The organism is Bacillus sp. NP247 (assembly GCF_018966865.1).
Classification (GTDB): Bacteria; Bacillota; Bacilli; order Bacillales; family Bacillaceae_G; genus Bacillus_A.
In genome coordinates this window covers 2,420,523-2,535,865 of the sequence record NZ_CP076653.1, presented here as the reverse complement: position 1 = coordinate 2,535,865, position 115,343 = coordinate 2,420,523, and the positions used below count along the sequence as shown (strand labels likewise).

110 protein-coding genes (2 of these 110 cut by a window edge) are annotated in these 115,343 nt (G+C 36.3%); 100 read left to right on the top strand and 10 right to left on the bottom strand.

Features of this window, described 5'->3' with window-relative positions; all coding sequences use genetic code 11:
• Together KPL75_RS13375 and map are read right to left on the bottom strand one after the other, a co-directional pair.
• On the bottom strand, nt 1-4,956 hold the 5' portion of the coding sequence (locus KPL75_RS13375) for a SpaA isopeptide-forming pilin-related protein (protein ID WP_219920973.1). Its footprint begins 3,813 nt before the window's first position; the window shows 4,956 of its 8,769 coding nt (coding positions 1-4,956); the start codon lies at nt 4,954-4,956; the stop codon falls past the left edge of the window.
• Nucleotides 4,957-5,731: 775 nt separating this feature from the next.
• The gene (gene map / locus KPL75_RS13370) at nt 5,732-6,526 is read right to left on the bottom strand and encodes a type I methionyl aminopeptidase (protein WP_219920972.1); all 795 of its coding nucleotides are present in this window, start codon (nt 6,524-6,526) and stop codon (nt 5,732-5,734) included.
• A 157-nt stretch (nt 6,527-6,683) separates the two neighbouring features.
• On the opposite strand from map, the gene KPL75_RS13365 reads away from it, so the two are divergent.
• From KPL75_RS13365 to KPL75_RS13350, 4 genes are read left to right on the top strand one after another with little or no spacing between them, the layout of a single operon-like run.
• Nucleotides 6,684-7,586 (top strand): ABC transporter ATP-binding protein, encoded by a 903-nt coding sequence (locus KPL75_RS13365; RefSeq protein ID WP_219920971.1) that lies wholly within the window; start codon nt 6,684-6,686, stop codon nt 7,584-7,586.
• Nucleotides 7,583-8,317: an ABC transporter permease gene (locus KPL75_RS13360; RefSeq protein WP_002144692.1), complete on the top strand. Its 735-nt coding sequence runs from the start codon at nt 7,583-7,585 to the stop codon at nt 8,315-8,317. The genes KPL75_RS13365 and KPL75_RS13360 overlap by 4 nt, the downstream gene beginning before the upstream one ends.
• On the top strand, nt 8,318-9,448 hold the full coding sequence (locus tag KPL75_RS13355; protein ID WP_219920970.1) for a sensor histidine kinase: 1,131 nt from the start codon (nt 8,318-8,320) through the stop codon (nt 9,446-9,448).
• Nucleotides 9,445-10,047 carry a response regulator transcription factor gene (locus tag KPL75_RS13350; protein WP_219920969.1) on the top strand — a complete coding sequence of 201 codons (603 nt, stop codon included), beginning with the start codon at nt 9,445-9,447 and terminating at the stop codon, nt 10,045-10,047. Before KPL75_RS13355 ends, KPL75_RS13350 begins: the two co-directional genes overlap by 4 nt.
• A gap of 37 nt (nt 10,048-10,084) precedes the next feature.
• Here the strand turns inward: KPL75_RS13350 and KPL75_RS13345 are convergent, their stop codons facing one another.
• On the bottom strand, nt 10,085-11,836 hold the full coding sequence (locus KPL75_RS13345) for a M4 family metallopeptidase (RefSeq protein ID WP_219920968.1): 1,752 nt from the start codon (nt 11,834-11,836) through the stop codon (nt 10,085-10,087).
• A 171-nt stretch (nt 11,837-12,007) separates the two neighbouring features.
• On the opposite strand from KPL75_RS13345, the gene plcR reads away from it, so the two are divergent.
• On the top strand, nt 12,008-12,865 hold the full coding sequence (gene plcR, locus KPL75_RS13340; RefSeq protein ID WP_105586085.1) for a transcriptional regulator PlcR: 858 nt from the start codon (nt 12,008-12,010) through the stop codon (nt 12,863-12,865).
• Between the two features lie 87 nt (nt 12,866-12,952).
• Complete coding sequence (locus tag KPL75_RS13335) at nt 12,953-13,099, top strand: quorum-sensing peptide PapR (protein ID WP_002034882.1); 147 nt, start codon at nt 12,953-12,955, stop codon at nt 13,097-13,099.
• Between the two features lie 18 nt (nt 13,100-13,117).
• On the opposite strand, the gene KPL75_RS13330 is transcribed toward KPL75_RS13335, so the two are convergent.
• The 3 genes from KPL75_RS13330 to cls form a co-directional block, all read right to left on the bottom strand.
• Nucleotides 13,118-15,796 carry a DUF4084 domain-containing protein gene (locus KPL75_RS13330; RefSeq protein ID WP_219920967.1) on the bottom strand — a complete coding sequence of 893 codons (2,679 nt, stop codon included), beginning with the start codon at nt 15,794-15,796 and terminating at the stop codon, nt 13,118-13,120.
• 128 nt (nt 15,797-15,924) lie between these two features.
• Nucleotides 15,925-16,878: a UV DNA damage repair endonuclease UvsE gene (gene uvsE, locus KPL75_RS13325; protein ID WP_219920966.1), complete on the bottom strand. Its 954-nt coding sequence runs from the start codon at nt 16,876-16,878 to the stop codon at nt 15,925-15,927.
• A gap of 33 nt (nt 16,879-16,911) precedes the next feature.
• Nucleotides 16,912-18,105, bottom strand: coding sequence for a cardiolipin synthase (cls, locus tag KPL75_RS13320; protein ID WP_219920965.1), 1,194 nt, complete (start codon nt 18,103-18,105; stop codon nt 16,912-16,914).
• A gap of 392 nt (nt 18,106-18,497) precedes the next feature.
• Between cls and KPL75_RS13315 the strand changes: the two genes are divergently transcribed.
• The 8 genes from KPL75_RS13315 (at nt 18,498) to pyrG (ending at nt 28,573) form a co-directional block, all read left to right on the top strand.
• Entirely contained in the window at nt 18,498-20,609 is a 2,112-nt protein-coding gene (locus tag KPL75_RS13315) for a (Fe-S)-binding protein (protein ID WP_219920964.1), read from the top strand.
• A 9-nt stretch (nt 20,610-20,618) separates the two neighbouring features.
• The gene (locus KPL75_RS13310) at nt 20,619-21,902 is read left to right on the top strand and encodes an acetyl-CoA C-acetyltransferase (RefSeq protein ID WP_219920963.1); all 1,284 of its coding nucleotides are present in this window, start codon (nt 20,619-20,621) and stop codon (nt 21,900-21,902) included.
• 56 nt (nt 21,903-21,958) lie between these two features.
• On the top strand, nt 21,959-22,810 hold the full coding sequence (locus KPL75_RS13305; RefSeq protein ID WP_219920962.1) for a 3-hydroxybutyryl-CoA dehydrogenase: 852 nt from the start codon (nt 21,959-21,961) through the stop codon (nt 22,808-22,810).
• Between the two features lie 72 nt (nt 22,811-22,882).
• Complete coding sequence (locus tag KPL75_RS13300; RefSeq protein WP_193646738.1) at nt 22,883-24,013, top strand: acyl-CoA dehydrogenase; 1,131 nt, start codon at nt 22,883-22,885, stop codon at nt 24,011-24,013.
• Nucleotides 24,014-24,035: 22 nt separating this feature from the next.
• On the top strand, nt 24,036-25,175 hold the full coding sequence (acdA, locus tag KPL75_RS13295; RefSeq protein WP_193655839.1) for an acyl-CoA dehydrogenase AcdA: 1,140 nt from the start codon (nt 24,036-24,038) through the stop codon (nt 25,173-25,175).
• Between the two features lie 64 nt (nt 25,176-25,239).
• The gene (locus KPL75_RS13290) at nt 25,240-25,869 is read left to right on the top strand and encodes a TetR/AcrR family transcriptional regulator (protein WP_002198759.1); all 630 of its coding nucleotides are present in this window, start codon (nt 25,240-25,242) and stop codon (nt 25,867-25,869) included.
• 308 nt (nt 25,870-26,177) lie between these two features.
• Nucleotides 26,178-26,708 carry a DNA-directed RNA polymerase subunit delta gene (gene rpoE, locus KPL75_RS13285; RefSeq protein WP_219920961.1) on the top strand — a complete coding sequence of 177 codons (531 nt, stop codon included), beginning with the start codon at nt 26,178-26,180 and terminating at the stop codon, nt 26,706-26,708.
• Nucleotides 26,709-26,965: 257 nt separating this feature from the next.
• Nucleotides 26,966-28,573, top strand: a complete 1,608-nt coding sequence (pyrG, locus tag KPL75_RS13280; RefSeq protein WP_219920960.1) for a CTP synthase — start codon at nt 26,966-26,968, stop codon at nt 28,571-28,573.
• A gap of 31 nt (nt 28,574-28,604) precedes the next feature.
• On the opposite strand, the gene KPL75_RS13275 is transcribed toward pyrG, so the two are convergent.
• Nucleotides 28,605-29,129: a DUF2529 domain-containing protein gene (locus KPL75_RS13275; protein WP_219920959.1), complete on the bottom strand. Its 525-nt coding sequence runs from the start codon at nt 29,127-29,129 to the stop codon at nt 28,605-28,607.
• A 202-nt stretch (nt 29,130-29,331) separates the two neighbouring features.
• Between KPL75_RS13275 and spo0F the strand changes: the two genes are divergently transcribed.
• The 15 genes from spo0F to KPL75_RS13205 all read left to right on the top strand — a co-directional run bounded on the left by spo0F (nt 29,332) and on the right by KPL75_RS13205 (nt 42,923).
• Entirely contained in the window at nt 29,332-29,700 is a 369-nt protein-coding gene (gene spo0F, locus KPL75_RS13270; protein ID WP_000398593.1) for a sporulation initiation phosphotransferase Spo0F, read from the top strand.
• A gap of 211 nt (nt 29,701-29,911) precedes the next feature.
• A complete protein-coding gene (locus KPL75_RS13265; RefSeq protein ID WP_002144720.1) occupies nt 29,912-30,769 on the top strand; it encodes a class II fructose-bisphosphate aldolase in 858 nt (285 codons plus the stop codon).
• A 347-nt stretch (nt 30,770-31,116) separates the two neighbouring features.
• On the top strand, nt 31,117-32,406 hold the full coding sequence (murA, locus tag KPL75_RS13260) for a UDP-N-acetylglucosamine 1-carboxyvinyltransferase (protein ID WP_002198761.1): 1,290 nt from the start codon (nt 31,117-31,119) through the stop codon (nt 32,404-32,406).
• A gap of 184 nt (nt 32,407-32,590) precedes the next feature.
• On the top strand, nt 32,591-33,556 hold the full coding sequence (gene glpX / locus KPL75_RS13255) for a class II fructose-bisphosphatase (protein ID WP_219920958.1): 966 nt from the start codon (nt 32,591-32,593) through the stop codon (nt 33,554-33,556).
• 380 nt (nt 33,557-33,936) lie between these two features.
• The gene (gene rho / locus KPL75_RS13250; RefSeq protein WP_002123767.1) at nt 33,937-35,208 is read left to right on the top strand and encodes a transcription termination factor Rho; all 1,272 of its coding nucleotides are present in this window, start codon (nt 33,937-33,939) and stop codon (nt 35,206-35,208) included.
• 443 nt (nt 35,209-35,651) lie between these two features.
• Nucleotides 35,652-35,897: a type B 50S ribosomal protein L31 gene (locus KPL75_RS13245; protein ID WP_000643447.1), complete on the top strand. Its 246-nt coding sequence runs from the start codon at nt 35,652-35,654 to the stop codon at nt 35,895-35,897.
• Nucleotides 35,898-36,007: 110 nt separating this feature from the next.
• Nucleotides 36,008-36,592: a thymidine kinase gene (locus KPL75_RS13240; protein WP_219920957.1), complete on the top strand. Its 585-nt coding sequence runs from the start codon at nt 36,008-36,010 to the stop codon at nt 36,590-36,592.
• A 354-nt stretch (nt 36,593-36,946) separates the two neighbouring features.
• Entirely contained in the window at nt 36,947-38,014 is a 1,068-nt protein-coding gene (gene prfA / locus KPL75_RS13235) for a peptide chain release factor 1 (protein ID WP_002113060.1), read from the top strand.
• Complete coding sequence (gene prmC, locus KPL75_RS13230; RefSeq protein WP_219920956.1) at nt 38,014-38,865, top strand: peptide chain release factor N(5)-glutamine methyltransferase; 852 nt, start codon at nt 38,014-38,016, stop codon at nt 38,863-38,865. Before prfA ends, prmC begins: the two co-directional genes overlap by 1 nt.
• Before the next feature lie 400 nt (nt 38,866-39,265).
• Nucleotides 39,266-40,129, top strand: a complete 864-nt coding sequence (gene spoIIR, locus KPL75_RS13225) for a stage II sporulation protein R (RefSeq protein WP_219920955.1) — start codon at nt 39,266-39,268, stop codon at nt 40,127-40,129.
• Between the two features lie 49 nt (nt 40,130-40,178).
• Complete coding sequence (locus KPL75_RS13220) at nt 40,179-40,637, top strand: GNAT family N-acetyltransferase (RefSeq protein ID WP_219920954.1); 459 nt, start codon at nt 40,179-40,181, stop codon at nt 40,635-40,637.
• A 108-nt stretch (nt 40,638-40,745) separates the two neighbouring features.
• Entirely contained in the window at nt 40,746-41,786 is a 1,041-nt protein-coding gene (locus tag KPL75_RS13215; protein ID WP_219920953.1) for an L-threonylcarbamoyladenylate synthase, read from the top strand.
• A gap of 77 nt (nt 41,787-41,863) precedes the next feature.
• Nucleotides 41,864-42,412 carry a manganese efflux pump MntP gene (locus KPL75_RS13210; protein ID WP_219920952.1) on the top strand — a complete coding sequence of 183 codons (549 nt, stop codon included), beginning with the start codon at nt 41,864-41,866 and terminating at the stop codon, nt 42,410-42,412.
• A 19-nt stretch (nt 42,413-42,431) separates the two neighbouring features.
• A complete protein-coding gene (locus KPL75_RS27425; protein ID WP_002144729.1) occupies nt 42,432-42,563 on the top strand; it encodes a hypothetical protein in 132 nt (43 codons plus the stop codon).
• An 81-nt stretch (nt 42,564-42,644) separates the two neighbouring features.
• Nucleotides 42,645-42,923: a DUF3935 domain-containing protein gene (locus KPL75_RS13205; protein WP_098763950.1), complete on the top strand. Its 279-nt coding sequence runs from the start codon at nt 42,645-42,647 to the stop codon at nt 42,921-42,923.
• Between the two features lie 336 nt (nt 42,924-43,259).
• Here KPL75_RS13205 and KPL75_RS13200 read toward each other — a convergent pair whose 3' ends face one another.
• Nucleotides 43,260-43,871, bottom strand: a complete 612-nt coding sequence (locus KPL75_RS13200; RefSeq protein ID WP_016106716.1) for a flavin reductase family protein — start codon at nt 43,869-43,871, stop codon at nt 43,260-43,262.
• Nucleotides 43,872-44,031: 160 nt separating this feature from the next.
• Complete coding sequence (locus tag KPL75_RS13195; RefSeq protein WP_219920951.1) at nt 44,032-44,418, bottom strand: DoxX family protein; 387 nt, start codon at nt 44,416-44,418, stop codon at nt 44,032-44,034.
• 388 nt (nt 44,419-44,806) lie between these two features.
• On the opposite strand from KPL75_RS13195, the gene KPL75_RS13190 reads away from it, so the two are divergent.
• From KPL75_RS13190 to KPL75_RS13100, 19 genes are all read left to right on the top strand, one after another.
• Nucleotides 44,807-45,304 carry a PTS sugar transporter subunit IIA gene (locus tag KPL75_RS13190; RefSeq protein ID WP_002016294.1) on the top strand — a complete coding sequence of 166 codons (498 nt, stop codon included), beginning with the start codon at nt 44,807-44,809 and terminating at the stop codon, nt 45,302-45,304.
• A 224-nt stretch (nt 45,305-45,528) separates the two neighbouring features.
• Nucleotides 45,529-45,969: a low molecular weight protein arginine phosphatase gene (locus KPL75_RS13185; RefSeq protein WP_219920950.1), complete on the top strand. Its 441-nt coding sequence runs from the start codon at nt 45,529-45,531 to the stop codon at nt 45,967-45,969.
• Between the two features lie 95 nt (nt 45,970-46,064).
• Nucleotides 46,065-46,508 (top strand): ribose 5-phosphate isomerase B, encoded by a 444-nt coding sequence (rpiB, locus tag KPL75_RS13180; RefSeq protein WP_000869917.1) that lies wholly within the window; start codon nt 46,065-46,067, stop codon nt 46,506-46,508.
• 66 nt (nt 46,509-46,574) lie between these two features.
• A complete protein-coding gene (locus KPL75_RS13175; protein ID WP_219920949.1) occupies nt 46,575-47,147 on the top strand; it encodes a TIGR01440 family protein in 573 nt (190 codons plus the stop codon).
• Between the two features lie 253 nt (nt 47,148-47,400).
• On the top strand, nt 47,401-48,642 hold the full coding sequence (gene glyA, locus KPL75_RS13170; RefSeq protein WP_219920948.1) for a serine hydroxymethyltransferase: 1,242 nt from the start codon (nt 47,401-47,403) through the stop codon (nt 48,640-48,642).
• A gap of 273 nt (nt 48,643-48,915) precedes the next feature.
• Nucleotides 48,916-49,545 carry a uracil phosphoribosyltransferase gene (upp, locus tag KPL75_RS13165; RefSeq protein ID WP_098775787.1) on the top strand — a complete coding sequence of 210 codons (630 nt, stop codon included), beginning with the start codon at nt 48,916-48,918 and terminating at the stop codon, nt 49,543-49,545.
• Between the two features lie 377 nt (nt 49,546-49,922).
• The gene (locus KPL75_RS13160; protein WP_033712414.1) at nt 49,923-50,036 is read left to right on the top strand and encodes a DUF4024 domain-containing protein; all 114 of its coding nucleotides are present in this window, start codon (nt 49,923-49,925) and stop codon (nt 50,034-50,036) included.
• 26 nt (nt 50,037-50,062) lie between these two features.
• Complete coding sequence (locus KPL75_RS13155; RefSeq protein ID WP_001171219.1) at nt 50,063-50,287, top strand: AtpZ/AtpI family protein; 225 nt, start codon at nt 50,063-50,065, stop codon at nt 50,285-50,287.
• Complete coding sequence (locus KPL75_RS13150; protein ID WP_219920946.1) at nt 50,287-50,679, top strand: ATP synthase subunit I; 393 nt, start codon at nt 50,287-50,289, stop codon at nt 50,677-50,679. Before KPL75_RS13155 ends, KPL75_RS13150 begins: the two co-directional genes overlap by 1 nt.
• A gap of 7 nt (nt 50,680-50,686) precedes the next feature.
• Complete coding sequence (gene atpB, locus KPL75_RS13145) at nt 50,687-51,406, top strand: F0F1 ATP synthase subunit A (protein WP_002089740.1); 720 nt, start codon at nt 50,687-50,689, stop codon at nt 51,404-51,406.
• Between the two features lie 56 nt (nt 51,407-51,462).
• On the top strand, nt 51,463-51,681 hold the full coding sequence (gene atpE, locus KPL75_RS13140; RefSeq protein ID WP_000052064.1) for a F0F1 ATP synthase subunit C: 219 nt from the start codon (nt 51,463-51,465) through the stop codon (nt 51,679-51,681).
• A gap of 129 nt (nt 51,682-51,810) precedes the next feature.
• On the top strand, nt 51,811-52,317 hold the full coding sequence (gene atpF, locus KPL75_RS13135) for a F0F1 ATP synthase subunit B (protein WP_219920945.1): 507 nt from the start codon (nt 51,811-51,813) through the stop codon (nt 52,315-52,317).
• Nucleotides 52,314-52,856, top strand: a complete 543-nt coding sequence (gene atpH, locus KPL75_RS13130) for a F0F1 ATP synthase subunit delta (protein ID WP_002130060.1) — start codon at nt 52,314-52,316, stop codon at nt 52,854-52,856. The genes atpF and atpH overlap by 4 nt, the downstream gene beginning before the upstream one ends.
• Before the next feature lie 11 nt (nt 52,857-52,867).
• Nucleotides 52,868-54,376, top strand: a complete 1,509-nt coding sequence (gene atpA / locus KPL75_RS13125; RefSeq protein ID WP_000027515.1) for a F0F1 ATP synthase subunit alpha — start codon at nt 52,868-52,870, stop codon at nt 54,374-54,376.
• Between the two features lie 291 nt (nt 54,377-54,667).
• Nucleotides 54,668-55,528, top strand: coding sequence for a F0F1 ATP synthase subunit gamma (gene atpG / locus KPL75_RS13120; protein WP_002016283.1), 861 nt, complete (start codon nt 54,668-54,670; stop codon nt 55,526-55,528).
• 354 nt (nt 55,529-55,882) lie between these two features.
• Nucleotides 55,883-57,292 (top strand): F0F1 ATP synthase subunit beta, encoded by a 1,410-nt coding sequence (gene atpD / locus KPL75_RS13115; RefSeq protein ID WP_219920944.1) that lies wholly within the window; start codon nt 55,883-55,885, stop codon nt 57,290-57,292.
• A gap of 20 nt (nt 57,293-57,312) precedes the next feature.
• On the top strand, nt 57,313-57,714 hold the full coding sequence (gene atpC / locus KPL75_RS13110; RefSeq protein WP_002016279.1) for a F0F1 ATP synthase subunit epsilon: 402 nt from the start codon (nt 57,313-57,315) through the stop codon (nt 57,712-57,714).
• A 244-nt stretch (nt 57,715-57,958) separates the two neighbouring features.
• Nucleotides 57,959-58,744: a DUF975 family protein gene (locus tag KPL75_RS13105; RefSeq protein WP_219920943.1), complete on the top strand. Its 786-nt coding sequence runs from the start codon at nt 57,959-57,961 to the stop codon at nt 58,742-58,744.
• A gap of 44 nt (nt 58,745-58,788) precedes the next feature.
• Entirely contained in the window at nt 58,789-59,442 is a 654-nt protein-coding gene (locus tag KPL75_RS13100; protein ID WP_219920941.1) for a DUF975 family protein, read from the top strand.
• 17 nt (nt 59,443-59,459) lie between these two features.
• Here the strand turns inward: KPL75_RS13100 and KPL75_RS13095 are convergent, their stop codons facing one another.
• Nucleotides 59,460-62,189: a putative bifunctional diguanylate cyclase/phosphodiesterase gene (locus KPL75_RS13095; protein ID WP_219920940.1), complete on the bottom strand. Its 2,730-nt coding sequence runs from the start codon at nt 62,187-62,189 to the stop codon at nt 59,460-59,462.
• A gap of 306 nt (nt 62,190-62,495) precedes the next feature.
• Between KPL75_RS13095 and nuoA the strand changes: the two genes are divergently transcribed.
• The 52 genes from nuoA to KPL75_RS12835 form a co-directional block, all read left to right on the top strand.
• Nucleotides 62,496-62,864: an NADH-quinone oxidoreductase subunit NuoA gene (gene nuoA / locus KPL75_RS13090; RefSeq protein WP_000179270.1), complete on the top strand. Its 369-nt coding sequence runs from the start codon at nt 62,496-62,498 to the stop codon at nt 62,862-62,864.
• A complete protein-coding gene (gene nuoB, locus KPL75_RS13085; protein WP_002089729.1) occupies nt 62,855-63,373 on the top strand; it encodes an NADH-quinone oxidoreductase subunit NuoB in 519 nt (172 codons plus the stop codon). The genes nuoA and nuoB overlap by 10 nt, the downstream gene beginning before the upstream one ends.
• A complete protein-coding gene (locus KPL75_RS13080) occupies nt 63,370-64,743 on the top strand; it encodes an NADH-quinone oxidoreductase subunit C (protein WP_219920939.1) in 1,374 nt (457 codons plus the stop codon). Before nuoB ends, KPL75_RS13080 begins: the two co-directional genes overlap by 4 nt.
• A 3-nt stretch (nt 64,744-64,746) precedes the next feature.
• Nucleotides 64,747-65,847 (top strand): NADH-quinone oxidoreductase subunit NuoD, encoded by a 1,101-nt coding sequence (gene nuoD, locus KPL75_RS13075; RefSeq protein WP_219920938.1) that lies wholly within the window; start codon nt 64,747-64,749, stop codon nt 65,845-65,847.
• Nucleotides 65,847-66,848, top strand: coding sequence for an NADH-quinone oxidoreductase subunit NuoH (gene nuoH, locus KPL75_RS13070; RefSeq protein ID WP_002144750.1), 1,002 nt, complete (start codon nt 65,847-65,849; stop codon nt 66,846-66,848). Before nuoD ends, nuoH begins: the two co-directional genes overlap by 1 nt.
• Nucleotides 66,849-66,873: 25 nt before the next feature.
• A complete protein-coding gene (gene nuoI / locus KPL75_RS13065) occupies nt 66,874-67,293 on the top strand; it encodes an NADH-quinone oxidoreductase subunit NuoI (protein WP_000677191.1) in 420 nt (139 codons plus the stop codon).
• Complete coding sequence (locus tag KPL75_RS13060; RefSeq protein ID WP_219920937.1) at nt 67,290-67,814, top strand: NADH-quinone oxidoreductase subunit J; 525 nt, start codon at nt 67,290-67,292, stop codon at nt 67,812-67,814. The genes nuoI and KPL75_RS13060 overlap by 4 nt, the downstream gene beginning before the upstream one ends.
• Nucleotides 67,807-68,121, top strand: coding sequence for an NADH-quinone oxidoreductase subunit NuoK (gene nuoK, locus KPL75_RS13055; RefSeq protein WP_000100081.1), 315 nt, complete (start codon nt 67,807-67,809; stop codon nt 68,119-68,121). Before KPL75_RS13060 ends, nuoK begins: the two co-directional genes overlap by 8 nt.
• Before the next feature lie 29 nt (nt 68,122-68,150).
• A complete protein-coding gene (gene nuoL, locus KPL75_RS13050) occupies nt 68,151-70,013 on the top strand; it encodes an NADH-quinone oxidoreductase subunit L (protein WP_219920936.1) in 1,863 nt (620 codons plus the stop codon).
• Nucleotides 70,010-71,512: an NADH-quinone oxidoreductase subunit M gene (locus KPL75_RS13045; protein ID WP_219920935.1), complete on the top strand. Its 1,503-nt coding sequence runs from the start codon at nt 70,010-70,012 to the stop codon at nt 71,510-71,512. Before nuoL ends, KPL75_RS13045 begins: the two co-directional genes overlap by 4 nt.
• A 7-nt stretch (nt 71,513-71,519) precedes the next feature.
• A complete protein-coding gene (nuoN, locus tag KPL75_RS13040) occupies nt 71,520-73,034 on the top strand; it encodes an NADH-quinone oxidoreductase subunit NuoN (RefSeq protein ID WP_375141029.1) in 1,515 nt (504 codons plus the stop codon).
• A gap of 215 nt (nt 73,035-73,249) precedes the next feature.
• Nucleotides 73,250-73,486 carry a DUF1146 family protein gene (locus KPL75_RS13035; RefSeq protein ID WP_002113021.1) on the top strand — a complete coding sequence of 79 codons (237 nt, stop codon included), beginning with the start codon at nt 73,250-73,252 and terminating at the stop codon, nt 73,484-73,486.
• 50 nt (nt 73,487-73,536) lie between these two features.
• Complete coding sequence (locus KPL75_RS13030) at nt 73,537-74,241, top strand: YwmB family TATA-box binding protein (protein WP_181149507.1); 705 nt, start codon at nt 73,537-73,539, stop codon at nt 74,239-74,241.
• Between the two features lie 39 nt (nt 74,242-74,280).
• The gene (murA, locus tag KPL75_RS13025) at nt 74,281-75,585 is read left to right on the top strand and encodes a UDP-N-acetylglucosamine 1-carboxyvinyltransferase (protein WP_219920933.1); all 1,305 of its coding nucleotides are present in this window, start codon (nt 74,281-74,283) and stop codon (nt 75,583-75,585) included.
• A 268-nt stretch (nt 75,586-75,853) separates the two neighbouring features.
• On the top strand, nt 75,854-76,873 hold the full coding sequence (gene spoIID / locus KPL75_RS13020; RefSeq protein ID WP_219920932.1) for a stage II sporulation protein D: 1,020 nt from the start codon (nt 75,854-75,856) through the stop codon (nt 76,871-76,873).
• 173 nt (nt 76,874-77,046) lie between these two features.
• The gene (locus KPL75_RS13015) at nt 77,047-78,054 is read left to right on the top strand and encodes a LytTR family transcriptional regulator DNA-binding domain-containing protein (protein WP_219920931.1); all 1,008 of its coding nucleotides are present in this window, start codon (nt 77,047-77,049) and stop codon (nt 78,052-78,054) included.
• Between the two features lie 179 nt (nt 78,055-78,233).
• Nucleotides 78,234-79,076 (top strand): ABC transporter ATP-binding protein, encoded by an 843-nt coding sequence (locus KPL75_RS13010; protein ID WP_219920930.1) that lies wholly within the window; start codon nt 78,234-78,236, stop codon nt 79,074-79,076.
• Nucleotides 79,076-79,780: an ABC transporter permease gene (locus KPL75_RS13005; protein WP_219920929.1), complete on the top strand. Its 705-nt coding sequence runs from the start codon at nt 79,076-79,078 to the stop codon at nt 79,778-79,780. The genes KPL75_RS13010 and KPL75_RS13005 overlap by 1 nt, the downstream gene beginning before the upstream one ends.
• 160 nt (nt 79,781-79,940) lie before the next feature.
• Nucleotides 79,941-80,864, top strand: coding sequence for a stage II sporulation protein SpoIIQ (locus KPL75_RS13000; protein ID WP_219920928.1), 924 nt, complete (start codon nt 79,941-79,943; stop codon nt 80,862-80,864).
• Between the two features lie 141 nt (nt 80,865-81,005).
• Nucleotides 81,006-81,140: a hypothetical protein gene (locus KPL75_RS12995; protein ID WP_002016211.1), complete on the top strand. Its 135-nt coding sequence runs from the start codon at nt 81,006-81,008 to the stop codon at nt 81,138-81,140.
• Nucleotides 81,141-81,449: 309 nt separating this feature from the next.
• On the top strand, nt 81,450-81,722 hold the full coding sequence (gene spoIIID / locus KPL75_RS12990) for a sporulation transcriptional regulator SpoIIID (RefSeq protein WP_000544010.1): 273 nt from the start codon (nt 81,450-81,452) through the stop codon (nt 81,720-81,722).
• Between the two features lie 161 nt (nt 81,723-81,883).
• The gene (locus tag KPL75_RS12985; RefSeq protein ID WP_219921109.1) at nt 81,884-82,885 is read left to right on the top strand and encodes a rod shape-determining protein; all 1,002 of its coding nucleotides are present in this window, start codon (nt 81,884-81,886) and stop codon (nt 82,883-82,885) included.
• A 498-nt stretch (nt 82,886-83,383) separates the two neighbouring features.
• Nucleotides 83,384-83,818 carry a 3-hydroxyacyl-ACP dehydratase FabZ gene (gene fabZ, locus KPL75_RS12980; RefSeq protein ID WP_000931959.1) on the top strand — a complete coding sequence of 145 codons (435 nt, stop codon included), beginning with the start codon at nt 83,384-83,386 and terminating at the stop codon, nt 83,816-83,818.
• Between the two features lie 368 nt (nt 83,819-84,186).
• Nucleotides 84,187-84,864 (top strand): CpsD/CapB family tyrosine-protein kinase, encoded by a 678-nt coding sequence (locus KPL75_RS12975; protein ID WP_219920927.1) that lies wholly within the window; start codon nt 84,187-84,189, stop codon nt 84,862-84,864.
• A 275-nt stretch (nt 84,865-85,139) separates the two neighbouring features.
• Nucleotides 85,140-85,883 carry a YveK family protein gene (locus KPL75_RS12970; protein WP_219920926.1) on the top strand — a complete coding sequence of 248 codons (744 nt, stop codon included), beginning with the start codon at nt 85,140-85,142 and terminating at the stop codon, nt 85,881-85,883.
• A complete protein-coding gene (locus KPL75_RS12965) occupies nt 85,873-86,577 on the top strand; it encodes a CpsD/CapB family tyrosine-protein kinase (RefSeq protein WP_002130032.1) in 705 nt (234 codons plus the stop codon). The genes KPL75_RS12970 and KPL75_RS12965 overlap by 11 nt, the downstream gene beginning before the upstream one ends.
• Before the next feature lie 110 nt (nt 86,578-86,687).
• A complete protein-coding gene (locus KPL75_RS12960; RefSeq protein ID WP_219920925.1) occupies nt 86,688-87,455 on the top strand; it encodes a tyrosine-protein phosphatase in 768 nt (255 codons plus the stop codon).
• Nucleotides 87,456-87,701: 246 nt separating this feature from the next.
• A complete protein-coding gene (gene bpsC / locus KPL75_RS12955) occupies nt 87,702-88,583 on the top strand; it encodes a UTP--glucose-1-phosphate uridylyltransferase BpsC (RefSeq protein ID WP_219920924.1) in 882 nt (293 codons plus the stop codon).
• Between the two features lie 19 nt (nt 88,584-88,602).
• A complete protein-coding gene (locus KPL75_RS12950; protein WP_219920923.1) occupies nt 88,603-89,283 on the top strand; it encodes a sugar transferase in 681 nt (226 codons plus the stop codon).
• Between the two features lie 30 nt (nt 89,284-89,313).
• Complete coding sequence (wecC, locus tag KPL75_RS12945) at nt 89,314-90,555, top strand: UDP-N-acetyl-D-mannosamine dehydrogenase (RefSeq protein ID WP_219920922.1); 1,242 nt, start codon at nt 89,314-89,316, stop codon at nt 90,553-90,555.
• A 26-nt stretch (nt 90,556-90,581) separates the two neighbouring features.
• A complete protein-coding gene (locus KPL75_RS12940; RefSeq protein ID WP_219920921.1) occupies nt 90,582-92,552 on the top strand; it encodes an alginate lyase family protein in 1,971 nt (656 codons plus the stop codon).
• Nucleotides 92,553-92,565: 13 nt separating this feature from the next.
• Nucleotides 92,566-93,954 (top strand): phenylacetate--CoA ligase family protein, encoded by a 1,389-nt coding sequence (locus tag KPL75_RS12935; protein WP_219920920.1) that lies wholly within the window; start codon nt 92,566-92,568, stop codon nt 93,952-93,954.
• A gap of 57 nt (nt 93,955-94,011) precedes the next feature.
• Entirely contained in the window at nt 94,012-95,091 is a 1,080-nt protein-coding gene (locus tag KPL75_RS12930; protein WP_258237030.1) for a glycosyltransferase family 4 protein, read from the top strand.
• Between the two features lie 235 nt (nt 95,092-95,326).
• Entirely contained in the window at nt 95,327-96,394 is a 1,068-nt protein-coding gene (locus KPL75_RS12925) for a GNAT family N-acetyltransferase (protein ID WP_219920919.1), read from the top strand.
• Between the two features lie 58 nt (nt 96,395-96,452).
• Nucleotides 96,453-97,082, top strand: coding sequence for a GNAT family N-acetyltransferase (locus KPL75_RS12920; protein WP_258237043.1), 630 nt, complete (start codon nt 96,453-96,455; stop codon nt 97,080-97,082).
• A 144-nt stretch (nt 97,083-97,226) separates the two neighbouring features.
• The gene (locus KPL75_RS12915; protein ID WP_219920917.1) at nt 97,227-98,684 is read left to right on the top strand and encodes a lipopolysaccharide biosynthesis protein; all 1,458 of its coding nucleotides are present in this window, start codon (nt 97,227-97,229) and stop codon (nt 98,682-98,684) included.
• A gap of 129 nt (nt 98,685-98,813) precedes the next feature.
• A complete protein-coding gene (locus KPL75_RS12910) occupies nt 98,814-100,019 on the top strand; it encodes a hypothetical protein (protein WP_219920916.1) in 1,206 nt (401 codons plus the stop codon).
• 11 nt (nt 100,020-100,030) lie between these two features.
• Nucleotides 100,031-101,224, top strand: coding sequence for an O-antigen ligase family protein (locus tag KPL75_RS12905; protein ID WP_219920915.1), 1,194 nt, complete (start codon nt 100,031-100,033; stop codon nt 101,222-101,224).
• A 74-nt stretch (nt 101,225-101,298) separates the two neighbouring features.
• Nucleotides 101,299-102,588 (top strand): glycosyltransferase family protein, encoded by a 1,290-nt coding sequence (locus tag KPL75_RS12900; protein WP_219920914.1) that lies wholly within the window; start codon nt 101,299-101,301, stop codon nt 102,586-102,588.
• Nucleotides 102,589-102,624: 36 nt separating this feature from the next.
• Nucleotides 102,625-103,341 carry an acyltransferase gene (locus KPL75_RS12895; protein WP_219920913.1) on the top strand — a complete coding sequence of 239 codons (717 nt, stop codon included), beginning with the start codon at nt 102,625-102,627 and terminating at the stop codon, nt 103,339-103,341.
• Entirely contained in the window at nt 103,338-104,729 is a 1,392-nt protein-coding gene (locus KPL75_RS12890) for a glycosyltransferase (RefSeq protein WP_219920912.1), read from the top strand. Before KPL75_RS12895 ends, KPL75_RS12890 begins: the two co-directional genes overlap by 4 nt.
• Nucleotides 104,730-105,887, top strand: coding sequence for a beta 1-4 rhamnosyltransferase Cps2T (gene cps2T / locus KPL75_RS12885; RefSeq protein WP_219920911.1), 1,158 nt, complete (start codon nt 104,730-104,732; stop codon nt 105,885-105,887). It abuts the gene before it with no gap.
• Between the two features lie 76 nt (nt 105,888-105,963).
• The gene (gene rfbA / locus KPL75_RS12880) at nt 105,964-106,857 is read left to right on the top strand and encodes a glucose-1-phosphate thymidylyltransferase RfbA (protein WP_219920910.1); all 894 of its coding nucleotides are present in this window, start codon (nt 105,964-105,966) and stop codon (nt 106,855-106,857) included.
• Nucleotides 106,858-106,870: 13 nt separating this feature from the next.
• Entirely contained in the window at nt 106,871-107,428 is a 558-nt protein-coding gene (rfbC, locus tag KPL75_RS12875) for a dTDP-4-dehydrorhamnose 3,5-epimerase (protein ID WP_219920909.1), read from the top strand.
• Nucleotides 107,429-107,439: 11 nt separating this feature from the next.
• Nucleotides 107,440-108,459 (top strand): dTDP-glucose 4,6-dehydratase, encoded by a 1,020-nt coding sequence (gene rfbB / locus KPL75_RS12870; protein ID WP_219920908.1) that lies wholly within the window; start codon nt 107,440-107,442, stop codon nt 108,457-108,459.
• 3 nt (nt 108,460-108,462) lie between these two features.
• Nucleotides 108,463-109,302, top strand: a complete 840-nt coding sequence (rfbD, locus tag KPL75_RS12865; RefSeq protein ID WP_219920907.1) for a dTDP-4-dehydrorhamnose reductase — start codon at nt 108,463-108,465, stop codon at nt 109,300-109,302.
• 111 nt (nt 109,303-109,413) lie between these two features.
• A complete protein-coding gene (locus KPL75_RS12860) occupies nt 109,414-110,328 on the top strand; it encodes a polyisoprenyl-teichoic acid--peptidoglycan teichoic acid transferase TagU (protein ID WP_219920906.1) in 915 nt (304 codons plus the stop codon).
• Between the two features lie 98 nt (nt 110,329-110,426).
• The gene (locus tag KPL75_RS12855) at nt 110,427-111,257 is read left to right on the top strand and encodes an SGNH/GDSL hydrolase family protein (RefSeq protein ID WP_219920905.1); all 831 of its coding nucleotides are present in this window, start codon (nt 110,427-110,429) and stop codon (nt 111,255-111,257) included.
• A gap of 90 nt (nt 111,258-111,347) precedes the next feature.
• The gene (galE, locus tag KPL75_RS12850; RefSeq protein ID WP_219920904.1) at nt 111,348-112,340 is read left to right on the top strand and encodes a UDP-glucose 4-epimerase GalE; all 993 of its coding nucleotides are present in this window, start codon (nt 111,348-111,350) and stop codon (nt 112,338-112,340) included.
• A 120-nt stretch (nt 112,341-112,460) separates the two neighbouring features.
• Entirely contained in the window at nt 112,461-113,132 is a 672-nt protein-coding gene (locus tag KPL75_RS12845) for a response regulator transcription factor (protein WP_002198808.1), read from the top strand.
• An 11-nt stretch (nt 113,133-113,143) separates the two neighbouring features.
• Nucleotides 113,144-114,574: a HAMP domain-containing sensor histidine kinase gene (locus KPL75_RS12840; protein WP_219920903.1), complete on the top strand. Its 1,431-nt coding sequence runs from the start codon at nt 113,144-113,146 to the stop codon at nt 114,572-114,574.
• A gap of 66 nt (nt 114,575-114,640) precedes the next feature.
• Nucleotides 114,641-115,343, top strand: the 5' portion of a protein-coding gene (locus KPL75_RS12835) for a DUF3919 family protein (RefSeq protein WP_219920902.1). The gene runs 80 nt beyond the window's last position; 703 of the gene's 783 nt are visible here — the first part of the coding sequence; its start codon is at nt 114,641-114,643; the stop codon falls past the right edge of the window.

Sequence of the window (115,343 nt, the reverse complement as noted above, 5' to 3'; positions counted from 1 at the left end):
TAATTCTGTACGGACATCTTCATTTTTGTCATTAACAATTTTGAAAACAGCACCTGTGAGTGCAGTTCCGTCAATATCATCCACTTTTATTAGTTCAACATCGCCTGGCAGTAGACCATTTTCAGCTGTAATAACAATTGATATTTTTTGATCTTTCTCAATTGTAAATTCAATTGGTGTTGATCGTAGTTCATAATGTTCAGGAGCTTTCGTTTCAATAAATTTATATTTGCCTGGACGTAAATCAGAAACTTTAATAGTTCCATCCGTATCGGTAGTTAAGTCTGTACGAACGTCTTCGTTCTTTTCATTAACGATTTTGAACATGGCTCCAGCAAGAGGGGTCTTTTTATCAAATTCATCGACTTTTAATAACTCAACGGCACCTGTTGTTAAACTGTTTTTTGCCGTAATTGGAATGATACTTGTTTGACTTTTCTCGATTGTAAACGGAATTAGTTCTTTATTTAAGTCGTAGTATTTAGGTGGTGTTGTTTCAATAAATTGATACTCACCAGGCTCTAAATCTTTAACGGTTAAAGTTCCATCTTTTTCTGTTTTTAAGTTTGTACGGACGTCTTCGTTTTTGGCGTTAACAATTTTGAATACCGCACCTTCAAGAGTAGTGCCATCAACATCATCTACTTTTGTTAAAGTAACGCCACCTTTAGTTAAAGTGTTTTTTGCTTTAACGGAAGCTGCTGTAGTTTGGCTTTTTTCTATTTCGAATAGGATAGGTGTTTTGTCTAATTCATAATGCTCAGGAGCTTTTGTTTCGACAAATTGGTATTTACCAGGACGTAAATCTTTTGCTTCGATTTGTCCATGTTCATTTGTTGTTAATTTCTCATATCCAGGAATATTTTTTCCGTTGCGATCTTGAACAGTAAACTCTGCTCCTGCTAAAGCTTTATTATGATTATCAACTTTTGTTAAAAGAGCAGATCCTTTAGTTAAACTATTTGTCGCAGTTCGGTTCACTACTGTCGTTTGATCTTCAGAGATAGTAAAGCGAATAAGTTTACTATCTAGTTGATAATGCTCAGGAGCCTTCGTTTCTTGTAAGTAGTAAGTTCCTGGCTTTAATTCATCTATAATAATTTGTCCGTTATTATTTGTTGTTAATTCTTTGTGTTCTGGAATTACTTTTTTGTCTTTATCAAGTAGTGTGAAAACGGCACCTTGCAGTGTTACGTTTTTATTCAGGTCATCAGACTTTGTTAAAACTACTTTCCCGACAAATTTCTTATTTGCAAGTGTATATGTTGTAGTCTCTTGTGTACCAAGTTCAACAATTTTCCCTTGTTTTAAATCCCAGCTAATTACATAGCCTTCAGGAGCTGTTGTTTCTTTTAATAAATATTTATCGCGTTTTAAGTTATTAAATTTAGCAATCCCGTCTTTGTCTGTTGTTATTTTACGGATAACGGTTTTCCCTGTACGATCGTATAAAGTAAATTCTGCTCCGGCCAATGGTGCTTTCTTATTGTCGTTATCAACCTTTATAATTTCAAGGTTTCCGCGGCCTTTGGTAGCAGATCCTCCGCCCGAACCGGAAGACATTCGTACTTCAATCGTTTCGGTAGTTTCTGTATTTGTTACTGTTAACTTATTGCCTGCGATTTTCGCTTTATTACTTACTTTTTCTTTATCGTCTGCATTAATAAGTGAACGATATTCTAAAATATAAGCTCGATCAATTTTTTTCAAGAAGGCAATTTCGAAATGTTGCTTTCCGGTATTATTGTCTGTTGTGATCTTTAACTTATAGTCTGTTCCTTGTTTTAATTCATTTACTGTATCTTTTGTTAAATTTCCATATGGATCGACAGTTGTAGGATATAAGTGGAATGAATCTTCCACAAGTACCTGATTGTCTGTTGGATCGTCTGTTACAACTGCGTCTGCAATGGTTGATTGGCTTTCGTTAATTGCAATACTCCAATTAATATAGTTGTCATCTTGTATAGCTTTTTTTGTAACAAAGCTACCACCTTTATTTACTTGAGCATCACCTTTAAGAGTGTTAACAATTTTAGAGCCATCTTTTAAATCGGCCTCGTTGTTGTAGGTAGCTTGGATAAGCTCACCATCAAGGCTTGTTTTAAAGATAATATAATAAGGTGAATTAATTGATTGTTTGAAATGAACCTTTAGGGTGCTGTTATTTTTATCTGTAGGTTCTTCAAGTTCATATTGCTCAGTTGGTACAGCATTACCAGGTCTTGCATTATCCGGGCTTCCATTTAAAATCATGTCACGTACTTCAATGGATCCTGGTACTAACTTTTGTTTATCTTTTATTACGTCTATGACATAAGGATCTTTAATCTCAACATTATTATAATTGAAGCCTATTATCCAAGTAATTTCCTTTATTTGGGCGTTATAAGAACCGTATTTATACCCATTCGCCTTTGTGAAAGTATCAGGATCAAAATTCGCTGCATCTTTATTTGATTGTGGCTTAGAATCGGTATCTATCCAAGATAAGTTACCTGTATTTTTAAATGAAGTTTGGCCACTTTCTAATTTTGTATAATCAAAGTCTGTAGTATATTTTACGACTAATGTCTTTGTCATATTAGACTGATATGTACCTATAAGAGTAATGTTGAAACCTTTATCCGTCACATCTAAAACATAGTCAGTCCCAGCTTGAAGAGTATAATCTCCGTCTTTAATTTCTAGTTTCTTATCTTTTAATTGCAATCCACCATGATCAAAGGTATCCGTAATGGTCGCGTTGTTTAATGGATAGTTGTTATTATTTACTATAATTGTCCAAGTTGTTGTTTTGTCTTTGTAGTTTGTTTCAGCTTTATTATTAGATTTAATAATGTTTTGCTGCTTGAAGCCGGCTTCATTTTCTTTACTTGAACCATTATCAGCTGTAACTGTATTTTTTACTTTTCCATCTGTTATGACGTTATCAGTTGGCTTTGTTTTATAGGTAATTACATAAGCACTATTAATATCCTCATTAAACTGTAGGTCGAATCCATTTTTCTTTTTACTTACAGTGTAATTAGTAACAGCGTCTCCTGTTACAAGCTTTCCTTTATCATCATATGAAGCATTTTTCACGACAATAGAATTTTCATCTAGTACATGTGCAGCGTCAAAAACATCTTTTAAAATTGCATCTGTTTTTTTGATATCTCTTTGATCACCATTGTAAGTAATTGTCCATTCAATCATTTGCGTCTTTGGATCATATTTACTCGTTTTGTTTAAATGTGTACCACGAGAAACCGTTACAGTAGAGCTTGCGTTTTGTTGCTTTTGATTATCACTCGTTATCGTAACGTTATTTTGGAAATTTTCAACATTTTCATCAGTAATTTTTGTGGTATATTCGATTTGGTATGCTTTATCGATGTTATCTTTAAAAGCAATCTCCAATTTTGAACCATCCGATGAAGTGATTTTGTAATCTGCTGGATCAGCTTCTGCACCACGTGTTGCGTTCCCATTAACATCAACTTCTAAATAATAAACTTTAATAGAATCTTTATTTAAGTTTGTACCTTGTGGGATAGTATCTTTAAAAACAGCGTTTATAAGCTTATCTTTCGTTTTATTCATTTCTACTGTCCAATTAATTTCATTTGTATTAATTGGCCTATCAGGTAACCCTTTTTTATTCGTAGCTGTTTGGACATTAGGCTTAAAGTCAACTGTAATAGAAACATCTTTATCTTTAATTGGGAAAGGAATTTCTTGTGTTGTTGTACCTTTAATTTCAGCTTTATTAAATTCTGTCTTTAATTGTAGGTTACCAACAAGATCTGGATGTTCTTCAACATAATCGTTGAATGTCATTGTGACCTTTCCTTCTTTTGTAACAGTAAAGTTTCCAATTGTGTTGTTTTCGCTATCGTATAAAGGACTGTTAATTGTATTGTAAATCTTAAAATGTTTAGGAAGATCAAAAATATAGTAATCTCCACTTTTGACATTCATCGATTTTAAAAGTTCCCATGTAAACTCAATATTGGCAGGGGAATCTGTACTTGGACGGTTATCCTCTGTAAATGGTTTTCCGTCTTTGTCCGTTAACTTTACACCCGTTAAAATGTTTGTTGTTATTTGCTTTGGACCTGAATTTGTATTCTCAGCAGGATTGCTTGCTAATTTTTGTTCTGAGTTGTCAGTGGCTTGCTTAGCTGCTGGATTTTGTTCCGGATTGTCGGTAACAGGTTTAGCTGCTGGATTTTGTTCCGGATTGTCAGTAACAGGTTTAGCTGCTGGATCTTGTTCCGGATTGTCAGTAACAGGTTTAGTTGCTGGATTTTTCTCCGGATTATCAGTAACAGGTTTAGCTGCTGGATCTTGTTCCGGATTACCAGTAACAGGTTTAGCTACTGGATCTTGCGCTTGTTTATTAGTATCCTGTTTGGTTACATCTTCTTTAGAATCTTCTACTTGAACAGGAACTGAAATAGGATGAAGCATTGTTCCTAGAGGAAAAGCGATTTGAACTGATTTTTCTCCAGTTTTTAAAGTTGGATTAAATACAGTATCAAGTTTAATTTTTCCTTTAGCACCTTTTGAAATTTCTACTTGATCATTAAATATTAGCTTTAATTTATTATCTTTAGCTGTTATAAAATATTGACCAATATTTTTTTGATCTGCTACTAAATTCCCTTGCGAATCTTTAGATACTTTTAATGCAAGTGGTATTTGAAGTACTGCGGTATCGTTTGCATGTACAACTTGTTGATCTTTTATTGACCAAGCGTATTCAACTTGAATAGTTGATCCTATCTTTATTAAGTTGTTAGGATTTTTTGCTTCGTCAATAATATGATTAGTTGCATCTTTCATTTCAACAGTGTCAAATAATGAATCTCCTGTTAAGGTTTCCGCTCGTACTTGATTGTATGGAAAACTAGCAAGCTGCGAAAATAGTACGAATACAGTTAAACATATATTGAAAAGTTTTTTCATTGTTCCTCCTCTGAGCATCCCTTTGTCCATTGGGGGCTTATTCCACATGAACAAAGGGAATATTAAAAGTATTTGTTATAAGCGATTTGTTTTTACTATCCCTCCATTTCTATACGCGCTCTCCGACAAAAAAATGATATTCAATGTAGTGTTATTTAACGTAAAACAAAATGTATATTTACACATTTATATGGAAATATACACAATTCGACAAAAAATGCCGAAAAAAATACTGATATAAAAATGATATCAGCCCTTTATAGGTGAGAGTTTTCATGTAAATCAAATAAAAAGAATGGTTATAAAGGTAAGTTTTACGATACATGCTAACCAAAGTAATGTATCCCTTTGTGAAGGCTTGTTTTTGCCTTAAGGTTATGTGGAAATAAAAATCTAGATAGGGTTGATTTTGGTCAGAATGAAGAGAATATGTACTTTGAAAATAGTCATCTGTTTTGTCTAAAGAGAGTTTTACGATTAGTGGACCGAAGTGGAAATACGATTGTTTCTTACACTGTTAGAGGAATATAAGAATTACAGAATATTCGACTAATCCGTTACTACGGTCATTTTTGAAACTGTTTTAAATAATAAAAAAGAAGGTACGTTACTTCTTAGCGACAATATCTTTTTAGTAAAGATAAGCCTAAATAACCTTCGCTAAAGATTATATACTTAAATGATAAAGAGTTCAACAGTATTTCATATATTTTCCAAAAGTGAAAAAACGACTGTTTTATGTAGAATCAATCTACAAAACAGTCGTTTTTTTGTATTATATTTCTGTTAAAATTATTGGCTCACCACGTGTTACGACAACTGTATGTTCACATTGTGCAACAAGGCTTTTGTCTGGTGTCACGAATGTCCAGCCGTCATCACCGCGTTCGATAATATGATCCGCTTTCATAGAGATAAATGGCTCTACAGCGATAACAAGGCCGTCTTTTAGAAGAGCATTATCCATTGGATCATAGTAGCTTAAAATGTGGTTCGGAGCTTCGTGTAAGCTAAGACCGATACCATGACCAGTTAAGTTTTGAATAACGCTATATCCACTTTTATGTGCAAAGTTAGAAACAGCACGACCAATTTGATTTTGTTTTGATCCAGCTTTTACTTTTTTCATTGCTTCCCAAAAAGCATCAACAGCTGCTTGGCAAAGCTTTTCTTTTTCTTCGTCTTCACCAAGAACAAATGAAATACCCGTATCAGCATAATAACCGTCAAGTGCTGCTGATACGTCTACGTTTACTAAATCGCCTTCTTTTAATACGCGATCTCCTGGAATACCGTGAGCAACTTCTTCATTTACACTAATGCAAGTTACGCCTGGGAATTTATATTCTTTTTCAGGTGCTGACATAGCACCGTGCTCATCTAATACCTTTTTACCAATTAAATCTAGCTCTTTCGTTGTCATACCTGGCTTCGCTTGCTTTTTCATTTCTTCGCGTGCAAGTGCAACGATGCGGCCGATTTTTCGTAAACCCTCTAAATCTTGTTCATTACGAATAATCATGAAAACCACTGTCCTTCCTCGAATAGATATCTTATCCGATTGTATCATGTTTATTTTGCTCCTGCTACTTACGTGCGGTATGCGGGGTGATTCTGCTCATAGAGAATACATGACAATTGTCATATTGATGTCATGACGCATCATACTGTTTCCTAACTTTTCCAAGGAATACAATGTAAATATAAGAAACGGCGGGGGTGGAGAGATGGAAAAGATTATTGAAGTAAATGGTGTTTCTAAAACATTTAAACATAAAAAAGCAGTAAATAACGTTTCATTTCATGTAAATAAAGGGCAAATAGTAGCATTACTCGGTCCAAATGGTGCGGGGAAAACAACGACAATTTCAATGATGCTCGGATTAAAAGATCCGACAGAGGGGAATGTCTCTATATTTGGAAAGAGTCCGAAGCACAGAGATGTTCGTAATAGCCTCGGTGCGATGCTACAAGAAGTAAGTGTGATTGATAGTATCACGGTAGAAGAAGCAATCGAGTTATTCCGTAGTTATTATACGAATCCAGTAGCGAAAGAAACATTACTTCAGTTATCAAATTTAGAATCAGAGCGAAAGCAAAGATGTGAGAAATTATCGGGTGGCCAAAAGAGAAGGTTAAATTTTGCACTGGCACTTGCAGGAAATCCAGAGTTGTTATTTTTAGATGAGCCGACAGTTGGAATGGATATTACGTCTCGAAAAACATTTTGGGAAACGATTAGAAAGTTAGCAAGTGAAGGGAAAACGATTATTTTAACGACGCACTATTTAGAAGAGGCAGATGCTTTAGCGGATCGGATTTTATTATTTGCGAACGGAAAGATCATCGCAGATGGTACGCCAGATGAAATGAAAGCGACAATCTCACAAAAAACAGTTTCGTTTGTTGCAGCAGAGAAAATACCAACAGCGTTATTAAAAGGATTGCCACATGTGACGGGAGTGCAGTTTCATGAAGCGCGTATTATTTTAAAGACGGATGATACAGATGCTACATTGCGAGCAATATTTAAGAAAGATTTACCTATTATGGATATTGCAGTTGAGCGCGGAAGTCTGGACGAAGCATTTGAACAGTTTGTCGCAAATCAGAAGGAGGAAATCGCATGAGAGCATTATGGATGCAATGTAAAATAGAGGTTTTACGTACGTTCCGCAATAAATTATTCATCTTTTTCTCATTATTAATGCCAGTTATGTTTTATTACATCTTTACAAATGTTGTTCAAGTCCCGCAAAACGGAGATGCATGGAAAGCACATTATTTAATTTCAATGGCGACTTTCAGTATTGTAGGGACTGCCCTTTTTAGTTTTGGTGTGAGACTTTCTCAGGAAAAAGGGCAAGGATGGACACATTTGTTAAAAATTACACCGCTTCCAGAGGGGGCATATTTAGCAGCTAAAATTATTGCTCAAACAGTAGTGAATGCTTTTTCAATCTTAGTTATTTTTATGGCAGGAATATTAATTAATAATGTTGAGTTAACGATAGGCCAATGGATTGGTGCAGGATTATGGCTATTACTAGGCGTGACACCATTTTTAGCCCTTGGAACAGTAATAGGTTCAATTAAGAAGGCGGATGCAGCAGCTGGTTTAGCCAATATTTTAAATATGTGTTTAGCAATTCTTGGCGGCTTATGGATGCCAATTGAAATATTTCCAAAAATATTAAGATCTATCGGTGAATGGACACCAACATATCACTTCGGAAGCGGGGCATGGGATATTGTAGCTGGAAAATCAATTGGATGGGAAAATATCGCGGTACTAGGAGGTTATTTCCTTATATTTGTTGTAGTATCAATATATATAAGAAAAAGACAGGAAGCGGTATAAATGATAGAGAAGAAGAGGATTGAGATTTTTCCGAAACATATGGGTTTCTTCCCGTATATGTGGTTAGTGTATCTGTTATTTCCAATTTATAATTTAACACAAGTATCAGGGGGGAAGCTTGTAATGGGGCTCGGTATGTTGATAGTATTCATTATCACATACCGTCAACTTTATTTTGTTCAGAAGACGTTCGTTTTGTGGGCGTGTATTCAAATGATATTAACCTTTTTATTTGCCATATTTTATAATCCTTTCATGATATTCTTTGGCTTTTTTACGGCAAGTGCGATGGGCTTTGCGCCAAGTAAAAAAGTATTTCGAGTGCTACTATGTCTGTTAGTTGTAATGCTCGGAGCATTTGTATTTGTAAATATGAATCAACTAACACCGGAAAATTTAGTGAATATAGTTCCAATGTTTATTTTAATGCTACTTACACCATTTGGAATGCGTAATTTTAATCAGAAAAAGATGTTAAAGAACCAATTAAACGAAGCAAACGAGCAAATTAAAGATTTAGTAAAACGGGAAGAACGGCAGCGAATTGCAAGAGATCTTCATGACACGTTAGGCCACACATTATCCCTTATTACGTTAAAAAGCCAGCTTGTTGAGAAGTTAATCGTAAAAAATCCAGAGCGTGCAAGTGTGGAAGCCAAGGAAATTACACAAACATCTCGTACCGCTTTAAAGCAGCTGAGGGAATTAATTTCTGATATGCGCATGATTACAGTAGAAGAAGAGCTTGAGCAAATAAAAGCAATCTTACAAGCAGCTAATATTGAATTGGAAATAAAGCAGGAAGCAAGTTCAAGTTCGTTATCACCAATTGAACAAAATATTGTCGGGATGTGTTTACGTGAGGCTGTTACGAACGTTGTAAAGCATAGTAAGGCATCGCGGTGTACAGTTTCTGTATTGGAATCACAGGGTGAATTAATCTTAACAGTAGAAGACAATGGTATCGGTTTAGAGGATCAAAATCATGATGGAAACGGTATCCGCGGTATGAAAGAGCGAATTGCTCTTATTGATGGATTTGTTGAACTAAATACGATAAATCCAGGGACGCTATTAACAGTGAAAGTCCCAGTTGTCATTAGAACAGGAAAAGATGAGGTGAGGGCATGATTCGAATTATTATTGCGGAAGATCAACGGATGCTTCGTGGTGCATTAGGAGCCCTGCTTGATCTAGAAGATGATATCGAAGTAATTGGGCAAGCAGCGAACGGGGAAGAGGCGCTAAAATTAATCGAATCGCTAAAACCCGATATAAGTATTATGGATATTGAAATGCCAATTCAAAGTGGTTTAGATGTTGCTGAAACGTTAAAGAAAGAAAAATCATATTGTAAAGTAATGATTTTAACAACATTTGCAAGGCCGGGGTATTTTGAAAGGGCGATGAAAGCTGGTGTGCACGGATACTTGTTAAAAGATAGCCCGAGTGAAGATTTAGCCGCAGCAATTCGTAATGTAATGAAGGGAAAACGAGAGGTTTCACAAGATTTAATGTTTGGTTTATGGCAGGAGCAAAATCCGTTATCAGATCGTGAAAAAGAAGTGCTGTTACTTGCGAAAGAAGGAAAGACAGCAAATGAAATTGCGAAAACACTTTATCTTTCACCTGGTACAGTACGTAATTATATTTCCGAAGTGTTAACGAAGCTCGACGCGAAAAATAGAATTGAGGCAATTACAATTGCGGAAGAAAAGGGATGGATATGAAAAGAAGTTTACCTACAAACGGTAAACTTCTTTTTTATTATTGTACTTCTATTACTCTATTTACTTTTTGTAATGGTTTATAACCATGTGCTTCAAATGCTTTTGCAAATTCATTTGATACAGCATTTCCGTATAAATCTTTTGCAGCCTGTACGATGTGGGACTGAAGTGATTCAAAATCTTCAGCTGAAGTTGCGTAGTTTTGCAATGCCCGCATAACAACTTTACTTACCTTTTCATTGCCTTGTTTTTGAACAGCAACATTGTTATATGTCTTACCCTCAGCTAATTGATATAATACGTGACTAATGATACCAGAATTTACGTGCGACTCTTGATCATTTCCGTCATTATAGAAATCTTGTAAGTTTGTATATAGTTTGTTGCCGCCGTCACCAATTTCCCCTGGGATGTCACGAATTGTTAGACCACCTAACGTATCACCCATAATCCAATTCCCTTTATCTTTCTTTACGTAATATTCTATTTGTGTACCCCAAAAATCTGCTAAACCTTCATTTAGCGCAGATGTTTCAGCACTTGGATATCGCACAATTTTATTTTTCGTCGTACCACTAAATACAGCATGTCCAAATTCATGGGCTGTTACGTCAAGAGCGGATGTTAATTTCCCGTTTAGACCGTCACCAAAGACCATTTGATTCCAACCTGGATGCCAAAACGCATTTACATAGTTTTCTTTTACACCATCACTAACTTCAGTAGAATCAAATCCGTGGACGCTAGCAACAACTTTTGAATCTTTATTATCGTAACTTTTTAGATTATGTTCTTTCTTAAAATAGTCGTAAATATTACTCATATTTTTCATAACGCCAGCTGCTTCTTTATCTGCAAAGTTCGAAGTGGTACTTGAAATAAGTGTCCCTGGATAACCGGCTTGGCTATCGCCACCAAGAGAGTCAGCATAGTCTGCGTTATAAATATAAATACCATTTCCACGGGATAAATCAGCTAAATAAAATTTTCCGTCAGTACCTTTTGCGATATTAAATAATACATTTTCTTGTAGTGCATTTTTCCCAGTTCCTTGTTCTTTCACTGGTGATAGTTTAGGTGCTGTTATTTGATTAATAGTTTTATTCTCTTTATTTTTAATGAACTTTTCTTGGAAAAGTACTTCACCAGTTTGTAAGTCCATGATTGCATTTCCGTTTATAACTTGTTCATTGTTTTCATAAGTAAATGTAAGGACCGTTGCGTATGTATAGTGCCCATCTTTTTTCTTATAAACTACCGTTTCGCTAGAAAATTCTGTTTCTGTCGCATCACTTGGAATTTGAAGTATATTGCATAATTTAGATTTTACTTCATTTTTCGACAAAAAATTTGTTATAGTAAGATTAAGTTGTTGGTCTAAATTTTGGGCAACTTTACCACTAACAGTTGTAATTATTCCGTTTTTATCTACTTTTACAATGAGATCTTGACCATATACTTTATAGTTTTTGTATGTTTGTGCAAGGCGTAATTCGGTTTGATTTTCTTTTGTTTCTTTATTTGTAGGTTGAAAATCGACATTCTTTTCAGTAGTAACTTGCTCTTGTTGAGCTTTAGCCCCATTTACCTCACCTTTTAAATACTTTTTAGCAATATTCTCTTTTGTATCGTTTTGAGGTTGTGTTAATTTTCCGATTGTTAAACCAGGCTGAGCAATTTCAACTTTCACTTCATTTTTATCTAATTCTTGAGCGTGAATAACTTCTGTTGATAAAGGACAAAGAAGACCGAATGTAACGAAAGCACTAGCAAGTTTTCTATAATTCATCTATAACACTCCTAATCTTGTATTGTGTATGTGAGATGAATTGTATGAGAAATTTGCCGAATTTTATATATATTATGCATTATTTCATATCAAAAATTGTCGAATTCACATTATTGTAGTGGTATGACAACTTAAAAAAATTAGATTGTTATAATGGGATGGTGAGTAAGTATGCATGCAGAAAAATTAGGAAGCGAAATAAAGAAAATTAGGGTAATGAGAGGATTGACACAGAAACAACTCTCCGATAATGTATGTCATCAATCGGAAGTGAGCAGAATTGAATCGGGCGCGGTATACCCAAGTATGGATATATTGCAAGGTATTGCGGCGAAATTACAAGTTCCCATTATTCATTTTTATGAGGTACTCATTTATTCCGATATTGAGAAGAAAAAGCAGTTTAAAGATCAAATTATTGTACTTTGTAAGCAAAAGAAATATAAAGAAATTTATAATAAAGTATGGAATGAACTGAAAAAGGAAGAATATCACCCTGAGTTTCAGCAGTTTCTTCAATGGCAATATCATGTATCTGCGTATGTGTTGAAGAAGATTGATTATGAATATTGTATTCTAGAGTTAAAAAAGCTACTAAATCAACAATTAACTGGGATAGATATGTATCAAAATCTTTATATAGAAAATGCAATTGCAAATATTTATGCTGAAAATAGCTATTTTAAGAAGAGCATTGAGTTATTTGAAGATATATTAAAACAATTAGAGGCATTGCATGATAATGAAGAATTTGACGTGAAGGTAAGGTATAATCATGCAAAAGCATTATACTTAGATGATCAATATGAAGAGTCACTTTATCAAGTAAATAAAGCGATTGAAATATCGTGCCGAATTAATAGTATGGCATTAATTGGACAGCTATATTATCAAAGAGGTGAATGCCTAGGGAAGTTGGAGTACGATGGGGCAGAGATTGAAGATGCATATAAAAAGGCAAGTTTCTTTTTTGATATATTAGAAATGCATGCATATAAAGAAGCGCTCGCAAATAAAATCAGTAGATAAACAGCCTAAAAAATGGATATGCATAATTGCATATGATATGGATAAATTTTCATGATATATTAAAAGAAAAAACGTGGGTGATGGAATATGAAGAAACTACTTATTGGTAGTCTATTAACGTTAGCGATGGCATGGGGTATTTCACTAGGGGATACAGCTTTAGAGAAAAGCCAAGTAATTTCTCATAACGATCAAGAGGTACAATTAGCTGCAGATCTACCTTTTGAATATTAAAAAAAACAACCGTCTTACTTAGACGGTTGTTTTTTTGTGGAGTAACATCCAAACATCTTTACTAGAAACAGGTTTGCTAAAGAGGAATCCTTGAATGTGGTCACAGTTTTGCTCGTGTAAAAACTTCCATTGTTCTTCTGTTTCTACACCTTCCGCAATAACCTTTAAATTTAATTCTTTTGATAGCGTAATAATGGAAGCGATAATCGCTTCTTCTAAAGGGCTATTTGTAATTCCACAAATAAATTCTCGAGCAATTTTTAATGTATTGATTGGATATTTCGTTAAATAAGCTAAAGAACTATAACCAGTTCCAAAGTCATCAATTGAAATTTGAATACCGAGATTTTGAAGTTCTTCTAGTTTAGCAATTACAGAATGATTTTGATTAATCGCGATACTTTCCGTAATCTCAATATCTAGCGCTTCCGGCTTTAGTTCTGTTTCTTCCAAGACTTTTGAAATAGTTGATATTAAATCTGCGTGATTAAATTGAACAACAGATAAATTCACACCAACCTTTAAGTTTGAAAATCCTTGGTTATGCCACTTTTTTGCTTCTAAGCAGGCTGTACGTAAAATCCAATTACCAAGTTCAATAATAAATCCTGTCTCCTCTGCTAGAGGGATGAATTGGGCAGGTGATACAATCCCGAGTTTTGGGTGTTTCCAACGAATTAACGCCTCAAAACCGATAATTTGTTTTGTTTTTGTGTTTACTTGTGGCTGGTATTCAAGGAAAAATTCATTTTGTTGTAGTGCTTTTGAAAGCTCACCTTCTAGGAAGTGTATTTCATTTTGAGCAATACTCATTTCTTTTGAGAAGAAAACGAATCTGTTTTTTCCATTTGCCTTTGCTCGATACATAGCCATATCTGCATTTTTCATTAATTCGGTTACATCGGTTCCGTAGTCAGGGTACATTGCAATTCCGATACTCGGTGTAACAGAAAGTTCTTCATCCTTAATAAAGTAAGGCTTATTTAAGATAGTTAAAATTTGTTCAGCTATAAAAGAAGCACTTTTTTCAGAGTACATATCTGGTAATAGAATCGTAAATTCATCTCCGCCTTGGCGGGCAACGATATCTTTAGAACGCAAACATCCACGTAATCTTTTTGCTACTTCAATTAATAATAGATCCCCAACATCATGGCCGAGTCGATCGTTAATTTTTTTAAATCGATCTAAGTCGAGGAACATGACCGCAACGTCATTAGTGTTGTTTTGAGCTGTATTTAAAATCGTTTTTAAATCTTTTTCGAATTTCCGGCGATTCGGTAGTCCTGTAAGTGCATCATGGAAAGCCAAATGTTCTACTTGTTTTTGTTTTTCATATAAAGTTGTAATATCACGTGCTATACCAAACATCCCAACAACTTCTTTATTTATAAAAGTCGGGATGAGTGTAATGTGAAGGTAATAATAATAGCCCTCTTTTTCTTTTGTACGAACTTCTAGAGTTTGTGGTCCACCTTCTTTTGTAATTTGCAAGGATTTCTTCAATAATTTATGATCTTTTGGATCAATGAAGTGTAGAAGAGAATAGCTCGTTACTTCACAATAGTAGGCTGTAAATAAACTTTCGCAAGCCTTATTAGATTGTTGAAAAATCCCGTTCATATTTAAAGAAAAAACAGCATCAGGATGATCCTCGAATAAAGATGTATAACGTTGTTCACTTTTTGATAGTGCAGATGCGCCTTCTTCAACTTTACCTTCTAGTTGTGTAGTCAACTGTTCGTACGTATCGATTAATACTTGATTATCTTTCCACATGTAAAGTTGTCGTAGGAATAATAAGATAAGTGATAATACGAGACCGATTAACATGAATTTATCATCCCAAGGCTGAATGACAATAAAGGAAAAAGTAATGATTATACTAAAATAAGGTAATATAAAGCGTACATAATCGAATCGATAATATTTAGTCTTAGTTTCATGTTGCATTGGTTTATCTAAAATGTATAGTATGGACGATAAACCGATTAATAAAATTGAAGCAGTATGTATTAAATAAGAGACTTCAGAAGAAGTTTCCATTCCTGATCTTAACTGGAACAGGTGTATATATCCGTAAACAAGTATGATAGTGAAGCCGACAATTAATGAGATTCTACTAGAAGAATACTGTTCTCTTCTATATAAGCTAATAACGGCGTAAATTACTAATGATTGTGCAATAAAATATCCAATTAAAACCCACGTATCTGTTGTTAACATACGAAAGCTTGAAATGTCTAAAATAAAGGTTAAGGTAAAGTAAATATTCATAATAACAATAAAGATGCTATCGAATGAAAATTGAGCAAGACCTCTAATGGAGTAATGTTTTATGAACTTTATAGCAAAGCCAGAAAAGAGCAAAATATATTGTACGATGAAAAAAGGTAGTGCTCTATATGAAAATATGACTTGATCATAAATAGAAAGAGAATGAAGAAATAAAGTTATTTCCATAGTTAGTCCACATAGGCAAGTACATAGTAGTAAAACCCAAAATAGTTTATCACCGCGCTTCATTTTTTTAATTGCTTTATATAAACAATAACAAGAAAAGAGTGCAGCAAAACAAAATAAGAAGAGAATTCCAATTTCTTTTATATTCAAGTCCTTAGGGATAAGGAATATCCAAAGAGAAAATATAATAATATACATCATGACAAATTGTACATATTTTTTTTGATTAATCATATAATGGCTCCGTTTCAATAAAGTTGAATCACAGGGGGAAAATGCTAATTTAAATAATAGCATACAAATGGAGATGTTTTTTACTGTAAAAATTACTTTTTTTTGAAAAAATAGCGCAATGTTACAAATTACCATTGTAACATTGCGCCATTTTTTCTTTTTATTCCTCTTATTGAAGAGATTTCACTTATTAATTGGAGAAGTGCTAAATCCTTTTGTTTACTTTCAATCATAATATCGAAATCACGGTCAACCTTTTTTGCAATGTGCAAAAAGGGTTTAATAAATTCTAAATCAATATAATCTGAGTGGGCCCTAAATTCTTTTTCTGATTTAGGAGAAGAAATATGAACTTTAGGTGGGATATTTGTATGTGACCAAGTTTCAAATATCATAGGAAGTAACTCTTCTAGCGGCTCACCACAAAGGTTCGCTATGTGATGATGATAATCGAACACGAAAGGGATTTTTTCTTTTTGACAAATAGCCAAAGTTTCAGAAGTTGTATATGTTTTATCGTCATTTTCAAGAGTCATTTGTCTTTTTATATGGTAAGGAAGTTTTTGTATGTTTTCATGAAAACGTTCGATTGCCTTCTCCTTATTTCCATACGCACCACCTACATGGATATTAATGTAGGAAGAATTTGCAATTCCCATAGCATTTAACACGTTATAATGATAGGTCATATCTGTAATCGCATTAGTTGTAATATGTGATTTGTCGCTTGTAAATAGTGTGAATTGATTGGGATGAAAACTTACGCGTAAATTGTGTTCTTGAATTAATGCTCCTATTTTACGCCATAGTGGAGCAAATATTTGAATGTAATCAAATTCAACTTCAGGATGTGTTGCAAGCGGGACGATAGAAGATGATAAACGATATAATGGAATTTCGTGTGCAATATTGTAATGAAGGATGCGTATTGTGTGTTCTAGATTTTGCAGTGTAACATTATATAATTTATCTTCACGTTCTTGTTTTTTTAGTTTTTTCCAGCTTGTAAATGTTATTGTTTTGGCAGGCGAACAGTCCCATAATGCCGTAGCATGTGAGACATATCCAAATCGAATTATCATATGTGATGCACCTCTTTGGCTCTTGAAATTTCTCTATAAAAAGAATGCGAGTACCGTTCCTATCCATTCCTTTCCTCTGTCGATCATGGAGAGAGGGCTGACATCTTCAAAGGAAAGTAATGAGGAGCGTCCTAAATCTTCCTCGAATTTACCTTTTACTTCCTGTATGAAATATTTATCGTATAAAAGGCAATTGATTTCATGGTTAATATATAAACTTCTCATATCGAAATTAGCAGTTCCGATATCACAAATATGATCGTCTACTATAATGATTTTTGCGTGGAAAAATCCTTGCTGAAAAGCGTAAATATTACAACCAGCTTGTATTAACTTTCGGCAATATGGGAATTTTGCTTCTCGAACGAGGGCATGATCAGCCTTTTGTGGAACGAGAATAGTTATTTGAACCCCACGTTTTCGTGCTTTTAATAATGCATTCATAATTTTTTTTCCAGGAATAAAATAGGGTGTACCGATAAAGAGTTCTTTTTTCGCGCTTTCGATTAAATGTAAAAATGTATTTTGTAAATAGGCACCATCAGTAGGGATGAAACGATGTAGAACGGTCCCTGGTTGTTGCATAGGAAAATAAAGAGATGAATCTAATAAATTTTGGTCTGTATCGTCGAGCCAATCATGTAAAAATTGTTTTTGTAAATCTTGTATCCCTTCTCCTGTAAGACGTAAATGATAATCTCGCCATAATCCTAACTTTTGATTATGCCCTAAATATTCCTCGCCAATGTTAAATCCACCGATATAACCAATTTTCCCGTCAATAACTGTAATTTTTCTATGGTTTCTTTGATTTGCAGAAAAGAAAGGAAAAGGAAATTTTACTTTATGACAAAATGAAAAAGAGACACCATGCTTTTGTAGGGAGTAAATCACTTCTTTTGATAAATAATGACTTCCAAACCGGTCGAGTAAAAGTCTTACTTCAATTCCTTCCTGTGCTTTATCGATAAGTAACTTTAAAAACGTACGACTTATGTCATCGTTTTTTACAATAAAAAATAAAACGTGCACATGGTGTTTAGCTTGTTTTATATCAGTAAAGAGAGCATCGTACAGATCATTTCCGTATGTATAAAGGCGAAAATCACTTTGACGTAAAGGGAAAGAACGAGAACGTACACGCTTTAAATGAACAATTTTCCCATATGAAAGGTCAATTGTAATCCAGAGAGCGCTGCCTAATAACAAGAGAGATAAGAAGAACATAAGTAAATTCCCTCCTTCACGGTCTTTTCACCATCAGTTTTTTTACAAATCAAAAATTTACTTTATCCCGCTATTTGCAGGCAGTAAGACTCCCACCTTAAAATTAGGGTGAAACCAGAAAGTTGGGTGGGATTCGGGCTGCCCGTAAAGGTCCGATTAGTGTGGGCTAATAATCATTGGGTATGAACAGCCCCGCCTAGATTAAAGTTTCACTTTATAGTTTCACCTAAATAAACAGCTTTATTAAAAAATGTGTTGTTGTATAACAAAAAACTGTTGACTGAATGCTCACTCATTATATAATGGGAATAGGGGATATAATTCAGAAAATTATATATTTTCGAAGATTCTAAAAAAAGAAAGAGGGCTTACAAAGAGAGGGGTAGCATAAAATGAATAGCTTACTAATCATTAATTGGCTGGCTGCCATTGCTGTTATTACTTATGCGGGATATTTGTTTGTATATCTTATACGAACGAGGATGGCCTACATACAATTAGGAAAAAAGATTGAATTTGATCGTCGTTTTAAAGAGCGTTGGGATCTCCTTAAGGTCAATGTTTTCGGTCAAAAAAAGTTGCTGAAAGATAAAAAGAGCGGCATCATTCACGTTATGTTCTTTTACGGATTTATTCTTGTCCAATTTGGAGCAATTGACTTCGTTTGGAAAGGGCTTGCACCAGGATCACATCTTCCACTTGGACCACTATACCCTGCATTTACATTCTTCCAGGAAATTGTCACACTTGTTATTTTAATTGCAGTCTTTTGGGCTTTTCATAGACGCTATGTTGAAAAGCTTGTTCGTTTAAAACGTAATTTCAAATCAGGTCTTGTCCTTATCTTTATCGGTGGCTTAATGATTTCTGTGCTACTTGGTAATGGGATGGGAATTATATGGCATGGCGAAGAGCTTTCGTGGAGTGAACCAATCGCTTCTGCAATCGCTTACGTTTTCTCAGGAGTAAATGAAATCGTAGCCATTTCAGTGTTCTATTTCTCTTGGTGGGTGCATCTATTAATCTTGTTAACGTTTTTAGTTTATGTACCACAATCAAAACATGCGCATTTAATTGCTGGACCAGTTAACGTATTTTTTGGTCGTCTTTCAAATCCAGGAAAACTTGAAAAAATCGATTTTGAAGATGAAACGCAAGAAACATTCGGTGTTGGTAAAATTGAAGACTTTAGACAAAATCAACTTATCGACTTATATTCTTGCGTCGAATGTGGTCGTTGTACAAATATGTGTCCGGCAACAGGAACAGGAAAAATGTTATCACCGATGGATTTAATTTTAAAACTTCGTGATCATTTAACTGATAAAGGAGCAGCGGTAACATCAAAAGCACCGTGGGTTCCAGTTGTTGCTTTTAATAATACACAAGGAAATCAGTTAGCGATGATGGCAGCTGGAAAAGGACAACAAGAATCAGCGGCTACAGCGCTAGCGTACGACCCAAGTTTAATCGGAGATGTTATTACAGAAGAAGAGATTTGGGCATGTACAACGTGCCGTAACTGTGAAGATCAGTGCCCAGTTATGAATGAGCATGTTGACAAAATTATTGATTTACGCCGTTATCTTGTTTTAACAGAAGGAAAAATGGACGCAGAAGCGCAACGTGCGATGACAAACATCGAGCGTCAAGGGAATCCGTGGGGTCTGAACCGTAAAGAGCGTGAAACATGGCGCCAAGGTGATGATGAAGTAACGGTTCCAACTGTAAAAGAAAAATCAAAAGCTGGCGAGGAGTTCGAATATTTATTCTGGGTTGGATCAATGGGTTCGTATGACAATCGGAGTCAGAAGATTGCGATATCATTCGCGAAGCTAATGAACGAAGCAGACATTTCATTTGCGATTCTCGGCAATAAAGAAAAGAATTCTGGAGATACACCGCGCCGCCTTGGAAATGAATTCGTATTCCAAGAGATGGCAACAAAAAATATCGAAGAATTTGAAAAAGCAGGAGTGAAGAAAATCGTTACGATTGATCCTCACGCTTATAACACATTTAAAAATGAGTATCCAGACTTTGGCCTACAAGCAGAAGTCTATCATCATACAGAATTGTTAGCTCAGTGGGTGAAAGAAGGACGCTTAAAACCTGTTCACGCTATTGAGGAGACAGTTACGTACCATGATTCCTGTTATTTAGGAAGATACAACGAAGTGTACGAGGCACCACGCGACATTTTGAAAGCAATTCCTGGTGTGAACCTTGTAGAAATGGCACGTAACCGCGAAACAGGAATGTGCTGTGGCGCAGGTGGTGGCTTAATGTGGATGGAGGAGACAGCGGGTTCTCGTATTAACGTTGCCCGTACAGAACAAGCACTAGATGTGCAACCATCCATTATCGGTACAGGTTGTCCATATTGCTTAACAATGATTAGTGATGGGACGAAAGCGAAGGAAGTAGAAGAGAAAGTTCAAACACTTGATGTAACAGAGATTTTAGAACGATCTGTTATCGGGCAGAAGAAAGAAGCAATGTAGTTTGTAAGCATGTATACAACTTTAGAAAGAGGTGCAATTATTGCACCTCTTCTAAGCGTAAGGATACCGAGCGAGCGCTCGGTGCTAAAAAAAGAAATGGGGGAAAGAAATATGAATAAAACAGTTATTTTAAGTGCTGCAAGAACACCGGTTGGAAAATTTGGAGGAACTTTAAAAGACGTGAAAGCAACAGAACTTGGAGGAATCGCAATTAAGGCAGCGCTTGAAAGAGCGAACGTTTCCGCTAGTGATGTTGAAGAAGTTATATTCGGAACGGTTATCCAAGGAGGACAAGGACAAATTCCATCACGCCAAGCAGCAAGAGCGGCCGGCATTCCTTGGGAAGTGCAGACAGAAACAGTAAATAAAGTTTGTGCATCAGGACTTCGTGCAGTTACGTTAGCGGATCAAATTATTCGTACTGGTGATCAATCACTGATTGTAGCTGGTGGAATGGAATCGATGAGTAACAGCCCTTACATTTTACGAGGGGCAAGATGGGGATACAGAATGGGTAACAACGAAGTTATCGATTTAAACGTTGCAGACGGTTTAACATGCGCATTTTCAGGTATACACATGGGTGTTTATGGCGGAGAAGTTGCAAAAGAGGATGGGATCTCTCGCGAAGCACAAGATGAATGGGCATATCGTAGCCATCAACGTGCGGTTTCGGCACATAAAGAAGGTCGTTTTGAAGAGGAGATTGTACCAGTAACAATTCAGCAAAGAAAAGGCGATCCTATCGTCGTGGCTAAGGATGAGGCGCCGCGCGCGGATACAACGATTGAAAAATTAGCGAAATTAAAGCCTGTTTTTGATAAGACGTCGGCAGTAACAGCGGGTAATGCTCCTGGACTAAATGATGGCGGTGCTGCGCTTGTATTAATGAGCGAGGACAGAGCGAAGCAAGAAGGAAGAAAGCCATTGGCGACAATTTTGGCGCATACGGCGATTGCAGTAGAATCAAAGGATTTCCCAAGAACACCAGGTTATGCAATTAATGAATTGCTGAAAAAGACAGGTAAGACAATTGAAGAAATTGATTTATTTGAAATCAATGAGGCATTTGCGGCAGTAGCAATTGCTAGTACAGAAATCGCAGGGATTGATCCGGAAAAATTGAATGTAAATGGTGGTGCTGTAGCAATGGGGCATCCAATTGGAGCGAGCGGAGCACGTATTATCGTTACACTTATCCATGCACTGAAGCAGCGCGGCGGCGGACTTGGAATTGCTTCTATTTGTAGCGGTGGCGGTCAAGGTGATGCAGTGATGATTGAGGTTCATTAATTTACGTTCAGGAAATTTTTGGTTTATTAACAACTTATATTAAGGGGGAAGAAAGAATGGGTGTACAAAAAATAGTTGTAATTGGTGCAGGACAAATGGGTTCAGGTATCGCACAAGTGTGTGCAATGGCAGGCTATGATGTGAAAGTGCAAGATTTAAAGCAAGAGCAGTTAGAGCGAGGGTTAGCTGTTATTTCGAAAAATTTAGCCCGTCAAGTAGAAAAAGGCCGTATGAAGGAAGAAGAGAAAGAAGCGACTTTAAATCGTCTTACATGGACGCTCGATCTAAATAGTGTCAAAGAAGCGGATCTTGTTATTGAAGCAGCTGTTGAGAAAATGGATATTAAAAAGAAAATTTTTGCGAATCTAGATGAAATCGCTCCAGAACACGCGATTTTAGCGACGAATACGTCATCGTTACCAATTACGGAAATTGCAGCGGTAACGAAACGTCCTGAGAAAGTAATCGGCATGCACTTTATGAATCCAGTTCCAGTTATGAAACTCGTTGAAATTATTCGTGGTTTAGCTACAGATGATGCAGTGTACGAAACGATTGAGGATATTACGAAAAAAATCGGGAAAGTGCCAGTCGAAGTAAATGATTTCCCAGGGTTTGTATCGAACCGTATTTTATTACCGATGATTAACGAAGCGATCTATACGTTATATGAAGGTGTAGCGACGAAAGAAGCGATTGATGAAGTAATGAAACTTGGCATGAATCATCCTATGGGACCACTTACATTAGCTGATTTTATTGGTTTAGATACGTGTTTATACATTATGGAAGTGTTGCATGAAGGATTAGGAGATAGTAAATATCGCCCATGTCCATTATTACGTAAGTATGTGAATGCAGGATGGTTAGGACGTAAAACGGGTCGTGGTTTCTACGTTTACGAATAAATTCCTCCCTTTATTAAAGTAGTGGTCTGACCAAATTATTAAAAAGATATATAGCAAACGGAGGCGAAGTACATGAATTTTCATTTTACTGAAGAGCAACAAATGATGAGGAAAATGGTTCGAGATTTTGCGCAGAAGGAAATAGCTCCCTTTGTTCCTAGTATGGAACAAGGGGTGTTCCCAAAAGAGATTTTGCAAAAGATGGGTGAGCTTGGATTAATGGGTATTCCAGCGCCTGCAAAATATGGCGGGGCAGAAATGGATTTTATTTCTTACATTCTAGCGATTGAAGAAATTTCAAAAGTAAGCGCAACGGTTGGTGTAATTTTAGCTGTACATACGTCAGTTGGAATGAATCCGATTTTGTATTTCGGAACAGAAGAACAGAAGCAGAAATATGTTTCTAAACTGGCGACTGGTGAATATTTAGGCGCATTTGCTCTAACAGAACCGAATGCAGGATCAGATGCAGGTAGTTTGAAATCAAGAGCTGTAAAAAAGGGCGATCACTACATCATTAATGGATCGAAAGTCTTTATTACAAATGGTGGTGAAGCAAGTACATATATCGTCTTCGCGTCTACAAATCCAGATGCAGGGAAAAGCGGGATTTCAGCATTTATAGTAGAGAAAGATACACCAGGCTTAATCATCGGAAAAGATGAGCATAAGATGGGTCTTCTTGGTTCTCGTACAGTGCAACTTACGTTTGAAGATATGAAAGTGCCGGCCGAGAATTTACTTGGTGAAGAAGGACAAGGATTTAAGGTGGCAATGGCGAATTTAGATGTTGGGCGAATTGGAATCGGAGCGCAGGCATTAGGAATCGCGGAAGCGGCGCTTGCATGTGCGATTGATTATGCGAAAGAGCGTGAGCAATTCGGAAAGCCAATTGCGGCGCAGCAAGGACTCGGATTCAAACTTGCAGATATGGCGACTAGCGTAGAAGCAGCGCGATTACTTGTATACAGAGCAGCATCGCTAAGAGCACAAGGATTACCATGCGGTAAAGAAGCTTCTATTGCGAAATTATTTGCTTCTAAGACGGCTGTTGAAGTTGCGATTGAAGCAGTGCAAGTATTTGGTGGTTATGGTTATACGAAAGATTATCCAGTAGAAAGATTTTTCCGTGATGCGAAGATCACACAAATATATGAAGGAACGAGCGAAATACAAAAGCTTGTAATTAGTCGAGCTTTATAAAAAGGCAGAGGGGGAGACGGGAATGCATTTTAAATTATCAGAAGAACATGAAATGATAAGAAAAATGGTTCGGGATTTTGCAAGGAATGAAGTAGCACCGACAGCAGCAGAGCGTGATGAGGAAGAGCGATTTGATCGCGCTTTATTCGATCAAATGGCAGAGCTTGGTTTAACCGGTATTCCGTGGCCTGAAGAATACGGCGGAATTGGAAGCGATTACTTGGCGTATGTAATTGCCGTTGAAGAATTATCCCGCGTTTGTGCTTCTACAGGTGTAACGTTGTCTGCACATACTTCACTTGCTGGATGGCCAATTTTTAAGTTTGGAACGGAAGAGCAAAAACAAAAGTTTTTGCGCCCAATGGCTGAAGGGAAGAAAATTGGTGCATATGGCTTAACAGAACCAAGCTCTGGATCAGATGCTGGTGGAATGAGGACGACTGCAAAGCGAGATGGAGACCATTACATTTTAAATGGTTCGAAAATCTTTATTACAAATGGCGGCATTGCTGATATTTATGTTGTTTTTGCATTAACAGATCCTGAGTCGAAGCAGCGCGGCACGAGTGCATTTATTGTGGAGAGTGATACGCTAGGATTTTCAGTTGGGAAGAAGGAAAGTAAATTAGGAATCCGCTCTTCGCCAACGACTGAAATTATGTTTGAAGACTGCCGTATTCCTGCAAGGAATCTGCTAGGGGAAGAGGGCCAAGGATTTAAAGTTGCGATGCAAACGTTAGATGGCGGCCGTAATGGTATTGCGGCGCAAGCGGTCGGGATTGCACAATCCGCTTTAGATGCTTCTGTAGAATATGCAAGAGAACGTCATCAGTTTGGGAAGCCAATTGCGGCGCAACAAGGAATTGGCTTTAAACTTGCAGATATGGCAACGGATGTAGAGGCAGCGCGTCTTTTAACATATCAAGCGGCTTGGCTTGAATCTGAAGGGCTTCCATACGGGAAAGAATCAGCGATGTCAAAAGTATTTGCAGGTGATACAGCGATGAAGGTAACGACTGAAGCAGTACAAGTATTTGGTGGTTATGGTTATACGAAAGATTATCCAGTAGAGCGTTATATGCGCGATGCAAAGATTACACAAATATATGAGGGAACACAAGAGATTCAAAGGCTTGTAATTTCTCGTATGTTAACGAAGTAGGAACGAAAGCGTAGGTATTTTCCTACGCTTTTTACTTCCAAAAATAATAGAGAGAGGTGAAGGCATGGTTAAACATAATGTACATGCGTCGGTGAAAGATGAAAAATTAGTTGCGTTAAGGCGTGAACAAATGATTAAAGGTGCGGTGCAGCTATTTAAGCAAAAAGGATTCCCGCGTACAACAACGAGAGAAATTGCGAAAGCGGCTGGATTTAGTATCGGAACACTTTATGAATATATTCGCACAAAAGATGATGTATTATATTTAGTTTGTGATAGTATTTATGAACATGTAAAAGAGCGGTTAGAGGAAGTAGTGTGTACAGAGAAGGGAAGTATAGAAAGCTTAAAGATAGCGATAACGAATTACTTTAAAGTGATGGATGAATTGCAAGAAGAAGTATTAATTATGTATCAAGAGGTACGTTTTTTACCGAAAGAATCACTCCCCTATGTATTAGAAAAAGAGTTTCAAATGGTCGGGATGTTTGAGAATATTTTAGAGCAGTGTACGGAAAATGGGACATTTACACTAAATAAAAAGGAAATACAGCTTCTTGCACATAATATTTTCATACAAGGACAAATGTGGGGATTTAGACGCTGGGCGCTGCAAAAACTGTATACGCTCGAAGAATATACTGAAATGCAAATTAGGTATGTAATGCAAGGGGCGCACATGCTTCCGAAATAAGGAATAGACAAATTATAATTTTATTACCATATAAAGTGAAACTTTAATCAGTGGGGGGGGTGTTCATCCCCCACTGATCATTAGCCCTCACCAATCGGGCGTTCACGGGCAGCAGGGCTCCCACCTAACTTCTTTGCTCCATCCGAATTTTGAGATGGGAGTTTTATTGCCCGCAAATAGAGGGATAAAAGTTTCCCGTTTTTTTTGTAGCATATTTGTGCGACTTTTGTTTATAATGAATAGTATGGATTTTTTTAAGCAGACCGTTGTATATAAGGTTATATTTGAAGAAAGGAAGTGCCGCATAAGTGAATTTTAAGCAATATTCACCAGAAGAGCTAAAAGAATGTTCAATGATTGAAGTTGTACATAGCGTTTTAGGGGATAAAAGACAAGCAACGACATTCAACGAGTTGGTTCAAGAAATCGCTCAAGTGCTGGGACTATCTCAAGAACAAGTTAATGCGAAACTCGCACAATTTTATACAGATTTAAACATCGATGGACGTTTCATTAATTTAGGCGAAAATCGTTGGGGGCTACGTAGCTGGTACCCATATGAGCAAATTGATGAAGAAATTCTGCCTCAGCCAAAACCGAAGAAGAAACGCAAAGTTGAAGAGGACGGTTTTGACGACTACATTGAAGAAGATGATGATGTAGAAGAAGATACAGAAGAAGATGTAGAAGATGTAGAAGATTTGGACAAGGTTCTTGAAGACGAAGACGCAGATGATGAAGATGATGATCTTGATGATTTAGAAGAAGATAATGAAGACTTCGAAGAAGAAGAACTTGAGTATGATGAAACTGAAGAAGAAGAAGAGGAAGAGCGGTAGTTCTTGACTTTTCATTATCGTCCATGTAGAATCATTTTTGGGCTCTTTAAAAAAGGACGATAATACTTTTAAAGTGTAAATATAAAAGAAAATTGCTCCCTACTTATTACTTTATGTGATGAGGGGAGCAATTTTCTTTTTTGTTTTTTGTTTAGAAAATAAAAAGAGTCTAACAATAAGATAGGTACAGTGTTATCTACATACGTTGCGCTTTGCAACGGTGATTATATAACAACGAAGTAGAAGGGAGTATTTTCATGACTAAGTATATTTTTGTAACAGGCGGTGTAGTATCGTCTTTAGGAAAAGGTATTACAGCAGCATCTCTTGGAAGACTTTTAAAGAATCGTGGTTTAAACGTAACTATTCAAAAGTTTGATCCATATATTAACGTAGACCCAGGGACTATGAGCCCATACCAACACGGTGAGGTATTCGTAACAGATGATGGTGCAGAAACTGACTTAGACCTAGGTCACTATGAGCGTTTTATCGACATCAACTTAAATAAATACAGCAACGTAACAACAGGTAAAATTTACTCTTCAGTTCTTCAAAAAGAGCGTCGTGGTGAATATTTAGGAGGAACAGTTCAAGTTATTCCTCACATTACTAACGAAATTAAAGAACGTGTATATCGTTCTGGTCGCGAAACAAACGCCGACGTTGTTATTACAGAAATCGGTGGAACTGTTGGTGATATTGAGTCTCTGCCATTCTTAGAAGCAATTCGTCAAATTAAGAGCGACATCGGTCGTGACAATGTAATGTACATTCACTGTACGTTAATCCCGTACTTAAAAGCAGCGGGCGAAATGAAAACAAAACCAACGCAACATAGCGTTAAAGAGCTTCGCAGCTTAGGTATTCAACCAAATATTATCGTTGTTCGTACAGAACTACCTGTTTCTCAGGACATGAAAGACAAGCTTGCATTATTCTGTGACATCGATACAAAAGCAGTTATCGAAGCACGAGATGCAGATACTTTATATGCGGTTCCATTAGCTCTTCAAGAACAAAACATGGACCAAATCGTTTGCGATCACTTAAAATTAGACAATCCTGCTGCAGATATGACAGATTGGAATGCACTAGTTAATAAAGTACGTAACCTTTCTAAGAAAACAAAAATCGCTCTTGTTGGTAAATACGTAGAGCTTCAAGATGCATATATTTCTGTTGTAGAAGCACTTCGTCATGCGGGTTATTCATTCGACACAGATGTAGAAGTGAAATGGGTAAACGCTGAGCACGTAACAGCAGAGAACGTAAAAGAATTAGTTGGCGATACAGATGGTATCCTTGTACCAGGTGGCTTCGGTGATCGTGGTGTAGAAGGTAAAATCGTTGCAATTCAATATGCTCGTGAAAACAAAGTTCCATTCTTAGGAATTTGCTTAGGTATGCAACTTGCATCAATCGAATTTGCACGTAACGTATTAGGATTAGAAGGGGCTAACTCTTCTGAAATTAATCCTGACACACCTTATGCAATTATCGATTTATTACCAGAACAAAAAGATGTAGAAGATTTAGGTGGTACACTTCGCCTTGGTCTATACCCATGTAAGCTTGCTGAAGAAACGAATGCTTACAATGCTTACAACGAGCCGGTTGTATATGAACGTCATCGTCATCGTTATGAGTTTAACAATCAATTCCGTCCAGATATGGAAAAAGCGGGATTTGTATTCTCTGGTACAAGCCCAGACGGTCGTCTAGTGGAAATTATTGAATTACAAGATCACCCGTGGTTCGTGGCAGCACAGTTCCACCCAGAACTTGTATCTCGTCCAAACCGTCCACAACCATTGTTCCATGACTTCGTAAGTGCTTCTATTACGAATAAAGAGAGCAAGTAATAAAAAAAGCGCCTGAAATAGGGCGCTTTTTTTAATATTCGTTTAACATTTCATCAATTGTAAATTTCAATCCGTGATAAGCAAATAAAGCTATAATTAAACTTGGGAACCCGTACCGGTTACCTTCATCATCTGGAATAAGACCTTTTAACAGCTTTGTATCAATATGTACATCTGTATATTGTTCCAGTGATTCAGCATCTTCTTGAATAGCCGAGATTCCAACGATAGATTGGCCTTCTTCATGAAGCTTTTTCGCGATTTTTATAATTTCTTCATCTGTCGAAAAACGACTAATAAGAAGTACGCGGTCCGCAGAAGTCACTGCCGCCAGTTCACCGTTTTCTATTAAACATTTTGCTTGTTTCATTGGTTCGGCGCCAAATAATGCTTCTGAAACAATGCCCTCCATTTCGTTTGTACCATGCAAGTAAATGAAGCCGTCGCCAACTAACGCCTGGGCAAGTAGACGAGCGCTATCTTCTATATTCATTTCCTCTTTTTGAGAAATTCTGGAGAAATATCCACTTAATTGAGTTGAGAAAATTTTTAACATGTTGTTGCTCCCTTCTTTCGTGTTAGCTGGTTCTCATTATAGCTTATTTTTTTTGGAAAGGGGAAATAGTAGGGTGGCATAACAAAATAGGAAACGGTAAAATAAGAAAGAATAGGAAGGGATTTGGCAAAGAGTAGCGAAAATAAACCGATAAGATATAAGAAGCTTTAAATCTTGTACTTACACAGAAAGGTTGGGAGTTATGGAAGGGAAAATTTTAATCGTTGATGATCAATATGGCATTCGTGTTTTATTGCATGAAGTGTTCCAAAAAGAAGGTTATCAGACGTTCCAAGCAGCGAATGGATTTCAAGCTTTAGATATCGTGAAAAAGGATAATCCGGATTTAGTAGTGTTAGATATGAAAATCCCAGGTATGGATGGTATAGAGATTTTAAAACATGTAAAAGAAATTGATGAGAGTATTAAAGTGATTTTAATGACTGCTTATGGAGAATTGGATATGATTCAAGAAGCGAAAGATTTAGGAGCTTTAATGCACTTTGCTAAACCGTTTGATATTGATGAGATTCGTCAAGCAGTGAGAGAGCAGCTTGCTGTAGAGGCGTAAAAAATGAATTTTTTATAAAAAATATGTAAAAAAGCGTTTACATGGACTATTGAGCAGGTGAATACGGTTGAGTTTTTGAGTACAAGTTGTTATCCTATTGAGTGTAGAAAGAAGTCCGGTATGTAAATATACATATTTTACCTTATTCTGGTCATACTACCAGCGATAAGAATTTATCGGATACAAAAAACGTTTTTTAGGAGGATTCACCATGCCTTTAGTTTCTATGAAAGAAATGCTAAACACAGCACTAGAAGGAAAATACGCAGTTGGTCAATTCAACATGAACAACTTAGAGTGGACTCAAGCTATCTTAGCTGCTGCGGAAGAAGAAAAATCTCCTGTAATCTTAGGTGTATCTGAGGGTGCAGCTCGTCATATGACTGGTTTCAAAACAGTTGTAGCTATGGTTAAAGCTTTAATCGAAGAAATGCACATCACTGTACCTGTAGCTATTCACCTTGACCATGGTTCAAGCTTCGAAAAATGTAAAGAAGCAATCGATGCAGGTTTCACATCTGTAATGATCGACGCTTCTCACCACCCATTCGAAGAAAACGTTGAAACTACTAAAAAAGTGGTAGAATACGCACACGCTCGTAACGTATCTGTTGAAGCTGAGCTTGGAACAGTTGGCGGACAAGAAGACGACATTATCGCTGAAGGCGTAATTTACGCTGATCCTGCAGAGTGTAAGCACCTTGTTGAAGCAACAGGTATCGATTGCCTAGCTCCAGCTTTAGGTTCTGTACACGGTCCTTACAAAGGTGAGCCTAACTTAGGATTCAAAGAAATGGAAGAAGTTCGCGACTTCACTGGCGTACCTTTAGTATTACACGGTGGTACTGGTATCCCAACTGCTGATATCGTAAAAGCTATTTCTTTAGGTACTTCAAAAATTAACGTAAACACTGAGAACCAAATTGAGTTTACAAAAGCTGTTCGTGAAGCATTAAACAAAGACCAAGAAGTTTACGATCCTCGTAAATATATTGGACCTGGCCGCGACGCTATCAAAGCAACTGTTGCTGGTAAAATGCGTGAGTTCGGTTCTAACGGTAAAGCGTAAGAATAAAATTCCGTTTTGGAAACCGTCTAGTCTTTTAGACGGTTTCCTTTCGTTGTATAATGAAAGCGCGAACAAGTCTAAAGATTTTATAAAGTAAATTTTTTATTCGCGAATATAGAAAATAATGTGCATAGTCCTATTAATAAATGTGGTAAGTATCTGAATTGAGGGATTTGATTCGATGAATAGTTAATCTTCATCTATTTGTACAGCAGGGGAGCTACAGGTGATGGTTTTCTACTTATTGAGTTTCAGGATGGAAAGAGTGATTGAGATTCTTAAGGGGGAATCTTCTACTTCTTATAAAGAAGTAGAAGATAAATACATTCACAAGAAGGGAGCTCAATATGGAAAAGTTGCTAATTGAAGGCGGAAGAGCTTTAAATGGAACGATTCGCGTGAGTGGTGCAAAGAACAGTGCTGTTGCACTAATTCCAGCGACAATTTTAGCAGATACTCCAGTAACTATCGGTGGCGTTCCTAATATTTCGGACGTGAAAATGTTAGGAGATTTACTAGAGGAAATTGGAGGGAAAGTAACTTATGGGCAGGAAGAAGAGATGGTAGTCGATCCTTCTAACATGGTTGCGATGCCTTTACCAAATGGAAAAGTGAAAAAATTGCGCGCCTCTTATTATTTAATGGGTGCAATGCTTGGCCGTTTTAAAAAAGCTGTTATTGGGCTTCCAGGTGGATGTCATTTAGGGCCACGACCGATTGATCAGCATATTAAAGGGTTTGAAGCGTTAGGGGCACATGTTACAAATGAACAAGGTGCCATTTATTTAAGAGCAGACGAACTACGCGGGGCACGTATTTATTTAGATGTTGTTAGTGTAGGAGCTACGATTAATATTATGCTAGCGGCTGTACGAGCGAAAGGTAGAACTGTTATTGAAAATGCAGCGAAAGAACCAGAGATTATTGATGTAGCTACATTGTTAACGAGTATGGGAGCTCGTATTAAAGGTGCTGGTACAGACGTAATCCGAATTGATGGTGTGGATTCACTGCACGGTTGTCACCACACTATCATTCCAGACCGTATTGAAGCTGGTACGTATATGATTTTAGGAGCAGCGTCAGGAGGAGAAGTAACAGTTGATAATGTTATTCCTCAGCATTTAGAATCCGTTACTGCGAAGCTAAGAGAAGCTGGTGTTCAAGTTGAAACGAACGATGACCAAATTACAGTGAACGGCAATAGAAAGTTAAAAGTAGTTGATGTGAAAACGCTTGTATATCCAGGGTTTCCAACAGATTTACAACAGCCGTTTACAACGCTTTTAACAAAAGCGCATGGAACAGGAGTTGTAACTGATACAATTTACAGCGCACGTTTCAAGCATATTGATGAATTGCGCCGTATGAACGCGCAAATTAAAGTAGAAGGCCGTTCGGCAATTGTGACTGGACCTGTTTTATTGCAAGGTGCGAAGGTGAAAGCGAGTGACTTACGAGCTGGTGCCTCCCTTGTTATTGCGGGTTTAATGGCAGATGGCATTACAGAAGTAACGGGACTTGATCATATTGATCGAGGTTACGAAAATATAGTAGACAAGCTTAAAGGGCTTGGTGCAAACATTTGGCGAGAACAAATGACAAAGCAAGAAATTGAAGAAATGAAGAATGCATAAAGTGAAACTTTAATCAGTGTGGGTTATCCCACGCCGATTATTAGCCCTCACCAATTGGGATAAGGTGGTGATACTTCCGTTAATGGGGAGCGAAGAATCACTACTAACGGAAGTACACTTTATAGAAAAACAAGGTTCACAAAATACGGCAGAAATATAAAGGCTTAAAAGGAGAGGGATTATCGTGGAAAGAAGTTTATCTATGGAGTTAGTACGTGTAACAGAGGCTGCAGCATTATCATCAGCGCGTTGGATGGGGCGCGGAAAAAAAGATGAGGCAGATGGTGCAGCAACATCAGCTATGCGTGATGTATTTGATACAATTCCGATGAAAGGTACAGTTGTAATTGGCGAAGGTGAAATGGATGAAGCGCCAATGCTATATATCGGAGAAAAATTGGGTACAGGATATGGACCACGCGTAGACGTTGCAGTTGATCCTTTAGAAGGGACAAATATCGTAGCGGCTGGCGGTTGGAATGCGCTTGCTGTTATTGCAATTGCAGATCACGGCAATTTGTTACATGCTCCTGACATGTACATGGATAAAATCGCGGTTGGCCCAGAAGCGGTTGGAGCAATTGATATTGACGCACCTATTATCGACAACTTACGTGCTGTGGCGAAAGCGAAAAATAAAGATATTGAAGATGTTGTAGCGACAGTTTTAAATCGTCCGCGTCATCAAGCAATTATTGAAGAAATTCGTAAAGCTGGAGCTCGTATTAAGTTAATTAACGATGGAGATGTAGCTGGAGCAATTAATACAGCATTTGACCGTACCGGTGTAGATATTTTATTCGGTTCTGGTGGGGCGCCTGAAGGAGTATTAGCTGCGGTTGCATTAAAATGTTTAGGTGGAGAAATCCAAGGGAAGCTTCTTCCTCAAAATGAAGCTGAATTAGCTCGTTGTAAAAAAATGGGTATTGAAGATATAAATCGTATCCTTCGTATGGAAGACTTAGTAAAGGGTGACGATGCAATCTTTGCAGCAACAGGTGTAACGGACGGAGAACTATTACGAGGCGTTCAATTTAAAGGTAGCGTCGGAACAACACAATCCCTTGTTATGCGTGCAAAATCAGGCACAGTACGCTTCGTAGACGGACGTCATAGCTTAAATAAAAAACCGAATTTGGTTATTAAATAAAAAGTGGAGGCGGCTCGTTCAGAATCGCAGGAGGGTGGAGCTTCTGACGTAGAGGCGCTTTTTGCCTCGCAGGAAGGGGTTAAATGACCGTAGATTCTAGCTGCTGAAACTGGATTAAATACAAGCAGAAATGCCTTATCTATTCGGCCTTAAAATCAGGGGAGTAGAAAAAAGTAAGAAATATAACAAGCGAAGACAAATTTTCTTGTCTTCGCTTGTTGTATTTGTGTTTCAACGTATTGATTAAAACTAGACAAAAGGGTTACAATAGTGAATATTATCTACTTGAACTTATTGCCTTTCATTATTATTTATTTGCCTTCCGTATTTTTTCCCTTTACCCATGTGAAAAGAGAATAACGTTAAAGTGTGGTGTCTGAATGAATTTGTCAATTGCAGCATTAGAAAACATGAAATTAAAAGAGTTATACGAGCTTGCGAAAGAATTTAAGATTTCGTATTACAGTAAGTTAACGAAAAAAGAGCTGATTTTCGCCATCTTAAAAGCTCGAGCAGAAAAAGAAGGTTTCTTTTTCATGGAAGGCGTATTAGAAATTATTCAATCAGAAGGATTTGGATTCTTACGTCCTATCAACTACTCTCCAAGCTCAGAAGATATTTATATCTCAGCTTCGCAGATTCGTCGTTTCGATTTACGTAATGGAGATAAGGTTTCTGGTAAAGTACGACCTCCGAAAGAAAATGAACGCTATTTTGGATTATTACAAGTTGAAGCTGTAAACGGAGATGATCCAGATTCAGCAAAAGAGCGTGTGCATTTCCCTGCATTAACACCGTTATACCCAGATCGCCAAATGAAATTGGAAACGGAAACGAAAAAGTTACCGACACGCATCATGGATTTAATCGCACCAGTTGGATTTGGACAACGTGGTTTAATTGTCGCGCCTCCAAAGGCTGGTAAAACAAGTCTGTTAAAAGAAATTGCACACAGTGTCACAACAAATCATCCGGAAGCAGAATTAATTGTACTTTTAATTGATGAGCGTCCAGAGGAAGTAACAGATATTGAACGTTCTGTTAAAGGTGACGTTGTAAGCTCTACTTTTGATGAAGTACCAGAAAATCATATTAAAGTAGCTGAGCTTGTATTAGAGCGTGCAATGCGTCTTGTAGAGCATAAAAAAGACGTTGTCATTCTAATGGATAGTATTACCCGTTTAGCGCGTGCTTACAACCTTGTTATTCCGCCAAGTGGTAGAACTCTATCAGGTGGTATTGATCCAGCTGCTTTCCATAGACCGAAGCGTTTCTTCGGGGCTGCGCGTAATATCGAAGAGGGCGGTAGCTTAACAATTTTAGCAACAGCGCTTGTTGATACAGGTTCTCGTATGGATGATGTAATTTACGAAGAATTTAAAGGAACTGGAAATATGGAACTTCATTTAGATCGCTCATTAGCTGAGCGTCGTATCTTCCCGGCGATTGATATTCGTCGCTCTGGTACGCGTAAAGAAGACCTATTAATTCCGAAAGAACATTTAGACAAGCTATGGGGTATTCGTAAAACAATGCGTGATACACCAGACTTTGTTGAAGGCTTCTTACGTAAACTTCGTCAAACAAAGACAAATGAAGAATTTTTACAAAACATTGTTGCAGACTCAAAAAGGTATGTAACAACTAAGTAAAGGGAAAAGATTGGGACTCGCTTATTTCATAGTAAGCGAGTTTTTTATGTTTTTAAGGGAATATTAGAGAGAGTAATATATGGAAAAAATTTTGTTTTGGAGATAAAAATCATATTTGGATCGAGAGCTTGAAGTGTCCTGCGATTCTGGGCGAGCCGCTTGCGCTTTTAATTGATATCCAGTTCCGGCGGCTAGCTCTTCGTGTCTAAGAACCTCCGCTACTCAAGGTAAAAAGCACCTTTTGTGCGAGAGAACCTTAGCCAGTCAGAGCTAAGCGAGCCGCCTCCACTTTTAATTTTAAAAAGACAAAAACAGGTAGTTGCAAAATGGAGTTAGCCTTGTTATAATTTCATCATATGTGTTTCATCAATATAGTTGTGTAAGCAGCTGAAGATGAAAAACTCTGTTTCGAAAATGATTCAGGGCGGAAGGAGATGAAAAGAATGAAAGCAGGAATCCATCCAAATTACAATAAAGTTGTATTTATGGACACGAACACTGGCTTCAAATTCTTAAGCGGGTCTACAAAAGGCTCTAGCGAAACTGTTGAGTGGGAAGATGGTAACACTTATCCATTACTAAAAATTGAGATCAGTTCTGATTCTCACCCATTCTACACTGGACGTCAGAAGTTTGCTACTGCAGACGGACGTGTTGACCGCTTCAATAAGAAATACGGCATCAAGTAATAAAGAACATAAAACAGGCAAGTGTATGTATTCGCTTGTCTGTTTTTTTTGCGAAAATATTAAACCTTTACCCTACTTTGGATTAGGAAAGTAGATGAAAGGAGAGCTCAATGTACTTAATGAATCAAAATGGTTGGATTGAAGTGATTTGCGGGAGTATGTTTTCTGGGAAATCAGAAGAGCTCATCCGCCGTATACGCCGTACGCAATTTGCGAAACAACATGCGATTGTATTTAAACCATGTATTGATAATCGTTATAGTGAAGAAGATGTTGTATCACATAATGGATTAAAGGTTAAAGCAGTTCCTGTTGCAGCTTCAAAAGATATATTTAACCATGTAACAGAAGAAATGGATGTTATTGCAATCGATGAGGTACAATTTTTTGATGGGGACATTGTGGAAGTGGTGCAAGTATTGGCAAATCGTGGCTATCGTGTCATTGTAGCTGGATTAGACCAAGATTTCCGTGGTCTACCATTTGGACAAGTTCCTCAGCTGATGGCGATTGCTGAACATGTGACTAAATTGCAGGCAGTTTGTTCTGCATGTGGATCTCCTGCAAGTCGTACGCAACGTTTAATCGATGGAGAACCAGCGGCATTTGATGATCCAATTATTTTAGTTGGGGCTTCAGAATCGTATGAACCACGTTGTCGTCATTGTCATGCAGTACCTACAAAACAAAGATAAATGAAACTCGCTATGTAGAGCGGGTTTTTTTCAAAAATAGACGAAGATTGGTGGCAAGCTTTTCGTGTCTAAGCACCTCCCGCACTCAAGGTGAAAAGTACCTTTTGTACGAGAGAACCTTAGCCAGTCAGAGCTGAGCAAGCCGCCTGCGCTTTTAAATATAATCTAGCTCCAGCGGCTAGAATGGTCGGTGGTTTCGCTTCTTCCTGCGAGGCAAAGAGCGCCTCTCTGTCAGAAGCTCCAACCTCCTCCCATTCTGAGCGAGCCGCCTGCGCTTTTAAATATAATTTGCGTTTTTTTGATTAAGTACCATATACTATTTGTATTAGATACTAGGATGTAGAGGTGAATGGTGTGTTAGATCGTTTGCAAGCTGTAGAAGATCGTTATGAGAAGTTGAATGAGTTGTTAAGTGACCCAGAGGTTATTAGCGATACAAATAAGCTTCGTGAGTATTCAAAAGAGCAATCTGATATTCAGGACACGGTAGAGGTGTACCGTGAGTATAAAGATGTTCGTGAGCAATTACGAGATGCAAAAGCAATGTTAGAAGATAAGTTAGACGCTGATATGCGTGACATGGTAAAAGAAGAGGTTTCTGAATTAGAAGGACAAGAGAAAACATTATCAGAACGTCTGAAAATTTTACTTGTTCCAAAAGACCCTAATGATGATAAAAACGTTATCGTTGAGGTTCGTGGTGCTGCTGGTGGTGACGAGGCGGCTTTATTTGCTGGTGATTTATATCGTATGTATAGCCGTTATGCTGAGGTGCAAGGTTGGAAAACTGAAATTATCGAAGCGAGCTATACAGAGTTAGGTGGATATAAAGAGATTATCTTTATGATTAACGGTAAAGGTGCTTTCGCGAAGCTGAAATTCGAGAATGGTGCTCACCGTGTACAACGTGTTCCTGAAACGGAATCTGGTGGACGTATTCATACATCTACAGCAACTGTAGCTGTATTACCAGAGGCAGAAGAAGTAGAAATTAATATTCATGAAAAAGATGTTCGTGTTGATACATTTGCTTCTAGTGGTCCTGGTGGACAAAGCGTTAATACAACGATGTCAGCGGTACGTTTAACACATTTACCGACTGGTGTAGTTGTATCTTGTCAGGATGAGAAATCACAAATTAAGAATAAAGAAAAAGCGATGAAAGTATTACGCGCACGTGTTTATGATAAGTTTAGACAAGAAGCGCAAGCTGAGTATGATCAAAACCGTAAACAAGCTGTTGGTACGGGAGATCGTTCAGAGCGTATTCGTACGTATAACTTCCCGCAAAACCGTGTTACAGACCATCGAATCGGTTTAACGATTCAAAAGCTAGATCAAATCTTACAAGGTAAGTTAGATGATTTCATCAATGCCTTAGTGATGGAAGATCAGGCTCAAAAGATGGAGGCAGCTGAGTAATGCGTGTCTATGAAGCCCTGAAATGGGCTTCTTCTTTTTTACAGGAAAATGGACGAGATGAAAATGCGGGAGAAATTGTCCTTTGTCATGTATTAAAGACGAACAGAACCGGAATGCTCATGAATATGCGTGAAGAAATAACTGCGGAACAAGAGAAAAGTTTTGCAGAATTTATCCACAAGCACGTAGAAGGTACTCCGATCCAATATATGCTTGGTTATGAAATGTTTTATGGCCGATCATTCTTTGTAAATGAAGAGGTATTGATACCAAGACCGGAAACAGAGGAACTTATAGTTGGGGTGCTAGAGAGAATTGAGCGCCATTTCGGTAATGAGGAGCTTCACATAGCGGATATTGGAACAGGTAGTGGAGCGATTTCTATTACGCTCGCTTTAGAAAATAAAAATCTTCGTGTGTATACAGTAGATATCGCGCAGGAGTCGATTGAAGTTGCAAAAGAAAATGCAAAAACTTTAGGGGCGGATGTAACTTTCTATCACGGCGATTTACTGTCACCGTTCTATGAAACAGGTCAAAAGTTAGATGTTGTTGTTTCCAATCCTCCGTACATACCAGAGGAAGATTGGCGTGGTCTTTCTACTGTTGTGAAGGAGCATGAGCCGAAGCGTGCGCTTGTTGGTGGGGAAGATGGACTAGATTTCTATCGTCGTTTTATGGAGGAATTGCCGAATGTATTACAGAAAAAGGCGATTGTGGCGTTTGAAATTGGTGTAGGCCAAGGTGAAGATGTGAAAGCATTATTACAGCAAACTTTCCCGCGCGCTCAAGTTGAAGTTGTATTTGATATTAATGGAAAAGATCGCATGGTATTTGCAGAGATGGAGTAAGGCATAAGCCTTACTCTATTTTTTGTATAAAAAATTCGTAACTACTCAGCCATACATTTCATTTAGAAGTTTGGTAAGGAGTATTATTCCAGAGAAAATATGCCTCTTATTACCTATAGAAAGTTATTTTCATTTTTCAGTATATAGATTGCTGCCACGAAGATAAAAATGGACATACACTTTGCTAGCTTTCTTTGTTTTAAAACTTCGCATGTGGCAGGAAAAGGCACTGACCGCTCCTGTACATAGCCAGTCCCTCTTGCCCATTTAAACAAATGCTTTTCTGTCGGTTTTTCATAGAGTGGCTGAGTAGTTACAAAAATTTATATAGATTTTGAATTTAATAGTTTAGAAAGAAGTAACTCTGTCCACACTGTTTCTAGAGGGGACGGTGGAGGAAATGAAAAAACAAGTTATTGCTTACTTTCTTTTATTATTAATTGGTGCACAGTTACTTGTGCAGTTTGGATATATGAAAGCTGATGCAAAAGGGCCTGCTGTTATTCCGAAAGAGGCCGTTCGATTACGTATTTTAGCTAATAGTGATTCTGATAAAGATCAGGCATTAAAACGTAAAGTACGTGATGAAGTGAAAGCACAAATTGATGGATGGGTAGCGGATTTAACGTCATTTGAAGAAGCTCGAAAAGTAATTCAAAATCATATTCCTGAAATTGAAAAGACAGTGGCGAATACGCTGAAAAGAGAAGGAAGTAAAGAGGCGTTTCAAGTGAAATTTGGTAAGAATGTAAAGTTTCCTACAAAGGTATATGGAAATTTTATTTATCCGGCAGGAGAATATGAAGCGGTACTTATTACAATTGGAAAAGGTGAAGGTGCAAACTGGTGGTGTGTATTATTTCCACCGATGTGTTTCTTAGATTTTTCAAGTGGTACAGCTGTAAGGAAAGAAGAACATGTTGTGAAAGCTGAATCTCCTGAAGAGGAGCAGGTGAGACAACCAGATGAGGAAGTAGTGGATGTACCGGAGAAGAAAGAGGATAAGGTGAAAGAAAAGAAAGTAGTAAAGCCGGAAAAAGCTGAAAAAGTAACAGTACAGGAAAAGAAAGTAGTAAAACACGAAACGCAAGTAGAAGAACAGCCCGTAAAAAAAGTAGAAACAAAAACTGTGGAAAAAGTGGAGAAAACTGTGGAGCAAAAACAAGAAAAGCAAAATGAGTATGTAACAGTAGAAGAGGAAGAAGAGAAACCAGAGGTTAAATTATTTATCGTCGAAGCTTTTACAGCTTTATTCTCTAAATAGTACTATTAATAAATCCTTCCCCATATATATCAATGAGGAGGGATTTACTATGAAGAACGTGTATTTTGCTACGAAAGCAGATGTAGAAAGATTGCATTCTTTTTTCGGACAAGCTAATAAAAAAGATGATAAAATAAATGAGTTGTACGCACAATTTATGATCTTGGAAGAGGCAGGAGAAATACGAGCGGTAATTGGATATGAACAAAGTGGAAAAAATGCACTTATCCGTTCTTGTTTATTCACACCTAATGTGGATAAACAGACTTTCTTATATTTTTTCGAGATGTTTTTGCAGTATATGAAAGAAAAAGATATTCGACAATTGTACTTACTCACAAATCATCCACAATCTGTGACAATCTTTCAGTTTTTTAACTTTGTCATTATAGAGAAAGAGGAAGTGCCAGAGGAAATTCGACAGTTAGAACACTTTTGTAAAAATATAAAAGAGCTAAATGCAATAATACTAAATTGTCAGCTATTCACAAAGTTATCCACGGATTAACAAGGTTTATCCACATTTTGTGGATAAACCTTGTTTGTCTTTTGGATAAATCTCATAGTAAACTAAAAATAGACAAGTATTTCATGGTAGAAAAGGACGTGGGAAAAAATGCATACAAATATGTGGATTGTGGATAATGTTGTGGAAAGAAAAAAATATTATCCACAATTAAAAGAAGCGGCAAGATTATTAAGAGAAAATGAAGCGGTGGCCTTCCCGACGGAAACGGTATATGGGTTAGGAGCAAACGCAATGGATGATGAAGCGATAGCGAAAATTTTTGAAGCGAAAGGGAGACCGAGCGATAATCCACTGATTGTCCACATAGGAACAAAATCTCAGTTAGATGGTATTGTAAGAGAAATTCCGCCGGTTGCAGAAAAGTTAATGGAGCATTTTTGGCCAGGACCATTAACAATCATTTTACCGAGAAAAAAAGGGATTTCAGAGAGGGTTACGGCAGGACTTAATACAGTTGGAGTGAGGATGCCGGATCATCCAGTAGCGCTCGCCCTTATTGAAGAGGCAAACGTGCCTGTTGCAGCACCGAGTGCGAATCGTTCAGGACGCCCAAGTCCAACGTTAGCTTCTCATGTGTATGAAGATTTAAATGGAAAAATTGCTGGTATTGTTGATGGCGGGGCAACAGGAGTAGGCGTTGAATCCACTGTAATTGACTGTACGAGCGAGGTTCCGACGATTTTACGTCCAGGTGGGATTACGAAGGAGCAATTAGAAGCAGTGATAGGAAATGTTTCTTTAGATCCAGCTTTAAAGGATGAGAAAGAAAAACCGAGATCACCTGGAATGAAATATACACATTACGCACCGAAAGCGCCACTTAGTATTGTTGAAGGGTCCCGTGAGTTTATTCAACGTATTGTGGATGAGAAAAAGAAAGAAGGATTTAAAGTAGGTGTATTAACGACAGAAGAGTATCAGCGTGTGTATAGTGCAGATGTTGTATTGTCTTGCGGTGTGCGAAGCGATTTAGCCAGTGTTGCGACTAAGTTATATGATGTGCTTAGAACGTTTGATGCAAGTGAAGTAGATGTTATTTTTAGTGAATCATTCCCGAATGAAGGAATAGGAAATGCAATTATGAATCGTTTAACAAAAGCTGCGGGACATCATATTATCACTGAATGATAATGTACCTTTAGCAAACAGAATATTTCTCCTCGGATAAGCATATTGTGAAGTAGCACGTCCGAGGGGGGATATGAGTGACACTTGAACAATTAATACCTTTAATAATTATGGCATTTGCCCTGGGGATGGATGCATTTTCAGTGAGCCTCGGTATGGGAATGGTAACATTAAAGTTAAGACAAATCCTTTATATCGGTATGACGATTGGGATATTTCATATTATTATGCCATTTATCGGAATGGTACTAGGACGTTTTCTATCAGAGAGGTATGGGGATGTTGCGAATTTTGCAGGAGCTATTTTATTAATTGGGCTAGGGTTCTATATCGTATATTCGTCTATTTTAGAAGGGGAAGAGACTAGAACTGCTCCAATTGGAATTAGTTTATTTGTATTTGCATTTGGTGTCAGTATAGATAGTTTTTCAGTAGGTCTTAGTCTTGGAATTTACGGAGCAGAGACGATTATTACGATATTATTGTTTGGATTTGTAAGCATGTTATTAGCGTGGGTTGGCTTATTAATTGGTAGACATGCGAAAGGTATGCTTGGTACATATGGTGAAATAGTAGGTGGTATCATTCTGGTTGGATTTGGATTATATATCCTTTTTCCTATATAATTTTATGTAGGAGGGAATTATGAACAAGTTATTGGGATGGTATGTTAAGTTTTTAACCTTCTTTCCTCGATGGCTAAGAAGACTTATAATTTGGGGTATTATTTTGCAAATTTCGATGTTAGGTTGGATAAAATTAATTCGTGAATGGTAAGATGATTCCTTTCTGTGCATAGTTTTGTTTGTACTATATTGATCGCACTAAAAAATTGCAAATATAGAAAGGATGAGATGAATGACGAGATTGAAGCAAGTTTTTGGTATTATTATTAGTTTTTTTGTTTTTTGGTTTAGTATGCTCGGTGTACAAATGTTTGCCGAGTTTTTAGATATTGAGTCATTAAAATTTGTTGCAGGAAAATCGGAGGCGGCGCGTGCGTTTTATTCACCGTATCCATTTTTAATCGTTTTCCTTATTACATTGCTTTCTTTATATTTCTTTGTAATAAAGCTTGGTAAATCTAAAAAAGAGAAATTACCTGCATTAGAAGAAAAGAAGGAAGAATTACAGTGAAAAAATCCCCCGCTTTTAGCGGGGGATTTTATATTTGGGTGATGAAAGACTCCAATACTCTATGATTCTGAACGAGCCGGTTTCACTTTTAGTTGATATCCAGCTCCAGCGGCTAGAATGGTCGGTGGCTTCGCGTCTTCCTGCGAGGCAAAAAGCGCCTCTACGTCAGAAGCTCCATCCTCCTCCCATTCTGAACGAGCCGCTTCCGCTTTTAGGTTGATATCTAGTTCCAGTGGCCAGCTCTTCGCATCTAAGAACCTCCCGCACGAAAGGTAAAAAGCACCTTTTTTGCGAGAGAACCTTAGCTGGTCAGAGCTAAGCGGGCCCCTTCCACTTTTAGATTGGCCTCACCAATTCAAATTGTTCTCCTAGTTTTGCGTAGTTGTGTCCTGCTAGGCGGCTTATTGGTTTTAGTTCTTCGGCGTGAATTCGGCCGTTTTCGTATAAGTGTTCTGCGACGTGGAAGCGAACGACACGGCCAATTAGTAGATCACAAGCTGGTGAGTCTTCGGTTCCGCCGAGCGGGATAGCGCGTTCTAATACGCATTCCATTCGAATGTTTGCTTCTTTCACTCCTGGTACTGAAATGACATCACTGTCGATTGGTGTTAGTTTTGCTAATTCGATTTCACTTTCATTAGGGGGTAGGTTGGCTGCTGTTTCATTGATCGCTTCTACGTAAGATTCATCAGAAATATGTACGACAAATTCCCCTTTTTCAATTGCGTTTCGGGAAGTGTCTTTCGGTTTTCCTTCTTTTCGTTGTACTGAAACTGAGATAAGTGGTGGATTGGCAGCGACGATATTGAAATAACTATATGGTGCACCGTTCAATACACCATCTTTAGTTACAGAAGTAACGAATGCGACAGGACGTGGAATGATACTTCCTGTTAGTAATTTGTAATTATCTTTTTCGGTTTGTTCGTTTGGATTAATGGATAACATGTTGTAATCCCCTTTCTAAATATGAATACTTATTGTTTGTTTACAAGATATCAATGGGAATCTCCTGCTGAAAATAATATTTTTTTGATGATGTGAAAAAGAGATTACCTCAATTTGAAGTAATCTCTTTTTTGTAAATATCTTGAAATAGAGATAAATATTAAAGTAAAACGTATGCACCAGGACCGATTAAAGCTACACCAACAGCAACGGCGATTAAAATTAAATTATATTCAAATCCGTCTTGTGTTACCCAGTAACCATTTTTTCCGTGAACAGTGAAGATTGCCATTAACATTGTTCCAACGATAAATAATGAACCAATTGCAGTGAAAATACCTGATGCGAATAAGAAACCACCTAATAATTCAGTTGCACCAGCCATAAATGCCATAAATACACCAGGGCGTAAACCGATTGATTCCATCCAACCGCCCGTTCCTTTTAAGCCATAACCACCGAACCAACCGAATAATTTTTGAGCACCATGACCCATGAATGTAATTCCTATAATAAGACGAATAATAAGAAGACCGAAATCCATCATTTTTGAAAACCTCCTAAAAGTTTATTAACTTATTGTATGTAAGTAATAATAAAATAGTTACTTACTTTAGTCAAGTGAATTCCGAAAAAAGTTTGAAGTAAATTTTACAAATTAACGACAAAAAATAAAATGTAGTAAAGACCTCTAGACAAGTTGGGTGAAAAAAGAGAAAATATAAGTAGAAGTTAACTTCTTATTGTTATTCAGACAATCAGAATTGACTGGAATTTTGTGAAGCGCTACAATAAGAGTCTATTAGTAATGACGTAATTTATTTCGAAAGCGTTTTTACAGTATAATATTCGAAGTATGAAGTCTTACATGTATCCCGAGCTTTACTAGGGATTGCCCTATAAACTTTTAGGTAAATTATAAGGAGGACTATCCTATGTTTAAAAAATTATTCGGTTTTGGTTCAAAAACAAATGAAGAAACAATCGTAGCTCCATTAACTGGAGCAGTGAAAAATATTGAAGAAGTACCAGATCCAGTATTCGCTGGTCGTATGATGGGTGACGGTGTTGCAATCGATCCTACTGAAGGTGTAGTTGTATCTCCAGTTGATGGTGAAATCGTACAATTATTCCACACAAAACATGCTATTGGAATTAAAGCGAAAAACGGTACAGAAATTTTAATCCATGTTGGATTAGAAACTGTAAAGATGGAAGGCGAAGGTTTCGAAGCTCACGTTTCTGAAGGCCAAGCTGTAAAAGCTGGAGATAAATTAATCTCATTCGACTTAGAATTAATCCGTGAAAAAGCGAAAAGCACAATTACTCCAATCGTTATTACAAACACAGATGCAGCTGAGTCTATTAAGACAACTGTAGGTGTAACAGCTACAAAAGGTTCAACAGAAGTAATGAAAGTTACAATGAAATAATTGTTGTATAAAAGGAATCCGTTTCATATGAAATGGATTCCTTATTTTTTGTCGTATGTTTAGTAGGTATGTTAAAATACTCTAGGCACTTGGAAATAGGGTTTCACATATATGTGGATAGGCGCATTTTTCTTAGAAAAATGCGCCTATCCACATTTCTTTTGTTCCATCCTAATGTAAGCTATTATTAAAGGGAAAAGATACAATATAGGGGGTGGGTTTGGATGAAACGAGTGTTATTTGTTTGCACTGGTAATACATGTCGTAGTCCGATGGCTGAGGCGCTGCTTCGTCATCATGGAGGAGATAAGTTTGAAGTGCAATCTGCTGGTGTTTTCGCCTATCCTGGAAGCGATGCATCGGTATATGCGAAGGAAGCTTTAGCTGAAAAAGGAATTTCAATCGATCATGCCGCGCAGCAGGTAAACGATATTTTGGTTGATTGGGCGGATATTGTAGTAACAATGACGGAAAACCATAGGGAAATTGTACTTGGGCATTATCCGAGTGTTGAAAAGAAATTGGATACATTATATGGATTAACTGAGGGTGTAAGTAAGGATATTTCAGATCCATTTGGCGGATCGCTTTCTATTTATAAAGAAACGTTAGAAGAGATGGAAAAACTTGTACAAACTTTACTGAAAAAACATTCAGAAGGTTGATGTTTCGTGTATAATACGATATTGGAGATCACTTCGTTCTATTAAGGTAGCGAGTGTAAATGAAGATAATTGATTGAAACTTTGGAGGGGTAAAAATGAAAGTAGTAGTAGCATCTGATCACGGCGGTATGAATATCCGTAAAGAACTTGTAAGTTTATTAGAAGAGTTAAATATTGAATATATTGATTTAGGTTGTGAATGTGAAGCTGGTTCTGTTGATTACCCTGATTTTGCGTTTCCAGCAGCAGAAATGGTAGCAAATGGTGAAGTGGATCGTGGCATTTTAGTTTGCGGGACAGGCATTGGGATGTCAATCGCAGCAAATAAAGTAAATGGTATTCGTTGTGCATTAGTTCATGATACTTTCAGTGCGAAAGCGACGAGAGAGCATAATGACACTAACATGTTAGCAATGGGCGAGCGTGTAATTGGAGCTGGTCTAGCGCGTGATATCGCGAAAATTTGGCTAACAACTGACTATGAAGGTGGCCGCCACGAAAACCGCGTAGGAAAAATTAAAACGTACGAAACAAAGTAATAGATTCTAACTATAAGTAGTTTGAAATATAATTTGGTGAACCAACCTGTGAAAGGAAGAGGCGTAATGACAGAAATCGTAAAGGTAAGAGAACAGCTACAAATATCGCTTTCTGATTTCCAAGAACAAGCCACGCTGCAAAGTGGCCAAATTTTTGTAGTGGGGTGTAGCACGAGCGAAGTGCTAGGTGAAAGAATTGGAACATCAGGAACGATGGAAGTGGCAGAGGCGATTTTTTCTGAATTTAAACAATTTCAAGAACGAACAGGTATTGAATTGGCGTTTCAATGTTGTGAGCATTTAAATCGTGCTTTAGTAGTTGAGAGAGATGTAGCGATGAAATATCAATTTGAAATTGTAACAGTTACGCCTGTTAGATCAGCAGGTGGTGCATTAGCGACGTATGCGTATCACAATTTTAAAGATCCGGTAGTAATTGAGTTTATTAAAGCAGATGCAGGAATGGATATCGGCGATACATTTATCGGTATGCATTTAAAGCATGTAGCTGTACCGGTTCGTACAAGTGTGAAGGAAATAGGAAGTGCGCATGTAACGATGGCGAAAACACGTGGGAAGCTAATAGGTGGAGCACGTGCTGTTTATGCGGCAAATGAAGAAGCTATTCCTTGCCGTTAAACATGAAAAATTATAAAGTCTTATAACAGCTTTATATTGAAAGGTAAAAGGTATGTAGTCTGACCTTATAATAGAAGAAAGAAAAGACCAATTTTGGTCTTTTTTTTTCTTTTATGATATAGAAAGTCATGTTAGAATGTAGTTGAAAACATGAAGGTTCGAAAGAATTACAACCTGAATTTTCGTTTTTTCTGAATAAATGAGAAAAAACTATTGGGAATTGATGTAATTCGTTCAGAAAAGGGGGATTTTGGTGAATTATTTAAAACGTCAAGATGAAAAGGTATTTGCTGCAATTGAGGCAGAACTAGGAAGACAGCGTTCAAAGATTGAGCTAATTGCTTCGGAAAACTTCGTAAGTGGAGCAGTAATGGAGGCGCAAGGTTCTGTTTTAACGAATAAGTATGCTGAAGGATATCCTGGAAAACGTTACTATGGTGGTTGTGAACACGTAGACGTAGTAGAAGATATCGCACGTGATCGCGCGAAAGAAATTTTTGGCGCAGAGCATGTAAATGTTCAACCACATTCTGGTGCACAAGCGAACATGGCAGTATACTTTACGATTTTAGAGCAAGGCGATACAGTACTTGGTATGAATTTATCTCATGGTGGTCACTTAACACACGGAAGCCCTGTTAACTTCAGTGGAGTACAATATAATTTCGTAGAATATGGCGTGGATGCTGAATCTCACCGTATTAATTACGATGATGTATTAGCAAAAGCGAAAGAACATAAACCAAAATTAATCGTTGCAGGTGCAAGTGCATATCCTCGTGTTATCGATTTCAAACGATTCCGTGAGATTGCAGATGAAGTGGGTGCATACTTTATGGTTGATATGGCACATATCGCTGGTTTAGTAGCTGCTGGTTTACATCCAAACCCAGTACCACATGCACATTTCGTTACAACGACAACACATAAAACATTACGTGGTCCACGTGGTGGTATGATTTTATGTGAAGAGCAATTTGCAAAACAAATTGATAAATCAATCTTCCCTGGTATTCAAGGTGGTCCACTTATGCACGTAATTGCTGCAAAAGCTGTTGCATTTGGTGAGACACTACAAGATGAGTTTAAAACATATGCACAACATATCATTAATAATGCGAATCGCTTAGCTGAAGGTCTTCAAAAAGAAGGACTTACACTTGTTTCTGGTGGAACAGACAATCATTTAATCTTAATTGATGTTCGTAACTTAGAAATTACAGGTAAAGTAGCAGAGCACGTATTAGATGAAGTTGGTATTACAGTGAACAAAAATACAATTCCATTTGAAACAGCAAGCCCATTTGTAACAAGCGGCGTACGTATCGGTACAGCAGCTGTAACATCTCGTGGTTTCGGTTTAGAAGAAATGGATGAAATTGCGGCACTTATTGCTTATACATTAAAAAATCATGAGAATGAAGTTGCATTAGAAGAAGCAAGTAAGCGTGTAGAAGCGTTAACGAGCAAATTCCCAATGTATACAAATCTATAATAGATTGAAAAAGACTGCTGAAACATAATTGTTTTAGTAGTCTTTTTTTTGGACATATATTGGTTTTAAAGTATGTATACAAATGATGAATAAATTTTGGCGATATAATGAAGGATACAGCTCCCATAATTGGTAAAGATACTAGATAGATTCATTCTAATTCACGATTTTACCAAATTTGCCCTTGAATATTAGTAACGTTTTCTTTACAATCGTAAATAGTGCAAAAAAGCGTGTGAAAACGCATGAATATCATCTAAAGGAGAGATTCACATGGGAAAACTGTATGTATTTGATCACCCGTTAATTCAACATAAGATTACATATATTCGCGATAAGAATACAGGTACGAAAGATTTTCGTGAATTAGTGGACGAAGTAGCAAGCTTAATGGCTTTCGAAATTACTCGCGACCTTCCACTTCAAGACATTGAAATTGAAACACCTGTAAGCAAAGCGACAACAAAAGTGATCGCTGGTAAAAAACTTGGTTTAATTCCGATTTTACGTGCAGGTTTAGGAATGGTTGATGGAATTCTGAAATTAATTCCAGCAGCAAAAGTAGGACACGTTGGTTTATACCGTGACCCTGAAACATTGCAACCGGTAGAATACTATGTGAAACTTCCAACGGATGTAGAAGAGCGTGACTTTATCGTACTAGATCCGATGCTAGCAACAGGTGGTTCTGCAGCTGAAGCAATTAATTCTCTGAAAAAGCGCGGTGCAAAGCAAATTAAATTAATGTGTATCGTAGCTGCTCCAGAAGGAGTAAAAGTAGTACAGGAAGAGCATCCTGATGTTGATATTTATGTAGCAGCATTAGATGAGAAGTTAAATGACCATGGTTATGTAGTTCCAGGTCTTGGTGATGCTGGTGACCGTTTATTCGGAACGAAGTAAGACAACAGACGAGAGGGGAATTCCCCTCTCGTCTTTTTTTTTCACCTTGGGCGTGCAGGGGAGGGGGAGATAAATATACAGGGTATATACAACATAAGTTATATACACATCACATATAATATAGAAGTCTTACGTCTCGGGGACACTATATTATGGAAGGAAAGCGCTATATCTTAAAAATATAATAGTGACAAACTTGTGAACATTTTCTTCTATTATAAAGAGAAAACTGTTAGAAATTGCATATCTCTAACCAGTATTTAGAAGGGGAACGTTTTCATTTTTGGGAGGAAATGCCTAATACTCAAATTTTTTGATTTTTTACGATTTCTCGTTGACACTGTTAATACCCTATTGTATGCTAACAACGGGGATAGATGGTAGGGCTTTCAGTGACAAAAATACATCTATTCCGTGACGAAAATGTAAACTTTTTATTTTGTATAGAATTTATGCAGAAAAATGAGTTATTATTAACACATCGTGAATGAGGGTTACATATTGGAGGGATGAATCCTTGCAAAAAAACGATCGCAGCCATATAAAAGCGTATGCTTTAATGTCAGGAATTCTTGCTCAGTTAGTTGGTTCTATTCTTATTGGAATCTTTGGTGGGCAATGGATTGATAATAAGGTTGGAACGTTTCCATTGTTTCTTATTATAGGGTTATTACTCGGGTTAGGAACAGGGGTATACGCAATGATTCGACTCATTCGACATTACTATTCGGGAGAGCAATGATGATAGACGTACATGGACTTGTCCAAAGACAAAAGAAATATATGTACTACTTGCTTGCGCTTCTAATGCTAGGATGGGGATTTACCTCTTACAAGGATGTATTTCTTGGACTGATTATCGGAACGATTTTCAGTTTTCTTAGTTTGCGCATCATTGCACGTAGAACAGACAAGCTGTTAGATCGCGTAACAAATGGAGAAAACGTGAAGTTTAAAGCAACAGCGGTAAGTACATATTCAAGATTTGCCACGATTGGGTTATTAATTTTATTTGCAGCCAAATATCAAGAATTAATTGCGATGTGGGGCTTAGGTGTAGGATTGCTGACAGGATACCTTGTCATGATCATAGATTTTCTTTATTTAGAGTATACGAGCAGGGAAGAGAGGTGAATTACTAGTGGAACACGGTAAATTAGTTGAATTTCTAGGTTTAACGTTCGATTTGTCATCAGTTATGATGGTTACTGTAGCAGCAGTTATTGTTTTCTTAATCGCTGTTATCGGAACTCGCAGCTTAGCGCTTCGCCCAACCGGGATGCAAAACTTCATGGAATGGGTGTTTGACTTCGTGAAAGGGATTATCAATAGTACGATGGACTGGAAAACAGGTGGACGATTCTTAACGCTTGGCGTTACGCTTATCATGTTTATCATCGTATCGAACTTCCTTGGTTTACCATTCATGTATTCAACAGTTGAGGCTGGCGAACATATTGCATGGTGGAGATCACCAACGTCTGATCCAGCAGTTGCATTAACATTAGCCGTGATGGTAGTTACCCTCACCCATTACTATGGAATTAAGATGAAGGGTACGAAAGAATATGCTAAAGGTTATTTCCAACCTATGAAATTCTTATTCCCATTAAAGGTTATTGAGGAGTTTGCTAACACATTAACGTTAGGTCTTCGTTTGTTTGGTAACATTTATGCAGGTGAAATCTTATTAGGATTACTTGCTAAGTTAGGCGGAGCATCATTCCTTGGAGCATTAGGTGCACTTGTACCGATGTTAGCATGGATGGGATTCAGTGTATTCGTTGGATCAATCCAGTCATTTATTTTCGTAATGTTAACGATGGTTTATATGGCTCATAAAGTAAGCCATGACCATTAATATAATTTAAGTAAGAAAAAATTTATTTTTTTATAATACAAAGGAGGACAAATTAAATGAGTTTAGGTGTAATCGCAGCTGCAATTGCAATTGGTTTATCAGCATTAGGTGCAGGTATTGGTAACGGTCTTATCGTATCACGTACAATCGAAGGTGTTGCTCGTCAACCAGAATTAAAAGGCGCACTTCAAACAATTATGTTCATCGGGGTTGCATTAGTTGAGGCACTTCCAATTATCGGTGTAGTTATTGCTTTCATCGTAATGAACAAATAAGGGAGACTCCCCTTACATAGATGGCGAAGAGTGTTTTTCCGAACTTTCTTCGCCATTGCTTTATGAACGAAACGTATGTCTTTTTTTTTCATATGATCAATTTAGATATTTTGAAGGGAGTGAATCCTTGTGCCAACTTTATTATTAGGGGCTTCCATTCCATTTGGAACGATTGCTTATACATTGTTCATTTTCTTACTTCTATTAGTAATGCTACGCAAATTCGCGTGGGGTCCTTTAATGGGAATTATGAAAGAACGTGAAGAGCATGTTACTAATGAAATCGACGCTGCAGAAAGAAGTAATGCTGAAGCGAAGAAATTAGTAGAAGAACAACGTGAAATGTTAAAACAATCGCGTGTTGAAGCACAAGAGTTAATCGAAAGAGCGAAGAAACAAGCTGTAGATCAAAAGGATGTTATTGTTGCTGCTGCGAAAGAAGAAGCAGAATCAATTAAAACAGCTGCTGTACAAGAAATTCAACGCGAAAAAGAGCAAGCAATTGCTGCTTTACAAGAACAAGTCGCTTCTTTATCTGTTCATATTGCTTCTAAAGTAATTGAAAAAGAACTAAAAGAAGAAGATCAAGTGAAGTTAATTCGCGATTATATTAAAGAAGTAGGAGAAGCGCGATGAGCAATGGGATTGTAGCAAAACGTTATGCTGTCGCTCTTTTTAAAATTGCAAAAGAAAAACACGTATTAGAAATGTTTGAAGAGGAATTACGCCTTGTACAAAACGTTTTTACAAAGAACGGAGAACTACATAGCTTTTTAACGCAACCGAACATTTCAAAAGAGCAGAAGAAAACGTTTCTTGCAAACGTATTCGCATCTGTTTCTGAATCTATTTTAAATACGTTATATATTTTAATTGATAACAAGCGTATTGATATCCTACCTGAAATTGCAAATGAATATGTTGTTCTTGCTAATGAAGAACGTAACGTAGCGGATGCAACTGTATATTCTATTCGTCTTCTATCAGAAGAAGAAAAGCTTAACATTGCAGAAGCATTTGCAAAAAAAACAGGAAAAGATGCAATTCGCGTGAAAAATGTTGTGGATGAAGATTTACTAGGCGGCATTAAAGTACGTATTGGAAATCGCATTTACGACGGAAGCTTACAAGGCAAATTAGCACGTATTCAGCGTGAATTAATGAAGAATAGATAGGGGTGAAGCACATGAGCATCAGAGCTGAAGAAATTAGCGCACTGATAAAGCAACAAATCGAGAACTATCAGTCTGAAATCGAAGTTAGTGATGTTGGTACAGTTATCCAAGTTGGTGACGGTATTGCGCGTGCTCATGGTCTTGATAACGTTATGGCTGGTGAACTTGTAGAGTTCTCTAACGGCGTTATGGGACTAGCACAAAACTTAGAGGAAAACAACGTAGGTATCATTATTTTAGGACCTTACACAGAAATCCGTGAAGGTGACGAAGTTCGTCGTACTGGTCGCATCATGCAAGTACCAGTAGGAAAAGAACTAATCGGTCGTGTTGTAAACCCATTAGGTCAACCAGTTGATGGTTTAGGCCCAATCAATACAACAAACACTCGTCCAATTGAAAGTCCAGCACCAGGTGTAATGGATCGTAAATCTGTTCATGAACCACTTCAAACAGGTATTAAAGCGATCGATGCTCTTGTACCAATTGGCCGTGGTCAACGTGAGTTAATCATCGGTGACCGCCAAACAGGTAAAACAGCAGTTGCACTTGATACGATCATTAACCAAAAAGATGAAGATATGATTTGTATCTATGTAGCTATCGGACAAAAAGAATCAACAGTACGTAACGTAGTAGAAACACTACGTAAGCACGGTGCATTAGATTACACAATCGTTGTAACTGCATCAGCTTCTCAACCAGCTCCATTATTATACCTAGCTCCTTACGCTGGTGTAACAATGGGTGAAGAGTTCATGTACAATGGTAAACACGTATTAGTAGTATATGATGACTTATCAAAACAAGCAGCGGCTTACCGTGAGCTTTCATTACTATTACGTCGTCCTCCAGGTCGTGAAGCATATCCAGGGGATGTATTCTACTTACATTCTCGCTTATTAGAGCGTGCAGCAAAATTAAGTGATGCAAGAGGCGGCGGTTCTTTAACTGCACTACCTTTCATCGAAACACAAGCAGGGGACGTATCAGCTTACATCCCAACAAACGTAATTTCTATTACGGATGGACAAATCTTCTTACAATCTGACCTATTCTTCTCTGGCGTACGTCCAGCAATCGATGCGGGTACTTCTGTATCTCGTGTAGGTGGATCAGCTCAGATTAAAGCGATGAGTAAAGTATCAGGTACACTTCGTCTTGACCTTGCATCTTATCGTGAGTTAGAAGCGTTCGCTCAGTTCGGTTCTGACCTTGATAAAGCAACACAAGCGAAACTAAACCGTGGTGCTCGTACAGTTGAGGTATTAAAACAAGGATTACACAAACCGTTACGTGTAGAGAAACAAGTTATCATTCTTTACGCTTTAACACGTGGATTCCTAGATGATATCCCAGTAGTAGATATCACTCGTTTCGAAGAAGAATTCCATGCTTGGTTAGATTCAAATGCAGCTGACCTATTAAGCGAAATCCGCACAACTAAGAAACTTGCGGATGACGACAAATTTGCAGCAGCAATTAACGGATTTAAAAAAGTATTCGTAGCTTCTGAATAATAAATAAAAGCGGAAGCGGCTCGTTCTGAATGTGAGGGGGATGGAGCTTCTGACGAAGAGGCGGTCTTTGCCTCGTAGGAAGAAGTGAAGCCACCGAGCATTCAAGCCGCTGGAGCTAGATAATATAAAAAGGCATCTCAAGTTTTGAGATTGCTGACGGTTATGTAAAGGAAAAGAGTAGGTGCACCTATTCTTTTCCTTCAATCATGAGCAAGAATATCTTGCAACGTAGATTAGGAAGAGGATTCTTACTAATCGTGCCAACTTCCGGAAAAAAGGTGGTGAAAACCTGTGGCATCTTTACGCGATATAAAAGCGAAGATTAACTCGACAAAGAAAACGAGTCAAATTACGAAAGCGATGGAGATGGTATCTGCATCTAAGTTAAACCGTGCAGAGCAAAATGCTAAATCTTTCGTTCCGTATATGGAAAAGATTCAAGAAGTAGTAGCGAGCATTGCGCAAGGAAGTAAAGGAATTAATCATCCAATGCTAAATGCGCGTCCTGTAAAGCGTACAGGATACATCGTTATTACATCTGATCGCGGACTAGCAGGTGGTTATAACAGTAACGTATTACGTACAGTAAGTAACGTAATTCGTGAACGTCATAATATGGATTCAAACCAATATTCAATTATTGTGCTTGGACGACTAGGACGTGATTATTTAAAACGTCGCGGCTTTAACATCATTGATGAAGTAGTTGGACTATCTGACCACCCATCATTTACTGATATTAAAGATATTGCTTCTCGAGCAATTGCGATGTTTGCAGATGGTGCTTATGATGAGCTGTATATTTACTACAATCATTATGTAAGTAAAATTTCACAAGAAGTAACGGAAAATAAAATTTTACCGCTTACGGATGTGGCGTCTGATAAACCGACGACAGCTTATGAATTCGAACCTTCTGAAGAAGAAATTTTAAAAGTATTATTGCCACAATACGCAGAAAGCTTAGTGTACGGTGCATTACTAGACGGTAAAGCAAGTGAGCACGCGGCGCGTATGACAGCAATGAAGAGTGCTACAGACAACGCAATGGAAGTTATCGATTCACTTACACTTTCATTCAACCGTGCGCGTCAAGCAGCGATTACGCAAGAAATTACGGAAATCGTTGGTGGAGTAGCAGCGTTAGAATAGTATTAAAAGGTGGAAGCGGCTCGTCCAGAACAAGAGGGCATTGGAGCTCCTGACGAAGAGGCGTAGTTTGCCTCGCAGGAAGGCGCGAAATGACCGACTGTTCTAGCCGCTGGAACTAGATTCAATAAAAAGCGTAAGCGGTTCGTTCAGAATGAGAGGGGGATGGAGCTTTTGACGTAGAGGCGATTTGTGCCTCGCAGGAAAAAGCGAAGCCACCGAACATTCTAACCGCTGGAGCTAGATTCAATAAAAGGCGAAAGCGGTTTTGAGCCGTATAAGCTAAACTAATAAAAAATTAAAAGCCGGCTTCTCTTAGAAAGCTGGCTAATTAAAAGAAAGCTAGGAGGGAACCCGATGAATAAAGGGCGCGTTACGCAAATCATGGGTCCGGTTGTAGACGTTAAGTTTGATGGCGGAAAGCTACCAGAAATCTACAACGCCCTTACGGTAAAACAAAGCAACGAAAACGGAACAAGCATTAACTTAACATTTGAAGTTGCACTTCATTTAGGTGATGACACAGTTCGTACAGTTGCAATGTCTTCCACAGATGGACTTGTTCGTGGCACAGAAGTAGAAGATACTGGTAAAGCAATCTCTGTACCAGTTGGTGATGCAACACTTGGTCGTGTATTTAACGTATTAGGTGATGCAATTGACTTAGATGGTGAACTTCCTGCGGATGTACACCGTGATCCAATTCACCGTCAAGCACCTGCATTCGAAGAATTATCTACTAAAGTAGAAATTCTTGAAACTGGTATTAAAGTAGTAGACTTACTTGCTCCTTACATTAAGGGTGGTAAGATCGGTCTATTCGGTGGTGCCGGTGTAGGTAAAACGGTATTAATTCAGGAATTAATCAATAACATCGCACAAGAACACGGTGGTATCTCTGTATTCGCTGGTGTAGGTGAGCGTACTCGTGAGGGTAATGACTTATACCACGAAATGAGCGATTCTGGCGTAATTAAGAAAACTGCGATGGTATTCGGACAAATGAACGAGCCACCTGGAGCACGTCAACGTGTTGCATTAACAGGCTTAACAATGGCTGAACATTTCCGTGATGAGCAAGGACAAGACGTACTATTGTTCATCGATAACATCTTCCGTTTCACGCAAGCAGGTTCTGAAGTATCTGCCCTTCTTGGTCGTATGCCATCTGCGGTAGGTTACCAACCAACACTTGCAACAGAAATGGGTCAATTACAAGAACGTATTACATCTACAAATAAAGGATCTATCACGTCTATCCAAGCGGTATATGTACCAGCCGATGACTATACGGATCCAGCACCAGCTACAACGTTCGCTCACTTAGATGCAACAACAAACTTAGAGCGTCGTTTAACACAAATGGGTATTTACCCAGCCGTAGATCCATTAGCATCTACATCTCGTGCACTTTCTCCAGAAATCGTAGGAGAAGAGCATTATGGAGTAGCTCGTCAAGTACAGCAAACATTACAGCGTTATAAAGAGCTTCAAGATATCATCGCTATCTTAGGTATGGATGAGTTATCTGAAGAAGATAAGTTAGTTGTACATCGTGCTCGTCGTATCCAATTCTTCTTATCTCAAAACTTCCACGTAGCTGAGCAGTTTACAGGTCAAAAAGGTTCTTATGTACCTGTGAAAAATACAGTTAGTGGCTTCAAAGAAATTCTAGAAGGAAAATATGATGACCTTCCAGAAGATGCATTCCGCTTAGTAGGTAGCATTGAAGAAGTTATTGAAAACGCGAAGAAAATGATGGCGTAAGGCCTTAGGAGGGACGAATTATGAAGACATTTCCAGTCAGTATTGTAACTCCTGATGGACCGGTTTACGAAAAAGAAGTAGAAATGGTAAGCGTAAAAGCAGAGAGTGGGGAAATGGGGATCTTACCAGGTCACATTCCAACTGTTGCACCATTAAAAATTAGTGCGGTTCGTCTGAAAAATGGTGGGCACACTGATTATGTAGCAGTAAGCGGTGGCTTTATCGAAGTTCGTCCAGATAAAGTAACTGTATTATCATCATCTGCTGAAGAAGCAAACCATATCGACATCCATCGTGCAAATGAATCGAAACGTCGCGCTGAGCAACGTATGCAAGATAAACAAGCACATGTTGACTTTAGACGTGCAGAAATGGCATTACAACGTGCTGTGAACCGTTTAAACGTTTCTGATATGAAGTAAAAAAATCCGTAAGGGCTCCTGCCTTTACGGATTTTTTGTTATGGATATAAATAAAAAGAGGGAAAAAATTCTTCTTTTAGGTAGGAGAGAGCATCTAGCCATGCATAGCTGTGTTTTATTTAAGTGCCGAAACTGAAACTCAATTTAATAGATAGAATAAACTTACAAAATTGGTATAATTATATTGTTGTTTGTATAAGTAGAGAATATATAACAATTTATATTTCATAAAGGAGCTGTATAAATGATCGGTGAAATGAAACGAGAAGTATTGTACTCTTTAAAGGGAAACTGGGGACTAGGTGTTGGATCAACGATTTTACATATTATTTTAAGTTATGTTGTTTCAATGGCCGCAATGCTTATACTTTTAATTCCAGGAATTATTATATTTTTCTTAGTTGTTGGTTTAGCGGGCTCAATTGAAGAGGAAACAATATCAGTCGGGGCAGGTATTACATTTGGAATTTTTTATTGCATAATGATTATTTTGAGTAATGCATCTTATAGTATTACATCATACGGTTATACGAATGTATTGCTACAAATTAGTAAACGAGAAGATGCTAGAGTAGATTATTTATTTGAAGGATTTCGCGGCTTTAAAAGAATGATGAAAACAATGTGGGCTATGCTTGCGATTTTGTTATATACAGGCACGTGGATTCCAATGGTGTTACTAGGTGTATTCGGATTTTTTGGTGAGGAAGGGAATGTATCGTTAAGGATTGCTTTCTTTGTGCTATTAGCTATTTCGATTGTTGTAATGATTGTGATGTATTTTTCTTATGCAATGACATATTATGTTATGATTGAAAATCCAGATTATAGCGTTTCGCAGGCTATGAAAGAAAGTAAGAACTTTATGAAGGGACATAAACTAGATTTATTTCTTTTATGGCTTAGCTTCATAGGATGGGCTATTTTATCGATTCTTACTCTTGGAATAGGATTTCTTTGGCTTAGTCCATATGTAGGTACAACGACAGCACATTTTTATCGCTATATTGCAAAAGGTGAATTGCAGTAAGGACGTGCTATACTAATAGAATTATTACGTACAGGGGGCTAAGTATGATTAGTGATTTAAAAGGAGAAGCGCTGGACTCACTAGAAGGAAAATGGGGATTAGCTGTTGGGGCAACATTACTTATTTCGATTCTTATGTCAGCTTTTAGTTTTAGTATTGATTTCATTTTCTCTCAGGTTTGGGATTGGAAAGAAGTAAATAACTCACTTTCAGTAGACGTTATTACAATATTGTTGGTAGGTCCATTAACGCTAGGTGGTTATTATTTAGCGCTACATTTAATTCGTGAAAAAGAAGCGCGTATTGGGCATATATTTAGATGGTTTACAGAAGGAAGTAAGTTTATAAAGTCATTTTTATTATATATAGTAGTAAACATTTATATTTTCTTATGGTGCTTACTATTTATTATTCCAGGCATTATTAAATCATTTTCTTATGCGATGACGTATTTTATTATAAATGATCATCCTGAGTATTCAATAAATCAAGCTATTACAGAAAGTCGTCGTATGATGGCTGGACATAAGATGGAGTATTTCATTTTATGTTTAAGTTTTATTGGTTGGTTTATATTAAGTTGTATTACATTAGGGATTGGATTTTTATGGTTGATTCCATACTTTTATACAACGACAGCAGCTTTTTACGAAGAGATTGCAGAAGAATATTACGAAAAAAAAATTCCGGTACTTTAAAAAACACCCAGTGTGAACTATTGGTTCATACTGGGTGTTTTTTGTAGAAATTTTATAAACTGTTTACTTGTTAGAGGTTTACTGAAATAGTAACCTTGCATGTATTTACAGTTGTTTTTTTGCAGAAACTTAAGCTGTTTTTCTGTTTCAATTCCTTCAGCAACGACAGAGAGATTTAAAGTATTTGCAAGAGAAAGGATAGTGGAAACGATGGCTCTTTCTTCAGGCCGATGATCGGCTAGTTGTGTAAATTCTTTTGGTACTTTTAATGTATCGATAGGGAAAATTGATAAATAAGCAAGAGAAGAGTAGCCGGTACCGAAGTCATCAATGGACGTTTGAATACCATATTCTTTTAATTGCTTTAGTCTTGATAATGTTTCTTTTTCATCAATCATCGCAATTCGTTCTGTTAGTTCAAGTGTTACATCTTTCGGGTCAATCTTAACGTCCCTTAGTATTCGTGAAATATTTTCGATTAATTGATTTTGTTGAAATTCTTTCGCTGATAAATTGACACTTATTTTTAAGTTTGTGTATCCAAAACTTTGCCATATTTTTAGTTGACGACAAGATTCTCGTAGCACCCAATGTCCAAGTGGGATGACCTGCGGAGTCTCTTCCACAATTGGAATGAACTCACATGGTGAAATGTCACCTAGGAGCGGGTGTTTCCAACGTATTAATGCTTCAGCACCGATAATTTTATTTGTTGTCGTATCAATTTGTGGTTGATAGACGAGATAAAATTCATTGTTTACTAAAGCGAGTGGCAAATCTTTTTCGATTCGAGCTTTTCGTTCCATTTTCTTATATAGTTCTTTCGTGTAAAGAGAGCTACAATTTTTCCCTTTATTTTTTGCTTCGTACATGGCCATATCGGCATGTTGTAAAATAGACAGTGGATCTTCGCCTGCTTCAGGGTATATGGCAATCCCGATACTCGGTGAGATTCGTAAATGTTGATTTTCGATTTCGAATGGTTCGTTCATGGCTACTACAAACATATCAGCTATCCTTTTTACATCGGTCCTTTTTTGATAATTTTCGATAAGGATTGTGAACTCATCCCCGGCTAACCGAGCAAGTTTCATATCCCGCGTTGATATTCTTTCGAGCCTTTTCGCTACTGCAATTAATAAGAGATCTCCTACCCGGTGACCGAGTGTATCATTAATAACTTTAAAGCGATCTAGATCTAGAAACATAACAGCAAAAGGTCTTTTTGATATTTTTGCTCGTGCAATTGCTTTTTCTAACTGCTGATGAAATGAACGGCGATTTGCAAGTTCCGTTAAAGTATCGTGATATGCTAGGAAATTAATTTGTTCTTGTTGCCGTTTGCTTTCTGTAATATCTTTAATCATTAAATAGGCCCCAGAAATATGTTCCTTTAAAAAGATGGGAACAGCAGTAACGTGCAAGTAGTAAATATCTCTATTTTTATGATATGCCCGTATTTCTAAAGAAATAGATTTCCCTTTTTTCACGTGATGGAAGGCGGTAATGATTTCTTCTAAATCTTCTTCATACATAAGTGAATAGTATGGTTGGTTTAATAATTCATTCGTTTGATAACCGAGTAAAGTAGTTCCAGCATTGTTCACATTGAGAAAATTACCGTACAAATCTAATGTGAAAATTGGATCTGGATGATGCTCGTATAAAGATTTAAACATTTGTTGGTTATGATATAACTCATTTTTTTGTTCTACTAAATCTTCTGTACGTAGTTCGATTTGTTTCTCGAGTTCTAAGCTGAATTGCATTTGTGCTAGCAATAATATTTTATTTTGTCTTCGAACTAACATATGGCGTATGAGAACGAAGGCGAAAGTTAGCATAAGTCCAATTATTACGATAGGTGCAAAAACATTTTCGACCAATATAAAAATAATAAGCATCACTACAGAAATATACGGTAACGATAATCGGATTGATTCACCAAATTGAGGCGTTAGTAATACTTGTTCTTGTTTTTCAGGCTCTTTAGTATGAAGTATACAAGCGATTGCTACCAATAATAAGGTTACTTGATAGAATGGAGCAACTGCGAACATAGAGTGTTCAGGCTGGAAGTATTTTATATAAGCATAAATAGCATCTGTAGTAGCATATAAAATTAAAGCACTGCCAAGAAGAGCGCCAACTTGTTTTGGGAGTAAGAATAATGGTCTAAATAAAAGGTTGATTCCTATTAAAAGAAAGAGTAAATCAGCCATTGGATAAGTGAGTTGAACAAACATGTCGATATATGATGTTGTAAAAATATGAATGGTTTTTTCAATAAGCAAATAGTAACTTAAAGTAAATTGAGCCGTAACAATAATACAAATATCACATATCGTAAAAAGCTGATCCAATAAGTCTCGGCCATAAATAATTTCATATAGAAAGGCAAATGCAAAGCTAATTAAAAATAATAAGTAAAAAAAGTCTGATGGATCAACGAATGTATAGTAGTCATGCAGAATTAAGCGTTGATAAGCAACTACTATATCGCCAATAAAATAAGAGAAGGATCCGATAGTTAATGTTATCCAAAACAAACGAGATAACCCTTGTTTTATATTTGAAAAATAAAATATATAACTACAAATTGTAATATCAATTAATATGGTACTTATTCCAGTTAATATTTGAAATGGGAGTGCGTACTCATATAAAAAGGGCATTGATACGTAATGAATAGCTATATACAACAATGAAATGCTTATTAGAATACTTATATGTGTTTGTTTTTTCATTTATATCACCCACTGTATATACATAAGAACCACCTTTTTGTAGTTTATGTTTTTTATGATTGTTTGAAAACATATAGAATTTCTATATTTATTTTACACATTTATAATGAGTTGTAAAAATAGATTTGCTCAGCAAGTATTAATTGTTGTTTCTGTTCCCAATATATCGACATAGGAATTTGAAGTTTGCTATAATGAATTAAATAGTTGCATTATTTAGAAAAATTTAAAAATAATAAATAATGCAAGTAAGACATATTGTTTACTATGTGAACTTGTTCTTAATTCAGGGGGGAGGGTTTCACAATGGCAAGTGTATATGAAAATAGTTATATGATCGTTTTGATTTTCTTGCTATTAGGTATATTGCTGCCGGTAGTGGCTCTTACATTAGGGAAAATGCTGCGTCCAAACAAACCGAGTGCAGCGAAAGCGACGACGTATGAGAGTGGGATTGAGCCTTTTCATGATGCAAATATTCGGTTTCATGCTCGTTATTATATTTTCGCTTTATTGTTCGTCATCTTTGATGTAGAAACTTTATTTTTATACCCATGGGCTGTCGCATACGACAAGCTTGGTTTATTTGCACTGATTGAAATGCTCATTTTTGTTGTGATGTTGTTGGTTGGATTAGCGTATGCTTGGAAAAAGAAGGTGTTACAATGGTTATAAATTTTGAGGAATTACACCCACAAGAGCGAGCGGAATTAGAAAGAAATATCTTTTTTTCTACATTGGAACAGTTGAAGGGATGGGCACGGAGTAACTCTTTATGGCCGATGACATTTGGACTGGCATGCTGTGCGATTGAAATGATGGGAGTAGGTTCATCACATTACGATTTAGATCGATTTGGGTCATTTTTTCGGACTTCACCAAGACAATCGGACGTCATGATTGTGTCAGGAACGGTAACGAAGAAAATGGCACCTATTGTTCGGCGCTTATATGATCAAATGCCTGAACCGAAGTGGGTAATTGCGATGGGATCTTGTGCAACAGCCGGTGGTCCGTATGTGAATTCGTATGCTGTTGTGAAAGGTGTAGATCAAATTGTACCAGTTGATGTGTATATTCCTGGATGCCCTCCAAATCCTGCTGCTTTAATTTATGGAATTAATAAATTAAAAGAAAAAATTCGTTACGAGGCGAGGACCGGGAAGCAGGTGACGAATAAATGAGTGATCCAAATAAAGACTTAGAAAGTATGAAAAGAGAAGCAGCCCGTCATGCGAAAGAGGAAGCGCGAAAACGTCTTGCTGCGAAACATGAGGCGGAAATGTCTAAACTTGAAGGAGAACATCGAGAAAAAGAGAAAGCGCTACCAAATGATAAGGGGATTAATGTAGAAGAAGCGAAGGCGAAAGCCGCAGCAGCCGCCAAAGCAAAAGCAGCGGTATTAGCGAAGCAGAAGAGAGAAGGAACAGAAGGAGTAACGGACGAGGAAAAAGCCAAAGCGAAGGCGAAAGCCGCAGCAGCTGCCAAAGCAAAAGCAGCGGCACTAGCGAAACAAAAGCGAGAAGGAACAGAAGAAGTAACGGACGAGGAAAAAGCCAAAGCGAAGGCGAAAGCCGCAGCAGCCGCCAAAGCAAAAGCAGCGGCACTAGCGAAACAAAAGCGAGAAGGAACAGAAGAAGGAACAGAAGAAGGAACGGACGAGGAAAGAGCCGAAGCGAAGGCGAAGGCCGCAGCAGCTGCCAAAGCAAAAGCAGCGGTATTAGCGAAGCAGAAGAGAGAAGGAACAGAAGAAGTAACGGAAGAGGAAAAAGCCAAAGCGAAGGCGAAAGCCGCAGCAGCCGCCAAAGCAAAAGCAGCGGTATTAGCGAAGCAGAAGAGAGAAGGAACAGAAGGAGTAACGGACGAGGAAAAAGTTAAAGCAAAGGCCGTAGCAGCCGCCAAAGCAAAAGCGGCAGCGTTAGCGAAGCAGAAAGCCTCACAAGGTGATGGGGATTCTGGAGATGAGAAAGCAAAGGCAATTGCAGCCGCGAAAGCGAAAGCCGCAGCTGCGGCAAGGGCAAAGGCAAAGGGAGCTGAAAGTAAGAAGGAAGATGAACCGCAGCAGGAAGAACCATCAGTTAACCAACCATATTTAAATCGCTATGTGGAGGTTGTTAAGGAGAGAATAGGAGAATATGCATTAGTAGATTCCTATATTAATAAGCTTTCAAAAGATGTTCCAACGCTTGTGGTGGAGCCTTCAAAATATTATGAAGTGATGGAATTGCTACGATTCCATGAGGGACTTGCTTTTGATTATATGTCAGAGCTACATGCGACAGATTTTGTGACAAATATGGAAGTATACGTTCATTTATTTTCATATGGAAAGAAACAGTCAGTAGCAGTGAAGGTAAAGTTGGATAGGGAAGCGCCGCAAGTAAAATCGGTAACGCCGCTTTGGAAAGGGGCAGATTGGCCGGAGCGTGAAGCGTATGATTTGCTCGGTATTGTATTTGAAGATCATCCTAATTTATCTCGCATTTTAATGCCGGATGATTGGGTAGGGTATCCGCTTAGGAAAGATTATGAACCGTATGATGTGGAGGTGTAGCTTGTGATCCGTACGGAAGAGATGCTCTTAAATGTAGGACCGCAGCACCCGAGTACACATGGTGTGTTTCGGCTTGTAATTAAGATTGACGGAGAAATTATTAAAGAGGCTACACCAGTTATCGGATATTTGCATCGCGGAACAGAAAAGATTGCTGAGAGCTTGCAATATACGCAAATTATCCCGTATACAGATCGAATGGACTATTTATCAGCAATGACGAATAATTACGTCATTTGCCACGCTGTAGAGACGATGATGGACCTTGAGATTCCGGAGCGTGCTGAATATTTACGGGTGCTTGCGATGGAGCTTGGGAGAGTTGCGAGTCATCTCGTCTGGTGGGGAACGAACTTGCTTGATATAGGAGCAGTTAGTCCGTTTCTATACGCCTTTCGTGAACGAGAGATGATTATAAATTTATTAACTGAATTGTGCGGTGCAAGGCTTACATTCAACTATATGAGAGTTGGCGGCGTGAAGTGGGATGCGCCAGACGGCTGGATTGAAAAGGTGAAAGAGTTTGTTCCGTATATGAGAGAGCAGTTGGAAGGGTATCACGACCTTGTTAGCGGAAATGAAATTTTCTTAAATCGTGTAAAAGGCGTTGGTATATATAACGCGGAAGAGGCGATTTCATATTCTTTAAGCGGCGCAAATTTGCGGTGCACGGGAGTCCACTTTGATCTTCGCAAAGATGAGCCGTATTCTATTTATGATCGTTTTGACTTTGATGTTCCTGTTGGGAGCACGGGAGATGCTTGGGATCGCTACGTTTGCCGGATGGAGGAAATTGAGGAGTCATTAAAAATTATTGAGCAAGCAGCCGAGCAGTTCCCGAAAGACGGCGCTGTGCTGGCGAAAGTCCCGAAAATTATTAAGGCACCTAAGGGAGAAGCGTTCGTCCGTATAGAGTCACCACGCGGGGAGATTGGCTGTTATATTGCTAGTGATGGAAAGAAAGAGCCGTACCGCTTGAAATTTCGTAGACCGTCTTTTTATAATTTGCAAATCTTACCGAAGTTATTGAAAGGTGAAAATATCGCCAATTTAATTACGATTTTAGGTGGGGTTGATATTGTACTTGGGGAGGTTGACGGCTAATGATTGAGACGCTCTTACAATCACCTTCAAGCTGGACGAATTTCTTCATTTTTTTCGGATTAGCGGTGCTTCTATTATTTGCAGTCCTTGGCTTCGTTACATATGGTATTTTGGCAGAACGGAAAGTGATGGGATTTATGCAAGGACGGATTGGACCAAACCAAGTCGGGGGCCGGTTCGGTTTACTCCAAACGGTAGCTGATGTTTTGAAACTATTATTAAAAGAAGATAGCATTCCGAAAGCTGCTGATAAACCATTGTTTATATTAGCACCTGTTATTGCATTCGCACCAGCATTTATGGTACTTGCGGTTATCCCGTTTACTGATAAATTTCAGTTCGCAGATATTGGCGTAGGGTTACTGTACTACATTGCTGTTTCTGGGATTACGACGATCGGAGTTGTAACTGGGGGATGGGCATCAAATAATAAATATTCCCTTTTAGGAGGGATGCGTGCGGCGGCACAAATGATTTCTTATGAGATTCCACTTGTGATGAGTGTAATTGGTGTCGTTTTACTAGCTGGTAGTCTTAACTTGAATGAAATTGTAGCGGCGCAGGAGAAGGTATGGTACATTTTCGCACAGCCAATCGGTTTCGTCATTTTCTTAATCGCGGCAGTTGCAGAGTTAAATAGGACACCGTTTGATTTACCGGAAGCGGAGTCAGAACTTGTTTCAGGATACCATACGGAATACTCAGGGTTTCGCTGGGCGTTTTTCATGCTTTCAGAGTATGTATATTTCTTCGGAATGGCATCTTTAATTACAGTACTCTTTTTAGGCGGATGGAACCCAGTTATGTTCCTTGGATTTATTCCAGGAGCCGTATGGTTTGCTTTGAAATTTAGCAGCGTGGTCTTTCTATTAATTTGGTTCCGCGTTACGTTCCCGCGTATAAGAGGTGACCAGTTAATGGAGTTTGGCTGGAAAGTATTATTACCAATCGCACTTGCAAATATTTTCTTAACGGCATTGATTAAGGAGCTATTCTTCTAATCTATAAAGGGGGTGCCAGTAAGAGATGAAAGGACTATTTAAAGGGTTAAAATATACGCTTAGTAATTTGAGTAAGAAAAAGGTGACGTATGATTATCCGAATCAACCGTTGCCATTACCAGATCGCTTTCGGGGTATTCAAAAGTTTTATCCAGAGAAATGTATTGTTTGTAATCAGTGTTCCAACATTTGTCCGACGGATTGCATTCAATTAACGGGAAAAAAACATCCTGATCCTACGAAAAAAGGAAAAATTATCGACACGTATGATATTAATTTTGAAATTTGTATTCTTTGCGATTTATGTACAGAAGTTTGCCCGACAGAGGCGATTGTAATGACAAATAACTTTGAACTCGCAGAGTATTCACGTGATGATTTATTTAAAAATTTGCAGTGGCTTGACGAGAACGACGAGAACGTCAGGAAGGAGAATAAAGCATGAATGGCGAGTTTGTAGCTTTCTTTATATTATCCTTGTCTGCGATTATCGGCGGCGTTCTTATGCTGAATTTAACGAAAGTAATGCATATGATGCTGGCCCTTGTGCTTACGTTCCTTAGCATTGCGGGTTTGTACTTTCTCTTATCAGCCGAATTTATCGGAGTTGCACAAATTTTACTTTACTCTGGTGCGATTACTATTATTATGATTTTTGGCATTATGTTAACGAAACATAACGCGGAAAATGAATCGCGCCTTACTCTTCGAAAATGGATTATCTTCTTTGCGGTTGTAACATTTGGAGCAGTTATGTATTTCGCTGTTAATAGTATCGATTTTTCAAATCAAAGCACACAAGGAAGTTTGCCTCTCCATGAAAACAACACACTTCAAATCGGTACACTTCTCTATTCAAAATATATTATTCCATTTGAGTTAACTTCAGTTATTTTACTTGTAGCACTTGTAGGAGCGATTATCCTTGCGAAGAAGGATGAGGGAGAGGAGGATTCCCATGAGTAGCGTTCCGGCTTCTGCGTATTTAACACTTGCGATTATTTTGTTTTGCATCGGTTTATTTGGAGCTTTAACAAAGCGAAATACAGTAATTGTATTAGTTTGTATCGAATTAATGCTTAACGCCGCCAATTTAAATTTAGTAGCGTTTAGTAAATTAGGCTTGTTTCCGAATTTAACAGGACAAATTTTTTCGCTGTTTACGATGTCTGTAGCGGCAGCGGAGGCAGCGGTAGGTCTTGCAATTTTGATTGCTTTGTACCGTAATCGCCCGACAGTTCATGTAGATGAGATGGATACGCTCAAAGGATAGCATTGTGACCGAAAAGGGGGAAGGAAACAATGATCGATTATGCATGGCTCATACCGCTTTTCCCGCTTGTTTCGTTTTTGTTACTTATTGTGTTCGGGAAGAAAATTAGAGAGGGAAGTAGTGTACTAGGTATTTTCTTTACCTTGCTCTCCTTTATAGCCGCGGTAGTGGTACTAATAGAACGGTTTTCATCTGAGGCAGTGAAGCATAAGTGGGTATGGCTTAGGGTAGGAGATATAGATATATCATTTGGTTTTGAAGTTACCGCATTAGGAGCTTTAATGTTGTTTATCGTTACGCTTGTGAGTTTTCTTGTACATGTGTACTCAAAAGGTTATATGAAAGGTGACGAAAGGTTACCAACCTTTTATGCATATTTAGGGCTCTTTACATTTGCGATGCTTGGGCTAGTTATATCGACGAATTTATTACAGCTTTATATATTTTGGGAGTTAGTCGGCCTTGGTTCGTTTTTACTTATCGGTTTTTATTTCTTTAAAGAAGAAGCGAAGGCTGCTGCGAAAAAGGCTTTTATTATGACACGCATTGGGGATGTTGGGCTATTTATTGGGATGATATTGATTTTTTGGCACGCAGGTAGTTTTGAATATGACGCGATTTTTAAAGCGATTCATACGGGCGACCTCTCTCCTTCTATGATTACAATAACGGCGATATTAATTTTTATCGGTGCGATGGGGAAATCGGGCCAGTTTCCGCTTCATACATGGTTACCTGATGCAATGGAAGGACCGACGCCTGTTTCGGCGCTTATTCACGCGGCAACGATGGTTGCAGCCGGCGTATATTTAGTAGCGACGATGTTTCCGCTATTTTCAGCAAGTGCGGTAGCGATGCAAACTGTGGCAATCGTTGGGGCTTTCACCGCAATCTTTGCGGCCTCTATTGGTCTAGTGCAAACTGATATTAAGAGGGTTCTTGCTTATTCTACAGTTAGTCAGCTCGGGTATATGATGCTTGCGCTAGGCTCTGCTGGTTATGTAGCTGGTATCTTTCACTTAACGACACACGCCTTTTTTAAAGCATTATTGTTCCTGGCAGCAGGAAGTGTAATTCATGCAGTCCATACGCAAAACATTAATAAAATGGGCGGTTTACAGAAAAAGATGAAAGTAACCGGTGCACTATTTTTAATAGGCACACTTGCAATTAGTGGTGTTCCCCTTCTTTCTGGATTTTTTAGTAAAGATGAAATTTTAGCGGCGGCTTGGATGAATGGCAATTACTTTCTATTCGTTTTAGCAGTAATTGCGGCATTTCTAACAGCATTTTATATGTTCCGTTTATACTTTCTTGTCTTTACAGGGGAAACGAAGACGAAGGAAGAGGTGCATGAATCGCCTCGCACCATGACGTATCCGATGATTGTCCTTGGTGTTCTTGCGGTAGTGGCAGGCTATATAAATACACCGTGGTTCGGAACGTTTCTCGGGGATTGGCTTACGAAAGATATAGGATTCCAGGTGAAGGAAGTGCATGGACCTGTTTGGATTATGGTTGTTGCGACGCTCGTTTCATTTGCGGGAATTGCCCTCGCATATTTCATATATGGCAAGAAATCTATCTCTAGAGATTGGGCCGGCGGAGAAGAGACGTCTCTTTATAACCTTTTGAAAGAAAAATATTATGTGGATGAACTATACAATGTGACGGTGCTTCCTATTACGAAAGGAATCGCTCATGTGCTTCGCTTATTTGAATTATACGTTGTAGAAGGAATTGCAGTTTTAATTATTGGATTGGTTAAAGGTATGAGTGGCCTAGGATCGCGGCTTCAAAACGGGAATGTACAAGTGTATGGAACTGTAACAGCAGTTTCGCTCGCAGTGCTCCTAATTATTTTGTTATATACGGGAGGGGATTTACGGTGAATGGATTGCTATTAACGTTCTTCATTTTTTCCCCACTTTTAGGAATTCTCTTGCTTTTATTAACGCCGAAACGAGAATCGCGTACAGTGCAGGCGCTTGGTTTATTCGGAACGGCGCTTCCATTTGGAATTGCTATCGTTCTCGCTTGTACATACGCTTCAGGAAAGAGTTTATCGATATTTGATGAAAAAGTGAAATGGATTAAATTTGGGGATTTCACAGCAGTGGACAAACGGTGGTTTTCAATTTATTACGAGCTTGGTATTGATGGTTTATCACTTGTAATGATGGTGCTCACAGCACTTCTAGCGATGCTTGCAGCTATTGCGGCATTTTCTATTAAAAGAAATTTGAAAGCATTCTACATGCTGTTACTCATGTTAGAAATAGGGATGCTCGGTGTCTTCGCTGCTCAAAATTTAATGCTGTTCTTCATCTTCTTTGAAATTACGTTGCCGCCAATGTTTTTATTAATTGGCAAGTGGGGGAAATTGTCGAGTGAAAAGGCTGCATATAGTTATTTAATATATAACGGTATTGGATCAGCTATTTTACTTATCGTTTTCTCGGTTTTATTTGCGAAAACAGGTACAACAAATATTGCGGAGCTTAAAGAAATATTAACGAGTTTAGGTGCTGGGGGAGGAATGGCCGTTTCAAGTAACTTACAGTTCGGCTTGTTTCTTGCCATAATGATTGCTTTTGCGATTAAACTTCCCGTTTTCCCTTTGCATCGCTGGATGGTCAATGTACACATAGAAGCGCATCCTGCTGTAGTTATGCTTCATGCGGGGGTTTTGCTGAAGATTGGTGCCTACGGTATTGTTCGCTTCGGGAAAGGACTATTCCCAGAATATTTTCGTGAGTTTGCAACGCTAATTGCGATTTTAGGAGTCATTAATTTATTGTACGGGGCCTTTCTAGCGCTTATCCAAACGGACTTTAGAAAGGTGCTTGCTTACTCTAGTATTTCGCATATGGGCATTGTATTAATGGGACTTGCGGCGTTAAATGCACCAGGTACACAAGGGGCGCTGTTCCAAGTTGTGTCTCACGGTTTAATTGCGGCCTTGCTCTTCTTCTTGCTTGGCATTATTGAAGAGCGTTTCGGGACTTCGGATATTACAGCACTTGGTGGACTTGCAAAAAGTGTTCCGGTGCTTAGCGGTTTCTTCCTAGCGGGCGGTATGGCATCGCTTGGAATGCCAGGGATGTCCGGATTTATTAGCGAATTCCTTGCCTTTCTCGGTTTATTCCAAGGGAAACCTGTTATCGCCGCCGCCGGTGTACTTGGAATTATTTTAACCGCTGTATACGTATTAAGAGCGACACTTCAAGTGACATTTGGTAAGAAAGAGTGGGAAGCGAAACCTGATATACACGGATGGGAGTACGTTCCTGTTATAGTACTTATCGTCTGTATTATTGCAATTGGGGTAATGCCAGAATTACTAGGGGATCCGCTTCAAACTACATTGAAAACATTGGGGGTGAAGTAGGATGGATATGAACACATTACTTAGCTTATCATGGCATTTCATGGTACCAGAATTCATTATTCTCGGGGCAACCATCCTCCTTTCCGTATGTGATTTGTTTTTTAAGCTGAACCATAGGTACGTTGCGATTGGCGCAATTGCGGCTGCCCTGTTAGCGATAGTGTCATTAATTACGCTATACAGCGAACCGGCAGGAGATATTTTAAATGGATCGTTTGTGTTAGATGGATTTTCAAAAGGATTTAAAACGTTGTTATTAATCGGAGCAGCCCTCATCTTATGTATGGCAATGAGCGATGACAAGAAGGATCCTATCGGGGATAAGGGAGAATATTATTATTTAATCTTAATGGCGCTTCTTGGAGCGATGTTCATGGCTTCAAGTGTTGATTTCATCACACTATTTGTAGGTTTAGAGTTGCTTTCGCTTTCTTCCTATATTTTAGTAGGAATCCGAAAAAGAAATCGTGCATCGAATGAGGCTGCAATGAAATATGTCATTAACGGAGGAATTGGAACAGCAATTACACTCTTTGGAATGAGTTATTTATACGGTATTACAGGATCGACCAACATAGTGGAAATGCAAAAGGCATTTACGCAAGGATTGGCCGGGGGCATTCAATTATTGTTAGCTCTCGCATTTCTACTTTTGCTCGTTGGACTCTCATTCAAAATTGCAACAGTTCCATTTCATATGTGGGCACCAGATGTGTATGAGGGAGCGGCTACACCTGTCACTGCTTTTCTCGGAACAATTTCTAAAATTGCTGGTTTTCTACTCATTACGCGTTTGTTTCTTATAGTGTTTGCGGGTGTGGCAATCCAAGGAGACGCACAATCTTTGTACGGGCGCATGAGTATATATATTGCGGTACTAGCTAGTATTACAATGATTGTTGGGAACGTAGTAGCATTAAAGCAATACAACGTAAAACGTCTATTTGCCTATTCAGGTATCGCGCATGCTGGGTATTTGCTAGTCCCCCTTGTAGCGCTATCACAGTTTACGATGGATAGCATGTGGTTTTATATGCTTGCATATATGCTTATGAATATAGGAGCATTTGCAATCATCCATGGATTAATCTTACAAAATGATAAGGAAAATATGACGATTTTTACAGGATTATACAAGCGATCCCCATTTACCGCTATAATGATGACGGTCTTTATCTTATCATTAGCTGGAATACCCGGGACAGCAGGCTTCATCGGGAAAATTAACATCTTTTTAGGGGCACTTCATGTTGAACCTGCTCATTACGTATTAGCTTCTATTATGATGGGGACAACAGTTATTTCATTCGTATATTACTTCCGGATATTACAGCAAATGTTTTTCCGTAATGGAGAGACAGACGAGAGAATTCAGTTACCGTTAAATATAAAGATTGTCATGAGTCTTTGCGCAATTTCAATTGTAATACTGGGGATTATGCCGATGATTGGTTACAATTTCTTCTATGAATATTTTCCATTAATGAAAGATTTCTTCTTCTTAGGGAACGTGGTACAATAGTAAAAATAAGAGGTGTAGAGTCCGTACTCTACGCTTTTTATTGTGGAGTAACAGCAAATGAAAACACCTATAGGTATATGTTTTTTAACAGAAAATTACGATGTAAAATGTAAGATGCTTATTTGCGTGTGAAAAAGTGTGGCTTCTACTTATTTATGGTATCGTTTTTTACATTTTGCGTAAGTAGTAGCCAAGCAAAAAAAGGGGTCGATTTTTTGGCACATCTTTTAGGGCAACAAGCACTGATTGCCATTGTTTCACATTTATTATTTATTACCATTACGTGGTGGGCCTTACAAGGTATTCACATTGAGCGCTTAATGAAGTCTGGGAAAGTGATGCAGACGAGAGTATTACTCATCCTAATTACAATTACAATTGGGACATCTGTAAGTAACTTTTTCCTTGATTATTTAGGCTATTCAAAGAGTTTAACGTATTTAGTAAAGTAAGTGTATAGAACCTCATATCTCCGTTAACAATGGGGATAGGGGGGATGAAATTGAAGTTTAAAGCCATTCTTATCGTTATCGTGAGTGTTGTTTTATTTTTGGTTGGATATAAAGAGATGAAACCTATAAGCGATGAACAGAAAATGGAGAGCATGATTGCAGCTTTAGAGAAAAATGATGCAAAAGTAGAGCGGTGGTCATGGTTAGCACGAGAAACGAAAACAATTTCTAATATACATACGTTTCAAAAATTGTTAAACGATGTGAAGGAAGAGGCAAACATTGAAAGTTGGGAATTAGAACAATCTCCAGATGGATATAAGGCTACATCCTATAAAAAATCTTCTTCACATGAAGAACGAATAGTAGTAACTTGGAGTAAGGAAAATACTAAAGAAAACACTTTTATTATTTTTGAAGTGAGCGGGGCGAAATGGGACCCGAAGTACGTTCAGAACATAGATAAAATTTTTAGTGAAAAACCTATAATTTACACTTGTGTTCAAGGTGTACTGAATGATAAGATTGAAGGTGTTTTGCAAAATAAAACCAATCAGGTTTTGAAAGATCTTTCAGCAAGAGCGATCGAACAGATAGAAGAAAGAGCATTTGTATCAGTCTCCGCATATAATAAAAAGTGGAATGACGCTCTTTCAACAAATAGAGAGAAAATAAATGTGCAAATAGCAATACGTTCTACAAACAACAAAGATACAATTGTGGTTGGCACACCGATCATAACTTCTGAGTATTGAGTGAATAGATACTGAAAAAAGGACACGGAGGGGAATAATTTGGAAAAGATCATCGTCCGTGGCGGAAAGCGGTTAAGCGGCACAGTGCGTGTTGAGGGCGCAAAAAATGCTGTATTACCTATAATCGCTGCAGCCCTATTAGCGAGTGACGGAAAGAATGTACTATCTGAAGTACCAGTATTATCTGATGTATACACAATTAACGAGGTATTACGTCATTTAAATGCTGAAGTCGTATTTGAAAATAACCAAGTAACAATCGATTCTTCTAAAGAATTAAATATTGAAGCACCATTTGAGTATGTACGTAAGATGCGTGCATCTGTTCAAGTAATGGGACCATTATTAGCACGTAATGGTCGTGCTCGTATTGCACTTCCTGGTGGATGTGCAATTGGTTCACGTCCAATTGACCAACATTTAAAAGGCTTCGAAGCAATGGGAGCGAAAGTAAAAGTTGGTAACGGATTTGTTGAGGCACACGTAGAGGGCGAACTAAAAGGAGCTAAAATTTATTTAGACTTCCCAAGCGTAGGCGCGACAGAAAACATTATGTCTGCAGCTACATTAGCAAAAGGGACAACAGTCCTTGAAAACGCAGCGAAAGAGCCAGAAATCGTTGACTTAGCTAACTTCTTAAATGCAATGGGAGCGAAAGTACGCGGAGCTGGAACTGGAACGATTCGTATTGAAGGCGTTGAAAAATTATATGGTGCAAACCACCCTATTATTCCTGACCGTATTGAAGCAGGAACATTCATGGTTGCAGCGGCAATTACAGGTGGAGACATCTTAATTGAAAATGCTGTTCCTGAACATTTACGCTCAATTACAGCGAAAATGGAAGAAATGGGTGTTAAAATTATTGAGGAAAATGAAGGTGTACGTGTTATCGGCCCAGATAAGTTAAAAGCGGTTGATATTAAAACTATGCCTCATCCAGGTTTCCCAACAGACATGCAATCACAAATGATGGCATTATTACTACATGCTGATGGAACAAGTATGATTACAGAAACGGTATTCGAAAACCGCTTTATGCACGTTGAAGAATTCCGTCGTATGAATGCTGATATTAAAATCGAAGGTCGTTCTGTAATTATGAACGGTCCAAGTAGCTTGCAAGGTGCTGAAGTAGGCGCAACTGATTTACGTGCAGCAGCAGCATTAATTTTAGCTGGTTTAGTATCAGAAGGTTATACTCGTGTAACAGAGTTAAAACATCTTGACCGTGGTTATGTAGATTTCCATAAGAAATTAGCTGCATTAGGTGCAACTATTGAACGTGTAAACGAAAAAGTAGAAGAAGTGACAGAACAAGAAGTTTCTGATCTTCACGCTTAATTGAAATAGTCTCTATGTCTTTTGACGTAGGGGCTATTTTTTTTGGGTTATTACTGTTATAGTCAATAAATTCTATACTTATGCACGTCTCAGTAAAAATATTTAGAGAATTTTCGTTTTATTTCGTTATTTGCGATCAGTAAGACGCCCACCTCAAAACTCCACCTCATTATAGTTTCACTTTATACCGATACCTCCAAGTATGTTCTAAAAGATCCCGGATTTCCATAAGAATGAAAGGAATCCAACTTTATATTGGGGGAATAGGATGAAATTTTCAAAGCCACTTTTCATTACAGTAGCGCTCTTAATAGCGCTCGTTATCATTGTACCTGCTGCCCTTGTTATTCCATTTGCGAAAGCAAAAGTAGGGGAAGAAGCAGCTTCTAAAACTCCTCCAGCGATAGAAAGTATACCAGCTCCAGGGAAAGTGGATACAGCGGTTCAAGTTGCTGTATACCGTGATCAGCAGAAGAAGGTAGAAACATTACCTATGGAGGAGTATGTGGCCGGTGTAGTAGCTTCTGAGATGAATGCCAGCTTTGAAACAGAGGCGCTAAAGGCGCAGGCATTAGCAGCAAGAACATTTGTAGTGCAGCGTATGCTAAGCGGTGGTAAGAAAAACAATGCGGACGTGACAGATACGGTGAAAGATCAAGTGTACAAAAGCAAAGCGGAATTGAAGAAACAATGGGGTAATAACTACGAAAATAATTTAAAGAAAATTGAGGAAGCCGTTTCGAAAACTGCAGGACAAGTTTTAACGTATGATGGAAAACCAATTTCAGCATCCTTCTTCTCAACGAGTAACGGACGAACAGAAAATGCAGCTGATTATTGGGGGAATGATTATCCGTACTTAAAGAGTGTAGATAGTCCGTGGGATCAAGCCTCTCCAAAATTTACGAGTGAGCAAAAATTCACAGTAGCTGAATTTCAAAAACGTCTCGGTGTGAAAGTACTAGCGGACGGAAAGGTTGGTAATATTAAAGACCTTACGGAAGGAAAACGAGTAAAGGATGTAGCGTTTCAAGGTAAAACATTAACAGGAAAACAAGTTCGTGAAAAGTTAGACTTACGCTCCTCAGATTTTACGTGGAAACAAGAAGGAGATAACATCACCGTTATAACGAAAGGGTTCGGTCACGGCGTCGGTATGAGCCAGTACGGTGCGAATGGTATGGCAGCGGAAGGTAAGAAATATACAGATATAGTCGCTCATTACTATAAAGGTGTTGAAATAAAGACGATGAACGAGTATGAAGGGAAATTGATGGTGAAAAAATAGAACGCAAGAGAGACCGTCTCAAAAGGTATTTTGGGATGGTCTTTTCATATGTATAAGTTGCTACTCTCATCGATTTTGGGACAGGTCCTTATTTGTTAGGGTACTTCATAAAATATCATAATTTTCCATAAAATGTTTGGTATAATTAGAGAAAAACATTTGGAGGAAACAGAATGGCGTTATTGGAGCTGAAACAGTTAGGGAAGACGAACCAGTTACCAGCAATTGAACTAGAGGTTGAAAAAGGGCAATGTGTTGTTTTGCAATGTAATAATCATACAGCTAAAGTGTTGCATCGCATTATTATCGGAGAAGAAGAGGCTTCTTCGGGTAGTGTGTTATTTGAAGGGGAGCCGATTGGAAAGAAAGTATATTCACGCATCGGTTTTTGTTTTTTGAAAGATGAAGCATACGACCGTTTGAAAGTGAAAGAGTACTTCAAGTTTTTATTAGGGCTTTATGAATCAAATATGAGTATAGAAGAAGTAGTACAATATGTCGGTCTCTTAGATAAATTAAACGTGAAAATAGAAAAATTGTCATTTTCAGAGAAACGTCGCCTTCATATCGGGCGGGTTATGATTCATAATCCAGATTTAATTATTTTGGAAGAGCCGGAGCAAAATGTAGATACAGAGAGTACGATCATTATTCGAAAAGCGATTATGAAAATGAAAGAGCAAGGAAAGGCAATCTTTATTACGTCCTCCTTTTTATCGGATGCCCTTTCGTTGACAGAAGATGTATACATATTAAACAATGATGGTGTGAAAAAGATAGAAATAGAGCAAGAAGAAGTTGAAGAAGTAGATGAAGAAAAAGTAGTTCAAATGATTCCGCAAATGAAACTTGAAAGAATTCCAGCGAAAGTGAACGATAAAATCATTTTACTGGATCCGATGGAGATCCATTTCATTGAAACACAAAATGGAGTGACACATATTCATGTGCGCGAAGGTGACTTCGTATGCGCATTAACATTAAGTGAACTAGAAACGAGATTAACAGGATTCGGATTCTTTAGATGTCATCGCTCGTACCTCGTTAATTTACAAAGAGTACGAGAAGTCATTACTTGGACACGTAATAGCTTTAGTTTAATTTTGGATGACGAAAGAAAAAGTTCAATCCCGCTTTCAAAAGGACGAATGGATGAATTAAAAGATGTGATTGGGCTATAAAAGTGCTCCAATAAGCTCAAAATACGATTCATTCACCGGTAAAAATACTCCTTTTACCGGTATTTTACTGCGTAAACCCTTTGTTTTTCATATGATTGAGTCAAGAAAAGCGAAACAACCAAATCGAAACTTGCGAAAGCGAATTTCATCTATATAAGAAAAACAAAGGGGATGAAGAAATGACATTGGCAATTGAAATGAAAGATGTAATGAAAAGTTTCGATGGAAAAACGGCCCTTCGAAATGTAAATATTGAGGTGAAGCAAGGAGAAATCTTTGGATTCCTCGGACCGAGTGGATCTGGTAAAACAACAACAGTAAAAATATTAACTTCTCAATTGCTTCATAGCGTTGGAACTGTAAGAGTGTTAGGTAAAGACATTACAGGACCAAGTAGCATCGATTACAAACGAATCGGTATTTTAACAGACAACAGCGGCCTATACGAAAGACTTAGCATTTATGATAACTTACTATTATTTTGTGACTTATACGATTGCAAAAAAGAACGAATTGATGAAGTGTTAGCACAAGTGAACTTATTGGATGATAAAAAAACACAGGTGAAAAAATTATCAAAAGGAATGAAGCAGCGCGTCACATTAGCGAGAGCGATCCTTCATAAACCAGATATCCTCTTCTTAGACGAACCAACATCCGCACTCGATCCAGTTAACGTACAAAACATTCATAAAATCTTAAGAGACTTAAATAAAGAAGGAACGACGATTTTCTTAACGACGCACAATATGGACGAAGCAGAAACACTTTGTAACCGCATTGCCTTCCTTTGTGGGGGAGAAATTGTAGCGCTTGATACACCAGAAAACCTTCGCCTACAATACGCGAAAGATCAAATACAAGTCGTATTAAAAGATAAGCAAAAAGAAGTAGTGCAAAAAGATGAATTAGGTGCAAAACGTATTTCAGAATGGATGAAAAAAGGTGAATTACTATCCATTCATTCACACGAACCAACGCTAGGCGATATCTTTATTGAAGTTACTGGGAGGGGATTATAATGACATTTTCAATGAGACGTGTATCAGCTATTTTTAGGAAAGAGGTACAAGATTTTAAGACAAATTCACAAGTGTTGTTAATGGCATCTTTACCACTTATATTTTCGGTTATATATAGCAAATTTGGAGTGGGCAAGCAAGTGTTGGGTACTACTACTATAATGTCTCTCCTGTTTGTCGCAGGTTTTGTTCAATCTATGGTAATTGCAGAAGAAAAAGAAAAACATACATTACGTGTGTTAATGTTATCGCCAGCATCTTCTGTTGAAGTTCTTCTTGGAAAGAGTCTATTAACAGCTGGTCTGACGATGATCATTTGTATTGCGAATTTATTCATTTTAGATCAATTAAATATAAATCTTCCATTGGTAGGATTGATATTCTTATGTGGAATTATTTTATTTATCGCGATGGGAACAATGATTGGATTACTTGCATCTTCTGTACCGCAAACATCATTAATTGGAATGCCTATTTTAATGACGATGTATTTAGCTGTACAATTTGAGGCATTTGTTGAAAATACAAAAATTAAGACGATGATTGGATATCTCCCAACATCTCATATTACAAAAGCGATGAACGGTTTAGTAGATGGAGCAGGCTTTAGTAGTATGGGTGGTCATGTGTTGAACATTACAGTTTGGTTTATCATTTCGCTTGTTGTATGTTTAATCGTATATAAGAAGAAACAATTAGACTAAAAACTGAGCCAAAAAGCTCAGTTTTTTCTTTTTTCATCATTTCCTCGGAAATTTTGCAATTCTTATACATATTTTTACAGATTTTGTCGAAAAGTAATTAGTTATAGGTTGTATAGGATGAGTGAATATTGTTCAAAATGATTGCTGAGGTGATGATGGAATGCGAGGAAGAAATAGTAAAAATTCGCGAAAAGTAGTACATTTATTTCAAAAAAGATGGGTGTTTCCGGCACTATACATTGCTTGTGCAGCGGTAATCTTAATGGTTGCGCTATGGTTCCAGGGAGCTAATCCAAAGAAAGCTCCGAACCAAGATCAAGCAACACCGTATACACAAACGGAAAATCCAGCAGTACCGGTAACAAAATCTTCAGAAGTAGTGAAAATGCCAGCTGCAGTAAATGCAGAAGTAGTAGTACAGAAGAAATTCTATGAAGATGCAGCATCAGAGGCGGAACAAGAAAAAGCACTTGTCTTTTATAACAACACATATTCCCCAAATAAAGGGATCGACATTGCTGCGAAAAACGGAAAAGAATTTGATGTTACAGCTGCTTTAAGTGGTACAGTAACGAAAGCTGAAAAAGATTCACTTCTTGGTTATGTTGTAACAGTAGATAGTGGAAATGGTGTAGCAGCATCTTATCAAAGCTTAGGCAATGTGAAAGTAGAAAAAGGTGCAAGAGTTGCGCAAGGTGAAGTGTTAGGAAAATCAGGTCTAAATGCAATGAATAAAGATGCAGGTTCTTACGTTCACTTTGAAGTACGTAAAGACAATGTGGCTGTGAACCCTGAGCGCTATTTAAATAAATCAGTAGCAGAAATTAAAGCTGCTGCAGGTGCTGCAAAGGCGACAAATGCTTCTGGTAAAAAAGCTGATGACAAATCTCAAAAAGAAGAAAAGTCAACAAGCACGAAACCAGAAAGTAAAACAGAAGATAAGTCTCAAAAAGAAGAGAAATCAACAAGCGGCTCGACTAGTGATAAAGAGACGAACGGCAAACAAGATGACAAATCTCAAAAAGAAGAAAAATCAACGAATGGTTCTACAGAATCATCTAACGATTCTTCTTCACAAGAATAATAAAGTAAAAAAATCAGTTCTCATGAGGAGAACTGATTTTTTTATTTTTATATAAAAATAATCAATTTCGAGAAAAAAGTTGCAATAACAAGGAAAAATGACGAGATTCTCGAATATATATTACAAAAGGGAGGGGATACTGTGTCATTTTTATCTGTTCTGTCGATTGCTATTATTTTATTGTTTGTTTTATTCGCTTTATACTATTATATTGCCGGTAAGAAAGAAGTTCCCCACCATCAGTTGTTAGAAGAAGAGTATGAAAGAGAAGAGTGACACCTTTTATAAAGAGGTGTCACTTTTTTTCGCCATAATTGTCATTGTTAACGTATTTCTCACAAAAAAACGTAATTTTTCTTAACTTAGTCCGCAAAAATAGTGAACATGTAGCATATATCAGTAGTGCGGGCAATACAATGGTATAAACCAATGCAAAGAGAGTGTTTGAGGTGAGAAATCGTGAATCATTTCATTATAAATCCAAGAATGTTTAACGCTTACAAACAGCACTCACATTTACTTCATAGTCGTATGCAGCGAGTCTCATTTCACACTTCTCACATCCAATTTAGGGAGGCGAGTGGTGTGCACGATTACATCAAAGAGAGAACTATCAAGATTGGCAAGTATATCGTGGAGACAAGAAAGACAGTGCGTGTAATTGCAAAGGAGTTTGGGGTATCAAAGAGTACAGTCCATAAAGATTTAACAGAACGTTTGCCAGAAATTAATCCAGAGCTCGCAAATGAAGTGAAAGAAATTCTTGATTATCATAAGTCTATTCGTCATTTAAGAGGGGGAGAAGCAACAAAACAGAAGTATCGTAAAGAAGATATAGAAAAGCCTGTACGCCAATAAATATAAGAAAGCAAACATTCCTTGCAAATTCGGTAATATTTTTCAGAAGAATTCTTTTTGCGAATATTACGTTTCTGTTAAATTTATGATAAAATCAGAAATTAGGTGTAAAAGAATTCGGGTGTAACCTGATTTTGAATATCGAGGAGGAAATGACGGGAATGTTTGCGAGAGATATCGGAATTGACCTAGGTACGGCTAATGTATTAATTCATGTTAAAGGTAAGGGTATTGTATTAAATGAGCCATCTGTTGTGGCAATTGATCGTAATAGTGGAAAAGTATTAGCAGTAGGTGAAGAAGCAAGAAGTATGGTGGGACGTACACCTGGTAATATCGTGGCAATTCGTCCACTTAAAGATGGTGTAATCGCAGATTTCGAAATTACAGAAGCAATGTTAAAGTATTTCATTAACAAATTGGACGTGAAGAGCTTCTTTTCAAAACCTCGCATTTTAATTTGCTGTCCAACAAATATCACATCTGTAGAGCAAAAAGCAATTCGCGAGGCTGCTGAACGTTCAGGTGGCAAAACAGTATTTTTAGAAGAAGAACCAAAAGTAGCGGCAGTTGGTGCTGGTATGGAAATCTTCCAACCAAGCGGTAACATGGTTGTTGATATTGGTGGAGGTACAACAGATATCGCCGTACTTTCTATGGGTGATATTGTTACCTCTTCCTCTATCAAAATGGCTGGCGATAAGTTTGATATGGAGATCTTAAACTACGTTAAACGTAAGTATAAGCTATTAATTGGAGAACGTACTTCAGAAAATATTAAAATTAAAGTTGGTACAGTATTCCCAGGTGCACGCAGTGAAGAGCTTGAAATTCGCGGACGTGACATGGTAACAGGTTTACCACGTACAATTACAGTATGCTCTGAAGAAATTACAGAAGCACTAAAAGAAGACGCAGCTATCATTGTACAAGCTGCAAAAGGCGTACTAGAGCGTACACCACCAGAACTATCTGCGGACATTATCGACCGCGGTGTTATTCTAACAGGCGGTGGAGCTTTATTACACGGTATCGACATGCTTCTTGCAGAAGAATTAAAGGTACCAGTATTAATCGCTGAAAACCCAATGCAATGTGTTGCTATTGGTACAGGTGTTATGTTAGAGAATATCGATAAATTACCACGTCGTGCATTGAAATAAAGTGAAACTTTAATCAGTGGGAGGTTTATCCCCCGCTGATTACTAGCCTTCACCAATCGGGATAAAGTGAGAAGGACTAAGGTATCAAACCTTGGTCCTTTTTTATTTTTTTATATCTTTATATTTTTATATTTTTTTAATTTATTAAGAAAATAGAAGGAAAATAAAGAAAAATAGAGAAAACAGGTAAAATATTCATATATATGGTTAAATTTAATATTTCCATATTTGAAAACGTTTGTAATATAATGAGTCGAATACGACATTAAGGCAAAAAATGTTCGAATACATATTGCCTTTCCCTAATTTGGGCATACACTCTTTTCTACCTCCGTGTCAGTTGCTGAGAAGTGCAACTATTTTAATGGAATAGAGTGTGTGCATTTTTTTATAATAGGAAGTAAATTTTTACTTTATAATGACAAATAATAAACTAAATGGGATAATAACAATATGTCCAAGTGGTAAGACCAATATTGTAAAAGGGGCGATTGTTACATGCTAAATATAGAACAAATTAAAGAAATCATTCCTCACCGCTATCCATTTCTACTTGTTGATAAAATATTAGAAGTAGATGAAGGGAAAAGAGCGGTTGGAATTAAAAATGTATCCGCAAACGAGGAGTTCTTTAACGGACACTTCCCAGATTATGCAGTTATGCCCGGCGTACTTATTGTAGAAGCATTAGCGCAAGTTGGAGCAGTTGCTGTATTAAAGAAAGAAGAAAACCGCGGAAGACTTGCTTTCTTCGCAGGTATCGACAACTGTCGCTTCAAAAAACAAGTGCGTCCAGGTGATCAACTTCGTTTAGAAGTAGAAATGACGCGCGTACGTGGTCCAATTGGAAAAGGAAAAGCAATCGCAACAGTAGATGGTGAAGTTGCATGTGAAGCTGAAATTACATTTGCAATTGGTGATAAGAAAGAATAGATAGTGATTAAAAAAATCCTTCTGTAATATGCAGAAGGATTTTTTTAATCACTATATTTTTTATTTGAAATATTAAAATGCAGAGTAATCAGAATTTTAATTGTAAATGAATGGGAGTTTGTATATAATGACGCTATAAATATCTTGAAATCAAGATGAATGATAGCGCGATAAAGATAGAGATGCCGTTGTCACATTATGGAGGTTATAAGATAGGACAAAGGTTATTATGATTCGTTATGATGAACTGTAGAGGAAAGTAATGGGGAAATTTAACGGTAGAAGTAAATGAAAAATAGGCGTAGCATATCGAGCATAAAAGAGAAAAAGGGGAAAATGTCGTATTTTGAAAAAGAGGAGACCATAACATGTTCGGGAAAAAAACAAGAAAGCCACTAAGACAATTAATTACACATAAAGAGCCTAAATCACGTATTGCAGAACAATACCGTAACATTCGTACAAATATTGAATTTACATCAGTAGATAATCATATTCGTTCTATTATTGTCACTTCAGCAGATCCTGGAGATGGGAAAACAACGACTATTTCTAATCTAGCAGTTGTTTTCGGTCAACAAGGGAAAAAAGTACTGTTAATAGGGGCGGACTTACGTAAGCCAACATTACAAAACTTATTTGCGGTTCATAATCCAAATGGTTTAACAAATTTATTATCAGGACAAGCTTCGTTTATGCAATGTATTCAAAAAACAGACATAGATAATGTATATATCATGCCAGCAGGCCCAATTCCGCCAAACCCTGCAGAATTATTAGGATACCGTAAAATGGACGAAATGCTTTTAGAGGCATATAAGATGTTCGACGTCATTCTAATCGATACGCCTCCTGTGCTGGCGGTTACAGACGCGCAAATACTTGCAAACAAATGCGATGGAGTTGTATTAGTAGCTCGTAGTGAAAAAACAGAAAAAGATAAACTGATAAAGGCGAAACAAATATTAGATAAAGCATCTGGAAAACTACTTGGCGTCGTTTTAAATGATAAAAAAGAAGAACAAGAACAATATGGATATTATTAGAAAATAATGTGTAAAATAGTAATTTTTAAAACTGGTAAGTGTTTTTACCAGTTTTTTTGAATTATTTTAAAATTATATATTGAATTATATAAAAAAAATGATATAATGGGAATTTTGTAAAATTGATGGAATGTGTTGTCATATTTAAGATTATTTTGTAAGATTATATATGTTTTCAAATAACAAAAGAACATAGATATGACTAAAATAAAAAAATGTAAGATTATATGTTATAATTTTTCTTATGTGCAAATTTTAGAAAGTTGGAGGGACTTATGGAAGAAACAATTAGTTTAAAAGAGTTATTTTATATTTTAAAAAAACGTTTAGCAATGATCCTCGTAATCGCCTTTGGTGCAGCTATTGTAAGTGCTATCATTAGCTTCTTCTTCATGACACCAATCTACCAATCTTCAACGCAAATTCTTGTGAATCAGAAGAAACAAGAAGGGGCAGCAATTCAGTATAATGAGGTACAAACGAATATTCAATTAACGAATACATATAAGGTTATTATTAAAAGTCCAGTAATCTTAGATCAAGTGAAAGAAAAGCTAGGTTTAAATATAACAGTACAAGAGCTAAACAATAAAATTGAAGTAGCTAATGAGAAAGACTCACAAGTAGTGGCGGTAACTGCGCAAGATAAAGACCCAAAACTAGCTCGTGATATTGCTAATACAACTGCAGAAGTGTTTCAAGGTGAAGTTGCTAAAATTATGAGTGTTGATAACGTAACAGTATTATCAAAAGCAGAAGTTGCAGAAAATCTATCTCCAATTAAGCCACGTCCAATGTTAAATGTAGCAATTGCTTTCATTGTTGGTTTAATGGCTTCAATTGGTCTTGCATTCTTACTAGAATACTTAGATAACACAGTGAAAAAGGAAGAAGATGTAGAGAACTTACTTGGCTTGCCGGTGTTAGGTATTGTCGCTCGTATGGATGAAGAAACATTGAACGTGAAATCGCACGCTCCATCATCAAGAAAAGTGAGGGGACAAACAATTGGCTCTTAATAGTTTATTTAAAAAGAAACAAAATCATCGTCAACGTCGTCAATTAATTGCTCATCAACAACCGAAATCACCAATTTCAGAACAATATCGTAATATTCGAACGAATATCGAATTTGCATCTGTTGATACAAATTTACATTCGTTAATGGTAACGTCTGCTAACCCAAGTGAAGGGAAAACGACGACAACAGCGAATATGGCGGTCGTGTTCGCCCAACAAGGAAAGAAAGTATTATTAATTGATGCAGATATGCGTAAACCAGCGATGCATCAAATGTTCCAAGTTGATAATATTTTCGGATTAACGAATGTATTATCACTTAGTGAACGGTTAGAGAAGTGTGTACAAACGACATTAGTTGATAATTTACACTTTTTAGCGTGTGGTCCAATCCCACCAAATCCGGCGGAATTGTTAGGTTCGAAATCGATGAAAGAACTTCTTGGGCAAGCATATAGCATGTACGATTTAGTCATCTTTGATTTACCGCCGATTTTAGCTGTAACAGACGCGCAAATTATGGCGAATGTATGTGATGCATCTATTCTTGTCGTTCGTAGTGAATCGACAGAAAAGGAAACTGCGGTAAAAGCAAAAGGATTGTTAGAATCAGCAAAAGGTAAATTGTTAGGCGTTGTTCTAAACGATCGTGAACGTGAACAAGGCTTATATTATTACTACGGTGCAAACTAATTCAAAAGTGAGATATGGTAGAAACATATCTCCTTTTTTCCTTTGAATATGAGATAACTCGTATTCAAGGGAAAAAAGATTTTTTATATGAGAGAGGGAGGATGAAACAAATGATTGATTTACATTGTCACATTTTACCTGGCATCGATGACGGTGCACAAACAGTAACAGATAGTCTGGCCATGGCACAAAAGGCTGTCCAAGAAGGAATACATACAATCGTCGCAACACCACACCATCAAAATGGAAAATATACAAATGAACGTACTTCAATTATTCATCAAGTAAAACAACTAAATGATGAACTACAACAAAATGAAATTCCACTAAAAATTTTACCGGGGCAAGAGGTCAGGTTATATGGTGATTTATTAGAAGACTATGAAGCTGGTAAAATCGTTACCTTAAACGAAACAAACAAATACATATTCATTGAATTTCCATCTAATCATGTACCTCGTTATGCCGAACAACTATTATATGAACTACGTGTAAAAGGAATGATCCCAATTATCGTTCATCCAGAGCGTAATGCCGAGTTAATCGAGCGGCCAGATAAGTTATACAATCTTGTAAGTAAAGGTGCATTCACACAAGTAACAGCAGGTAGCTTGCTGGGAAATTTCGGCAAAAAGATAAAAAAATTCTCACTACAACTCGTTGAACATAATTTAACGCATATGATCGCATCAGATGCACATAACACAACATCAAGAGGATTTCATCTAGCGGAAAGCTACGAATTAATCGGAAAAGAATTCGGAATGAACGTTATGAGTGATTTAAAAGAAAATCCGTATTTATTAATTAGCGGAAAAGCAATTTATAAAGAAGATCCAGAACTAATTCGTCGTAAAAAATTGTTCGGGATTTTCTAAATAAGGAACTGGTGATGTCTCCTAACCGTTATCAACGGGGGCACTCGGTTGTGCTGTGGGTAGAAATTATATTTCAACCTACCTTAGACGCTTGTCGTCGGGAGTATGACGTGAGGATGGGTTAGATGCCCATAAATTTATTTATAATAGAAACTCTACCTATGGAGTTATAACTATGACTCTATAGGTAGGGTTTTTGTTATTGTTACATATAGATAAAACAATGTTTTTTTGGGGGGACTAGATTTGAAAAAAGTAAGAAAAGCAATTATACCCGCTGCTGGTCTTGGGACAAGGTTTTTACCAGCAACGAAAGCAATGCCGAAAGAAATGTTACCTATCGTCGATAAACCAACAATTCAATACATAGTAGAAGAAGCGATAGAATCAGGAATTGAAGATATTATTATAGTAACTGGAAAAGGAAAACGTGCGATTGAAGACCATTTCGATCACTCTTTCGAACTAGAGCAAAACTTACTCGAAAAGGGAAAGCATGAAGTACTTGAAAAGGTACAAGCTTCTTCAAAAATTAACATTCATTACATAAGACAGAAAGAGCCACAGGGACTTGGACATGCGGTATGGTGTGCACGTAAATTTATTGGAAATGAGCCATTTGCGGTATTACTTGGTGATGATATTGTACAAGCAGAAACACCGTGTTTACGTCAATTAATGGATCAATATGAAGGAACGCAATCATCTGTAATTGGTGTTCAAACAGTACCAGAAAATGAAACACATCGTTATGGGATTATTGATCCAGTTGAACAAAATGATCGTCGTTATCAAGTACGACAATTTGTTGAAAAACCAGCTCAAGGTACAGCGCCATCTAATTTAGCGATTATGGGACGTTACGTATTAACACCAGAAATTTTTATGTTCCTTGAGAACCAACAAACAGGTGCTGGTGGAGAGATTCAGTTAACAGATGCGATCCAACGATTAAATGAAATTCAACGAGTGTTTGCTTATGATTTTGAAGGAGTTCGTTATGATGTTGGAGAGAAGTTTGGGTTTATTAAGACTACGATTGAGATGGCTCTTCAAAATGAAGAACTGAAAGAAGAGTTGATGAGTTATATGAATGAACTTGTACAAAAAGAAAATGTACATGTATAAAAAGTGAGGTGGGATAGCAGTGGCCTTAATGAAAGTATCAGAGGAAACTGTAAAGAAACAAGAATTACTTGCTGCTGAAGAGGTAAATCAAAAATGGTTGTATTTATTTATGAAACGCTTAATGGATGTAGTAGGGGCATTATGTGGTCTTATTTTCCTTTCACCTGTTTTTCTTATCGTTGCACTACTCATTAAGTTAGAAGATCCAAAAGGTCCAATCTTATTCAAGCAAACCCGAGTGGGGAAAAATGAACAAGAATTTGGTATGTATAAATTCCGTTCTATGATCACTGATGCGGAAGAGAAGTTGAAGGATTTATTACAACATAATGAAGTATCTGGTGCAATGTTTAAAATGAAAGATGATCCTCGGGTTACAAAAATCGGTAAATTCATTCGTAAAACAAGTATTGATGAGTTACCACAGTTATTGAATGTGTTAAAAGGTGAAATGAGTTTAGTGGGGCCGCGTCCACCACTTCCAAGGGAAGTAAAGGAATATACAGCGTATGATAAGCAGCGTTTACTTGTTATCCCAGGATGTGCGGGGCTTTGGCAAGTAACGGAGAGAAATAGTGTTGGATTCAAAGAAATGGTTGAACTAGATTTAGAATATATAAACAAACGAAGCGTACTCTATGATTTGAAAATCATCTTTAAAACGATCCGAATTATGGTTAAGTCTAATGGAGCATCATAGTAGCTAATTCATAGAAAAGAGGTTGAAAAAATGGATAAGAAGATTTGTGTAATGGGTCTGGGATATATTGGGTTACCAACTGCTAGTTTACTAGCAACTAAAGGATTTCAAGTACATGGTGTTGATGTAAATGAAAATGCGGTTGAAATGATTAATAGTGGAAAAGTACATATTTATGAACCGGATTTGGATATTTTAGTAAAAGCAGCGGTGCAAAGTGGGAAATTAAAGGCATCATTGCAGCCTGAAGAAGCAGATATTTTCATTTTGGCAGTGCCAACGCCATTTAAAGATGGACATAAACCAGATTTAGCATATGTAGAGGCTGCTGCGAAAACAATTGCTCCTGTTATAAAAAATGGGGATATTATTATTCTTGAATCTACAAGTCCAATTGGTACAACTGAAAAGGTTGCGGAATGGATTTTAGAAGAACGATCAGATTTAACAACTTCTGAGGAAATGCATAGTGAAAAGGGTAGAATTTATGTGTCGCATTGTCCAGAACGTGTATTACCAGGGCATATCTTAAAGGAACTAGTAGAAAATGATCGTATTATCGGTGGATTGGATAAAGAATCTACCAAGCGTACAGTGGAATTTTATAAACAATTTGTAAAAGGAAAAATTCTTGATACGAATGCAAGAACAGCTGAGATGGCAAAATTGACTGAGAATTCCTTCCGTGATGTAAATATTGCCTTTGCAAACGAACTATCGTTAATATGTGATAAGTTAAATATTAATGTTTGGGAATTAATCCGTCTTGCAAACCGTCATCCGCGTGTGAATATCTTACAACCAGGGCCAGGTGTTGGTGGTCATTGTATCGCTGTAGATCCTTGGTTTATTGTAGATGCTGCTCCAGAAGAAGCAAAATTAATTCACACTGCAAGAAATGTTAATGACTATAAACCGATGTATGTTGTTGAGAAGGTAAAAGAGAAGGCAGATCGTTTTAAAAATCCAGTAATTGCTTGTTTAGGATTAGCATTTAAAGCAAATATTGATGATCTACGTGAAAGTCCTGCCTTAGAAATTGTTAAACATTTAGCGGTATCTAGTGTAGGAGAAGTTATTGCAGTAGAGCCACATGTAAATGAATTACCAGTGTCTCTTCAAGAAAAAGGAATTTCACTTCTTTCGATTGAAGAGGCTGTAGCTAAATCAGATATTATTTTAGTATTAGTTGATCACGAAGTTTTTAGTTCCATTGACTTTGATCAATTAAAAGAGAAAGTTGTTATTGATACAAAAGGATTTATTAAATAATTTATAAACTGTTTTGGAGGGCAAGAATGTCAAGCTTCTTACAGAAGATATACAAATTAAAGGGAAAACCAGTTCATATAATTGCTCGCAAGGTAGCTCAAAAATCATATGATGCAATATATTATAAGGGACGTAAAATAATTGTTTCGAGGAATTTAATTGATTTAGAGGAAGAAGTCTTTAAAGACTTTCAACCACTATGTAACTTTTTATTTAAAACGAAAGAGAAATTAGATTATGTAAATAAATTAAAAAAATTAGATGTGGAAGCAGAAACTATTAGGGATGCAGATAAAATATATAATCATGTTTTTAATTTATTAGGTTCTGGAGATGTCCAATTAGGTAAAAAAATACCATGGAACAAGGATTTTAAAACAGGATTTGTTTGGGAAAATCAATTTTATAAAGATATAAAAATAGTTGATTTAAGTAATAATGCTGATGTGAAAATTCCGTGGGAATTATCTAGATTCCAACATATTCCTACCATAGGCAAGGCATACTGGATAACTAAAGATGAGAAATATGCAAGAGAATTTAAAGAACAATTATTAGATTGGATAGAGAAGAATCCTATTGAAATGTCTGTAAACTGGGCATGTACGATGGATGTAGCAATACGGGCGGTAAATTGGATTATAGGTTATTATTTCTTTAAGGACTCTATAGAAATAAACGAAGAGTTTTGGATGAAATTCCATAAAAATCTTTATCTCCATGGAAAGTTTATTTATAAAAATTTGGAGAATAAAGGTGATTATACTGGGAATCATTATTTGTCTGATATTATAGGATTAATTTGGATAGGCATATACTTTGGGGATTTTAAAGTTTCAGGTATATGGAATGAAAATAATCCTAAACGTTGGCTAGAGTATGGTTTTAAAGAGTTGGAGAAAGAAATGTATGTTCAAGTAAATGAAGATGGAACAAATTATGAAGCCTCCACATCGTATCATAGACTAGTCACAGAACTATTTTTAATGACAACTATTTTATGTACCAAAAATAATATTAATTTTTCTACCGGATATTTAAAACGTTTAGAAAAGATGTGTGAATTCATTATGCATCTTACACAACCTAATGGTAGAAGTCCGCTAATTGGCGATGCGGATGATGGAAGGTTAATTATTTTTTCTAAGTATGGCTCATGGATTAAAAATGATTTTAGACATTTATTAGCTATTAGCGGAGAATATTTTAATCGGGAAGACTTTAGATACTATGGATCTTCTTATAAAGAGGAGGCCTTGTGGTTAATTGGGGAATGGAATAATAATGAGGTTATGCCAATATTAAGTTCCAATTCTTTTGAAAATGGAGGGTATTATATTCTTCGAAATGAAAGAGCATATTGCTGTATTCGTTGCGGGGAAAATTCCTTTAGGGGTGAAGGAGTACACAGTCATAATGATCAATTAAGTTTTACTCTAAATATAGACGGGGAAGATATTTTTATTGATCCAGGTGCTTTTATTTATACTGGGGATTATAAAATGCGTAACCTATTTAGAAGTACAGCTATGCATAATACATTGGAAATCCCTAATTATGAACAGAATGATTTTGACGTTAAAAATTTATTTTATATGAAAGAGCAAACATTTTCAGAGTGTATAGAAACTCATACTAATAAATTTGTTGGTCAACATCAAGGGTATTTAAAGAAGTGTGGTGTCATACATAAAAGAAGCTTTTTATTAGAGAGAAATAATATGTATATTAAAGATGAATTACTTGGGAAGAGGAACCAGCTTTCTTATAAAATAAATTTAATATTGGATCCTGTATCCTCATTAAGATATACAGCAAATGAAATATATATTAGTAAAAATAATCTCAATATAAATATTAATTTTAATGAGGATGTAGCTATAAAAATAGAAGATATATATGTTTCCAGTAGCTATGGTATAAAGAGAAAAAGTAAAAAAATTATTGTGGAACACTGTGGAAATTTTTTAGAAACGTCTATAACGTTTGCTAATTAAAAGGATGATCAGTTTGAAACGTATATTAAAAAAATTACCAAAAGAGGTACTTCAACCTATTAAGTATTTTCGGGATTTAATTCCTGACTATTATAGATATGGAAAAGTATTTAGAAGTATTTATGAAGAATTGGAAATTTGTGAGAAAATGAAAGAAGAAAAACAACGAGAGTACCAACTTGAACAATTACAAAAACTATTAAAATACGCATATGAAAATGTTGAATATTATAAGAATGTATTTGATGAAAGAGGATTAAAACCAGAAGAAATTAAGACTCATCAAGATTTAAAAAAATTACCCTATTTAACAAAGGATATTATAAAGGAAAACTTTAATGATTTAATTTCTAAAAAAATTAGTCAAAAAGATCTTTTATATTTAACTACAGGAGGTTCCTCAGGAACACCATTAGGCTTTTATGAAAATAAGCAGATTGCAGGTCCAGGAGAATGGGCGTTCGTTACTCATCTATGGAAACGGGTGGGGTATGATGTAAGAAAAAGAAATCGTTTTGTTATATTAAGGGGCAATAGTGTAAAAAGGGATATTGCTGAATATGATGGTGGAAATCTTATCTTATCATCATATGATTTAACTGAGGAAAATATAGAGCGTTACATTAGATTAATAGAAAAGTTTAATCCTGATTTTATTCAGGCATATCCTTCTTCAATTGATATTTTATCGAAATTTCTGTTAGAAAAGGGTAAAAGAGTAAAAGTTAATAATTTAAAAGCTATATTATGTTCTTCTGAGAAATTATATGATTTTCAGAGAACAAATATAGAAGCAGCTTTTAAAGTAAGAGTATTTAGCTTTTATGGACATACGGAGCATTGTTGTATAGCCGGAGAGTGTGAAAAAAGTGATTATTATCATATTCAAAGTGAATATGGTGTAGTTGAATTAATTAATGAACAAGGTAAATACGCTACGGAAGAAAATGAAAGAGGCGAAATTATAGCTACTAACTTAAATAACTATGTGATGCCCTTTATACGATATAAAACAGGAGATATTGCAATTAATACCAAGACTAATTGTAGTTGTGGAAGAAGTTATAAATTAATAAAGGGTCTTGAGGGAAGGGAACTGGAACAAATCATCACTTATAGCGGTGCGAAGGTATCCTTAACGGCCCTTATTTTTGCACAGCATTTTTATGCTTTTAGCAAGATAAAATCTATGCAGCTGGAGCAATTTGAAAAAGGAAAAGTTATTGTGAAGATAGTTGAGCAGCAAAGATTAAATGAAGAGGATAAGTTAGAAATAATAAATAAAATGCGTAAAGCAACCAGTGACACATTGGATGTGGAGATAGAGATTACTGATAATATCGAAAGAACTAAAAGAGGTAAGCATAAGTTTCTTATACAGCATCTTGATTTACAAAAATAGAATTTAAAAAATGATGTAGATTTAAGGGTGAAAGTGTAATAGAGAGAGGGAGTATACTTGAAAAAAATTAATATTATAGGTCCATATCCTCCACCTATGGGGGGTATTTCTGTTCATATTAAAAGAATGAAAGCATATTTGGAAAGTAAGGATATACAGTGTATCGTTTATGATGAGTTCAAACAAGAAGATTTGAATAGGAATATATATGCTATCAAGAAATATAAAATGTTCCTTTTTAAAATTCCCTTTCTAAAAGGAAATATTATTCACTTTCATTCTTTGGATAAACGTTTAAGAATGTTACTAGGATTATATAAGATTTTGGGTAAAAATATTATTCTTACTGTACATGGTCAAAGCTTAGTTGACCAAATTAATAGCTCTGGAACTATAGTGAGGCATTTATTAATTAATAGCCTGAAAAAAATTGATAAGATAATATGTGTAAACGAAATAAATACAAAGGAATTAATTGATTTAGGATTTGATAAAGAAAAAATAATTACTCTTTCTGCGTATATCAATCCTATAGAATTAAAAGAAGACTATGAGAAAATACCATCAAATATTCAGGAGTTTATTGGAAGTAAAGACTTTATAATTTGCGCTAATGGATGCGTTAGGTTTTATAATGGACAAGATTTATATGGTATTGATTTATTGATAGATTTGGTTAAAGAGCTAGCTTTAAATGGAAGGCATGTTAAATTACTATTTGCTGTGCTAGACGTTCAAGGGCAAAATCAAGATGAGAAAAATTATTATGAAGAATTGAAGAGAAGAATTAACGAATATGGTCTAGATAATCAAATTCTGTTATTTGAAGTGAAAGATACAGAGTTTTATCCAATAGTTAAAAGGAGTAAGCTGTTTATAAGGCCAACCAATGTGGATGGGTTTGGAGTTTCCATTGCTGAAGCAATCTATTACGGAATTCCTGCAATTGCAAGTAATGTTTGCAAGAGACCAGATGGAACAATAATTTTTAAATCAAGAGACCATCAAGATTTATATAAAACGGCAAGTGATGTTATGGAAAATTATGAGAAATATAGAAAAAGTATTGAAAATATAAGTGTGGATAATAATGGTGAGAATTTATTAAGAATATATAAGCAAATAAATATAACTTAATATATAAAGTGCATATTCCAAACATCAAAATAAATGTGTTTTTTCTAGTTTAAGAATTCTAATGATAAGTTATGTCAACTTCTTTAAGTGTTGGTTTGTTTGCCATCAAGCTTTTAAAAAAAGTTTTTTTGATTGTATGGTTGTTTTTAATCATAGCTAAATTTGAAATCGAATTATGTTCTTGTGTGGGATTTATATAAAGGAACCAATAAATATGATGCGCGTGGAGGTTTAAATGTATCAGATCTATGTTTGTAATACGCTAGAAGCTATACGTAGTAAAAAAAGTGAGTGGATTAAATTTGAAAATGAAGCAAAGCATAGAAATATAACGTCTTCTTTTGTTTGGATTGAAAATTTTATCAATGTTTTTTACAAGAGAGAGGATAATCAATTTGGTTATGATAAGAAAATAATGGTTATTTTCTTATATAAAAATTCAAAATTAGTAGCAATAGCACCATTTATGAAAGTAACACGTAAAAAGTATGGTGTTAAATTAAGTTTGATAGAATTTATAGGACAACAGTGGGCTGGAACTTTTATTGATATTATAGGTAGAGATATAAAAGAACAAGATTTAGAGCAAATTTTTAATTATTTATATGAAAATGAAAAATTTGATTTGCTACAATTGAGCTATATACCACAATCTACAAAGAATTTTAATTTAAATAGTGAGAATATATCTGTTTTATCAGGTTGCCCGTATTTATCTATTAACAAATATGATAATTTTGAAGAATATCGAGATAAAGTTTATTCGAAGAAATTAAAGCAAAATATTAGAACAGCTTTTAATAAGATGGGCAAGCAACAGTTAGAGTATAATTCTGTTATAAAAAAGCTAAGCGAGGAAGATTTTAATGATATTATTAGAATCTCAAAGACAAAGTTAGAAGATGAAAAGGGTTGTATTTATCTGGATAAGGATAAACGAGATTTTGTAAAAACTATTAGTAACTGTCTGAATAGCGAAGTTGTATTTTGTAGTATAAATGAGAAAAATGTAGCTTATAGATTAAACTTTTTCTTTAATAATATAAAATTCTGCTTTGACGCATCTTATGATCGAGAATTTAGAGGATTAGAATTGGGTACTATTTCAGTAGAACAAAGTATTAGGGACAGTTTTAATAAAGGAATTAAATTACATTCTGAAGGTACTGGTACTGATTTTTATAAGTTGAAATTTATGAAAGATATTGAAGAAATATATACTTATACCCAAAAAGGAAATACGTTGTTTAGTTTTATTTATTATAAAAGACATTTAATAAGACAAAAAAGTAAAATGAATTAAATATGGTATACGAAGTATGAAAGAACCCTAATAAGGAAAAGAGTGAAAGTAATAGGTGATGGAATTATTTAGTAAGATCAAAAATAAGGGTGTACGAGGTACATTTAGAAGCATAAAAGAAAAAATTCTTACCATCTCTCATGGTTATCAATTAGATTTAACCAAGTATAATTCTACTAGTGGTAAGGAAGTTTATCCATATCGACTATTGCGTATGAATATAGCACATCTTACTAGTGTCAAAAATCTATATAGCGATGAATTAAGTGATAATAAATATAAAATTTTGGAAGAACGCATTCTCCATAGTCAGGTGCATTTACCGTATGTTGTGGAAGATGAAGAGGGAAATATATGTGGTTATTTTCATATTGCCCATGGTGAAACAAGAGATGGAACTATAAATAGTAATATTAAAGTTAATGAAGGCTCAATTTATTTATTTGATGACTATACTTTTATCGACAAACGAGGTAAGGGAGTTCATAAATTTTCAGTCTTATCTCGGTTAGAGTTGGCAAAGGAACTAAAGTGTTCAATTGCTATAGTAAATATATTAAGTAATAACATGTACTCGAAGCGGACGTATATATCAATAGGATTTAATAAATGTATTTCTTACTATTATATCCATTTTTCTAAGTTTAGAAAAACTATTTCGAAAAATTCACATGTAGCTAACGTATAGATAATTCGGCATTGTAATTTTAATAGGTTGTACAATTAAAAAGTATATTTTAAAAAATTAAATAATAAGGACTCGATTTAATCAGGCAATAGATATGAATGGTTTTTTATAATTAAACAGATAACTGGGGATTAGTGAATAAATATGAATATGGACAATAAAAAGGTAGCATCCAATGGATTAATCTATGTGGTTTTTGCAATTTTAACCCAAGTAATAAATATGCTACTTATTCCTTTATATACCAAAAACTTAGCCCAAGCAGAATATGGGAAATATGAATTGTTAAATACAATCCAACAACTATTGTCATTAGCAATTACACTTGAAGTATACTCTGGGATGAAAAGATTTTTTAATGATGTTAAAAATAAGTATCACTTAAAAAATACGGCTTTAAATTTTTCGCTTCTATGGGGAGGCATTTTTTTTATAATTGTATACTTTGTAAGCCCATTTATTTCAAAATATGTCTTTAATGGAGATCCTCAGGTAGCTTTATATCTAAGGATGATGGTGATTAGTTCCGTTTTAACATGCTTAATTTCTATATACTCTAGTTTTTATGCAATGGAATTTAAAGCTTTTAAATCAGCAATTATACAGTTAGTTATTCTAGTATTAACTTTGTTATTTGCTTCTTATTTTGTTGGAGTAATAAGAGAAGGGATTATTGGTATATTAAAAGCTGTTTTACTTTCGAATTTAATAGTGTTTATTGTTTTGTTTATTTTAAATTTAAAACATTACAGGCCTAAAATCCAGAAGCATTATTTAAAAAAAATGCTTCATTATGGAGGAGGGATGCTACTCGGACAAGTATCAGCATGGATATTAAATTTAGTTGACCGTTTTTTTATAAAAGGTATGGTTGGCTATTCAGCAGTGGCGATGTATTCAATAGCTTATAAAATAGGAATGTTAATAAATCCTGTTTTTATTACACCATTTGCACAAATTTTTACATCTTTTAAGTTCAAAGTTTATAAGGAAACTAACGGTAAAGAAAAAATACAAAAAATGTTTCATTGGTATAATATTATAGGGTGTTTTTGTATCTTCGGATTAGCCATTTTCGGTAAGATAGCTATAAGTATTTTAGCTACTGATGAATATCTAAGTGCCTATAAGATTATCCCACTAATCACGATTTCATATTTTGTGTGGGGAGTGGGGCAGTTTTATTCTTTAGGGTTACATATTGCTAATAAAATGCTATTAAATTCAGTTATCGTTGTAATTACCGCCATTATAAATATAGTATTAAATATTTTGCTCGTCCCTAAATTAGGTATTAATGGTGCTGCACTTGCAACAATTATTGCCTATTTAATAGCAAACATTCTTTATTATTATTTTAGTGAAAAATATTATAGTTTAGGTCTAGGGCTATGGTACCCATATAGATATTTTATTATATTTCTTTTGCTATATGGAGTTTATATAACTTTAATATCTCCTATAGGAAATTTATATGCCGAATTTTGTTTAGACATACTATTATGTTTAGTATATGTAGTGTTATTAATTTTATTTAGATTCATTACTGTAAAAGAAATAAAAAGATTATTTGCCTCAATTGCCAATAGAAGGAAAAAGTGAGTTCACTAAAAAATATCCATAACTAAAATTCTAGAATTAAATGTATGTAAATGTAGGTATTAAAAAATGGTACTAACAAGTATTGCGGTTTTGGGAGTAGAATCAAACCTTTATTGAGGAGAAAATGTTATGAATATCAGTATATGTAAGTGGTTTAATGATGCAGATTCCCCAGTTTTATTTATGATAGATGATCTAGCAAATGTATGGGTAGATACTACTAATAATGGAAAACTGGAGTTAGGGGAAGATTGGGGTTATTGGAAGAATGAAGATAATTCTTCTTTTCGATTTTTAAATGAAGACATACTCTCTTTTTTTCCAAACGTGAAGGTTACCTTTTTTGTTCCTGTGGGTATTAGAGTAGGAATGATTGAAAACCCTAAAATACCTTCTGTTTCAAATTTTATAAATTGCGATGAAGAGACTAAAAAATTTTTTAGAGAAATTCATCAAAATCCTAAGTTTGAGCTTACATATCATGGGACGACCCATGGTAAAGTGGGAATAACCAATAATGACTTTAAACAAGAATGGGAATTATTTGAAAGTGTGGAAGAAGCAGTTGCAACAATTGAATATGGTAACGAGATTTTTAAGGATACCACAGGAGAGTATGCTAAGGGTGGGAAGTATTGTGGATATGCAAGTAATCAATATTCAGATGACAGTATAGACAAAGCAGGTTTTTCTTGGTGGTGCAGGTTTTGGAACAAGGGGCTTGAGGAAGAATCAAACTGTGCCATAGGTGGGCAAGACTTTAATCCGTTAACAAATTATGATATTAAATACTTTGGGAAAAATAAAGTAGTAGACATTCCTTCGACTGTAAATGGGGCATTAATGAATGATTTGTTAAAGAAAGAGATTGAATCGTTTAAAGATCTAATAAAAAAAGCTCTTAAAGGAAGTCTAATAAAAAAAAGAATGAAAACAGTAGATTACTTATTAGAAAATAAATTGGTAATCAGTATTCAAGAACATATGGCTCCCTCTCGAGATGACGGTAGAAGACAAGCGCCAAATATCATTGATGATAAATATAGCCTGTTGCATCTGTTTAATTATTTGAAAACCAAGAATGTATGGTATTGTACGGGTAGTGAATTGGCTGATTACGTTAAATTAAGGGATGATTGTGAAATTAGATTGATTAATAAAAATCAGTTCAGTATTAAATCAAAAATATATAACAATAACCAAAGAATATCCATATCATTTGGTGGACAGTACATTAAAAAGATACGCTTTCCTAATGGAGAGTTGATTAATGTTAAAAATACTTATGCAAATGTATTAATTTTAGAAGGCATATATACTATAGAGCGGGAGTAAAAGGAGAAAAAATGTACGGAGTGATTTTAAAATTATTGTATTTTTTTACTTTTGGATTAATAGCTTATAAACAAATTGGTGATAATGAACAATCAGTGTTATCCATTTCAACCATTATTTGTTGTATATACATTGTAGTGTTTTTCATGAATTTAGTTGTTAAAAAGAAAAAAGTTTCTTTTACTTTTTTAGAGAATGCTTTGATTTATTTAGTGATTTTATATGTTGTTTATACTCTGATTAATGCTTTATACATTAATCAATCAGCCTTAATACAATTGTTAATTGATAATATTCCTTATATTACACTTGTATTGTTAATGATAGATTTTAAAAGGTATGAGCAACTGCCGGGAGAAATTTTTCGATTTATGACAATTATACTTAGTAGCTGTTTAGCACTAGCTTTAATTATGTTTATAATGGGGTATAGTAAACTGGAAATTTCTTTATCATCTTTAAATTTTATACCTTCTTTAGATTATTACTATATGTTTGGAGAAAACAGACTATCTTGGTTCATGACTCATAAGGTTAGGTTCGCCTTCTTTTGCTTAATAGCAATTATGTTTATTTTTTATAATAAAAATTCAAATAGAACTTTAAGATTGGTTTTTATTATAATTGGTTTGGTAGATATGTATCTTTCTAATTCTATGACAACCCTTGCTGTAACAATGATACTATTCATATTTTTAATCGATTTTAAAAATGTGAATCGTTATATTAAATTTATATTATTAATAATAGGTACAGTATTTTTAATAATATTAGTAAAAGAATTTCTTGATGTTTTATTGGAAAAGAGGGATCTTTTAACATTTGGAGGAAGACGCTATATATGGGAAGCTGCTATAGAATTTATTGCTAACCATCCTTTTGGGGTAGTAACCATTTCTAAAGAATATGTTTTAACGACTCACTATTATGGAAGTGAGGTTTTTAGTAATGCTCATAATTTGTTTTTAAATGAATTTATGAAGCACGGTATTATAGGAGGAGTGCTATTTATATGTATATTTTTAACAATAGTTCTGCGGATTTTAAAATGTAATAAAAAAATGATAGGATTTATTGTCGCTTTATTAATCAGTTGCATGATGGATGTAATTTTTAATAGGGAGATGTTACCTATATTTTTATTTGCATTACCTGTAATATTTTATGCTGAACAATTTCAATCCAATAATTCAATAAAGAAATAAAAAGTAACTTAAAGAATTTTATTATAGAATGTTAATTTTTTATGATTAGATATAAGGGGAGTGAAAATAGTCTCATGAAAGTTTTATTTATTGCAACACAACTCCCTCCTTTTATTGGTTCAGGGAATGTACGAGCATTGAATTATATAAATTATTTGAGTCGTTTAGGAAATAAAATAGATGTAATTGCAATTCAATATCCCAAAGATTCTATAGCATATGATCAGAATTTAGAAAACGTATTTGATGAAGATGTAAGAGTTCATAGAATACCACCAGGGTTATTATACAATTTCTCTTATACTAAAAAATCAAGTAGTACTGTGAGTGAACTAAATAACAATAATAAATTCAAATTAAAAAAGAAAATAGGTGCGTTTGTAAAACGAAATATTCTAATTCCAGATCCGTTCGTACAGTGGATAAATCCAGCTTATAAAAAAGCATTATCTTTAATAGAGGATAATGGAATGTATGATTGTATTTTTTCTATGCATGAAACACCTTCTAGTCATGTTGTTGCATATAAAATTAAGAAGCGGTTCCCAAATATAAGATGGGTGGGATATTGGAGTGATCCGTGGAATGGTGATAGTTTAAGAAAAGGAAGGTCGGTTTTTAAAACATTTATTGAAGAGAAAATTGAAAAGAATATTATTAGTAGAGTGGATAAATTATTATTTACAACTAATGGTACACGTGAGATGTATGTTAATAAATACAAAATATATCCTGAAAATACAGAAATTGTATATCGTGGATATGATGAAAATTTGTACATTGATATAGAAAAAGAAGAGAAACCGTTAGAATTAAAAGGTGATAAAATTAATATTGTACACACGGGAACAATTTATAAAGAGTTACGTGATATAAATCCCTTATGTAATGCATTGGAAAAATTAAAAAATGAAAACTATGATATGTTTAAGAAAATACATGTTATTTTCATAGGACAATTTACAGATGCTCAAGATGAGATTAAATTAAGAAAAATAGAAAATGTCACCGTAAAATCACTTATGCCTTACAAAGAAGCGTTAAAGTATGTTGTGTATGCGGATGTTTTGTTGTTATATGGAAATAAGAATAGTACACAAGTACCTGGGAAAGTATACGAATATCTAGGTAGTAAAGCAGCTGTGTTAACTATTTTAGGAGATAAGATGGACGAGTTAAAGGATACGATGGATGTAGTTAAAAAAGGTCCTATTATTTTAAATGAAGAAAATTATATATATGATGCCATGAAACAAATTTATAATGCAATGGTTTTAGGTCAAGAGAAGTGGCACCAACCAGCAATAGATTATAAATGGATTAACGTTGCTAGAGATTTGGAAAGGAAAATTCTAAATCAATAAATTATTCTGTGGGCATTTAAAAAGGATTGAATAGATATGATTGTATTTTTAAATTTTGTCATTAGTAAATTAAAGAAAACGGAATATAAACTAGATAGTAGCATTAGAACTACTAATTTTATAGGTATACTATTTTCTAGATTAATTAGTATATGGCGAGGTATCTATAAGCGAATAGGTCTAAAAAAGTGTGGCAAGATTTTTTTTGTGGGAAAAAGAGTTAGGATAAAGAATAGAAATGCAATTGAATTTGGGAATGGTATTACATTAGAAGAAGGTGTGTTTCTAGATGGTTTATCTAAAGAAGGACTTCACATTGGAGATAATGTTAAAATTGGTTCGTATACTATAATTGCTTGTTCAGGGAGCCTAAAGAAATTAGGCAAAGGTGCGAGAATAGGCAAGAATAGTGGCATTGGTGATTTTAGCTTTTTTGGAGCGGCCGGAGGTATTGAAATAGGTAGTAATGTAATTATGGGACAGAATGTCAGATTTCATTCGGAGAATCATAATTTTGATAGAACGGATATTCCAATCAAAGAACAAGGTGTTACTAATAAAGGAATAATTGTAGGCGATGATTGCTGGATAGGATCGGGAGCAGTTTTTTTAGATGGCGTGGAAGTTGGGAGCGGCTGTGTTATAGGCGCTAATACCCTAGTTAATAAAAATATTCCCCCATATAGTGTTGCCGTAGGAAATCCAGTGAGAATAGTAAAAAGTCGTCTTGAAATGAAGGAGAAAACAAAGTGAAAATATTGCATATCTCACTGGGATTACCACCGTATCGTACAGGCGGTTTAACAAAGTACTCAGTGGATTTAATGCTTCAACAATCTAGTGAGTATAAAGTATTTCTCTTATATCCTGGGAAAATTACTGTTTCAAAAAAAGTAGCTATTAAAAAGAATAAATCGTATGGAAACATAGGGGTTTACGAATTAGTAAACCCTTTACCTATTTCCTTGTTAAATGGTATTAATCAACCACAACTATTTATGAAAAAAGTGGATAAGAAAATTTATGAAGAGTATTTAAAGCAAATAAGTCCAGATGTAATTCACGTGCATACTTTGATGGGAATACATAAAGAGTTTTTTGAAGTAGCAAAGGACCTATCTATAAAGCTAGTATTCACTACGCATGATTATTTTGGTCTTTGTCCCAAGGTTAATTTTATGGATACGGAAGGAAATATTTGCGAAGATTTCAATTCTGGTCGTAATTGTCTATCGTGTAATATTAATGCTCTTAGTTCTCCGATGATTTATGTTATGCAATCATATCCATATAGATATTTAAAGGATAGTAGTATTGTGAAATCACTAAGGAAATTTAAAAAAAAGCAAGTTAAAAAGAGTGTAGAAGTATCTAGTATACCGGAAAAGGTAACAAAATTAGATAATAATCTAGCTATTCAATATGTAGAATTACGCAAGTATTATTTAGAAGTGTTTGCATTAATAGACTATTTCCATTTTAATAGTTCTGTTGCAAAAGAGCAGTTCGAAAGCTTTTTAGATGTAAAAGGAAAAGTGATTTCCATTAGTCATAAAGATATTTATGATCACCGTCAAGAGCGTTTATATAGAACGGAGAAGAGCTCGATTTTAAGATTTGGCTATCTGGGCCCTGTAGACGTATATAAAGGTTTTTATGCTTTAAAAGATACATTGGATTGCTTGAAGGAAAATGGATATGAAAATTGGCATTTAAATGTATATGGTGATTTTTTAAATGATCCAGAAACCTATAATCCAAAGAATTATACTTTTCATGGGCGATATGAGTACAGTCAATTAAAAGAAATGTTTAATGGAATTGATTTGTTAATTGTTCCGAGCATTTGGAAAGAAACATTTGGATTTATTGGCCTAGAAGCCCAATCTTATGGTGTTCCTATCATGGTTTCTGAACATGTCGGATTTAAGGATTTAATAGAAGATGGAGAAACTGGGTTTATTTATAAGGCGGATGGAAATGACTTTGCGAATAAATTGTCTTTAATATTGGACAATCCTTCGGTATTAGAGAAAATAAATGAAAATATATTAAAAGTGAAATTCCCTTACATTATGGAACAACATACGAATGAAATAATAAGCCTATATCAAGAGGTAAGAGCAGGAGTAGAAGAATAAATGAAGCATGTATTTATTATCGGATCGAAAGGAATTCCAGCAAAGTATGGTGGATTCGAAACATTTGTAGAATACTTAACAGCTCGAAAACAAAGTGAAGAGATTCAATATCAAGTATCTTGTCTAGCTAATAATAATGATGAGTTCAAGCATAATGATGCAAGATGTTTTAATGTGAAAACACCTGAAATCGGTAGTGCTAAAGCAGTAGCGTACGATATTTTAAGTTTAAAAGAGTGCATCCGTTATATTAAAAAAAATAACCTTACAAATTGCATTGTCTACGTGCTTGCTTGTCGTATTGGTCCATTCTTTTCTTTCTATAAAACTAAACTAGAAAAAATGGGTGTAAAGGTATTTGTAAATCCAGATGGACATGAATGGAAAAGAAGTAAATGGAGTCCTGCTATCAGAACATATTGGAAAATATCTGAGAAGTTAATGGTTAAAAATGCAGATTTATTAGTATGTGATTCTAAAGGAATTGAGTCATATATTAAAACAGATTATAAAAAGTTCAGCCCTAAGACGACATTTATTGCTTATGGTGCGGATGTTACATCATCATCTTTAAAAGACGATGATGTAAAATTAAATGAATGGTATAAGAAACATGATATAAATGCTAATGAATATTATTTAGTAGTTGGTCGTTTCGTTCCAGAGAACAACTATGAGCTAATGGTTCGTGAATTTATGAAGTCAGATTCTAAGAAAGACTTTGTGATTATTTCTAACGTTGAACAAAATCAATTTTATCAAGATTTATTAGCAACGACGAATTTTGATAAGGATCCTCGTGTTAAGTTTGTTGGAACTGTATATGACCAAGAATTATTGAAGAAAGTTCGTGAAAATGCATTTGCATATTTCCATGGGCATGAAGTGGGTGGAACGAATCCATCATTATTAGAAGCATTGGCTTCAACAAAATTAAATATGCTTTTAGATGTGGTGTTTAATAAAGAGGTTGGGGAAAATGGAGCTGTTTATTTCTCTAAAGAAAGTGGCTCTTTGGCTAACTTAATTCATGAAGTTGAGCGATATTCACAAGAGCAAATTAATGAATTGAGTAGTAAGGCGAAAGGTAGAATTATCCATGAATACTCATGGGAGAAAATTGTAAATGATTATGAATCTTTATTTTTAAAGTCATAACATAAATTAGAAGGGGGATGAATCTGGACAGATTTATTCCCTATTTCTATGATATAAAAAGGAGTGCGAGTAATTTATGAAAGGTATTATTCTAGCTGGGGGTAGTGGAACACGCTTATATCCACTAACACAAGCAGTATCAAAACAATTATTACCTGTATATGATAAACCAATGATTTACTATCCACTATCAGTATTAATGCTTGCGGGTATTCAAGAGATTTTAATTATCTCTACACCACAGGATACACCGCGTTTTAAAGAATTATTGGGAGATGGTTCACAGTTTGGAATAAAGCTCGAATATGCTGTGCAGTCTTCACCGGATGGTTTAGCTCAGGCATTCATTATTGGAGAAGATTTCATTGGTAATGACTCTGTAGCTCTCGTTCTTGGTGATAATTTATTCTATGGTCACGGTTTGACGAAACTATTACAAAGCGCTGTAGAACGTCAAGAAGGGGCAACTGTCTTTGGATATTATGTAAATGATCCAGAACGTTTTGGGGTTGTGGAGTTTGATGAAGATGGAAAGGTTATTTCTATTGAAGAGAAACCTCAAGAGCCAAAATCACATTATGCTGTAACAGGTTTATATTTCTATGATAATCGTGTTATAGAGATTGCAAAAAATATTAAACCATCATCTCGTGGTGAATTAGAAATTACCGACATAAATAAGGTCTATTTACAATTACAAGAGTTGCATGTTGAAATTCTTGGACGTGGCTTCTCTTGGTTAGACTCTGGTACGCACGAGTCATTACTAGAAGCATCTCAATTTATTGAAACAATTGAAAAACGTCAAAGTTTAAAAGTAGCTTGTTTAGAGGAGATAGCCTTTAGAAAAGGGTATATTACACGTGAGCAACTATTTGAATTAGCAGAGCCAATGAAAAAAAATCAATACGGTCAATATTTAATCCGATTGGCAGAACAAAGTAAACAAAAACAGCCAATTTATCAATAAAGGAGTACGTATAATGAATATTGTTGAAACTAAGATTCCTGATGTTGTTATTTTAGAACCTAAAGTATTTGGTGATCATCGTGGATATTTTATGGAAAGTTATAATAAAGATGTTTTTGATAAACTTGGTTTGGAGTATGAATTCATTCAGGATAATCAATCTTTATCAGTACCACCTGGAACATTACGTGGATTACATTTTCAGTTAAATCCTAAAGCGCAGACAAAGATAGTACGCTGTATTACAGGTGCCATTTATGATGTAGCTGTTGATATTCGTAAAGGCTCACCTACATATGGTCAGTGGGTTGGTGTTATTTTAAGTGAACATAATAAGCGTCAATTAGTTGTACCAAAAGGATTTGCACACGGATTTTGTACATTAGTACCAAATTCAACAGTGGCATACAAAGTAGATGAATACTATTCTCCTAACCATGATGCAGGTATTCTATGGAATGATCCAGCATTAGGAATAGATTGGCCAATAAGTGAACCAATTCTTTCAGAAAAAGATACTAAGCATCCACTATTAGAAGAAGCAGATATTAATTTTGTGTACGAGAAATAAGGAGGAATAACATGAAAGTATTAGTAACAGGTGGCGCAGGATTTATTGGGAGTAACTTTGTTCGATATATGGCGAAGAAGTATCCTAAATATAATATTGTAAATTTAGATGCGCTAACATATGCAGGGAATTTAGAGAATTTAAAAGATGTTGAAGAATTATCTAATTATAAATTTGTTAAAGGCGATATAGCAGATCGTCAGTTTATTAATCAATTATTTAAAGAAGAAAAATTTGATTATGTATTAAATTTTGCAGCAGAGTCACATGTGGATAGAAGTATTACAAACCCTGATATCTTTATTCAAACGAATATTCAAGGTACACAAGTATTACTGGATGCTGCTAAAAATGCAGAAGTAAAAAAATACTTGCAAGTTTCAACAGATGAGGTATACGGAACTTTAGGCGAAACAGGTTACTTTACGGAAGAAACACCTTTGGCATCAAATAGCCCCTATAGTTCAAGTAAAGCTGGTGCGGACTTATTAGTTCGTGCTTATCATGAAACATTTGGATTGCCTGTAAACATTACGCGTTGTTCAAATAATTATGGACCTTTCCATTTCCCAGAGAAGTTAATTCCTCTAATGATTATTAATGCATTGAGTGATAAGCAATTACCTGTATATGGCGATGGTTTAAATGTACGTGACTGGCTACATGTGGAAGACCATTGTCAAGCAATCGATTTAGTACTTCATAATGGAAAAAATGGTGAAGTGTACAATGTTGGTGGAAACAATGAACGTACAAATATTGAAATCGTAAAAACAATCTTGAAAGCATTGGATAAGCCAGAATCCCTAATTAAGTATGTTACAGATCGCCCAGGTCATGATCGTCGGTACGCAATTGATGCGACAAAACTTCGTGAAGAATTAGGTTGGTCACCAAAGTATAACTTTGATACAGGTATTGAACAAACTATTAAATGGTATTTAGAAAATCAAGATTGGTGGAAAAATATTATTTCTGGAGAATACCAAGAATACTTCAAGAATCAATATGCTAATAGATTAGAGGTATAAAATATGAAAGTATTGGTAACAGGAGCAAAAGGACAGTTAGGACAAGATGTATTAAGGTTATTAGAAGAGCAGACATGGGAAGTATTTGGGTTCGGCAGAGAAGAGTTAAATATCAAGGATGAAAAACAAGTAAGTGAAAAAGTATTATCAATTCAGCCGGATATTATTATTCATACAGCAGCATACACACAAGTTGATCAAGCTGAAAGCGATGAAGAAGCTGCTTTTAAAGTTAATGCTGAAGGAACGAAATATTTAGCACAAGCTGCTGAAGCAGTGGGGGCAAAGTTTTGTTATGTAAGTACTGATTACGTTTTTGATGGAACAAAAAATGAACCATATAAAGCGGATGATCAAACTAATCCTCAGACTGTATACGGTAAATCAAAATTAGTTGGAGAACAGTATACACAAGAGTATTGTTCAAAAAATTATATTGTTAGGACTTCTTGGGTATTTGGTTTATATGGTAATAATTTTGTGAAGACGATGCTACGTTTGGCAGAGGAGAAGAAAGAATTAGGGATTGTTCATGACCAAGTGGGTTCACCAACTTATACAACTGATTTAGCGAGATTTATTATTAATCTGGTACAAACTGATAAATATGGGATATATCATGGTTCTAATTCAGGGGTGTGTTCGTGGTATGAGTTTGCAAAAGAGATATTCGAGCAATCCAATATTGAAATAGTGGTCAATCCACTAACGACAGAAGACTTTCCAAGGCCTGCTGCACGCCCTAAATACTCAGTGCTGGACAAAGGGATGATTGAAGAAAATGGATTTGAATCGTTCCAAGATTGGAAGGAAGCTTTAAAAGATTTTCTCAAGAAGCTATAAGATAGTGGAAGAATCAGTGGTTTACAAATGATTTGTAAATCTGTATAGTTTTATGTGGAATAATAGTAAGTATAAGATTACTGAATTTGTTATTTGAAAGAAGGAAAAACGATGAAGAAAAAGATTCTATTTTGGATTCTAGGTATCATTGGTGTTCTTGTTATTGCTGGTGGTGTATATGCATATACTGTTTACTCTAATGTATCTAATACGTTAAATACAGTTCATAAGCCTTTGGATCGTGATAAGTCTGATAAACGAGATAAGAAAGTAGATGTTTCGGATAATAAACCTATATCTATTTTACTGATGGGTGTAGATCAGGAAGATAATGGAACAGGTAGATCAGATTCACTGATGTTATTTACCTTAAATCCAAAAACAAAGTCTATGAAAATTACGAGTATCCCACGAGATTCTTATACGGAGATTGTAGGGAAAGGAAAAAAAGATAAGATCAACCATGCTTATGCCTTTGGTGGCATTGATATGGCTGTAAAGACAGTAGAGAATTTTCTTAATGTACCAGTCGATCATTATATTGAAGTAAATATGGCTGGATTCAAAGATATTGTAGATGCTGTTGGCGGTGTTGATGTAAATAATGATTTAGAATTTACATCAAGAGAATCACATTTTGCTAAAGGAAATATTCATTTAAACGGTGAAACTGCATTAAAGTATACACGTATGCGTTACGAAGACCCACGCGGTGATTTCGGCCGTCAAATGCGCCAACGTCAAGTCATCCAAGCGGTAATTAAACAGGGTGCAAGTGTATCTTCTCTAGCAAGCTACGGTGACGTACTAAAAGCGATTGAGAAAAACGTAAAAACAAGTTTAACTCAAGATCAAATGTTTGATATTCAAAAGAACTATAAAGATTGCATGCAAAATAGTGAAGAAATCCAAATCCCAGGTGACGGCCACAAAGCAGCCGACGGTATTTGGTATTACTATGTTCCAGATGCAGCAAAACAAGATATAACGAACAAGTTAAGAGCACATCTTGAATTGACGAAGTAATATGTAATGACCCAACTCCTTTGGAAGGAGTTGGGTTTATTTATGCGTAGATTTATATTAGTATTATATATTGTGAGATTAATAGATGAGGTGAATCGATGAATAAGAAAGCAGTACTTGTCCTATTTATTTTTGTATTGTTTGTCGCTTCGATTGTGAGCGGTAAACTATATTGGAATAAGAAGATTGCGAATGCGACGGGACAGACAAGTGAAGTAACGAAAACAAAGGCTGAAGTGAAAGATAGCGGAGCGAAGAAGGAAGAGAAAAAAGAAGAGAAAAAACAAGATGCAAAGTTATCTTTTAATGAAGCATACGCAAAGAACTTGCCAGATGCAGTGAAAGAGAAGTTAAAGAAGGCTGCTCAGGATAAAAAGGCAGTAAATCTTGTTATTGTTGGTGATGAAGCTTCTTCATCTGAAAAAGATGCTTGGGTAGCTAAGTTCACTGCTAATTTAGAGGCTTCTTACGGTAAAGGTTTATGGAATGTGACGGTAAAGGAATATAAGGGTGAAAGTACAGAGGAATTAATCACGAATAAACGTGATAAAGAGATTGCTAAAGAAAATCCAGATGTAATTTTATTTGAGCCACCATTTATTACTGATAACGGAAAAACTGGTAATGGAAATTCTGTAGCGAGTACACAGAAGTTTGTACAGGCACTTTCTACTAGTGCAAAAGGCGCTACAATTATGATTCAACCATCAAACCCAGTGTATGGTGCGAAGAATTATCCGAAAGCGATTGAAGCATTAAAACAATTTGCGACGCAAAATGGTTATACATATGTTGATCATTGGGGAGCATGGCCGGATGCAACAACGAAAGCAATTTTACCTTACTTACAAACAGAGTTCGGTTTCCCAAGTGCTAAAGGGCATGAAGTTTGGGCGCAGTACGTAACGGATTATTTTGTAGCTAAGTAATAAAGAATACACAAAAGGTATACGAGCAATCGTATACCTTTTATAATAAGAAAGTGAGTACGAAATCCTAATATATGTAGGAGGAAGACAATGAATTCAATTCTAATCTGCGGCGGAGCTGGCTATATCGGTTCTCACGCTGTTAAAAAACTAGTGGATGAAGGTTTATCTGTAGTAGTAGTAGATAACTTACAAACTGGTCATGAAGATGCAATTACGGAAGGTGCGAAGTTTTATAATGGTGACCTTCGTGATAAAGCATTTTTAAGAGATGTTTTTAAACAAGAAAGTATCGAGGCGGTTATGCATTTTGCAGCTGATTCTTTAGTTGGAGTTAGTATGGAGAAGCCTCTTCAATATTATAATAATAATGTGTATGGTGCACTTTGCTTGCTAGAAGTAATGGATGAGTTTAAAGTAGATAAGTTTATTTTCTCTTCTACTGCGGCGACTTATGGTGAGGTAGATGTAGACCTTATTACTGAGGAAACGATGACAAATCCGACGAATACATACGGAGAGACGAAGTTAGCAATCGAGAAGATGCTTCATTGGTATAGCCAATCTTCTAATTTACGTTATAAGATTTTCAGATACTTTAATGTGGCTGGTGCAACTCCAAGTGGCATTATTGGGGAAGATCACCGTCCAGAGACACATTTAATCCCTCTTGTTTTACAAGTGGCGTTAGGTCAACGTGAGAAGATTATGATGTTCGGTGATGATTATAATACACCAGATGGTACTTGTATCCGTGATTATATTCATGTTGAAGATTTAGTGGCAGCTCATTTCTTAGGACTTAAAGACCTACAAAATGGCGGAGAAAGTGATTTCTACAACTTAGGAAATGGTAATGGTTTCAGTGTGAAAGAAATCGTTGATGCAGTTCGTGAAGTTACGAATCATGAAATTCCGGCAGAGGTAGCACCGCGTCGTGCAGGAGATCCAGCGCGTTTAGTTGCTTCTTCTCAGAAAGCGAAAGAGAAGTTAGGGTGGAATCCTGAGTATGTAAATGTGAAGACAATTATCGAGCATGCGTGGGATTGGCATCAAAAACAACCGAATGGATATGCTAAATAAATATAATAAGTGAAAGAGAGGGTATCGTCGACAAAATATGTTCGACAATACCCTCTCTTTTTTTATATGATTTTTGCTATACTAAACTGTACTATAATACAGGATGGAAGGAGGAGAATGATGAAAATACTTGTAGTAGATGATGAATCGAGTATTCGTAATTTGATTCGGATGCAGTTAGAGATGGAAGGGTATGAAGTATTGACGGCGGCTGATGGGAGAGAAGCTTTAGAGAGATGGAATGAGCAGCCAGATGTACTTATTTTAGATGTGATGCTTCCTGATACGGATGGGTATGAGTTATTACGTTTATTCCGGGAGAAGGATCGTGATATTCCGGTGCTTATGTTGACAGCGAAGAGTCAGATGAATGATAAGTTGCTTGGTCTTCAGCTTGGAGCTGATGATTATGTGACGAAGCCTTTTAATTATGCGGAGCTTATTCTTCGGGTGAAGAATATGAGCCGGCGTGTGAAGAAGGAGGAGGCAACTGTAAGTCATGAAGTAATTCGCGCAGGTGAGTTAGTGATTTGTCCAAAGGAACGAAAGGTTCATGTCAGCGGACAGGAGATTCAGTTAACGTACCGAGAGTTTAATTTATGTCAGTTGTTTGTTTCGAATCCGCAGCGTGTGTTCATGAGAGATGAGTTGCTTGAGAAAGTATGGGGTTTTGAGTATATCGGAAATACGAGAGCGGTTGATATTATGGTGCAGAGGCTTCGAAAGAAACTTGGTTCGAACGGGGAGTATATTAAGACAATTTATGGCGTTGGCTATAAGATAGATTGTTAAGTGGTGATGATATGTCTTTAAAACGAAATATGGTGTTTGGAATAGTTGGGTTGTTGATTCCAATTCTTGTTCTTTTGTATGCGGTTGTTTATATTGCACTGGAGAAGAATGTGTATCATAATGCGGCAGATTCCTTAGAAAAGTTAAGTGTGGAAGCGCAAATTTATACGATGAATTATTTAGAGAAGGAAGCAGAGGTGGAGACGCTAGGTCCTAATTCGCTTTTAATTGCTTCGTATTTAGCGAAGCGAATGGATGTCCGGGTACAGATGATTGGGAAGAATGGGGATGTTGTTGCAGATACACAAAAAGGGGCGTTACTTCATCGGAATATTGACATTGGGAGTTCTTTGAAGGGAAAGAAATCTTATGTTTTCGAGGAGGGAGACCCAGCTCCAATTCTTTTGTTTTCAAGTCCGGTTTATTATGGAAACGATGTCATTGGTAGTATTCGTTTTATAAATGAGTTAACGGATGAGAAGGAAGTTTTAACAAATGTGAGTTGGACATTTTTAATGACGTCTCTTTGTTTAGTGGCTGCTGGTATTTTCTTTGCGATTCGTTTGGCGAAGTCTCTTCATAAGCCGATTGATCAGTTAAGGCAAATGGCACACCGGCTTGCGAATGGAGATTATGAAAGTAAGATTGAGCTGAATGAGTATGTGGAAATTGCGCAGCTTTCAGCGTCCTTTAATGCGATGGCTGATGGGATTGAGCTGCATATTAAGCAGCTCAAGGAAGAGAAAGAGAAACAGAAAGATTTCTTGGACCGCATTACGCATGAGCTGAAAACACCGCTAACAGCAATTATCGGTTATGTAGATTTAATTCCGAAGTTACAGTCGAAGGAAGATGTGCAGGAGAGCCTCCGTTATGTGTCTGTAGAAAGTGAGCGTCTATTATCACTTGTAGAGGAATTACTTAAGTCTTCAAAGTACGGGACGAGTACGTTTGAAGTGTCACCTACAGTCGTGAATATTAAAGAATTGGCAGAAGAAGCAATTTCGATTGTGAAACTCAGGTTGCAGCAGTTTGAAATTGAAGTTATGAATGAGTTAACGGAAGTACACGTCGTTGCGGATTTTGATAAGACGAAGCAAATTTTCTTGAATGTGCTTGATAATGCGATTAAATATAGTGATGCTACGCAAGTTCGTATGAATGTAATTATAAATGAGCAGGAAGCGAAAGTTTTTGTTCATGATGATGGTATTGGTATGGATGAAGGTGTGCTTGCAGAATGGAATGAGTCTCCGGAAGGTAAGGTGCTTCCTTCTAGTTACGGGAATGGCTATGGCTTATACATTTGTCAGGAGATTATGAAGAAGCAAGGCGGAAGTATGCGGATTGAGAGTAGTGAAGAGATGGGAACTACAATATGTATTACATTTTTACTTCCGAGACGGATGGAAGACATAAAAAACTTGAAAGCGGTTAAATGATACATTTATGAAACAATTATGCGGTATTTTCGAAACAACGTTTTTTTATCTTGGAGGTAGGCAGAAATGAAAAGGCTATCATTTCAAATTCTTATGTTTGTCTTTTGTATGATCGTTTCTCTTATTTTGTTTTATGTTATTGAGAAGCAAATATATAATCGAATCACAATTGTGGATGACAAACAAGCCGTTTTACAAAGAGTGAATGAATCCCTTCCTACTGAAGTGAAAGTAAGGCATGAGAAGTGGGGAGAAATTGTTGTAACGGATGAAGTTCGTTTGCATACGATTGTTTCATTCTTTGACCGAATTCGAATAGAGCCGAGAGAAGCTAAGAATCAAGAACAAGTATTTACTGGAGAAGTAACGTACTTGAATGGACATAAACGTACTTTTGCAGTAGGTGACTTGTTCCAGTATGAGGCTAATGTATACGGAAAGAATGGTACGGATCCGATGATCTCAGCATTGCAAACGTATTTGTTAAGTCTGTATTATACACCAGAGCGCATTAGTAATTTCTTTGCGGAGGCAAAGGAAGTTGTAGTGAGGCAAGGGGATGTAATACGTACTATAGATCTTACGCAAATATTTGATTCTATTCGATACGCAAAGCAAATTACAGATTACGGAGAAATTCAGAAATTATTACAATCACAGAATGAGCCGATTGCTTATATTACTGCCTATAAAACAGGCAAGCGTGTAAAGAATGAGCGGGAGGATATTCTAACTATTTCTGTGTATCCATCGTACTTTGTTGTGCAAT

Bases quoted from the DNA above. Each gene is read 5' to 3' on its own strand.
- map (WP_219920972.1), bottom strand. From the start codon at position 6,526: ATGATACAATCGGATAAGATATCTATTCGAGGAAGGACAGTGGTTTTC.
- KPL75_RS13365 (WP_219920971.1), top strand. From the start codon at position 6,684: ATGGAAAAGATTATTGAAGTAAATGGTGTTTCTAAAACATTTAAACAT.
- KPL75_RS13360 (WP_002144692.1), top strand. From the start codon at position 7,583: ATGAGAGCATTATGGATGCAATGTAAAATAGAGGTTTTACGTACGTTC.
- KPL75_RS13355 (WP_219920970.1), top strand. From the start codon at position 8,318: ATGATAGAGAAGAAGAGGATTGAGATTTTTCCGAAACATATGGGTTTC.
- KPL75_RS13350 (WP_219920969.1), top strand. From the start codon at position 9,445: ATGATTCGAATTATTATTGCGGAAGATCAACGGATGCTTCGTGGTGCA.
- KPL75_RS13345 (WP_219920968.1), bottom strand. From the start codon at position 11,836: ATGAATTATAGAAAACTTGCTAGTGCTTTCGTTACATTCGGTCTTCTT.
- plcR (WP_105586085.1), top strand. From the start codon at position 12,008: ATGCATGCAGAAAAATTAGGAAGCGAAATAAAGAAAATTAGGGTAATG.
- KPL75_RS13335 (WP_002034882.1), top strand. From the start codon at position 12,953: ATGAAGAAACTACTTATTGGTAGTCTATTAACGTTAGCGATGGCATGG.
- KPL75_RS13330 (WP_219920967.1), bottom strand. From the start codon at position 15,796: ATGATTAATCAAAAAAAATATGTACAATTTGTCATGATGTATATTATT.
- uvsE (WP_219920966.1), bottom strand. From the start codon at position 16,878: ATGATAATTCGATTTGGATATGTCTCACATGCTACGGCATTATGGGAC.
- cls (WP_219920965.1), bottom strand. From the start codon at position 18,105: ATGTTCTTCTTATCTCTCTTGTTATTAGGCAGCGCTCTCTGGATTACA.
- KPL75_RS13315 (WP_219920964.1), top strand. From the start codon at position 18,498: ATGAATAGCTTACTAATCATTAATTGGCTGGCTGCCATTGCTGTTATT.
- KPL75_RS13310 (WP_219920963.1), top strand. From the start codon at position 20,619: ATGTATACAACTTTAGAAAGAGGTGCAATTATTGCACCTCTTCTAAGC.
- KPL75_RS13305 (WP_219920962.1), top strand. From the start codon at position 21,959: ATGGGTGTACAAAAAATAGTTGTAATTGGTGCAGGACAAATGGGTTCA.
- KPL75_RS13300 (WP_193646738.1), top strand. From the start codon at position 22,883: ATGAATTTTCATTTTACTGAAGAGCAACAAATGATGAGGAAAATGGTT.
- acdA (WP_193655839.1), top strand. From the start codon at position 24,036: ATGCATTTTAAATTATCAGAAGAACATGAAATGATAAGAAAAATGGTT.
- KPL75_RS13290 (WP_002198759.1), top strand. From the start codon at position 25,240: ATGGTTAAACATAATGTACATGCGTCGGTGAAAGATGAAAAATTAGTT.
- pyrG (WP_219920960.1), top strand. From the start codon at position 26,966: ATGACTAAGTATATTTTTGTAACAGGCGGTGTAGTATCGTCTTTAGGA.
- KPL75_RS13275 (WP_219920959.1), bottom strand. From the start codon at position 29,129: ATGTTAAAAATTTTCTCAACTCAATTAAGTGGATATTTCTCCAGAATT.
- spo0F (WP_000398593.1), top strand. From the start codon at position 29,332: ATGGAAGGGAAAATTTTAATCGTTGATGATCAATATGGCATTCGTGTT.
- KPL75_RS13265 (WP_002144720.1), top strand. From the start codon at position 29,912: ATGCCTTTAGTTTCTATGAAAGAAATGCTAAACACAGCACTAGAAGGA.
- murA (WP_002198761.1), top strand. From the start codon at position 31,117: ATGGAAAAGTTGCTAATTGAAGGCGGAAGAGCTTTAAATGGAACGATT.
- rho (WP_002123767.1), top strand. From the start codon at position 33,937: ATGAATTTGTCAATTGCAGCATTAGAAAACATGAAATTAAAAGAGTTA.
- KPL75_RS13245 (WP_000643447.1), top strand. From the start codon at position 35,652: ATGAAAGCAGGAATCCATCCAAATTACAATAAAGTTGTATTTATGGAC.
- KPL75_RS13240 (WP_219920957.1), top strand. From the start codon at position 36,008: ATGTACTTAATGAATCAAAATGGTTGGATTGAAGTGATTTGCGGGAGT.
- prmC (WP_219920956.1), top strand. From the start codon at position 38,014: ATGCGTGTCTATGAAGCCCTGAAATGGGCTTCTTCTTTTTTACAGGAA.
- spoIIR (WP_219920955.1), top strand. From the start codon at position 39,266: ATGAAAAAACAAGTTATTGCTTACTTTCTTTTATTATTAATTGGTGCA.
- KPL75_RS13220 (WP_219920954.1), top strand. From the start codon at position 40,179: ATGAAGAACGTGTATTTTGCTACGAAAGCAGATGTAGAAAGATTGCAT.
- KPL75_RS13215 (WP_219920953.1), top strand. From the start codon at position 40,746: ATGCATACAAATATGTGGATTGTGGATAATGTTGTGGAAAGAAAAAAA.
- KPL75_RS27425 (WP_002144729.1), top strand. From the start codon at position 42,432: ATGAACAAGTTATTGGGATGGTATGTTAAGTTTTTAACCTTCTTTCCT.
- KPL75_RS13205 (WP_098763950.1), top strand. From the start codon at position 42,645: ATGACGAGATTGAAGCAAGTTTTTGGTATTATTATTAGTTTTTTTGTT.
- KPL75_RS13200 (WP_016106716.1), bottom strand. From the start codon at position 43,871: ATGTTATCCATTAATCCAAACGAACAAACCGAAAAAGATAATTACAAA.
- KPL75_RS13195 (WP_219920951.1), bottom strand. From the start codon at position 44,418: ATGATGGATTTCGGTCTTCTTATTATTCGTCTTATTATAGGAATTACA.
- KPL75_RS13190 (WP_002016294.1), top strand. From the start codon at position 44,807: ATGTTTAAAAAATTATTCGGTTTTGGTTCAAAAACAAATGAAGAAACA.
- KPL75_RS13185 (WP_219920950.1), top strand. From the start codon at position 45,529: ATGAAACGAGTGTTATTTGTTTGCACTGGTAATACATGTCGTAGTCCG.
- rpiB (WP_000869917.1), top strand. From the start codon at position 46,065: ATGAAAGTAGTAGTAGCATCTGATCACGGCGGTATGAATATCCGTAAA.
- KPL75_RS13175 (WP_219920949.1), top strand. From the start codon at position 46,575: ATGACAGAAATCGTAAAGGTAAGAGAACAGCTACAAATATCGCTTTCT.
- upp (WP_098775787.1), top strand. From the start codon at position 48,916: ATGGGAAAACTGTATGTATTTGATCACCCGTTAATTCAACATAAGATT.
- KPL75_RS13160 (WP_033712414.1), top strand. From the start codon at position 49,923: ATGGTAGGGCTTTCAGTGACAAAAATACATCTATTCCGTGACGAAAAT.
- KPL75_RS13150 (WP_219920946.1), top strand. From the start codon at position 50,287: ATGATAGACGTACATGGACTTGTCCAAAGACAAAAGAAATATATGTAC.
- atpE (WP_000052064.1), top strand. From the start codon at position 51,463: ATGAGTTTAGGTGTAATCGCAGCTGCAATTGCAATTGGTTTATCAGCA.
- atpH (WP_002130060.1), top strand. From the start codon at position 52,314: ATGAGCAATGGGATTGTAGCAAAACGTTATGCTGTCGCTCTTTTTAAA.
- atpA (WP_000027515.1), top strand. From the start codon at position 52,868: ATGAGCATCAGAGCTGAAGAAATTAGCGCACTGATAAAGCAACAAATC.
- atpD (WP_219920944.1), top strand. From the start codon at position 55,883: ATGAATAAAGGGCGCGTTACGCAAATCATGGGTCCGGTTGTAGACGTT.
- atpC (WP_002016279.1), top strand. From the start codon at position 57,313: ATGAAGACATTTCCAGTCAGTATTGTAACTCCTGATGGACCGGTTTAC.
- KPL75_RS13105 (WP_219920943.1), top strand. From the start codon at position 57,959: ATGATCGGTGAAATGAAACGAGAAGTATTGTACTCTTTAAAGGGAAAC.
- KPL75_RS13100 (WP_219920941.1), top strand. From the start codon at position 58,789: ATGATTAGTGATTTAAAAGGAGAAGCGCTGGACTCACTAGAAGGAAAA.
- KPL75_RS13095 (WP_219920940.1), bottom strand. From the start codon at position 62,189: ATGAAAAAACAAACACATATAAGTATTCTAATAAGCATTTCATTGTTG.
- nuoA (WP_000179270.1), top strand. From the start codon at position 62,496: ATGGCAAGTGTATATGAAAATAGTTATATGATCGTTTTGATTTTCTTG.
- nuoB (WP_002089729.1), top strand. From the start codon at position 62,855: ATGGTTATAAATTTTGAGGAATTACACCCACAAGAGCGAGCGGAATTA.
- KPL75_RS13080 (WP_219920939.1), top strand. From the start codon at position 63,370: ATGAGTGATCCAAATAAAGACTTAGAAAGTATGAAAAGAGAAGCAGCC.
- nuoH (WP_002144750.1), top strand. From the start codon at position 65,847: ATGATTGAGACGCTCTTACAATCACCTTCAAGCTGGACGAATTTCTTC.
- nuoI (WP_000677191.1), top strand. From the start codon at position 66,874: ATGAAAGGACTATTTAAAGGGTTAAAATATACGCTTAGTAATTTGAGT.
- KPL75_RS13060 (WP_219920937.1), top strand. From the start codon at position 67,290: ATGAATGGCGAGTTTGTAGCTTTCTTTATATTATCCTTGTCTGCGATT.
- nuoK (WP_000100081.1), top strand. From the start codon at position 67,807: ATGAGTAGCGTTCCGGCTTCTGCGTATTTAACACTTGCGATTATTTTG.
- nuoL (WP_219920936.1), top strand. From the start codon at position 68,151: ATGATCGATTATGCATGGCTCATACCGCTTTTCCCGCTTGTTTCGTTT.
- nuoN (WP_375141029.1), top strand. From the start codon at position 71,520: ATGAACACATTACTTAGCTTATCATGGCATTTCATGGTACCAGAATTC.
- spoIID (WP_219920932.1), top strand. From the start codon at position 75,854: ATGAAATTTTCAAAGCCACTTTTCATTACAGTAGCGCTCTTAATAGCG.
- KPL75_RS13015 (WP_219920931.1), top strand. From the start codon at position 77,047: ATGGCGTTATTGGAGCTGAAACAGTTAGGGAAGACGAACCAGTTACCA.
- KPL75_RS13010 (WP_219920930.1), top strand. From the start codon at position 78,234: ATGACATTGGCAATTGAAATGAAAGATGTAATGAAAAGTTTCGATGGA.
- KPL75_RS13005 (WP_219920929.1), top strand. From the start codon at position 79,076: ATGACATTTTCAATGAGACGTGTATCAGCTATTTTTAGGAAAGAGGTA.
- KPL75_RS13000 (WP_219920928.1), top strand. From the start codon at position 79,941: ATGCGAGGAAGAAATAGTAAAAATTCGCGAAAAGTAGTACATTTATTT.
- KPL75_RS12985 (WP_219921109.1), top strand. From the start codon at position 81,884: ATGTTTGCGAGAGATATCGGAATTGACCTAGGTACGGCTAATGTATTA.
- fabZ (WP_000931959.1), top strand. From the start codon at position 83,384: ATGCTAAATATAGAACAAATTAAAGAAATCATTCCTCACCGCTATCCA.
- KPL75_RS12975 (WP_219920927.1), top strand. From the start codon at position 84,187: ATGTTCGGGAAAAAAACAAGAAAGCCACTAAGACAATTAATTACACAT.
- KPL75_RS12970 (WP_219920926.1), top strand. From the start codon at position 85,140: ATGGAAGAAACAATTAGTTTAAAAGAGTTATTTTATATTTTAAAAAAA.
- KPL75_RS12960 (WP_219920925.1), top strand. From the start codon at position 86,688: ATGATTGATTTACATTGTCACATTTTACCTGGCATCGATGACGGTGCA.
- wecC (WP_219920922.1), top strand. From the start codon at position 89,314: ATGGATAAGAAGATTTGTGTAATGGGTCTGGGATATATTGGGTTACCA.
- KPL75_RS12940 (WP_219920921.1), top strand. From the start codon at position 90,582: ATGTCAAGCTTCTTACAGAAGATATACAAATTAAAGGGAAAACCAGTT.
- KPL75_RS12925 (WP_219920919.1), top strand. From the start codon at position 95,327: ATGTATCAGATCTATGTTTGTAATACGCTAGAAGCTATACGTAGTAAA.
- KPL75_RS12920 (WP_258237043.1), top strand. From the start codon at position 96,453: ATGGAATTATTTAGTAAGATCAAAAATAAGGGTGTACGAGGTACATTT.
- KPL75_RS12915 (WP_219920917.1), top strand. From the start codon at position 97,227: ATGAATATGGACAATAAAAAGGTAGCATCCAATGGATTAATCTATGTG.
- KPL75_RS12910 (WP_219920916.1), top strand. From the start codon at position 98,814: ATGAATATCAGTATATGTAAGTGGTTTAATGATGCAGATTCCCCAGTT.
- KPL75_RS12905 (WP_219920915.1), top strand. From the start codon at position 100,031: ATGTACGGAGTGATTTTAAAATTATTGTATTTTTTTACTTTTGGATTA.
- KPL75_RS12900 (WP_219920914.1), top strand. From the start codon at position 101,299: ATGAAAGTTTTATTTATTGCAACACAACTCCCTCCTTTTATTGGTTCA.
- KPL75_RS12895 (WP_219920913.1), top strand. From the start codon at position 102,625: ATGATTGTATTTTTAAATTTTGTCATTAGTAAATTAAAGAAAACGGAA.
- cps2T (WP_219920911.1), top strand. From the start codon at position 104,730: ATGAAGCATGTATTTATTATCGGATCGAAAGGAATTCCAGCAAAGTAT.
- rfbA (WP_219920910.1), top strand. From the start codon at position 105,964: ATGAAAGGTATTATTCTAGCTGGGGGTAGTGGAACACGCTTATATCCA.
- rfbC (WP_219920909.1), top strand. From the start codon at position 106,871: ATGAATATTGTTGAAACTAAGATTCCTGATGTTGTTATTTTAGAACCT.
- rfbB (WP_219920908.1), top strand. From the start codon at position 107,440: ATGAAAGTATTAGTAACAGGTGGCGCAGGATTTATTGGGAGTAACTTT.
- rfbD (WP_219920907.1), top strand. From the start codon at position 108,463: ATGAAAGTATTGGTAACAGGAGCAAAAGGACAGTTAGGACAAGATGTA.
- KPL75_RS12860 (WP_219920906.1), top strand. From the start codon at position 109,414: ATGAAGAAAAAGATTCTATTTTGGATTCTAGGTATCATTGGTGTTCTT.
- KPL75_RS12855 (WP_219920905.1), top strand. From the start codon at position 110,427: ATGAATAAGAAAGCAGTACTTGTCCTATTTATTTTTGTATTGTTTGTC.
- galE (WP_219920904.1), top strand. From the start codon at position 111,348: ATGAATTCAATTCTAATCTGCGGCGGAGCTGGCTATATCGGTTCTCAC.
- KPL75_RS12845 (WP_002198808.1), top strand. From the start codon at position 112,461: ATGAAAATACTTGTAGTAGATGATGAATCGAGTATTCGTAATTTGATT.
- KPL75_RS12840 (WP_219920903.1), top strand. From the start codon at position 113,144: ATGTCTTTAAAACGAAATATGGTGTTTGGAATAGTTGGGTTGTTGATT.